General features: G+C 40.4%; 114 protein-coding genes, 1 other RNA gene and 2 other annotated features (1 of these 117 running past the window's edge). Of the genes, 7 read left to right on the top strand and 108 right to left on the bottom strand.

From position 1 onward, the window contains the following. The 47 genes from LIZ66_RS00570 to LIZ66_RS00340 all read right to left on the bottom strand — a co-directional run. Nucleotides 1-2,468, bottom strand: the 5' portion of a protein-coding gene (locus LIZ66_RS00570) for a DUF5906 domain-containing protein (protein WP_227200021.1). Its footprint begins 1,867 nt before the window's first position; only the first 2,468 of its 4,335 coding nucleotides appear in the window; the start codon lies at nucleotides 2,466-2,468; its stop codon lies off the left edge, out of view. A 4-nt stretch (nucleotides 2,469-2,472) separates the two neighbouring features. Then, the gene (locus tag LIZ66_RS00565) at nucleotides 2,473-2,712 is read right to left on the bottom strand and encodes a hypothetical protein (RefSeq protein ID WP_195982773.1); all 240 of its coding nucleotides are present in this window, start codon (nucleotides 2,710-2,712) and stop codon (nucleotides 2,473-2,475) included. A gap of 13 nt (nucleotides 2,713-2,725) precedes the next feature. Beyond that, the gene (locus tag LIZ66_RS00560; RefSeq protein WP_306797031.1) at nucleotides 2,726-3,265 is read right to left on the bottom strand and encodes a hypothetical protein; all 540 of its coding nucleotides are present in this window, start codon (nucleotides 3,263-3,265) and stop codon (nucleotides 2,726-2,728) included. Further along, nucleotides 3,262-3,855 carry a hypothetical protein gene (locus LIZ66_RS00555; protein WP_227199978.1) on the bottom strand — a complete coding sequence of 198 codons (594 nt, stop codon included), beginning with the start codon at nucleotides 3,853-3,855 and terminating at the stop codon, nucleotides 3,262-3,264. The genes LIZ66_RS00560 and LIZ66_RS00555 overlap by 4 nt, the downstream gene beginning before the upstream one ends. Then, the gene (locus tag LIZ66_RS00550) at nucleotides 3,848-4,012 is read right to left on the bottom strand and encodes a histidine kinase (protein ID WP_227199976.1); all 165 of its coding nucleotides are present in this window, start codon (nucleotides 4,010-4,012) and stop codon (nucleotides 3,848-3,850) included. The genes LIZ66_RS00555 and LIZ66_RS00550 overlap by 8 nt, the downstream gene beginning before the upstream one ends. A 113-nt stretch (nucleotides 4,013-4,125) precedes the next feature. Beyond that, nucleotides 4,126-5,049 carry a DUF6353 family protein gene (locus LIZ66_RS00545; protein ID WP_227199974.1) on the bottom strand — a complete coding sequence of 308 codons (924 nt, stop codon included), beginning with the start codon at nucleotides 5,047-5,049 and terminating at the stop codon, nucleotides 4,126-4,128. A gap of 14 nt (nucleotides 5,050-5,063) precedes the next feature. Next, on the bottom strand, nucleotides 5,064-5,663 hold the full coding sequence (locus LIZ66_RS00540; protein ID WP_227199972.1) for a hypothetical protein: 600 nt from the start codon (nucleotides 5,661-5,663) through the stop codon (nucleotides 5,064-5,066). Between the two features lie 19 nt (nucleotides 5,664-5,682). Further along, nucleotides 5,683-6,228, bottom strand: coding sequence for a hypothetical protein (locus LIZ66_RS00535; protein WP_195982769.1), 546 nt, complete (start codon nucleotides 6,226-6,228; stop codon nucleotides 5,683-5,685). Next, entirely contained in the window at nucleotides 6,218-6,421 is a 204-nt protein-coding gene (locus tag LIZ66_RS00530; protein WP_195982768.1) for a hypothetical protein, read from the bottom strand. The genes LIZ66_RS00535 and LIZ66_RS00530 overlap by 11 nt, the downstream gene beginning before the upstream one ends. 82 nt (nucleotides 6,422-6,503) lie before the next feature. Then, the gene (locus LIZ66_RS00525) at nucleotides 6,504-6,791 is read right to left on the bottom strand and encodes a hypothetical protein (RefSeq protein WP_227199971.1); all 288 of its coding nucleotides are present in this window, start codon (nucleotides 6,789-6,791) and stop codon (nucleotides 6,504-6,506) included. Nucleotides 6,792-6,859: 68 nt separating this feature from the next. Then, entirely contained in the window at nucleotides 6,860-7,687 is an 828-nt protein-coding gene (locus LIZ66_RS00520; RefSeq protein ID WP_195982766.1) for a DUF6353 family protein, read from the bottom strand. A gap of 53 nt (nucleotides 7,688-7,740) precedes the next feature. Next, the gene (locus tag LIZ66_RS00515; RefSeq protein WP_227199968.1) at nucleotides 7,741-8,550 is read right to left on the bottom strand and encodes a DUF6273 domain-containing protein; all 810 of its coding nucleotides are present in this window, start codon (nucleotides 8,548-8,550) and stop codon (nucleotides 7,741-7,743) included. A gap of 337 nt (nucleotides 8,551-8,887) precedes the next feature. Beyond that, a complete protein-coding gene (locus LIZ66_RS00510; RefSeq protein WP_195982764.1) occupies nucleotides 8,888-9,046 on the bottom strand; it encodes a hypothetical protein in 159 nt (52 codons plus the stop codon). Nucleotides 9,047-9,089: 43 nt separating this feature from the next. Further along, nucleotides 9,090-9,875: a DUF6353 family protein gene (locus tag LIZ66_RS00505; protein WP_226818639.1), complete on the bottom strand. Its 786-nt coding sequence runs from the start codon at nucleotides 9,873-9,875 to the stop codon at nucleotides 9,090-9,092. 11 nt (nucleotides 9,876-9,886) lie between these two features. Then, entirely contained in the window at nucleotides 9,887-10,204 is a 318-nt protein-coding gene (locus LIZ66_RS00500) for a hypothetical protein (RefSeq protein WP_195982762.1), read from the bottom strand. A gap of 158 nt (nucleotides 10,205-10,362) precedes the next feature. Then, the gene (locus LIZ66_RS00495; protein ID WP_195982761.1) at nucleotides 10,363-10,581 is read right to left on the bottom strand and encodes a DUF3194 domain-containing protein; all 219 of its coding nucleotides are present in this window, start codon (nucleotides 10,579-10,581) and stop codon (nucleotides 10,363-10,365) included. Between the two features lie 85 nt (nucleotides 10,582-10,666). Continuing rightward, nucleotides 10,667-10,987, bottom strand: coding sequence for a DUF6353 family protein (locus LIZ66_RS00490; protein ID WP_226818636.1), 321 nt, complete (start codon nucleotides 10,985-10,987; stop codon nucleotides 10,667-10,669). 41 nt (nucleotides 10,988-11,028) lie between these two features. Then, a complete protein-coding gene (locus LIZ66_RS00485; RefSeq protein WP_227199966.1) occupies nucleotides 11,029-11,388 on the bottom strand; it encodes a hypothetical protein in 360 nt (119 codons plus the stop codon). Nucleotides 11,389-11,459: 71 nt separating this feature from the next. Then, nucleotides 11,460-11,684: a DNA-directed RNA polymerase subunit B family protein gene (locus LIZ66_RS00480; RefSeq protein WP_195982758.1), complete on the bottom strand. Its 225-nt coding sequence runs from the start codon at nucleotides 11,682-11,684 to the stop codon at nucleotides 11,460-11,462. A 175-nt stretch (nucleotides 11,685-11,859) separates the two neighbouring features. Then, nucleotides 11,860-12,180, bottom strand: coding sequence for a hypothetical protein (locus tag LIZ66_RS00475; protein ID WP_195982757.1), 321 nt, complete (start codon nucleotides 12,178-12,180; stop codon nucleotides 11,860-11,862). A gap of 92 nt (nucleotides 12,181-12,272) precedes the next feature. Continuing rightward, entirely contained in the window at nucleotides 12,273-12,689 is a 417-nt protein-coding gene (locus tag LIZ66_RS00470; protein WP_195982756.1) for a hypothetical protein, read from the bottom strand. A gap of 49 nt (nucleotides 12,690-12,738) precedes the next feature. Continuing rightward, nucleotides 12,739-12,960 carry a beta-lactamase induction signal transducer protein gene (locus LIZ66_RS00465; protein WP_227199964.1) on the bottom strand — a complete coding sequence of 74 codons (222 nt, stop codon included), beginning with the start codon at nucleotides 12,958-12,960 and terminating at the stop codon, nucleotides 12,739-12,741. A gap of 136 nt (nucleotides 12,961-13,096) precedes the next feature. Beyond that, nucleotides 13,097-13,354, bottom strand: a complete 258-nt coding sequence (locus LIZ66_RS00460; RefSeq protein ID WP_227199961.1) for a hypothetical protein — start codon at nucleotides 13,352-13,354, stop codon at nucleotides 13,097-13,099. A 242-nt stretch (nucleotides 13,355-13,596) separates the two neighbouring features. Next, nucleotides 13,597-14,016 (bottom strand): hypothetical protein, encoded by a 420-nt coding sequence (locus LIZ66_RS00455; RefSeq protein WP_227199953.1) that lies wholly within the window; start codon nucleotides 14,014-14,016, stop codon nucleotides 13,597-13,599. 80 nt (nucleotides 14,017-14,096) lie between these two features. Further along, complete coding sequence (locus LIZ66_RS18860; protein ID WP_227198811.1) at nucleotides 14,097-14,399, bottom strand: DUF6431 domain-containing protein; 303 nt, start codon at nucleotides 14,397-14,399, stop codon at nucleotides 14,097-14,099. A gap of 593 nt (nucleotides 14,400-14,992) precedes the next feature. Then, the gene (spoIVA, locus tag LIZ66_RS00445) at nucleotides 14,993-16,462 is read right to left on the bottom strand and encodes a stage IV sporulation protein A (RefSeq protein ID WP_173718664.1); all 1,470 of its coding nucleotides are present in this window, start codon (nucleotides 16,460-16,462) and stop codon (nucleotides 14,993-14,995) included. A gap of 283 nt (nucleotides 16,463-16,745) precedes the next feature. Next, the gene (locus tag LIZ66_RS00440; protein ID WP_118578428.1) at nucleotides 16,746-18,434 is read right to left on the bottom strand and encodes a [FeFe] hydrogenase, group A; all 1,689 of its coding nucleotides are present in this window, start codon (nucleotides 18,432-18,434) and stop codon (nucleotides 16,746-16,748) included. 12 nt (nucleotides 18,435-18,446) lie between these two features. Next, complete coding sequence (locus LIZ66_RS00435; protein ID WP_187565684.1) at nucleotides 18,447-20,318, bottom strand: NADH-quinone oxidoreductase subunit NuoF; 1,872 nt, start codon at nucleotides 20,316-20,318, stop codon at nucleotides 18,447-18,449. Beyond that, complete coding sequence (locus tag LIZ66_RS00430) at nucleotides 20,315-20,794, bottom strand: complex I 24 kDa subunit family protein (RefSeq protein ID WP_148462597.1); 480 nt, start codon at nucleotides 20,792-20,794, stop codon at nucleotides 20,315-20,317. The genes LIZ66_RS00435 and LIZ66_RS00430 overlap by 4 nt, the downstream gene beginning before the upstream one ends. Before the next feature lie 293 nt (nucleotides 20,795-21,087). Beyond that, on the bottom strand, nucleotides 21,088-22,062 hold the full coding sequence (gene moaA / locus LIZ66_RS00425; RefSeq protein WP_187565685.1) for a GTP 3',8-cyclase MoaA: 975 nt from the start codon (nucleotides 22,060-22,062) through the stop codon (nucleotides 21,088-21,090). Further along, the gene (locus tag LIZ66_RS00420) at nucleotides 22,055-22,483 is read right to left on the bottom strand and encodes an MOSC domain-containing protein (RefSeq protein WP_173718662.1); all 429 of its coding nucleotides are present in this window, start codon (nucleotides 22,481-22,483) and stop codon (nucleotides 22,055-22,057) included. The genes moaA and LIZ66_RS00420 overlap by 8 nt, the downstream gene beginning before the upstream one ends. Before the next feature lie 223 nt (nucleotides 22,484-22,706). Further along, nucleotides 22,707-23,561, bottom strand: a complete 855-nt coding sequence (locus tag LIZ66_RS00415) for a bifunctional 5,10-methylenetetrahydrofolate dehydrogenase/5,10-methenyltetrahydrofolate cyclohydrolase (RefSeq protein WP_173715528.1) — start codon at nucleotides 23,559-23,561, stop codon at nucleotides 22,707-22,709. A 131-nt stretch (nucleotides 23,562-23,692) separates the two neighbouring features. Continuing rightward, nucleotides 23,693-24,322, bottom strand: coding sequence for a cyclodeaminase/cyclohydrolase family protein (locus LIZ66_RS00410; protein WP_118578433.1), 630 nt, complete (start codon nucleotides 24,320-24,322; stop codon nucleotides 23,693-23,695). 100 nt (nucleotides 24,323-24,422) lie between these two features. Further along, complete coding sequence (locus LIZ66_RS00405) at nucleotides 24,423-26,108, bottom strand: formate--tetrahydrofolate ligase (protein WP_118578434.1); 1,686 nt, start codon at nucleotides 26,106-26,108, stop codon at nucleotides 24,423-24,425. 196 nt (nucleotides 26,109-26,304) lie between these two features. Then, the gene (locus tag LIZ66_RS00400; RefSeq protein WP_118578435.1) at nucleotides 26,305-26,976 is read right to left on the bottom strand and encodes a DUF3786 domain-containing protein; all 672 of its coding nucleotides are present in this window, start codon (nucleotides 26,974-26,976) and stop codon (nucleotides 26,305-26,307) included. A gap of 8 nt (nucleotides 26,977-26,984) precedes the next feature. Beyond that, nucleotides 26,985-28,928, bottom strand: coding sequence for a corrinoid activation/regeneration protein AcsV (gene acsV / locus LIZ66_RS00395; RefSeq protein WP_173769102.1), 1,944 nt, complete (start codon nucleotides 28,926-28,928; stop codon nucleotides 26,985-26,987). Nucleotides 28,929-29,071: 143 nt separating this feature from the next. Beyond that, complete coding sequence (acsE, locus tag LIZ66_RS00390; RefSeq protein ID WP_118578436.1) at nucleotides 29,072-29,857, bottom strand: carbon monoxide dehydrogenase/acetyl-CoA synthase methytransferase subunit; 786 nt, start codon at nucleotides 29,855-29,857, stop codon at nucleotides 29,072-29,074. A 76-nt stretch (nucleotides 29,858-29,933) separates the two neighbouring features. Beyond that, nucleotides 29,934-31,280, bottom strand: coding sequence for an acetyl-CoA decarbonylase/synthase complex subunit gamma (gene acsC / locus LIZ66_RS00385; protein ID WP_118578437.1), 1,347 nt, complete (start codon nucleotides 31,278-31,280; stop codon nucleotides 29,934-29,936). A gap of 24 nt (nucleotides 31,281-31,304) precedes the next feature. After that, the gene (gene acsD, locus LIZ66_RS00380) at nucleotides 31,305-32,246 is read right to left on the bottom strand and encodes an acetyl-CoA decarbonylase/synthase complex subunit delta (RefSeq protein ID WP_118578438.1); all 942 of its coding nucleotides are present in this window, start codon (nucleotides 32,244-32,246) and stop codon (nucleotides 31,305-31,307) included. A 49-nt stretch (nucleotides 32,247-32,295) separates the two neighbouring features. Continuing rightward, nucleotides 32,296-34,422, bottom strand: coding sequence for an acetyl-CoA decarbonylase/synthase complex subunit alpha/beta (gene acsB / locus LIZ66_RS00375; RefSeq protein ID WP_118578439.1), 2,127 nt, complete (start codon nucleotides 34,420-34,422; stop codon nucleotides 32,296-32,298). A 256-nt stretch (nucleotides 34,423-34,678) separates the two neighbouring features. Then, entirely contained in the window at nucleotides 34,679-36,808 is a 2,130-nt protein-coding gene (gene acsB / locus LIZ66_RS00370; protein ID WP_118578440.1) for an acetyl-CoA decarbonylase/synthase complex subunit alpha/beta, read from the bottom strand. An 18-nt stretch (nucleotides 36,809-36,826) separates the two neighbouring features. Beyond that, nucleotides 36,827-37,600, bottom strand: coding sequence for an ATP-binding protein (locus tag LIZ66_RS00365; protein ID WP_118578441.1), 774 nt, complete (start codon nucleotides 37,598-37,600; stop codon nucleotides 36,827-36,829). Between the two features lie 24 nt (nucleotides 37,601-37,624). Next, nucleotides 37,625-39,517, bottom strand: a complete 1,893-nt coding sequence (gene cooS / locus LIZ66_RS00360) for an anaerobic carbon-monoxide dehydrogenase catalytic subunit (protein WP_148462601.1) — start codon at nucleotides 39,515-39,517, stop codon at nucleotides 37,625-37,627. A 186-nt stretch (nucleotides 39,518-39,703) separates the two neighbouring features. Then, a complete protein-coding gene (locus tag LIZ66_RS00355; RefSeq protein WP_118578442.1) occupies nucleotides 39,704-40,474 on the bottom strand; it encodes an ATP-binding protein in 771 nt (256 codons plus the stop codon). Between the two features lie 42 nt (nucleotides 40,475-40,516). Next, nucleotides 40,517-41,449, bottom strand: a complete 933-nt coding sequence (locus tag LIZ66_RS00350; protein ID WP_118578443.1) for a methylenetetrahydrofolate reductase — start codon at nucleotides 41,447-41,449, stop codon at nucleotides 40,517-40,519. 190 nt (nucleotides 41,450-41,639) lie between these two features. Further along, complete coding sequence (locus LIZ66_RS00345; protein WP_118578444.1) at nucleotides 41,640-41,822, bottom strand: CooT family nickel-binding protein; 183 nt, start codon at nucleotides 41,820-41,822, stop codon at nucleotides 41,640-41,642. Nucleotides 41,823-41,834: 12 nt separating this feature from the next. Next, nucleotides 41,835-42,230, bottom strand: coding sequence for a DUF8180 domain-containing protein (locus tag LIZ66_RS00340; RefSeq protein WP_148462603.1), 396 nt, complete (start codon nucleotides 42,228-42,230; stop codon nucleotides 41,835-41,837). Nucleotides 42,231-42,734: 504 nt separating this feature from the next. Here LIZ66_RS00340 and LIZ66_RS00335 point away from each other — a divergent pair. Then, on the top strand, nucleotides 42,735-43,559 hold the full coding sequence (locus LIZ66_RS00335; RefSeq protein ID WP_118578446.1) for an aldo/keto reductase: 825 nt from the start codon (nucleotides 42,735-42,737) through the stop codon (nucleotides 43,557-43,559). A gap of 155 nt (nucleotides 43,560-43,714) precedes the next feature. Here LIZ66_RS00335 and LIZ66_RS00330 read toward each other — a convergent pair whose 3' ends face one another. From LIZ66_RS00330 to LIZ66_RS00315, 4 genes are read right to left on the bottom strand one after another with little or no spacing between them, the layout of a single operon-like run. After that, nucleotides 43,715-44,719 carry an NAD(P)H-dependent glycerol-3-phosphate dehydrogenase gene (locus tag LIZ66_RS00330; protein ID WP_148462604.1) on the bottom strand — a complete coding sequence of 335 codons (1,005 nt, stop codon included), beginning with the start codon at nucleotides 44,717-44,719 and terminating at the stop codon, nucleotides 43,715-43,717. 14 nt (nucleotides 44,720-44,733) lie between these two features. Continuing rightward, entirely contained in the window at nucleotides 44,734-45,381 is a 648-nt protein-coding gene (gene plsY / locus LIZ66_RS00325) for a glycerol-3-phosphate 1-O-acyltransferase PlsY (protein ID WP_118578447.1), read from the bottom strand. A 2-nt stretch (nucleotides 45,382-45,383) separates the two neighbouring features. Further along, complete coding sequence (der, locus tag LIZ66_RS00320) at nucleotides 45,384-46,709, bottom strand: ribosome biogenesis GTPase Der (protein WP_118578448.1); 1,326 nt, start codon at nucleotides 46,707-46,709, stop codon at nucleotides 45,384-45,386. Beyond that, complete coding sequence (locus LIZ66_RS00315) at nucleotides 46,672-48,057, bottom strand: DUF512 domain-containing protein (protein WP_330382734.1); 1,386 nt, start codon at nucleotides 48,055-48,057, stop codon at nucleotides 46,672-46,674. The genes der and LIZ66_RS00315 overlap by 38 nt, the downstream gene beginning before the upstream one ends. Nucleotides 48,058-48,430: 373 nt before the next feature. On the opposite strand from LIZ66_RS00315, the gene LIZ66_RS00310 reads away from it, so the two are divergent. Further along, the gene (locus tag LIZ66_RS00310) at nucleotides 48,431-49,600 is read left to right on the top strand and encodes a ribose-phosphate pyrophosphokinase (protein WP_148462606.1); all 1,170 of its coding nucleotides are present in this window, start codon (nucleotides 48,431-48,433) and stop codon (nucleotides 49,598-49,600) included. A gap of 113 nt (nucleotides 49,601-49,713) precedes the next feature. Here LIZ66_RS00310 and pgeF read toward each other — a convergent pair whose 3' ends face one another. From pgeF to LIZ66_RS00170, 29 genes are all read right to left on the bottom strand, one after another. Further along, entirely contained in the window at nucleotides 49,714-50,571 is an 858-nt protein-coding gene (gene pgeF, locus LIZ66_RS00305) for a peptidoglycan editing factor PgeF (RefSeq protein ID WP_173715524.1), read from the bottom strand. 52 nt (nucleotides 50,572-50,623) lie between these two features. Then, a complete protein-coding gene (locus LIZ66_RS18855) occupies nucleotides 50,624-50,785 on the bottom strand; it encodes a DUF6783 domain-containing protein (protein ID WP_306467810.1) in 162 nt (53 codons plus the stop codon). 12 nt (nucleotides 50,786-50,797) lie between these two features. Continuing rightward, nucleotides 50,798-51,160, bottom strand: a complete 363-nt coding sequence (locus tag LIZ66_RS00300) for a YraN family protein (protein WP_118578485.1) — start codon at nucleotides 51,158-51,160, stop codon at nucleotides 50,798-50,800. A 96-nt stretch (nucleotides 51,161-51,256) separates the two neighbouring features. Next, nucleotides 51,257-52,015: a ribonuclease HII gene (locus LIZ66_RS00295; RefSeq protein ID WP_173715523.1), complete on the bottom strand. Its 759-nt coding sequence runs from the start codon at nucleotides 52,013-52,015 to the stop codon at nucleotides 51,257-51,259. Between the two features lies 1 nt (nucleotide 52,016). After that, complete coding sequence (ylqF, locus tag LIZ66_RS00290) at nucleotides 52,017-52,871, bottom strand: ribosome biogenesis GTPase YlqF (protein WP_173715522.1); 855 nt, start codon at nucleotides 52,869-52,871, stop codon at nucleotides 52,017-52,019. A gap of 101 nt (nucleotides 52,872-52,972) precedes the next feature. Then, the gene (gene lepB / locus LIZ66_RS00285; RefSeq protein WP_330382733.1) at nucleotides 52,973-53,611 is read right to left on the bottom strand and encodes a signal peptidase I; all 639 of its coding nucleotides are present in this window, start codon (nucleotides 53,609-53,611) and stop codon (nucleotides 52,973-52,975) included. 253 nt (nucleotides 53,612-53,864) lie between these two features. Beyond that, complete coding sequence (gene rplS / locus LIZ66_RS00280; RefSeq protein WP_118578454.1) at nucleotides 53,865-54,212, bottom strand: 50S ribosomal protein L19; 348 nt, start codon at nucleotides 54,210-54,212, stop codon at nucleotides 53,865-53,867. 178 nt (nucleotides 54,213-54,390) lie between these two features. Next, complete coding sequence (locus LIZ66_RS00275) at nucleotides 54,391-55,266, bottom strand: methionyl aminopeptidase (protein ID WP_148462611.1); 876 nt, start codon at nucleotides 55,264-55,266, stop codon at nucleotides 54,391-54,393. Nucleotides 55,267-55,700: 434 nt separating this feature from the next. Beyond that, the gene (locus LIZ66_RS00270) at nucleotides 55,701-56,675 is read right to left on the bottom strand and encodes an OmpA family protein (RefSeq protein WP_195409942.1); all 975 of its coding nucleotides are present in this window, start codon (nucleotides 56,673-56,675) and stop codon (nucleotides 55,701-55,703) included. Nucleotides 56,676-56,687: 12 nt separating this feature from the next. Continuing rightward, nucleotides 56,688-58,310, bottom strand: coding sequence for a MotA/TolQ/ExbB proton channel family protein (locus tag LIZ66_RS00265; RefSeq protein WP_118578457.1), 1,623 nt, complete (start codon nucleotides 58,308-58,310; stop codon nucleotides 56,688-56,690). Between the two features lie 353 nt (nucleotides 58,311-58,663). Further along, nucleotides 58,664-59,275, bottom strand: a complete 612-nt coding sequence (locus LIZ66_RS00260) for a histidine phosphatase family protein (RefSeq protein WP_195409948.1) — start codon at nucleotides 59,273-59,275, stop codon at nucleotides 58,664-58,666. Then, complete coding sequence (pheT, locus tag LIZ66_RS00255; RefSeq protein WP_195409949.1) at nucleotides 59,275-61,692, bottom strand: phenylalanine--tRNA ligase subunit beta; 2,418 nt, start codon at nucleotides 61,690-61,692, stop codon at nucleotides 59,275-59,277. The genes LIZ66_RS00260 and pheT overlap by 1 nt, the downstream gene beginning before the upstream one ends. Nucleotides 61,693-61,782: 90 nt before the next feature. Continuing rightward, nucleotides 61,783-62,802, bottom strand: coding sequence for a phenylalanine--tRNA ligase subunit alpha (gene pheS / locus LIZ66_RS00250; protein WP_195409952.1), 1,020 nt, complete (start codon nucleotides 62,800-62,802; stop codon nucleotides 61,783-61,785). A 250-nt stretch (nucleotides 62,803-63,052) separates the two neighbouring features. Next, nucleotides 63,053-63,272, bottom strand: a binding site (T-box leader). Between the two features lie 42 nt (nucleotides 63,273-63,314). Beyond that, nucleotides 63,315-64,310 carry a YihY/virulence factor BrkB family protein gene (locus LIZ66_RS00245; RefSeq protein ID WP_195409950.1) on the bottom strand — a complete coding sequence of 332 codons (996 nt, stop codon included), beginning with the start codon at nucleotides 64,308-64,310 and terminating at the stop codon, nucleotides 63,315-63,317. 255 nt (nucleotides 64,311-64,565) lie between these two features. Then, on the bottom strand, nucleotides 64,566-65,747 hold the full coding sequence (locus LIZ66_RS00240; RefSeq protein ID WP_195409951.1) for a SpoIID/LytB domain-containing protein: 1,182 nt from the start codon (nucleotides 65,745-65,747) through the stop codon (nucleotides 64,566-64,568). A 132-nt stretch (nucleotides 65,748-65,879) separates the two neighbouring features. After that, on the bottom strand, nucleotides 65,880-66,938 hold the full coding sequence (locus tag LIZ66_RS00235; protein WP_118578461.1) for an aldose epimerase family protein: 1,059 nt from the start codon (nucleotides 66,936-66,938) through the stop codon (nucleotides 65,880-65,882). Between the two features lie 21 nt (nucleotides 66,939-66,959). Next, nucleotides 66,960-67,137, bottom strand: a non-coding RNA gene (gene ssrS, locus LIZ66_RS00230) — 6S RNA. Nucleotides 67,138-67,211: 74 nt separating this feature from the next. After that, entirely contained in the window at nucleotides 67,212-68,702 is a 1,491-nt protein-coding gene (thrC, locus tag LIZ66_RS00225; RefSeq protein ID WP_118578462.1) for a threonine synthase, read from the bottom strand. A 218-nt stretch (nucleotides 68,703-68,920) separates the two neighbouring features. Next, nucleotides 68,921-69,850 (bottom strand): cell wall hydrolase, encoded by a 930-nt coding sequence (locus tag LIZ66_RS00220; RefSeq protein ID WP_226837895.1) that lies wholly within the window; start codon nucleotides 69,848-69,850, stop codon nucleotides 68,921-68,923. Nucleotides 69,851-70,316: 466 nt separating this feature from the next. Beyond that, nucleotides 70,317-71,972: a 2-isopropylmalate synthase gene (locus tag LIZ66_RS00215; protein WP_226837894.1), complete on the bottom strand. Its 1,656-nt coding sequence runs from the start codon at nucleotides 71,970-71,972 to the stop codon at nucleotides 70,317-70,319. Nucleotides 71,973-72,140: 168 nt separating this feature from the next. Further along, nucleotides 72,141-72,409: a binding site (T-box leader), on the bottom strand. A 194-nt stretch (nucleotides 72,410-72,603) separates the two neighbouring features. Then, complete coding sequence (locus LIZ66_RS00210) at nucleotides 72,604-73,878, bottom strand: tyrosine-type recombinase/integrase (RefSeq protein WP_195409867.1); 1,275 nt, start codon at nucleotides 73,876-73,878, stop codon at nucleotides 72,604-72,606. A gap of 134 nt (nucleotides 73,879-74,012) precedes the next feature. Then, nucleotides 74,013-83,258, bottom strand: a complete 9,246-nt coding sequence (locus LIZ66_RS00205; RefSeq protein WP_195409866.1) for a phage tail tape measure protein — start codon at nucleotides 83,256-83,258, stop codon at nucleotides 74,013-74,015. Between the two features lie 251 nt (nucleotides 83,259-83,509). Next, entirely contained in the window at nucleotides 83,510-84,382 is an 873-nt protein-coding gene (locus LIZ66_RS00200) for a DNA adenine methylase (protein ID WP_227199950.1), read from the bottom strand. Between the two features lies 1 nt (nucleotide 84,383). Then, a complete protein-coding gene (dcm, locus tag LIZ66_RS00195; RefSeq protein WP_227199948.1) occupies nucleotides 84,384-86,966 on the bottom strand; it encodes a DNA (cytosine-5-)-methyltransferase in 2,583 nt (860 codons plus the stop codon). Nucleotides 86,967-87,181: 215 nt separating this feature from the next. Then, nucleotides 87,182-87,568, bottom strand: coding sequence for a hypothetical protein (locus tag LIZ66_RS00190; protein WP_227199946.1), 387 nt, complete (start codon nucleotides 87,566-87,568; stop codon nucleotides 87,182-87,184). Then, the gene (locus LIZ66_RS00185; protein WP_227199944.1) at nucleotides 87,555-88,025 is read right to left on the bottom strand and encodes a hypothetical protein; all 471 of its coding nucleotides are present in this window, start codon (nucleotides 88,023-88,025) and stop codon (nucleotides 87,555-87,557) included. The genes LIZ66_RS00190 and LIZ66_RS00185 overlap by 14 nt, the downstream gene beginning before the upstream one ends. A gap of 2 nt (nucleotides 88,026-88,027) precedes the next feature. Beyond that, nucleotides 88,028-88,219, bottom strand: coding sequence for a hypothetical protein (locus LIZ66_RS00180; protein WP_227199942.1), 192 nt, complete (start codon nucleotides 88,217-88,219; stop codon nucleotides 88,028-88,030). 3 nt (nucleotides 88,220-88,222) lie between these two features. Next, nucleotides 88,223-88,432 (bottom strand): helix-turn-helix domain-containing protein, encoded by a 210-nt coding sequence (locus LIZ66_RS00175; RefSeq protein WP_227199940.1) that lies wholly within the window; start codon nucleotides 88,430-88,432, stop codon nucleotides 88,223-88,225. Between the two features lie 232 nt (nucleotides 88,433-88,664). Further along, entirely contained in the window at nucleotides 88,665-91,481 is a 2,817-nt protein-coding gene (locus LIZ66_RS00170) for an RNA dependent RNA polymerase (RefSeq protein ID WP_227199938.1), read from the bottom strand. A gap of 448 nt (nucleotides 91,482-91,929) precedes the next feature. Here LIZ66_RS00170 and LIZ66_RS00165 point away from each other — a divergent pair, with 448 nt between their 5' ends. Then, complete coding sequence (locus tag LIZ66_RS00165; RefSeq protein WP_227199936.1) at nucleotides 91,930-92,196, top strand: hypothetical protein; 267 nt, start codon at nucleotides 91,930-91,932, stop codon at nucleotides 92,194-92,196. A 250-nt stretch (nucleotides 92,197-92,446) separates the two neighbouring features. Here the strand turns inward: LIZ66_RS00165 and LIZ66_RS00160 are convergent, their stop codons facing one another. Both LIZ66_RS00160 and LIZ66_RS00155 read right to left on the bottom strand, forming a co-directional pair. Further along, nucleotides 92,447-93,076 carry a 26S proteasome regulatory subunit family protein gene (locus LIZ66_RS00160; RefSeq protein WP_227199934.1) on the bottom strand — a complete coding sequence of 210 codons (630 nt, stop codon included), beginning with the start codon at nucleotides 93,074-93,076 and terminating at the stop codon, nucleotides 92,447-92,449. A 76-nt stretch (nucleotides 93,077-93,152) separates the two neighbouring features. Continuing rightward, nucleotides 93,153-93,638 (bottom strand): hypothetical protein, encoded by a 486-nt coding sequence (locus LIZ66_RS00155; protein WP_227199932.1) that lies wholly within the window; start codon nucleotides 93,636-93,638, stop codon nucleotides 93,153-93,155. Nucleotides 93,639-93,920: 282 nt separating this feature from the next. Here LIZ66_RS00155 and LIZ66_RS00150 point away from each other — a divergent pair, with 282 nt between their 5' ends. Continuing rightward, the gene (locus LIZ66_RS00150; protein ID WP_227199931.1) at nucleotides 93,921-94,103 is read left to right on the top strand and encodes a hypothetical protein; all 183 of its coding nucleotides are present in this window, start codon (nucleotides 93,921-93,923) and stop codon (nucleotides 94,101-94,103) included. Nucleotides 94,104-94,115: 12 nt separating this feature from the next. Here the strand turns inward: LIZ66_RS00150 and LIZ66_RS00145 are convergent, their stop codons facing one another. From LIZ66_RS00145 to LIZ66_RS00100, 10 genes are all read right to left on the bottom strand, one after another. Beyond that, nucleotides 94,116-94,703: a hypothetical protein gene (locus LIZ66_RS00145; protein WP_227199929.1), complete on the bottom strand. Its 588-nt coding sequence runs from the start codon at nucleotides 94,701-94,703 to the stop codon at nucleotides 94,116-94,118. An 832-nt stretch (nucleotides 94,704-95,535) separates the two neighbouring features. Next, entirely contained in the window at nucleotides 95,536-97,509 is a 1,974-nt protein-coding gene (locus tag LIZ66_RS00140) for a hypothetical protein (protein WP_195409646.1), read from the bottom strand. Between the two features lie 17 nt (nucleotides 97,510-97,526). After that, nucleotides 97,527-98,786 (bottom strand): DEAD/DEAH box helicase family protein, encoded by a 1,260-nt coding sequence (locus LIZ66_RS00135; protein WP_195409647.1) that lies wholly within the window; start codon nucleotides 98,784-98,786, stop codon nucleotides 97,527-97,529. A 139-nt stretch (nucleotides 98,787-98,925) separates the two neighbouring features. Next, nucleotides 98,926-99,603, bottom strand: coding sequence for a hypothetical protein (locus LIZ66_RS00130; protein ID WP_227199927.1), 678 nt, complete (start codon nucleotides 99,601-99,603; stop codon nucleotides 98,926-98,928). A 73-nt stretch (nucleotides 99,604-99,676) separates the two neighbouring features. Further along, the gene (locus LIZ66_RS00125; protein ID WP_227199925.1) at nucleotides 99,677-100,285 is read right to left on the bottom strand and encodes a hypothetical protein; all 609 of its coding nucleotides are present in this window, start codon (nucleotides 100,283-100,285) and stop codon (nucleotides 99,677-99,679) included. Nucleotides 100,286-100,359: 74 nt separating this feature from the next. After that, a complete protein-coding gene (locus LIZ66_RS00120; RefSeq protein WP_227199923.1) occupies nucleotides 100,360-100,791 on the bottom strand; it encodes a hypothetical protein in 432 nt (143 codons plus the stop codon). A 76-nt stretch (nucleotides 100,792-100,867) separates the two neighbouring features. After that, nucleotides 100,868-101,473 (bottom strand): hypothetical protein, encoded by a 606-nt coding sequence (locus tag LIZ66_RS00115; protein WP_227199921.1) that lies wholly within the window; start codon nucleotides 101,471-101,473, stop codon nucleotides 100,868-100,870. A gap of 321 nt (nucleotides 101,474-101,794) precedes the next feature. Next, on the bottom strand, nucleotides 101,795-102,862 hold the full coding sequence (locus LIZ66_RS00110; RefSeq protein ID WP_195409650.1) for an FtsZ/tubulin family protein: 1,068 nt from the start codon (nucleotides 102,860-102,862) through the stop codon (nucleotides 101,795-101,797). After that, on the bottom strand, nucleotides 102,859-103,125 hold the full coding sequence (locus LIZ66_RS00105) for an IclR family transcriptional regulator (RefSeq protein ID WP_148462949.1): 267 nt from the start codon (nucleotides 103,123-103,125) through the stop codon (nucleotides 102,859-102,861). Before LIZ66_RS00105 ends, LIZ66_RS00110 begins: the two co-directional genes overlap by 4 nt. Before the next feature lie 77 nt (nucleotides 103,126-103,202). Then, nucleotides 103,203-103,466, bottom strand: coding sequence for a hypothetical protein (locus LIZ66_RS00100; RefSeq protein ID WP_227199919.1), 264 nt, complete (start codon nucleotides 103,464-103,466; stop codon nucleotides 103,203-103,205). A gap of 640 nt (nucleotides 103,467-104,106) precedes the next feature. Between LIZ66_RS00100 and LIZ66_RS00095 the strand changes: the two genes are divergently transcribed. Continuing rightward, nucleotides 104,107-105,117, top strand: coding sequence for a helix-turn-helix domain-containing protein (locus tag LIZ66_RS00095; protein WP_148462947.1), 1,011 nt, complete (start codon nucleotides 104,107-104,109; stop codon nucleotides 105,115-105,117). 56 nt (nucleotides 105,118-105,173) lie between these two features. Here the strand turns inward: LIZ66_RS00095 and LIZ66_RS00090 are convergent, their stop codons facing one another. From LIZ66_RS00090 to LIZ66_RS00025, 14 genes are all read right to left on the bottom strand, one after another. Further along, a complete protein-coding gene (locus tag LIZ66_RS00090) occupies nucleotides 105,174-105,980 on the bottom strand; it encodes a Uma2 family endonuclease (protein ID WP_306797028.1) in 807 nt (268 codons plus the stop codon). 14 nt (nucleotides 105,981-105,994) lie between these two features. Then, a complete protein-coding gene (locus LIZ66_RS00085) occupies nucleotides 105,995-106,540 on the bottom strand; it encodes a Uma2 family endonuclease (RefSeq protein WP_148462946.1) in 546 nt (181 codons plus the stop codon). Between the two features lie 104 nt (nucleotides 106,541-106,644). After that, nucleotides 106,645-106,881 carry a hypothetical protein gene (locus LIZ66_RS00080; RefSeq protein ID WP_148462945.1) on the bottom strand — a complete coding sequence of 79 codons (237 nt, stop codon included), beginning with the start codon at nucleotides 106,879-106,881 and terminating at the stop codon, nucleotides 106,645-106,647. A gap of 84 nt (nucleotides 106,882-106,965) precedes the next feature. Beyond that, a complete protein-coding gene (locus LIZ66_RS00075) occupies nucleotides 106,966-107,193 on the bottom strand; it encodes a hypothetical protein (RefSeq protein ID WP_148462944.1) in 228 nt (75 codons plus the stop codon). Between the two features lie 12 nt (nucleotides 107,194-107,205). After that, complete coding sequence (locus tag LIZ66_RS00070) at nucleotides 107,206-107,718, bottom strand: HNH endonuclease (RefSeq protein ID WP_227199917.1); 513 nt, start codon at nucleotides 107,716-107,718, stop codon at nucleotides 107,206-107,208. Next, nucleotides 107,715-107,993: a hypothetical protein gene (locus tag LIZ66_RS00065; RefSeq protein WP_148462943.1), complete on the bottom strand. Its 279-nt coding sequence runs from the start codon at nucleotides 107,991-107,993 to the stop codon at nucleotides 107,715-107,717. The genes LIZ66_RS00070 and LIZ66_RS00065 overlap by 4 nt, the downstream gene beginning before the upstream one ends. 9 nt (nucleotides 107,994-108,002) lie before the next feature. Beyond that, nucleotides 108,003-108,341, bottom strand: coding sequence for a hypothetical protein (locus tag LIZ66_RS00060; RefSeq protein ID WP_148462942.1), 339 nt, complete (start codon nucleotides 108,339-108,341; stop codon nucleotides 108,003-108,005). A gap of 104 nt (nucleotides 108,342-108,445) precedes the next feature. Continuing rightward, nucleotides 108,446-108,601 carry a hypothetical protein gene (locus LIZ66_RS00055; RefSeq protein WP_173770040.1) on the bottom strand — a complete coding sequence of 52 codons (156 nt, stop codon included), beginning with the start codon at nucleotides 108,599-108,601 and terminating at the stop codon, nucleotides 108,446-108,448. A 16-nt stretch (nucleotides 108,602-108,617) separates the two neighbouring features. Further along, on the bottom strand, nucleotides 108,618-108,884 hold the full coding sequence (locus LIZ66_RS00050) for a hypothetical protein (RefSeq protein ID WP_173770041.1): 267 nt from the start codon (nucleotides 108,882-108,884) through the stop codon (nucleotides 108,618-108,620). A 16-nt stretch (nucleotides 108,885-108,900) separates the two neighbouring features. Continuing rightward, nucleotides 108,901-109,062: a hypothetical protein gene (locus LIZ66_RS00045; protein ID WP_173770042.1), complete on the bottom strand. Its 162-nt coding sequence runs from the start codon at nucleotides 109,060-109,062 to the stop codon at nucleotides 108,901-108,903. Then, nucleotides 109,059-109,301 carry a hypothetical protein gene (locus LIZ66_RS00040; protein WP_173770043.1) on the bottom strand — a complete coding sequence of 81 codons (243 nt, stop codon included), beginning with the start codon at nucleotides 109,299-109,301 and terminating at the stop codon, nucleotides 109,059-109,061. Before LIZ66_RS00040 ends, LIZ66_RS00045 begins: the two co-directional genes overlap by 4 nt. 179 nt (nucleotides 109,302-109,480) lie before the next feature. Next, nucleotides 109,481-109,801: a hypothetical protein gene (locus LIZ66_RS00035; protein ID WP_173770044.1), complete on the bottom strand. Its 321-nt coding sequence runs from the start codon at nucleotides 109,799-109,801 to the stop codon at nucleotides 109,481-109,483. Nucleotides 109,802-109,866: 65 nt separating this feature from the next. Next, complete coding sequence (locus LIZ66_RS00030) at nucleotides 109,867-110,034, bottom strand: hypothetical protein (RefSeq protein ID WP_173770045.1); 168 nt, start codon at nucleotides 110,032-110,034, stop codon at nucleotides 109,867-109,869. A gap of 93 nt (nucleotides 110,035-110,127) precedes the next feature. After that, entirely contained in the window at nucleotides 110,128-110,406 is a 279-nt protein-coding gene (locus LIZ66_RS00025) for a hypothetical protein (protein ID WP_148462937.1), read from the bottom strand. Nucleotides 110,407-110,771: 365 nt separating this feature from the next. Between LIZ66_RS00025 and LIZ66_RS00020 the strand changes: the two genes are divergently transcribed. After that, the gene (locus tag LIZ66_RS00020) at nucleotides 110,772-110,969 is read left to right on the top strand and encodes a ribbon-helix-helix domain-containing protein (protein WP_227199915.1); all 198 of its coding nucleotides are present in this window, start codon (nucleotides 110,772-110,774) and stop codon (nucleotides 110,967-110,969) included. Nucleotides 110,970-111,147: 178 nt separating this feature from the next. Continuing rightward, nucleotides 111,148-111,993: an ArdC family protein gene (locus LIZ66_RS00015; protein WP_173770046.1), complete on the top strand. Its 846-nt coding sequence runs from the start codon at nucleotides 111,148-111,150 to the stop codon at nucleotides 111,991-111,993. Nucleotides 111,994-113,322: 1,329 nt separating this feature from the next. Here the strand turns inward: LIZ66_RS00015 and LIZ66_RS00010 are convergent. Both LIZ66_RS00010 and LIZ66_RS00005 read right to left on the bottom strand, forming a co-directional pair. Then, nucleotides 113,323-114,402, bottom strand: a complete 1,080-nt coding sequence (locus LIZ66_RS00010) for an Ig-like domain-containing protein (RefSeq protein ID WP_173770047.1) — start codon at nucleotides 114,400-114,402, stop codon at nucleotides 113,323-113,325. A gap of 18 nt (nucleotides 114,403-114,420) precedes the next feature. Next, the coding region (locus tag LIZ66_RS00005) for an Ig-like domain-containing protein (RefSeq protein WP_227199913.1) at nucleotides 114,421-115,343 on the bottom strand (923 nt) is incomplete at its 5' end.

Here is a 115,343-nt window from a genome sequence, read left to right as displayed (position 1 = left end):
TCTTCAGAAAGATTTCCCATCTCAATTTCAAGCTTCTTTAAGCTCTTCTTGTTTCCAGCGGATGCAAAATCGTAAACGTCCGTATACGATACGTTATACGCCTCACCAAAGAAGCAATTTGGACCACCTTTAATAATTCTTTGTGAAAGATTATAAAGCTGTTCGTTGGTATACCCCATAAGTCGCGCATATAAGAAATGATTATCGTATCTGCGACAGTTAAATCCAACCAGCCGAAATTGCATAAGTTCCTCAATTTCCTGTGGTGTAGGATTGATCATACGTATTACCGGTTTTCCGACGCCTTCCATCTTCCAATTGACAAGAAACAAGTTTGGAAAAACTTCAATATCATAAAAGACCAGCTTTGCCTTTTCATTTTTTACAGCGCAGGCTGGTTCTTCTGATTTAAAGTGCATCTTACTTACAAGCTTCACGCAATATTCTGCTTGGTGTGTACTATTTGCACCGAATGCTAATATTGCATTCCGCATATCTGTTACATCGTACTGAAGACCACTTTTGTATGCGTCTTCCAATATTTTGTATATAAAATCGATACTCGGCTTAGTTCCAGGATGAATCTCTTTATTGAGATTTCGTTTTATCAGTGTTCTAAGCCCTTTCTCGCTTTTTATTGCTTCAAAATTTACCATTTTGTTATCTCCTTTCAGTGGTAAACCAGAGCTAATCTTTGCGATAGGTTGATTGTTACATTTGGACAACTTACGTCTCAATGAGCTTTTTCCAGTAAAGACCTTAATTTCAATATGGTCGTCATATACTCTGCTCAATGCAGCTGGATCTCCAGTGTAAATATAATGAAGATGCACACCTTGTCCAGATTTAGAGAGTTCGGCATATGTCGGAGGCCATTTACTAGCTTCTGTCATATTCTTTTCTAAAGATTTATTCCCTTGCTCATCTGGAATATCAAAATCAATAACGATATGATTTTCTGGAACTTTTACGTAATGGAGTTTTGTTGGATCTATCTCTGATAATTTAGAAGTTACTTTTTCCCATTTTTTCTGAGGAGTTTCATTGTCCGAAGCATATTGTGCCAGGCAATCCCCACACATCTCATCAAATATGGAAACAGCACTATCGTGAAGTTCTATAGCGTTAGTTGCTATCCCTTCCGAAGAATTATCCGATACGATTTCCGCTTCGAATTTTTCAGTTCGAAATCCCACGTAATAGCTCCTCACTCTGGTTCCATCGTCCAAATTAAATCTTTCCTGAAAATCTCTGAAATAGTTTTTAAGTTCCTCTTTAAACACCCTCTGCGAAAACGGATAACTCACCTTCGCCTCATCGCAATAAGTTTTGTACATCTCCCATGCTGCTTTTAGTGTAGTTCCGTTTTCTTTCTTGAATACGTGATAAGAATCAATTATAAAGTTGTAGAAATCATTTGATGCACCAAGCATGGTGATTGGAATGTAATCATCATATCTGCCAGGATTTGCTAAATATACATTTTTACAATGATAAGCAATCGCGCCCAACTCAAAATCAATCTGACTTACAATTGCTTTGTATTCTTTCGGACTTAATTTATTCCCAGAGGGTGATACATCAATCAGTCGTCTTATAAGACCCGATTTTGCATCTGTTATTTTTACTACTTTGTTAGTTCCCATAAATAAGAAAGCATTAAATCTACTGGAATATGCAGATTTAAACTTCTCGTTCACAGTCATAAGCTCGTGAGAAACTAAACTGTTCAGTCTAGTATTATCCTCAATTTTAGACAAGTCACCATCATGCTGAATCGCGACAAGTGGGTTGGCTTTAAATGCTTCCAATGCAAAAGAGTTACTACTCGATCCCAATGCTTTTGCATCGAATACTGAGTAATAACCCTCAAATAATGAAAGTATGAGATTTAAAACCGTTCCCTTTCCAGATCCTGGTGCGCCATAAAGAACCATAAATTTCTGTATTTTCTTTGACTCTCCAGATACGATAGAACCTATAGCCCACTCTATTTTCGTTCGTTCTTCTTCAGAATATAAAGTAGACATTAATTTCTCATAAGCAGACAAATCGCCAGCTTCAAGCGGATAACTCAACTTTTTGCTGGCGTAGTCTTTTTTATTTGTTTCCATGTTTGAAAATATAAGTTTGTCGTCAAGCGCATGAAAATTGTCTCTCATTTGCTTCTGGCAATATTTGTGCCACGAATCTATCATTTTAGATTCAGCGTCCCACATATGCAGAACTTTTATGTCCGAATTGAATTTCGTTCTATTTTCTTCGGCATATCTATCCAATTCACGGTCGATAAGTTGCAATGCATCTTGTTCGTCCGTAGACCATAATCCTCGTTCCTCAATCCAGATAGCATAAAAATCACCGCCGCGGATCATCAAATCAGAACTTTTTTTGATTATAAATTTAGGATAGATTTCAATTATTCCGCGTTTGTTGGAACGTGTTGAAATTATCATAAAATCCATCATCACATCACATTTCGTCTCCTGGCTCGTTGTTTCTATTGTTGATATTTTCAATCTCTTTCTCAAGATTCTTGATTCTCATTGCCTGGTTCCTTTTTTCAATTTCATTTGTAAATGCATAAGCAGCTACAGAAAAAGCAAAGAATACAACAGACTTGTTAAAACTCTTCTGCCTCTTCAGATTTCTGCAAATGATTTCGAAGTTTTTCTCCGTGTTTTTCATACTATTGAAAATATACTCAAGCATATAATATTACCTCCTATTTCACGCCGTTTAAGTACCAGTTTGCCTGATACCAGATTTCAACGTTTCTTAAATCGCATTTGCAATGCTTTATTCTGAACAAACCGCCTTTACCGTCACGTCCGTATTCCCGATTCAATAATTTCTGAATCGCATTTTCTACATGATTCGCATCGAATCTGGAATCAATCATATCATCGAGCTCCAGATTAGAAAGCATAGTCCAGAACCAAATTCTAGTTCGGTCGCCACGCTCTGGATCTGACATAATATGCTCTTCTAATCGAATGGCTAGTGCTAAAAGCATCTCCAATACACTACATGGACGAGTGTCTAAATATTTCGCAACTAGCCGTCCACTATACCTGCATTCATCTGCAAAGCGATATCGCAGATTGACACCATCATCAAAACGATTTCCATCCATATCAATAGTGTATGTAAAATCAACACCATGAAGGAAATGAAATAGTTCTCGGTAAGATGCTTCATCGTCACAGACAAGACCGTACATCCACTCAAAATATGCCTTATTCAGTTCATCACTTGTCATCATACCTCCATCTGATGTGGCATCTCATCGATTACATCAGAATATAACTTCTGATCCAGGAGAATTTCATAATCGCATTTCTTAGCGTCATTTCTGACAAATACCGAATCATCTTCATATTCTCCGAAATGGTTCAACGACTCAAAACCGACCATCTCCTCCACATCTTCAATCATTTCATCGTTTTCATCCACCAATACCTGATCGGCATAATATGTCAAACTAATTCTCTCGTAATCTTCATTTTCACCAAACTGCTCTGGAGAAATCACATACGGTTCGTTAACCACGCTTTCTTTCTCTTCGCTGATACCACCATCAAAATACTCCGAATATTTTGTATACCCTTGTCTATGAAGTTTGGCTACATATTCTTTGAGTTCCGGCTTTTCTTTTTTGTCTTCGGTTACATTTTTCGCTACAACATCTTTGTTCTGCTCTTTTTCGCGCTTCTTAGCAAAAACTTCTTTCACCGAATCGATTTCTCTTTGCGCAATCTCTTCATATTTTTTCTTAACCGAATACCAAGTTACAGCAGATCCAGAAGCCGCTCCTAAAATAAATGCAAAAATAAAAGTTGTCTTTTTATTCATTGTCTTTCGTTTCCCCCTCATTGATTGTCATTACTGTAAGAGCGAGTCCTCCGAAAAGTAAGGAAGCACTCAAAAGAATGCCTCCTGTGATATGACGTTTTCTTTTCGTATCAAGAATAAAATCCATCATTGAAATAAAATTTCCAAATCCGTCCATTAGTGATTCCCCTTTCCGCCCATAAGAACTGCAATTCCGCTAAAGAAGCAAATACCAGCAGCTGCTGAAAATGTAAAAGCCATTAATCCTGTCATAATAAAATCTCCTTCCTGTCAGATAAGATCCAGAATAGGACCGTCAACATTAAAATTCATTAAGATAGCATCTTCATATCCGCCGTCTTCAGTTTCTCTTTTAACAACCATAACACCGAAATCAACGAAATTATCTCCGTTTGAATTTCCATCTGGTTTATAAATCCAACCAACAGACTGGCTCATCTTTGTACGAGTAATACCGAGCATATCATACACATCACTTAGAAACAGGAATCCATCTGCAACAAGTTTATCGTTTGCTAACTGTTGCTGAGATCTGAGCAGCATAAGATCGTAATTCATATTCTCTTCATAATGTCGACAAGTCTTATCAAAGAATCTTGCATAGTCATCGACTGTCGGAGCCGCAACATTTACAGTCGTTTTGGATTTCTTTTCTTTTCCACTTTCGGGATCCTTGATCATTTCTTCGATTTTCTTAGCTTTGATATTGTATCGAAGCTCTTTGTCGACATCATCACCGAATCGTTCAACCACTCTGCTACGATATTCTTTGAAAGATTTATCAACTGTTGCGTAAGCGGCAGCCAATGCCACATTTCTTTTTCTTAGAATGTTATTGGACGCAACAATTCCGGCAATGGAAATAGTTCCAAGAACTACAGCTGGAGCATACAGTTTTGCAATCTTAACACCAGTCTGTATATACACAATTGCTAAATCTTTCTTAGCATCTTCCTGAGAATACCGCTCTTCCATTTCTTTATCATTTTCGCATTTGTGAATAGTTTCAATATTGCCTTTTGATTCGTCCAGAATTGTGCTTAATTTTGTAGTTGCTTTACAAGCGAGAACCGTGCTAACAACCGTTCCAACTACACCAGCAGCAATTAAAAGCTCTGGACTATGCTTTCTGAGTTTGATGTTTACTTTTCCTAAGGCAGAAGATGCCTTTTTAACAATTTCATTTTTATTCATTTCGTTTCTCCTCTTTAATTTAATGGTACTGCTTTTGGCAGTTTTATCATATACCCATCTCGTACACGAACTACGGAAGCTGTTCGGATATTAAACCAACCATACTTGTTGTCGGTATAATTTCCATTAATACCAACAAGATCATACAGATCAGCAACGCTCACCAGACCATATTGATCAATAAGCTCATCCATTCTGGATAACACGTCTTCAGCTTCCCCTCGATTTTCGATAATAATATCATCGTACTCATAACCAGATCGAGTGCGATTACCAGACCCGCTATCCCTTCGTTCACGATCATCATAATATTTTCGATATGATACTCTTGAAGATGCGGATGATTTTCCCCGAGAGCTTCCATTAACGCCTAAAAATGCTTTTACAGCATCGAGGAACATGTCTTTTACATAAGGAACCACAATGTCCTCAAAAATATAACTTTTTACATCATCAACATCCTCCGGAACAAACATGCCTGTAAATTTCTGAATTCCACCCTTTTTCTTAGACTTCGCAGAACCAGAAATTACTTTCTCAACCTTTTTCTCAATCGGCGCTTGACTTTGCTCCTTTGATTTATGAGAATTTGATTTATACTCTTCTGTCGCCATTTTCTAACCACCTCCCAATTTATGCTCTTCCAGCCATTGATTTCGCGATCGTGCTATAAATATTCTGCACGTTGGCAAGATTTGAATTATAGGTTTCGAGGATATCATCCATAGAAGACTGAAGTTTCTCGGTAACGGCTTCTTTAGCTTCAGCCTTTACTTCCCGTTTCAAACCAGAAATATCAATATTACGAAGCTCTTTTCTGATTTTCTCTTTCGCCTCAACTTCCATAGAACGGTATGTCGAATCTACAGCTCTCTCCGCAGCATCACTGATTTTGTTGTACATGGAAGTTTTCACATCTACAACAATGTTATCGCACGCCGCTTTTACTTTTCTCTGTATCTCGCAATCAACTTTTTCGTTCACCCGTTCCTTAATGGTTTCATTAATAAGTTCTTTGGGAATATCAAGTTTACCGTCAGAAATCATGGAATCCACGGATTTTCCAACTACTTCACTAACTTCTTTCATTTTCTTATTTGCTCCAACAGCATATCCGAGACCAAATAAGCCAACTGTTACACCAACAAATCCAATAACTGTATCCAAATCAATAGTCATATTTGTTCACCATCTTCACCTTTCCCGGGAGAGTGATCCTCGATCCCGTTATGCGATTGTTATTTTTCTTAAACTGATAAGCCAAATTACTCCTGGCTTTTTTCTCAGATACAGCATATGTTGTTCCATGCCATTGATCTGAAATACAAGTCCCGAAATTCATAACAGGACCATCATACGTATACTGGTTCATAGGACACCTCCCATATAAAAACAAAAAAGAAAGAGTCCTAGATTTCTCTAAGACTCAATCTTCCTAAAATTCATTTCGATGCTTATTCTTCTGGAGCATCGTCATTTGGAACTTCTTCATAATCCGCGTCAACAATGTTATTAGGATTAGATGCACTTTTCTTCGCTGCACGTTCTTCTGCTTTTCTTTTCAATTTTGCTACGCCTGGCTCTACTACAAATTTGCAGATCAATCCTCCCGCAATCATAGCTAATCCAAACTTAGTAGCTGTACTGAAACTGCTGTTGCTTGAAGCCGCCTTAACGATTTCTTCAGTTGCTGTTTCCATAACTTCCTCGCTGTTTTCGATGATTTCATTGTTGTTTTCCATGATTTCTTTCTCCTTTCAGTTTTCGAAATTAATTTTCTTTCATAATATACTTTGTAAATTTTGCGTACTTACATAAGATTACGATAATCGTATCTCGGAGCAACTCCATAGTCGATTACCAGGCAGGGCGTTCCATCTGTAGCTAATTGAGAACTAAAACTCAAATCCAGAAATCCTCTGTCAATATTCCATCCAAGATCGTCCCCGATTGTTCTAAGCGGTTCCAAACCAATTTCATAATAGAAATCATTAAGGGAAATATACATTTCGGTTCTCAATCTGGCATCCAGTTCATTTTCAGCTTTTTTGATTGTCTCTATATCTGATCTGAAATATCGACCAGACACAGTATCAAAACATAAAGTATCGCCACGGCCAACGATGATAACTTCTTTATTTTCTATGGGATTCTTTTCTACGTGTTCCTTGGCGACTGCATCTCTAACTGTCTGCTCCTTCTTCTCTCCGATGGTCTCAACTACCTTTTTCTGATAATCTCTCAAAGTGGATTCGGATAATGTGTATGCCATCGCCAGAGCAGAATTACGTCTGAGATTAACAGAACTTGCCCCGATCAAGCAAGCCATTGACACGAAACAAGTAATACCAGCTGGAATATAGCATTTCCACGTGATTTTTACAATTTCAAGCGGCTCTAAGTGACTGATTTGATTGCATTCTTCACAGCCAGATCTCTTCGCTTCTTCCAAATTTTCATGGTTCACTCGATTTTTTTCGCGTTCAATCAATACGAGCGCTTTCGGAGTTGCTTTTACAGCCATCACAGTTGTCGTGATCATCCCAGCAATTCCAATGCCAGTTAATATTTCCGGACTACGTTTTACTGTTCTGATTTTCAAATCGTTGAGCACTTTCGGTAGATTTACTTTTTGCATTTCAAAATATCCTCCAAATTTTAGTAATACCGCCCACAAGGGGCGGAAGGTTATTACAGGCTGAGTTTCTTAACCACACGGAAAGCCGGACGAACCCCACGAGAGAACGAAGCGTCGCAGTAATGCGCATTGCCGCCGTAGTTCACACCGGCAAAGGGAGCCGAAGGGTATTTTTTTTTCATTGCATTACGAAGCCAGCCCCATTCGCATTCATTATTAAAATAAGCAACTCGATTGCGTCTCTTTTTCATAAGTGGAAGCTGTTCGTCTCCATCTGGTTCAAAATGGCTTTTATCCCACGCATCGTCCCAGCCAACAACCTGTCCAACTGTAGGAATGGTGAGCTCGATGATACGTGTTTTCAACTCTAATGGAAATAAACTATATAAATAGCTATCAATCCATTTCTTCAGATCTGATTTTTCATATCCGCCTTCGTTCGTAGGCTTTTCATTCATAGGACGCTCTGCAATATAATCATCAAAGATGAAAAGAACGTTGTTATCTGTCACTTCATAGGCAGTAGCTTCAAATTTTCCCAGTTCTTTCAAGTCTACTGTAATCTTGTCACCTACTTTAGTTTTGGAAAAATCATATTCGTGCTTTGGTACACCGAAGTTTAAATTAAGTAATTCTTTGGCAGATATATCGCTGGAACCCATCCATGAACCATAAAGCTGGTATTTCTTACTCAGTTCTTTAATATTTGTTTCATTTGCAACAGATTTCAACGCAAGCGATGCTGAATCGTAATCTACAGCCGCCAATAAATATTTCTTTGCGTTATAAAGTTCCTCCTGTGAAGCATTAGAGCTAAGCATTTTCTGAACAAGTTTTGATGCGGCAAAAGTTTCTAATGGCATAATATTTTCTCCTATTCTCGTTAATATTTAAAATTTAAGCAACTAGCAGGTTGATAATCCATTCTGTCAATTCTTTTGCGGTACAAAATATACTTGCAGTCAATGGACTTACTTTTGAATATTCTTCCATCTGATTTCTAAAATCTTTGATTATAATCAGAGGCGTTACTTCAGGATTTTCTCTAAGACGATCTAATAATTCATTAACCGTCCATTTTAAATAGCTCCCCTGCTCAAAGCTACAATCCTGCAAAGATTCATTAAGGCAATACTGGATGATGTAAATCACGCTTTCAATGGACAACATTAGCAAAAATAAAAACGAAAAGAGTCCACATCAGGACTCCTCCGCTTCTTTCTTGGCAAGTGCTTCATTCACCTTTTTGTCAATTTTTTCATCCATCTTTTGGTCATCAACCCAATCGGTTATAAGATTTACCCCTATTCCAATCAGTGTTGCTGCCATTCCAATAACCTTAATCATCTTACTGTTCATGACTTCACTCTCCTTTCATAATAGCATTTGTGCATTTTGCGAATTAGCACTGTTCAAAATCCAATTCTGGAACATAATCCATGTCAATAATGCAGACTTCCAACCCATCTTCCAATGTCGTTTTATAATGACGAAAATCGATCCAGCTATAACCACTGCTCATCGTCCAACCAATTTCGTCCCCATCATCAATCGGATCTAATCCAAGAAATCCATAAAAATCATTTACTGATAATTGGGTTCCAATGGCAAAATCTCGATTAGAGTAATATTCTGCTTGAATTACCCGATTAAGAGAGCTTTCAAAATATCTTTTTGAGTAGCTATCATAGAATAATACATTATCATCTGGATTATGCTCTTCAATATCGAGAGATCCGCCGCCGATAAATCCATCTGACGCGATATAGACATCATCTGCTTTCTCCACAGCAATGGCTTCCATAATTTTTCTGTGAGCATCCTCGCCATACAGTTCTTTCAGTTTATCTCGATAATCCTGGTATGCATCATTGAGCAACGCATAAGCACTGGTTAAAGCCGCCTGCTGACGTTTGTTCAGAATATTTGCTCCAAATATACAAATAATCGTTGCTGCTCCCATAACTACAGATGGAACATAATAAATCCATGCGGACTGAATAGCTTCGAGTTTTGTGTACGCATTCGGGTCATTATGATTCTCTCTACTATCTGCTCTTATTTTTCTAAGAGCTTTTGGCGTAGCTTTTACAGCCAGAGCAGACGTTCCAATTACTCCAACAGCTCCAAAACATGATAAAAGGGTTGGTGATGCCTTTTTCAGATTCTTCTTGTTTAATTTCTTCATACTATCTCCTTTCATTTCGTGGCACGCAACACATCCAATACATCAGACAAAATATCTTGTGCCACAACAAACATAAAATTGTTATCTTGTCTGATTTGAGCATACCGTCTCATCTTGTTTCTAAATTCATTCGTAAGTACAATTATTTCGTCAACTGCAACCTCCTTTCTTGGATAAACTTTTTGTGAGACATACTCTGTTAATTCCTTTAATGCCCAGACCGAATAACTTGACTTTTCGAACTCTCGGTTTCGAATAGAATACTCTGGAAACCACATATCCAACTCGAATACGTCACTAAGCATTAGCTTTAATTCTTCAATAGACATTCATTTACTAGCTCTCCTTTCGATAAAAAATAAAAGAGAAGCAGTACGGAACAATCCGTTGCTCTCCCAATCGAGCTACCCGTTTCTCTTTCTCTCATAATAGTCCTTGTAAATTTTGCGAAGTAAAAAGAAAGAGGCGTTGCCCACGCCCCTCCCGGTTAGTTCAAACCGATACTTTTTAGAATTTTAATAAGCTCGTCCTTTTCCAGCTCAGCATCTACATCCAAGTGAAGGTGTGTCTTTCCATCATTGATTGTGGTAGTAATCTCATTTAACTGAATATCCACGTTATATCCAGTTTTCTTATGTACCACCATCTTCAACGCTTTGGAAATAATTCCTCTTGTGAATTTCGATACTATTCTCATTTCGTCCATGCTCCTTTTTCTCCTTTCAAAAGCTATCGTTTTTTTTTTTTCATAATAGGAGCTGTAAAAATGGCGAAAAAAGAAAGAGCCCTTGTTAGGACTCTTCTTCCGATGGTAATGCATATCGTATGTCTAATTCCATATCCGGTAGTACGGCTTCCATCACGCCATTCGTTTTTGTATAAATTTCAAATCTAAACTGTTCATGGATTTTAGCTCTTACCCACCCGGCGATTAACGATTCTTTAGTTATCGGTATTCCTAATGCTTCGTATACATCTCTCAGCAATAAGTATCCGCGGGTCTGTAAATGATCGTTTAATCGACATTCGTAAGCACCTAACGTCCACGCATTGACCAATTCGTTTTTACTCCATTGGCATGACTTTTCGTCAAATATTATGGTTTTGTTCATAAAATGTCACTCTCCTTTCATAACATCCCATGTAATTTTCGCTATATTTCTCTCCTGTCAAAACAAGTTTCCCATCGTTGCCTCTGAATAGGCTTCATTTTTAATGCCCACATAATCTGTCTGACCGTTACTGTAGGGTATAACCCGTCCTTACATGTTCCACATCTGTTGTCAAAATATTTCCTAAATCCTGGATGTAGATATAAAATATCTGTTAGCCAAGCATCCACTTCTCCCCACCAGGTACTTTTGGTTTCTGCATTAAATCTCTGCTGAATAACGGCTAATCCATTGTCTCCTATTCTAAACAGTGTGCATTTGTTATACACTGGATGATTGCAAATATAAGTTTCTCCATACATTGATCTATAAATATCTGGTTTCTGATGATGGTATCTCATTTGTGTTCTCCTAGGCAAAAAGAAAAGAGCCTCAGATTTCTCCAAGACTCTTCCTTTTAGCTTATACGTATTTACTTATCGGACTCTATGACTTCTTCCAGTGTCGGATATAAACTTTCATATTCTTCTTCTCCTTCACAGCCATAGTGATCTAAATCTACGCTATGACCGCAATTCGGGCACACTAAAGTGTCCCGCCACTTTTCATCTTCAAATTCCATTAAATTTCCGCACTCATGACAAATGTATTTGCCAGTTTTCATAGAATTGATAAGTTCTTCATTAAAAATACTCATAGCTAAATATCTCCTTTCGCATATAGACCGTCGTACATATCTGTATATCACAGTATATCCGTCGGTATTATTTTGGTCAAGAGATAAAGCTTTATTCTCTCATAATAGTCCTTGTAAATTTCACGCAAAAAATAAAAGGAGATGCAAACATAATTGTAAGCATCTCCATCAAAGTTTACCAGTCAACCATTATGCATCTGTGACTGTATGAGAGCATTATTTTCGTTGAAACGTGAAGTTTTATTCCATCGTCATCTCTGAAATCGAAATCGAATTCTACAGTTCGCATATTTTTGCTCATCACCTGTTTACTCTGAATCGACCAGTCTTTGTCGTCTTCACTGTCTTTAGCTCGAACAGTTACGATGCGAACCTTGGATTCATCCAATTCTGTAAAGATTACATGAATTTTTCCCAATAGTTCATCGTTTCTGTAAGGTATGCTCATCATCACCTCATTTGTAGTTGTTGGTACTTCAATATAAATATTTCTCATATATTTCATCTCCTTTCATAGTAGCCAATGATTTTGACGCGTAAAACGAAGAGGGCTTGTACCATTGCCCTCGACGCTTTGAACCTTAATTTTTACTTCCTGGTTGGTCTGAAACGGTTGATTAAGTTTCTGAATACCTGTGATGAAATTGTTCCAGTTTCTTCAAATCGGAATCCTTTATTCATCCAGATGCCATAGAATATCAATGGTAACAGAAGCTCTGCTCCAGCAATACCAGCTTTGAAATATCGATCTTTAACCTGCTCGTCGATCTGCCGCTGTTTAAGTTTTTCATCTCGCTCCTTTGCCTCATTATCAGCAACACGAGAATTATACTTCTCATCAGCATCCCATTCGCTTTTGTTCTCTTCGATTCTTAGCTTGTAAAGTGTAGCTAATTCATCAATTGCCATTGATTTTTCTTTACTTCCGGATGCAAATTCAGATAACCCCTTAATCTGTCTTGCAATTTCCTCACTCAATAATTCTTCAATATTCTTTTCATCCATTTCTGATATCTCCTTTCAGATAAATTATTGATTTTCATAATAGGACGTGCTATTTGTGCGAAATATAATTCTTAATTTCCACTCGCAATGAAACACGCTGCTTCTTATAAATCTCATTTGCTCTGCCAGGATCTAATTCAAGAAATAAATATGGCCCGCTATCCTGATCGGATTGATCTACCCGAAGCGAACCAATTGGCTTTTCTTGAAATATGTATCGCTCAATAAATAATCCAATAAGAATACCTATCACTAAGATGATGAGTTCCATCTGCTATACCTCCTCTCCGTCAATATTTCAGTTATCAAAATAACACGATTTGTTGTAGTCTCCGTACTGTTTTTAATCTAGAATAAAAAGAAAGAGCCCTAGATTTCTCTAAGACTCAATCTAAAAACTTACATCATCAACTAAGCTTTTTCGCTGTGAAAATATAACGCCCTAACTCTGAATTATTCATAATAAGTCCATCTTCGCAACTTGTGAATACGATCTTATTTAGTATTTCTCCTTGCCCCTGTCTGATACCTTTCGTATGCCCGAAAGCATAACCAAATGCGCATCCTCCGGCTAAAGTAAGACTCGATACTACAATCGTACTAATGTTGTTGCAAATAAACTTTTTGAATGGATTTCTAGTTTTGGTTTCTGTTTTAGTTTCCATAAAAAGCTCCTTTCAAATAAATGTTTGTTCATAAAATAACTTGTAAACTTTGCGAAAAGAAAGAGCCATTGCTGGCTCAATCCATTAACAGTCATATTTACTAAGTTCTTTAACAACATACAACAATCCGCTTATTGAAAATATTGCAATTCCAATTAATATTTTGTCAATATTGTTAATGATAATATTCTTCATAAATATCACTCTCCTTTCATAATAGGAGTTGTTTTTATCGCGCATTTTCATCCACGTTCCTTGTTTAGCAGCCAGAAGAATCGTCTGTACAAGTTGTAATATGTGTCTTTACAACATGGGATCTCTAATCTAGCTTTAATAATATCGTAGGACCATCCTTCAGTTACGCCTTTTAATATGTACTCAGCCAATTCTGTATCTGTCCGCTCAGCCGTTTTCTCTATCATATCCATACGCTTTGAAAAATACGATTTCAGCATTCCGATTTTTGCAGTCGGATCGCATACTGTGCTGTTTGCTATAACTGCCACATAATTAGCAGAATGACTAGACAGACCATCTAGTGATACATAGTTTCTTTTCCATGTTGGATATTGAAGACAAAAATGTTTCAGCTCGTAATAACGATGTTTCTCAATCCAATATGGATTATTTTCAGATACTTCAGCTCTTATAATATTTCCCATATAGTATTACCTCCTTCTAAATTCTATTCTAGGTTAGAATTTAGAAAATGTTAAAACAAAGTCGGTGGAAAAATTTTCCATCATAATCTTGGTTTAATGCCCCGCTTCTTCCAACGTTTCATTGTTTCCTCGCAAGGGAAATCTTCAAAGCCTAAAGTCTCTGGACTGATGAATCCTTCTATCACTCCATCTATAATATCTGACTCGTAATGCTTAAAGGGATATAAATATTCTGGAAGATCTCTATGAATTGTTTTGCACTTCGGGCATTTATAACGTTCTATGGCAACGAGTTTTTGGGAATGATCCTTCCCTCTTACAATTCGTTTTACAGTATCATATCGCTTCAATTTTTCTTTACAGTCGGGGCAGTATTTATCTATGGTGTTCGCCAGCCTTTCATATAATCCGTACTATAACCATATCATTTACTGCCAAAGGAGCACATATACATAAAAAGAGCACCAGTAGATTTCTCCGCTAATGCTCTTATAAGTTCAATTCGATTTTCCTTTTTACTACACCATTTACTACACCATTTTTACACCAAAATACGATATTTTGCGGCATTTTACGATAGGTACAAAAGTCCGCGAACCCGCATAAACACTGGGGTTTTCATGTTTTCCAAAAATGGATGTATAAAATTAACTTTTCTGTAAAGACTTTTATATAAACTTTACAAGGAGGTTTTTATGTTGCCTATAATTTTACTTATTGTTTTATTTTTTGCGTTGCAGCTGCTTGTACTTTTCTGTTGTGTTGCGGCGGGAAATGATCCTTATTCACAGTTTCTTTCAGACGAGGAACAGGTGGAATACCTGGCGCGCTGGAAAAAAGAACATGGATATAAATAATCTTTGATAAGGAAAGGGAAGCACCACAGTTTTCCGTATATTGGTAAGTACCCATAAAGTATTTTATATATAAAAAAAGGCAGTGCTTATAACAATACTGCCTTTTTTCATAAAAATACCTATATGATAATACACACAAGACCACCTTTACTGTCATTTACGATTTTCTGCATGGTATCCTGAAGCTTCACCTGGCTTTCCTCGCTGATCATGGTCAGCTTGCTGCGGATGCCATCCTGTACCAGCTGTTCAATGGATTTTCCGAAAATATTCGTCTCCCAGATGCTCTCTCCTCTTGCATCGCTTTCTCCAATATAAGTGATCAAGTCTTTTGCCTGCTGCTCCGTACCTACGATCGGAGCAATTTCAGTTTCAATATTTGCTTTGATCATATGAATAGACGGACTCTTTGATTTAATTTTCACACCATATTTATTTCCCTGGCGGATCACAGCCGGCTCTTCCAGCTGAATCTGGGAAAGCTCAGGTACCACTACACCGTAACCGCTGCTATTTACTGCATCCAGGGCATCTTTAACCTTTACGTACTTTTCCTTCATTGCAGCTAGCTCCTTCATCGTATGGATCAGCTCATACTCACTTTCCATGGGGATTCCACTCATATCGCTAAGCATCTTATAGTAATATTTATCATCTATCTGAAGCCGTATCTGAATGGTTCCATCAGAAAGACCTACGTGATCCAGAAGAGTGTCCTGTACATAAGGACCTTCCAGTTTTACCGATTCCCTGGTAACATCACGAATGTGTAAAAGCTTCTTCATGCACACTTTAATCTGGGAAAGGATCTGGCTTTTCAATTCGCTGTCTGCAGGCAGCATTTCCACCCATTTGGGAATAAAAAACTGCAGCTGGGTAATGGGAAATTCATATAGGATTTTTTCCAGGAGCAATGCGACATCTTCTTTTTTCAACTGCTCACAGTTAACCGCAACAACTGGTACCTGGTACTTCTTCTGAAGCCCGTTAACCATCTGAGTGGTTTCTTCTTTATAGGGAAACTGAGAGTTTACTACAATGAGAAATGGCTTTCCCTGTGTTTTCAATTCAGCCACAGTCTGTTCCTCGGCCGGAACAAAATTTTCCCTTGCTATTTCTCCAAAACTTCCATCGGTGGTGATCACAAGACCGATCGTAGAATGTTCCTGGATAACCTTTTCTGTTCCTGCTTTTGCAGCTTCATGAAAGGGGATTGCCCTGGAAAACCAGGGTGTTTTTACCATCCTCTCTTTACCATCCTCAACGTTTCCTCCAGCATCCTTTACAAGAAAACCAACACAATCGATAAGCCGCACTTTCGCCTTCCTGTCTTCGCCAAGATCAACTGATACAGCTTCTTTTGGGATAAATTTGGGTTCCACAGTTGTGATCATTTTTCCGGAACCACTTAATGGAAGCTGGTCTCTGACCTCTTTCTGCATTTTTTCATCCATTCCGGGCAAAGCCACCAGTTCCATAAATCTGCGGATAAATGTTGATTTTCCTGTACGGACAGGGCCTACAACGCCTATGTATATATCGCCTCCGGTTCTGGCCTGTATATCACGGTAAACCTGAAAATTTTCCATACAAAAAAGCCCTCCTGCCTGATTATTTAAAGGTCTGCAAGATTTGTTTACAGCGTAATGCTTATATTCTTCCTCTAAATAATATGCAGTCGGGCTTTTTATTATACTTGTACATCGAAAATTAAGTTTCTGCTATATTGACGCAGGATGATTTCTTCATATGCAAGGCGGAGGAAGAAGGCGTAGCGGTGGTTACGGTGGCTGACGCAGCCGCTTTCAAGAACCTTTTCAAGCGCGCTCTTGCGCACCATATTATTGCCTGTCCAGCTACTATATTTCAGCATCAATAGAAATCATTGTGGAGCAGTTTGTGCTCTTTTCCTTTGAGCAGTCCCTGATACAGTTCCAGAACCATAGGGTTCTCATCGGATTTCTTGATCAGCATAGTATTGTCAGCATTATATAAACCTTTCGCTCTTGCAGCTTTGGTTCTGTCACCGGCCCGTACCGGCTGGCCACCGCCCATAATACAGCCACGGCGGCATGCCATTACTTCAATGAGATGATAGTTTGCTTCGCCGTTCTTTACACGTTCCATAACGGTTCTTGCATTTGCAAGACCACTGGCCACACATACATTGATATCCATTCCCTTGTATGGAACTGTGAATTCTTTGATTCCTTCATCTCCACGGACACCACACTCAGAAATCTCCCGCATGGTCTCCTTGGAATGATCCGGGCTTAAGCGGCGTAGAACCGCCTCTGTAACACCGCCGGTAACACCAAAAATAACGCCTCCGCCGGAGCCAAATCCAAATGGCATATCACATGCTTCAGGCTCTAACTGTGCAAAATCAAGGCCAAAGTTATCGATCATGCGCAGCAGCTCTGTGGTTGTAATTACAATATCCGTATCCTGTTTCTCATCAGTAAAACTGTTCGGACGGATTGCCTCAGCCTTCTTGGCTGTACATGGCATAATAGATACCATAACGGTCTTTTTACCCTTGGCATTCTCCGGATCACGGAAGTATTCTTTAATAACTGCAGACATCATTCCCTGTGGGGATCTACAGGTAGACAAATTCGGGATATAATCCTTATACTGGTCTGTAATAAATTTCACCCATGCAGGGCAACAGGAGGTAAGAAGTGGAAGTTTCTCCCCCTTCTCAACTCTTTTTAGAAATTCTGCTGACTCCTCCATAATAGTAAGATCGGCGCTGAAAGTAGTATCATAAATCTCGTCAAATCCCATTCTGTGGAGTGCATTGACAATTTTGCCCATTACGCTCCGTCCCTTCGGAAGACTGTAATGATCACCTACCGCAACACGAACTGCCGGCGCAATCTGTGCTACTACACGTACATCCGGATCTGCAAGAGCTTCCCAGACTTCATCCATATGCGTCTTAATGGAAATGGCACCTGTCGGACAATATACACGGCACTGTCCGCAGTTTACACACTGGGTTTCTGCTATTTTCTTATTAAACGCAGGAATTACAATAGCCTCTGTTCCACGGTATGCAAAGTTCAATGCTCCGATTCCCTGAAGCTCCTCGCAGGCACGGACACAGTCACCACAGAGGATACATTTGTTCGGGTCACGGATCAGAGATGGTGAACTGTCATCAATCTCATATTGCTCTCTTGTATTCTGAAAACGGATGTTATGTACTCCAAGACGGTGAGCCAGCTCCTGAAGCACGCATTCTCCACTCTTTACACAGGTTGTACAGTCACGGCAATGTGCTGCGAGAAGCAGTTCCACAATCAGTTTCCTGTATTTTTTGATCTTACCTGAGTTTGTATAAATTACCATTCCATCCCTTGGCTCCTCAGAACAGGAAGCGAAGGTTCTTCCTCTGTCATCCTCTACTGTGCACAGACGACAGGCTCCAAAAGTGGAAACCTCTGAGTGATAACAAAGTGTAGGAATATTAATGCCTGCCTTGCGGATTACGGTCAGGACATTTTTTTCATCTGTAAATTCGACTTTTCTGCCGTCAATCGTCATTGTACCCATAATCTGTCCTCCCTACATTTCCACATATATTGCATCAAAGTTACAGTTATCCTTACAGCTGCCGCACTTGATGCATACATCATTATTAATATGATAAGGTGATTTAATCTTGCCGGAAATTGCCCCGGCAGGACAGTTCTTGGCACATTTTCCGCAGCCGATACAGAATTCCGGATTAATGTGGAACTGACGGAGTGCTGTGCAGACCTTTGCCCGGCACTTCTTGTCCCGGATATGCTCTTCGTATTCCTCGCGAAAACGCTTCATGGTACTGAGGACAGGAAGAGGTGCACTCTTTCCAAGTCCGCAAAGAGCCATGCTCTGAACCATTTTGGCAAGCTCTTCCAGCTCGTCAAGATCAGACATCTCCCCATTGCCTGCTACAATCTTCTCCAGGATCTCCAGCATGCGCTTGGTACCCTCACGGCATGGAACGCATTTTCCACAGCTCTCCCGCTGGGTAAAGCTCATGAAGAAACGGGCAACCTCTACCATACAGGTATTCTCATCCATGACAACTAGACCGCCTGATCCCATAATAGCATCAAGCTTCTTTACAGAATCAAAATCAAGAGGAGCATCCAGCTGGTCTTCTACAAGACATCCGCCAGATGGTCCGCCAATCTGAACGCCTTTAAATGCAGCGCCACTCTTCAGACCGCCGCCAATATCATAAATAATCTCACGAAGTGTTGTTCCCATTGGAACTTCAATAAGACCTGTATTCTCAATTGCTCCGGTCAGGGAGAAGGTCTTGGTTCCCGGGCTTCCCTCTGTTCCGATGGTGTGGAACCAGTCAGCACCCTGTATGATAATCTTCGGAACATTTGCGTAAGTCTCAACGTTATTCAATACAGTTGGCTTGCCCCACAGACCTTTCTCAACAGTACGAGGTGGTTTTACACGAGGCATACCTCTGTTTCCCTCAATGGAAGAGGTAAGGGCAGAACCTTCACCACATACGAAAGCTCCTGCACCACGATTAATATGTAAATGGAAATTCACACCGCTGCCAAGAATATTATCTCCAAGAAGACCATATTTCTCAGCCTGGGAAATAGCAAGACGAAGTCTGGCTACGGAAAGAGGATACTCTGCACGAACATATATGTATCCGTTCTCAGCGCCAACTGCGTAAGCGGCAATGATCATGCCCTCGATCATCTTATACGGATCGCCTTCCATAACGGAACCATCCATAAATGCTCCCGGGTCACCCTCATCACCGTTACATACTACATATCGGATCTTCTCAGCCTGTCTGGCTACCTGTGACCACTTCTTACCTGCCGGGAAGCCGGCGCCTCCGCGTCCGCGAAGACCAGATCTGGTAACTTCATCAATTACATCCTGGGGAGTCATCTCTGTAACTGCTTTGGCGAGGGCAGAAAAACCGCCTGCTGCAATATATTCGTCAATGGATTCCGCGTCAATCTTACCACAGTTCTCAAGAACGATCCTGGTCTGACGGTTAAGGAACGGGATATCCTCAGGCTTTGGACAGACTTCATCTCCATGGCGGTAAAACAGACGATCTACAGGATGTCCAAGGCGTACAGTTCGCTCCACGATCTCCAGACAGTCCTCCTCCTGAACATGTACATACTGATATCCGTATGGTTCAATCCTTACAAGCGGTCCCAGCTCGCAAAGACCCTGACAGCCAGTCTTGATAACGCCTACGTGAGGGATATCTTTCTGCATTTCAATCTCTACACCATCAATACCTTCACAGAGTCTTACCATCTCATCATAGATCTTCTGAGCACCGGAAGCCATACATCCGGTACCGGAACAGACAAGAACACGGCATGTGAAGTTCTGGATATTCTGTTCGATCTCAGCTTTTTTGCTTTGCAGCTCTTCTTTACTGTTAATCCTCATCCGTTCTCACCTCTCAATCTGTTAATAAGCTCTACTACCTTCTCCGGTGTCATCTTGGCATGCACTTCTTCATTCACCATACAGGTGGGAGCAAGCCCGCAGGCACCAAGACAGGATACGGTCTCCACAGTGAACATCATGTCATCTGTGGTATGCTTCTTATTGCTTAATCCCAGTTCTTTCATGAATGCTTCTTTAACCGGGATTGACTTTCTTACATGACAGGCTGTGCCATCGCATACCTTGATAATGTATTTTCCTTTAGGTTCAAAAGAAAAGTTCTCATAAAAGGTTGCAACACTGAAGGCCTTCGCTTCAGTAACGCCGATCTGTCCGGCTACGTAGGTCAGAAGTTCTGCAGGCAGGTACCGATATTCCGCCTGGATATCCTGCATGATGGGGATTAATGAGGCAGCACACCGCTCATAATGCTCAATAATCTCATCTGCTTTCTTGTAATATGACTGATCTACCATTTTGTTAACCTCCTTACTTGCCAGATGCCTCCAGGTCTTTTGTCCCCGTCCTCCAAAGCTTCCGGCTTTGCGTATTTTTTAACAGACATGACTATTTTTGTAATGAAATTATATATTTTTTTGTTCATTTTGGCAAGTAAATATGAATAAGTTTATTTATTAACAATATTTTTGCACAATTCTGCATCTCAGATTATACTGAAATATACAAAAAGCCGGATTGTTTAAGTTGTACAAATGATACAACAATAAATCCGACTTTTCTAAATCGTGTTTTCTTTTGTTTTTCAAAATCATCCACCGATTTGAGCCATGATGTGGGATTCTTCGTTTCCCTTCTTATGTTCCTGAAAATTGTGGCCTACAGGCTTTTCATAAGTGACTTTTTCTATCGTTTCTTTAAGCATCCCATCAGAACAGCCACTTCGAAGCAAAACCTTCAGATCTGCTCCGTCCTCAAATTGCAGGCAGCCTTTCAGAAATCCGGTAGAAGTAAGCCTTACACGGTTGCAGCTGTCACAGAATTTGTGGGACAGGGCACTGATAAATCCGATTCTGCCTGTAAACTTCTCCAGGGTATAATAATGACAGGGACCATTTCCAAGCTTTTCTTCCGTTGGTGTCATTGACCCATATTCCTTTTCCAGAACAGACTTTATCTGTTCCTCTCCCCTGGCTGCAAACTCCTTGCCCAGACCGATTGGCATCATTTCAATGAAACGCACATGAAGAGGATTCTCCCTTGCAAGAGCTGCCACCTGTAAAAGTTCCTCGTCCGACTGAAAAGTGGGGACACAGTTCAATTTCACTTTCAGGGAAGGGTAGGAAAGTGCTGCCCTAAGTCCCTTTAAAACCTGGTGAAAATCGTCCCTGCGGGTGATTTTGCGAAATGTGGTTTCTTCTAAAGTATCCAGACTGATGTTTACGGCATCCAGACCGGCCTCCATCAGGCCCGGAAGCTGTTCTCCCAAAAGGATTCCGTTGGTGGTCAGTGTAACCTGGCAGATCCCGGGAATGGCTTTCAGCTCTTTTACTAATGGGGTGCAGATTCTGCGGACAAGAGGCTCTCCTCCTGTCAGTTTGATTCTGGAAATCCCAAGTTCACTGGCCGCCTTACAGATTCTCACGATTTCATCTGTATCAAGAAGTTCTGTCCTTGGAATCTGACGGATTCCCTCTTCCGGCATACAGTAGATACAGCGGAGATTGCACCTGTCTGTCAAAGATATCCGCAGATAATCAATATTTCTTCCGTATCTGTCAAGCATAAACCATTTCATCTCCTTCAGAGATCACACCGCCTTTGATTACTTTGGCAAAAACGCCTTCGCGGGGCATAATGCAATCTCCCATGATCTTGAAAATCTCGCAACCGTTGTGACACTGCTTTCCAATCTGCGTAATTTCCAGAATCACATCGTTGCATTTCAGACGGGTTCCTACTGGAAGGGTCTTAAAGTCAAATCCCTGTACGATCAGATTTTCCCCGAAAGCACCATCCTTTACCGGTGCGCCTTTTGCCTTAAATTCTTCTATTTTTTCATAAGACAGAAGGCTGACCTGACGATGCCAGTTTCCTGCGTGGGCGTCATTCTCCAGTCCATAATTTTCAATCAGTTTTACAGTGTGCACATTGACCTTCTGAGTTCCTCTTTTAACACTGATGTTCACTGCCATCACTTTTCCCATAGTGAGTTACCTCCATATATCTGTACCCTCTATAGTACAATATCTTACTGAGAAAAGCAAATTTTTTGTAATAGCAAAACAAACTTTTGCCGCAATAAGGATTTCAACAAAATTTTCTGCAACAAAAAAACTCTCCAGTTTTTACTCTGAAGAGTTTTTCTTCCGCTTGTACACATGATGTACTTCAAGTACATCGTTCTATTAGTTCAAAGTCAATTAACTATTAAGCGTTCACTTTGCGCATAGCAGCCTCTACAACATGTCCAACCAGGACAGATGTTGTAACGCTTCCAACTCCGCCTGGAACTGGTGTAATAGCATCTACGATCGGCTCTACTGCTGCGTAGTCAACGTCTCCGCAGAGCTTGCCTTCTGCATTTACGTTGATTCCTACATCAATAACTACCTGTCCTGCTTTTACATAATCAGCGCCAACAACGCCAGCACGGCCTGCTGCTACGATGATAATATCCGCTTCGCGTGCCACAGACGGCATATCCACTGTTCTTGTGTGGCAGATGGTTACAGTTGCGTTTTTCTTAACAAGCATCATAGCTGCCGGTTTACCTACAACAAGGCTTCTTCCGATTACTACTGCCTTCTTACCTGTGCAGTCGATTCCGTAATGATCAAGGATTTCCATACATGCCTGTGGTGTACATGGTGGGAAACCGATCTTCTTGCCTGTAAAAACACCAGACATGGAAAGGTCTGTCATACAGTCAACGTCTTTCTCAGGAGCAAGTGCATTCTCGATGACAGCCTGATCCAGATGTTTCGGAAGCGGACGGAACAGAAGTACACCATGGATATGATCGTCTTTGTTTACCTTATCAATAACTGTAAGAAGTTCTTCCTGAGCAACATCCTCCGGAAGAAGAATTTTCTCACATGCAACGCCTAATGTCTCACAACGCTTTGTTGCACCCTTCTCATAGGAAATATCACTTGGATTCTCTCCTACACGGATAATGCAAAGTGTGGGGTTAACGCCTTTTTCCTGAAGAGCTGCCACATTTCCTTTGATACGCTCGTTTAATGCAGCAGTTACTTCTTTACCTAATAACTGTTTTGCCATTTTTTAGTAATCTCCTTATATTATGATAAATCCAGTCATGCTCATACCAGTTTCATGGTAATACAGCATTTTGAGACTGCAAAAAAGACTTGCAGGATTTTGCTCCTGCCAGTTCTTTTCTTTTTTTATCTTTATTTCAGTCTGCCAAGTACGCTGTCAAATGTCTCGTCTGCAAGCTTGCAGTATTTTTCAAGCATTGCATCAGCCTTTGCATTTAATTCTTCTGCATACTCTCTGTCTGCCATGGACTTTGTGTTGATATAAACGTTCAGGCTTGCACCTTTTAATGCAGCTTTGCAGAAGGTTGCAGCTACACCAGCGTCACTGATGGCAAGCTTGGAGCCTTTTGCAGCAAATTCCTTGATCAGGTCAAGTGCCTCACAGCATTTCTCCATGATTTCCATAGGAACAGAGCAGGCATCTTTTAATACGATTGCCATAACTCTTGCTTTTTCAGCTTTCTCTTCTTCTGTTTCTTTCGGCATTCCATATGCTTTGGAAAGCGGCTCGAATACTTCGGCGTCACGCTCGATCAGACGAAGGAAATCTTTCTGAAGCTGGTCGCATTTACCTTTCAGCTCCCACATTTCTTCCTCAACATCAGCATATTTCTTCTTACCAACAGTAAGGCTTCCTACCATGTTTCCAAGTGCAGTTCCCACAGCACCTACCAGTGCAGATGCTCCGCCGCCGCCTGGAACCGGGGCTTTAGAAGCAAGAACTTCTACAAATTCTGTACATGTACTTGTTGAAAATCCCATTTCGTTGTCTCCTTATTGTTCTTAGTCATCATGTAAGCCATGACCTTTTTATAACGCCAGGCGGACAGGTATATCCGCCTGATGTTTCTTTTTTCTTTGATTAGAACAGACCTGTGATCTTACCAGTCTCGTCAACGTCGATTCTCTCAGCTGCCGGAACTTTCGGAAGACCTGGCATGGTCATGATCTCACCAGTCAGTGCAACAACAAATCCAGCACCTGCGGAAACCTTCAGGTTACGAACTGTGATCTCGAAATCTGTCGGTGCACCGAGTTTTGTCTGGTCATCTGTTAAGCTGTACTGAGTCTTTGCAACACAGATCGGGCAGTTGCCAAAGCCAAGAGCTTCTAACTGTTTTGCCTGTTTCTGAGCGTTTGCTGTGAGAACAACTTTCTTTCCGCCGTATACTTTCTGAACGATCTGGTTCAGCTTATCCTCTATAGAACCGTCAAGCTCATAGGAATAAGAGAAGTCATTTGGCTCTTCGCAGAGACGGATTACTTCCTCAGCAAGCTTCAGGCCGCCTTCACCGCCTTTTGCCCATACTTCGGAAAGTGCAACGTTAACACCAAGCTCTTTACATTTTGCTTCAACAAGGTCAAGCTCTGCCTTGGTATCGGTCGGGAATGCGTTGATTGCAACAACACATGGAAGTTTGTAAACATTTTTGATCGTGTTTACATGTCTTAAAAGGTTCGGGATACCTTTCTCAAGAGCCTCAAGGTTCTCATTGTTAAGGTCTGCTTTTGCAACACCGCCGTTGTATTTAAGGGCACGTACAGTAGCAACGATCACAACTGCATTTGGATGAAGACCTGCCATACGGCATTTGATGTCAAGGAATTTCTCTGCACCAAGGTCAGCACCGAATCCAGCCTCTGTGATGGCATAATCAGCCAGCTTCATAGCCATCTTAGTAGCTGTTACAGAGTTACATCCATGAGCGATGTTTGCAAATGGTCCACCGTGAACGATTGCAGGTACATGCTCCAGAGTCTGAACCAGGTTTGGTTTCAGAGCGTCTTTCAGAAGAGCTGTCATAGCACCTTCTGCGTGAAGATCACCAGCTGTTACCGGTTTCTGCTCAGATACTTTGCCATATGTATAACCAATGATCATCTTGGAAAGTCTATTCTTCAGGTCTGTGATGTCGCTTGCAAGACAGAGAACTGCCATGATCTCGGAAGCAACTGTGATGTCATAACCGTCTTCACGAGGCATACCGTTTGTTCTTCCTCCAAGACCATCGATCACGTTACGAAGCTGACGGTCGTTCATGTCCACGCATCTCTTCCATGTGATCTTACGTGGGTCAATGTTCAGTGCATTGCCCTGGAAAATGTGGTTGTCGATCATTGCTGCAAGAAGGTTGTTTGCAGCTCCGATTGCATGGAAGTCACCTGTGAAATGAAGGTTGATATCCTCCATTGGAACAACCTGTGCGTATCCGCCGCCTGCAGCGCCGCCCTTAACACCGAATACCGGTCCAAGAGATGGCTCACGAAGTGCAACCATTGCGCTCTTTCCAAGTCTCTGCATTCCATCAGCAAGTCCTACAGTTGTAGTTGTTTTTCCCTCACCAGCCGGGGTCGGGTTGATTGCTGTTACAAGGATCAGTTTTCCGTCTTTCTTGTCGCTCTCTTTTAAGAGATTGTAGTCGATTTTTGCCTTATACTTTCCATACTGCTCCAGGTATTTGTCATCAATACCAGCTTTCTCTGCAATCTGGGTAATCGGCAGCATTTCGCATTCCTGTGCGATTTCAATGTCACTCTTGTATCCCATTGTAACTTACCTCCTTTTTACGTCACCGCTGTTACAGCATGACGCCTCCGCTTAATTTGGATTTATCAAAACGGATCCTGGTGCAGGCTCAAACACCCGCACTCCAGTCCGCTTTAATCAAAAAATATACAGCTCATGCATTTAGAAAACTTTAAATCTCGGTTAACTTTCACGCAGAATCTGTTTTACAATAACTTTACTGCTCTTTCGCTGCTTTCAGAAAAGCCTTCAAAGAGCCAATGATCACATCTCCCATAACCGCCATATCTTCCGCAGCAAAGGATACCGGGAAATTGTCGGAAAACAGGATCTGGGAAGACGGCGGGAACTCATCGTCCCCCTCCCACAGGATCATCTGGATCTGATATCCCGGATAAATGGAAAGCTCATAAGCCACATCTCCGAATTTCACCGGAGTGCATTTCATATGATCCATTACAAGCCGGAAATCATCCAGTCTGTTTCCATAGGTAAATGCAAGCCTTTTGATACAACGTCCGTCAAACTGTCTCAGGTACACTTCTCCCCATGGCATTTCCCGGTAAGTTTTAAACCTGCCAGTCCCCACAGAGGCGGAACCATTTAACAGAAAACGAATGGTAAGAATCTTTGCGTAGATCATATCCTCCAGAGGATAACATTTCTTCTCATCTGCCACATGTTTTACCTGGAAATCCGGATATGTGATCTTATATTCAGAGCCCAGGAAAGTCAGAGTAAATTCCTTAGCCTCTTCATCATATGGAATGGAAAGTCTGGATGCGATCTCCTTCGGGTCAGCTTTTGCATACAGCTCAAGATAATGCTCCCATGGCATTCTCTCCTTGCTGTCTTTATCATAATTTAAGTCATCAATTGTAAATGGCATTTTATTAATTACTTCCTGTTCTGTAAATCATTCATTACATCAGGGAACATTCCCGTATCTGTATGAGGAATAAAGCACGCTCCTACAAATTCGTCCATATAAGTTGGCACTGTAGAAAGCTCCATATATGTCATGTTTGCAGCAAGCTCATAGGTCTTCTTCTCGGCCTCTGTAGAAAGAAGCATCAGATAGGAACCCGTCAGGGAAGAGTTGCCGATATAATGGAATTTCTCCAGAGGGATATCCGGGAACATTCCGATGTTTACAGCATTTCTCATATTGATTCCGCTTCCAATACCACCGGCAACGTATACATCATCGATCATGCTCACGTCAAAATCAAGACTATTTATCATAGTTCTGATAGCTGAGAAAATAGCACCTTTGGCACGGATAAAGTTGTCAATATCAACCTCTGTGATCTCAATATCCTTCACAGAGCCTGCATCCTTTTCAAATGCGATCACATAGCTTCCCATTCCGTATTTATCGTGACGGATTCTCTCCCCCTCACGGACAAATTTACCCTTAGGGTTGATGATTCCGCACATAAAAAGCTCGCTGATCACATCAATGATTCCGGAACCACAAAGTCCAACCGGCTTGGTTCCCGGTTCTCCAACTACTTTATAAGTTGGTTCCATAGTCTCCTTATCAATGGTACAAGCTTCAATAGCTCCATCAGTTGCACGCATACCACAGCTGATATCACCACCCTCAAAAGCCGGACCAGCGGAACATGCACAGCTCATCATAAAATCAGAGTTGCCAAATACCAGCTCACCGTTAGTTCCAAGATCGATAAATAAAGAAAACTCTGGTCTGTTCCAGATCATGCTTACTAAAGTTCCGGCAGTGATATCACCGCCTACATAGCTTCCGATATTTGGCGCAATGATAATATGCGCATCTTTATTGATAGCAATTCCCACATCAGAAGCAAAAAGGGAATTGGTTTTGAAGAATGCTGGAATATACGGCTCCATACGGACCGGATCCGCGTTGATCCCGGCAAACAGATGATTCATCGTTGTATTTGCTCCCACAGACATTCTGTAAATATGGCTGGCTGGAATGCCTGCACTTTTACACATCTGTGCGATCATTGGATTGATTGTCTCTTTAATGACTGCATCCTGCAGTTTCTTCTTACCGCCTGGCTTCTGCTGTTCGATGATACGGTTGATAACATCTGCTCCGAAACGGATCTGTCCGTTTCCAGAGGAAGCCTTGGCAAGAATCTCTCCGGTCTCCATGTTGATCAGGACTGCAGAAACAGTTGTGGTACCAATATCCACTGCAAGTCCGCCCACTACCACTTCTTCATCTTTTCCGAAAATATCGTATACAAAAAGATCATTAGGAGCAGTACGAACTACACATTTTACTTTGAAATGATTTTCCCGGAGGACATCCGGCAATTTTCTTAATACAGCGTAAGGGATCCTTACCTGTTTCAGATTCATGTATTTCTTTAAAGCTCTTGTAAGGCGCTCATTATCCGGCATGGTGTCATCAAGACTTGGCTCATTCATATCAAGTTCAATTACATCCAGACTGTTTCTGAGCTCAATACCGGTCATTTCTACGTCTCTTTTGGAATTCTCGAAAATGGCAATTTCCTCTTTGGAGCTGAGATCTGCAACCTTCATTCTGCTCTTGTAAGCAGACGCAATATCAGGTACCAGTACGGTCACATCTGCACAGATCTTGCTGGTGCAGGCAAGACGCCATCCCTCCTGATATTCTTCCTCACTGATATGTAAGGTTTTCTTGCTGTCCAGTTCTCCTTTTTTTAACTGTACCCGGCACTTTCCGCAGGAAGCATTTCCGGAGCACGGCGCGTCGATGGCCACATTGGCCTCTCTGGCTAATTCAAGTAAATTGTCCCCCGCATTGGCAAAATGTTCTACCACACTGCCATCTTCAAAAGAAAATGTAACCTTAAACATCCGGCACTCACCTTTCTCATATGGTCATATATCTGCCAAAACAGACATCATTATTATTCTTATCCGTTAGAAAAAGGGACTGAGGCCAAAGCCCCAGCCCCTTTTGTATCTTACGTCCCTATTTAGAAACGAATTACAAATAATTACAGTTCAAGATAGGAATCAGCATACAGGGTGTTGCCCTTGAATACATCGCAGGATTTGATTGTTTCCATAAGACGAAGGTCGTTAGGGTTAACAATTGCGGATGTAAGGCCCTGCATCATAGCCATAGCAACTAATGCGGAATCCATGATTGGACGGATGTTCTTCGGCATACCGTTACTGTTGTTGGACAGACCACCTGTAGAGTTCAGTCCCATATCGGAGAACATTTTAATAGCCTCAAGTACTTCCATCTGTTTGTCCTGCATTCCTTTAACAACCAGGAACAGCGGGTCAAACCACAGATCACTTGCGTCCATACCATGCTCCATACCTCTTTCAAGAAGCATCTGGCAGTACATCATACGCTCGTCGTTGTCTTTTGCAATACCTTCACCGTTGCAAAGAGCGATAACGATTGCATCGTTAGCTGCTGCAAGGTCGATGTTCTCAATTCTTCCAGCTGCATCAGCAGAGTTTACGATTGGTTTTCCTTTGGAACGGTTGTATACGGAAATACCAGCCTCAATTGCTTTTTTGTTGGATGTATCCAGAGACAGCGGAACGTTGTCGAAGTTCTCCTGAAGAAGCTTAACAGCCCATTTCATCAGGTCTTCTCCATCGTTCTCAGCTGGTCCGATGTTTACATCAAGATAAACAGCACCAGCATCAAGCTGCTGTTTTGCTCTCTTTAAGATCGGCTCAGGATCTCTCTCTGTAAATGCTTTGTTTACAGAAGGTGCTGTTGTTGAAAGTCTCTCTCCAATTGTAACAAATTTTGCCATGTCAAATGTTCTCCTTTACATTTATAGTGGTGCCGCCCATAAGCGGCATACCCTTTTAGGGTCTTAAAGGCTTAAATCAGCCTTCAAGATCCTTTAAGAACTTCACAAGCTGTACAGCTTCTCTTGGTCCAACGATGATTTCCCATCCTGGAAGTTTTGCTTCCAGATCACCCTTCAGGACTGCAACCTTACCTGGGATTACCAGACGTCTGCTCTTAACATTTGGCTCTACTTTCTCTTTGAAGAATGTAGAAATACTGTTTCCGGAGAATTTTCCTGCTGCCCAGGATGTCAGTACGGATAAACCGCCGGCATCGTTGATAACAAGATTAAGCGGAACACCGGAACGCTCCAGCTCTCCAGATACAAGGAAATATGTAAGAGCGAAGTCAACAGTTGTAACAACAAGAGAATTCTCATCTCCACCGTTCATCGGGTAGATACCTGGCTCTACACGCATTGGCTTCTGCGGGTCAGTAAATACGTTCTGACGCAGACCATATAACGGAAGTGCCTCTGCATATGTCATACGCTCCATAACAACGATGGAACCGTATTTCATTGTAAACATAGCTGCCAGACCTGCCTGAAGGTGATAGTCACCACCAGCGATCTTTGCAAGGTTTACGATGGATGGATAACCGAATGTTCTGTCCTGATCCTTCAGAGCTGCACGACGTACCTGTACGGCATTGCCGAAGGTCTCTTTGATGTCAGCGCCTGTTACATCAAGTACCAGATTCTTGTTTCCAAGTTTCTCGATTGCTGCTGTAGTATCATATAACTCGTTAAGATCTTTGCCAGATACACCAAGAACAACACCAGCTGCTGTTGCAACTGCGTTCATAGCCTCATAGTTAGAAGCATTTGCTCCGTTTAATACCGGCTTGCTGTCTTTGCAAACCTCAAGGGCTGCTTTTGCGATCTCCGGATCAGAACATCCAAGGATCAGGGTACGTCCAAGAGCTGCTGCTTTCTGTACAAGTGCTACATATTTGTCAGCTGTTGCTTCTGCATCGCAGTTTACGTAAACGATCTCTGCGTACATTCTCTCACCGATACGGTCATAATCAACCTTCGGGATCTCAGCCAGTTTTGCATCTACAGTAGCGTCATCCATGCATGTGCAAAGCTCTACTGCATATCTTGTCTTGTTTACAAAGGTCTTCTCATGTCTGAAAAGAACGGTCTCACCACCAAGGGTAAGCTCCTCATCGCCAGTACCAATCTTGATCGTCTTCATTGGCGGAGCAGTTGCCTCGGAAAGAGATGCTAATGCTTCCTCAGACATATGTGGACACTGCTCAATCTTTAAAGCGCCCTGTGCAACTTTCATGGAGAAAGCCATACATGTCGGGCATCCACATTCCTTACAGTTTTTCTTTGGTGTTAATTTAAAAATCTGAATACCATTCAGTGCCATATCAATTTTTCCCTCCTAAAAATATTACACAAGTGCTTTGATCATCTTAGCGATGGTCTTTACAGACTCTGGATGTCTTAAGATAACTGCGTCAGATCCTGCTGCCAGGTCTGCTGCTGCTGTCATAACTTCCATGTCGATACCACGCTCATCCTCTGAGCCCCATTCTGGCATATCTTCCTCAGTTGCAACTGATTCCTTTACGCCCCATGTCTCAGAAGAAACTGGTGTAATAATAGGCATCTGCAGCATGTTATCATTCTGGGATAATGCTGCACCTTTGATACGGTCCATAGTGGAAACAACATACTCGTAACCATAACCAACGGTAGCTGTTCCTACGTTCATAACGATCTTCTTCGCATCAACACCTAACTGTGTTGTTACTACGTTCAACTGTTTTGCAAGGTTGATATCATCAGCGGACTCAGCGCCTACGATCTGGTTGTAAGCAAGTCCTGCTGCAGCACCGATTGCCTTGTAGTTTTCTTCCTTCTCAGACATCACGATCACGTTTCTGCCCTGAAGTGCCTCTGCAACCTTCGGAAGAAGTTCCGCATCCTTCTCCACATTTTTGCAGCCTTCAACTACTAATGGACAGTCGATTGCATCTGCAACCTCTTTTACGATTGCAATAAGTTCTTCTGTAGATTTGTTTACTCCGTTTGGATCTCCGCCTTCCAGGTTGAGTACAACGAAATCTCCACCTTCCATAGCTGCTGCTTTCTGAGCGATCTCAGCCATGGTGGTGCATCCTTCATAATATGCTTTGATTCCAGGTGCAAAGTCATCAAGTCCCATATCCGTGATCTCTACACCGATTTTCGGGCTGTTCTCGGTTGGTGCGTCAAATGTATAGAAAGGAAATGTAGAATTTCCTCCAATAGTAACCGCTTTATCGCCAGTTCCAACCGTAACAGTGTTGATCTTTGCGTTGAACTTCTGTGGTTTCTGATTAAATGGCATTTCTTAAAGCCTCCTTAAAAATTTGTAAAAATTATACAGAACCATTATACTACATCATCGGATCCATTGACAATGCAGGATGGTTATGTTCTGTTAAAAATGCAACAAGAACTTCCGGATCTGTGGCAACGGTCTCATCACCGATCATATCAGTGAAGTTGTCAATGCCATAGAGTTCTTTTGCAGTCTTATTGAGTCGCTCCGCCACGGTCTCTTTTAATTCCTTTGGCATCCATACGATACGCTCAATTCCGCCCTCTGCCTTCATGAATTTCTTGGATGAAATAAAGTGTTTTCCATGTCCCATAAAGCCTGGTGTCTGAACACCGCCGCCGGTCATGGAAGCCATCTCGGAGAACGTCATTCCAAGAGGTGTCATGCCTGCATACTCACGGTTTGCGATAACCACACCATTAGAAAATGGCTCAATACCGCAAATACACTCGAAGCATCCGCAGGAGGTCATAGGATCCTGCATGATGGAGTACAGAGTAACATGCTCCAGAGCACCCTGGGAATATTTCTTTACTGCTTCATCAACATCCTCGTAAGAGCCCAGATTTACATCGATCGGGCGCTCCTTGGTGATGATCTGACATGGGCCGTTTGGATCCAGTTCATTGGTTGCTTTTGCATCCAGCCATGAAACGGCTCCACAAAGTCCAAGTCTCTCCGGTGTTACTACGCAGACATGTGACGGAGAAAATGCCTGACACAGGATACAGCTGTAATAAACATCTACAGATTCATCAGTCAATGTCTCCAGACGTGCATCACGTTTGTCAAAAGTAGGGATTGCTACTTCATGACGCATTCTGGTACACTCATCCGGATCTGTATAGACAGTTACCTGACACTTATCTACAACAGCCTCGAACTCATTCTTTACCTGAGTGTAAAGAACTTCACCAAAGTGTTTTGCTCTGAAACCTGCTGCAAAAGCATCATTGCTGATACGGATACGGAACATATCCCTCTGTCCTGTGTGATATACACCTTCAATGCAGTTTATATAATTGTGGAATTTACGCTCGATAACCGGTTCAAAATCCGGCTGCATCTTCTTACCAGCTACTTCTACCACGTAGGCAAGGCTGTGCTTGCTTCCAGGTTCGAAGCTATCGACTTCCGGACCTACGACAGTAATCTTGTGATCCTCGACCTCGTTCATTTCCTTAGTCTGCACAAGCTCTACGCAGTCCACACGGGAACCGTCAAATTCCACACGCATATCTTTACGACGAATGATCTCACCTTCAAAGGCAGACGCAAATGCTACCGGAATATCCACCTTTGTGATCTTGATCTTGATTCCTCTTGCTTCAAGGGAAACCTTATTAAAGTCAGCAACGTTCGGACACGCGATCAGGGCTCCTGGTACTTCCACAATGTTCTCATCCTCATTGGAGATTACCGGGAAACCAAGCTTGATCGCACCAGCACCGGCTGCAAGAACTACATCATCAACAGGTTTGAAAGCATTTACAAATGCCGGAACCCTGTCTTTGGTGTATGTAAGAAGGCTTGCTGCATCGCCAGGTGTTACATTGCCGAAGATCAGTGCTGCACGAAGTGCAACAGATACAACGTGGATAACAGATGTTACGTCTTTTCCCAAAGGAACAATTCGTAAATTATAGCCCATCTTAAGACCAAGCTCCTGTGCCTGGTCAATGATACCGCCAACTAATGTTACCAGGATACCCTGTGCCTGATAGCTCTTGATCAGGTCAACACCTTCCTGTGCAGTCGGTGCGCTGCCAAGGATAACGGCTACACCAGGGATATCTCCTGTTACAAGCGGTACACCAAGCTCACGGATAATGGAATCTGCAAGATGGCCATAACAAGGCTCCTGATAGGGTTCTGCCCCATCAAGATACTTCAGTGCTTCAATAAATTCCGCACAGAGGGCTGTTGCTACACCTGACATAAGAGCATCATCCAGAGCATGCTCTCTTGTCATAAGAGATTTTACGACGCCAAGGGCTGCCTGCAGTTCTCCAAGTGTTTTGATCTTCACACCGGTTACTGCATAATAGCATGGAAGACAATATGCTGTGTGTGGAAATCCCACTGCCTTATCTGCACCATGCTGCTGTACAGCATCGTTTACGGCTTTTTCTGTTAGACCGTATACTGCATCATTACCGCTGAAAATTCTGTTAATTAACAATTTTCTGCATCTCCTTTTCTGTTAATCTTCTATCACAAACCATGTAAGGCTCCGCCTCTATCCATTGGTTTGCTGCTAAATAAATTATCAGATACAGATCATTTCATTCCGCAATCAAAATGATCTGCTTGTTCGCCCTCCGCAGCGAAACTATAAATCAGTATTCCTGCCGGAAATAGTGAATCCCGGAGCCTGTCTAAAGGAGACAGACTCCAGGGAAATTATCTCCATTTTGCAGCAGGAGCTGCTGGATAAATTACATCATCGGGTCAAGTCCAAGTGCCGGATGTCCCTTCTCTGTAAGGAATCCTACCAGAGTCTCAGGATCTGTAGCAACAGTCTCATCACCGATCATATCTGTAAAGTTATCGATTCCGTAAAGTTCTTTTGCAGTAGCATTTAATTTCTCTGCGATGAACTCTTTTAATTCTTTCGGCATCCATACGATACGCTCGATACCGCCCTCAGCCTTCATGAATTTCTTGGAAGCGATGAAGTGTTTACCATGTCCCATGAATCCAGGAGTCTGAACACCACCACCTGTCATGGAAGCCATCTCAGAGAAGGTCATTCCGAGAGGTGTCATACCTGCATACTCACGGTTAGCAATAACTACACCGTTGGAGAATGGCTCGATACCGCAGATACACTCGAAGCATCCGCAGGAAGTCATAGGATCCTGCATGATGGAGTACAGGGTAACGTGCTCCAGAGCACCCTGGGAGAACTTCTGAACCGCTTCATCAACGTCTTCATAAGAACCAAGCTCTTCATTGATCGGACGCTCTTTGGTGATCACCTGGCAAGGTCCGTTCGGATCAAGCTCGTTGGTAGCTTTTGCATCCAGCCATGAAACGGCACCGCAAAGTCCAAGTCTCTCTGGTGTAACAACACAAACGTGAGACGGGGAGAATGCCTGGCAGAGGATACAGCTGTAATATACATCAACAGACTCGTCAGTGAGGTTTGCAAGACGATCATCACGTTTCTCGAATGTCGGAATTGCAACTTCATGACGGATTCTGGTACACTCAGCAGGATCTGTGTAGATCACAACCTCACACTTGTCAACAACTGCGTCAAATTCGTTCTTAACCTGAGTATAAAGAACTTCACCGATATGTTTGATACGGAATCCTGCATCAAATGCTGCATGGCTGATACGGATACGCTGCATATCTCTCTGACCGGTGTGATATACACCCTCAATACAGTTGATGTAGTTGTGGAATTTACGCTCGATAACAGGCTCAAAGTCAGGCTGCATGTTCTTACCGGCAACCTTAACAACGTATGCAATGCTGTTCTTGCTTCCGTCTTCCATCTCGTCAACTTCCGGTCCTACAACTGTGATCTTGTGATCCTCGATCTCAGAAGCGTCACAGGTATGTACAAGCTCAGCACAGTCAACACGGGAACCATCGAACTCAACACGCATGTCTTTACGACGGATGATCTCGCCCTCGAATGCAGATGCGAATGCAACCGGGATATCGATGTTTGTGATCTTGATCTTGATGTCACGAGCCTCAAGGGAAGTAGCGTTGAATTTGCTTACGTCCTCCTGAACGATAAGGCTCTTCGGTACACGGAAGATGTTCTCTGTCTCGTTTGTGATTACCGGGAAGCCAAGTGCGATAGCGCCAGCTCCGCAAGCAACTACAACGTCATCCAGAGGTCCGAATGCGTTAACGAATGCCGGAACACGGTCCATTGTATATTTCATAAGTGTACCTGCATCTCCAGGTGTTACGTTACCGAAGATCAGAGCTGCACGAAGTGCAACAGATACAACGTGGATAACTGCTGTAACGTCTTTTCCAAGAGGAATAACACGTACGTTTGCTCCAGTGTTCATGCCAGCTTCCTTCACCTGGTCAATGATTCCGCCAACCAGTGTTACAAGAATACCCTGTGCCTGATAGCTCTTTACAAGTGCAACACCCTCTTCTACAGATGGAGCTGTTCCAAGGATAACGGCTACACCAGGGATATCGCCTGTTACAAGCGGTACACCAAGCTCACGGATCACAGCATCTGCAAGGTGGCCATAGCATGGCTCCTCATATGGTGTTGCTCCGTCGATATATTTCAGAACTTCGATGAACTCTGCGCAAAGTGCGGTAGCAATACCGGACATGAATGCGTCGTTCAGTCTTTTCTCTCTTGTCATAAGAGTTTTTACAACGCCAAGAGCCTCTTTTAACTCTTTTAAGGTTGTAACCTTGGTTCCTGTTACTGAATAGTAGCAAGGAAGGCTGTAAGCGGTATCAGGGAAGCTTACTGCTTTGTCTTCGCCATGCTGTGCGATGGCTGCATCAATAGCGCCCTCTGTTAATCCATAAACAGCGTCGTTTCCGCTGAATACTCTATCAAATAAAGTCACTGTAGTACCTCCTATTATTTACAGACTTGATTCGTTGTCTATCTTTTCTTTAATCTTTCTGATCTCAGATGTTACTGTCTCACTGAAATCATAGGGTGATTTACCCTGGCGGTCTGCGTCCATAACTTCTACATTGTAATGGATCATTCCAAGAAGATCTTCTGCCGGAATCTTGTTGCGGATAAATTCTTCATCCTCTTCGTTCCGTACTTTGTTGGCCACTACCTTAACCTGAGTAATGCCAAGATCCTTTGCAAGACGTTTTACGTTTTTGTAGGTCTGTACACTTCTTGCACCTGGTTCGATCACCACAATAAATTCGTCCATGCTCTCCGTGGTTCCCCGGCCCAGATGCTCCAGACCGGCTTCCATATCCATAATTACCACATCATCCCTGTGCACTACAAGGTTGCTGATGATTCTTTTTAACATGACATGTTCAGGACAGACACATCCGCCTCCGCCTGTTTCCACGGTTCCAAGGACAAGCAGCTTTACACCATTACAAACCTTTCCGTAGGTGTCCGGAATGTCGTCTACCTTCGGATTCAGTGTATAAAACTGATTCTGGCTGTTGGCTCCGGTACGCTCCTCTACCAGCTTACGCATCTTGGAAATGGGAACGATGGAATCTAAAGTCTCCTCATCAAATCCAAGAGCCAGTCCCAGGTTTGCGTCCGGGTCAACATCAGCTGCAAGGACCTTTTTCCCTTCATCTGCATATAGTCTGGCAAGTGTTGCCGCAAAAGTTGTCTTTCCTACTCCGCCTTTACCGGTTACTGCTATTTTCATAAGTTAATCGCGCCTTTCCTTCGATCAGATTCCGAGAGCGTCACGTTTTTCTTCGATTCTCGCAATCATAAGATCGCCTAATTTATCAATATCTTTCTCAACTGTATATGCTGCCTCTACCCAGTCACGTACCCCTTCTGTAAGGAGGCTTGCAACCTCTGTAGAACCGGAAACATATGGGTCTACACCAAGATATGTATCAAGACCAGTTGCTACTACATAGTTTCCAATGGAAACTGCCTTCTCAGACATCCACTCAGGAGCACATCCTACTACTGGAAGCTGGGAAATGTTCAGTCCGGAATCCTTGGCAAGCTCAGAAGCAAGGATCAGCATACGGCTGATATCAACACAGGATCCCATATGTAATACTGGCGGGATATCTGCAAGCTCGCAAACACGTTTCAGACCAGCACCGCAAAGGTCTTTTGCAGCTTTGTCCATAAGTCCTGCACGAGCAGCTGCCTGAGCGGAACATCCGGAAGCGATGATCACGATATCGTTTGCGATCAGTTTCTTCATAAGTTCGATGTGAGCTGTGTCAGGTCTGACCTTCGGGTTGTTACATCCAACCATAGCAACAGCACCACGGATAACACCAGATGTAATACACTCAAGAAGAGGTTTGGTGGTACCAGTCTCGTCTACCTGAGAGTTTGTTACGCCGTCAAGTGTCTTAACGATTGCTTCTACAGAGTAACCAACAGTAGCTTTATGTTTCAGATCCGGGATATGTACAAGCTCTGGTTTTCTGTTCTTGAAGTTTTCACATGCAAGTTTTACGATCTGTTTTGCTTTCTCTCCTGCTGTACCTGCATCAAATTCAATGAAATCGGAATCTGGCATCTGGCAGATTGGAGAAGTTGTGATGAATTTTGTATGGAAGCATTTGGAAAGAGGTCCAAGTGCCGGGAAAATACACTGAACGTCAACTACGATTGCCTCACAGGCACCTGTCAGTACAACGTTCTCCTGCTGTAAGAAGTTACCTGCCATCGGAATACCGCGACGCATTGCAACCTCATTAGATGTACAACATACACCGGAAACAGTGATTCCCTTAGCACCCATGGATTTCGCATAGTCGATCATCTCTTTGCTGTCTGCATACTCACAGATCATCTCAGAAAGACTCGGGTCATGTCCATGAACAACGATGTTTACATTCTCTGCATTCATAACACCAAGGTTAGCCTCGGTATCGATTGGCTTTGGAGTTCCGAAAAGGACATCAGAGAACTCAGTTCCGCACATGGAACCGCCCCATCCATCGGAAAGACCGTTACGAAGCGCCTGACGGATCAGAGCCTCCGGTTTACTTGTGTTACCCATATGAGTCATATGAAGTGCACAGGAAACCTCACGGTCAATTGCTCTTGGCTCAATTCCAGCTGCATGCCACAGATCCTGTGTATGCTGAGGTGCTCTCTTAAGCCATCTGGAATATCCTCTGATCTTTCCGTATTCTTCCTGAGCAAGATCAGACATTTCATGAGCCAGATCATAGATGTCTTTACCCTCTGTCTCAACGCCCCACTCTTTTGCAATACGGATCAGCTTCTCAGGATCTTTCACCTGATAGTCGCCGCCCTCTTTTGCATGTCCAAGTGTGATACAGATCTCACGTCCGTGATCAGAGTGTGTAGCTGCGCCGCCTGCTGTGAAACGAAGGAAGTTTCTTCCTACGATACCATGTACATCGCATCCGCAGATACCTCTCGGTGCCTTAGGTGTAATACGGCACGGACCCATTGAACAGATTCGGCAACATACGCCCTGCTCACCGAATTTACAGTGTGGAGTCTGATTCTTAACACGCATCTGCCAGGAATCAGCGCCTACCTTTGCACCAGTCTCAAGAAGACGGGCTGTGGCAGCTTCGAATTCTTCCACTGTAGTTAATTTGAATTCACTCATTATTGACCTCCTCTAAGTATGTGTTACTTTTGATAAATTTATTTATATTCCGTTTTCCGGAACCCATCCCCTCCCATGGGATAAATACCTGACAAAAATTCCGCAGCAGCGTTCTTGCCTGCTGCGAATTATAATGCCATTTCTATCCTCTTATCACATAAACATGTGGGGTAAGGGGGACTTCCCTTATAAAACAAGCTTATCTACGATCTCACGAAGAGCCATCTTTACCGGATTATCTTCCGGAAGCCCTGCAGTCGGTTTACCCTCGCAGTCATACTCGTAAACAGTCTCATCCTGCGGCACTACGCCAAGAAGATGAAGACCCTGCTTCTCAATCTCTTCTTTGATTCCGTCATTCAGCTTTCCGCCAGGAGCACGGTTAATGATAAGGCCTACTGTATCCGGGTGCATATCACATTCTTTAATAAGCTCTGCAATACGACCTACAGCCTGTACACCTCTTCTGGAACAGTCACTGACCAGAATCGCTGTCTGCATGGACGGAAGTACTCCCCTGCTGATGTGCTCCATACCAGCTTCGTTATCAACTACGATATAAGGATAATTATTCTGGTATTTGGCAAGCTGGGTCTGAAGAAGTCCATTTACAAAACAGTAGCAGCCTTTTCCCTGGGTTCTGCCCATAACCAGAAGATCAAAATCATCATCTTCTACCAGAGCATCCTCAAAACGTCTTTCAGCGTAATCCGCCTTGGACATTCCCGCCGGGATCGGATTCTCGCTTGCAAGCTCTGCGCGAGCAATTTCTTCCCTTACATCACCAAGTGTAGTCTCCACTTCTACTCCAAGAACTTCGTTCAGATTTGAGTTTGCGTCAGCATCTACTGCAAGGATCGGTCCTTTGCCTTTCTCGCAGAGATACTGGATCAGCATTCCGCATAATGTGGTTTTACCAACGCCGCCTTTACCTGCGACAGCAATTACATGTGCCATAATACTATCAATTGCCTCCTGAAAAATTTAAGTCAAAATCGATTAGATTAAAGTACAAAGTCCGGATCTGTCAATGATCTCGGATACATCTTTCCATTTATTCAAAGCATACAGATGGATGCCATCTACGCCGAGAGCGCGGTACTCGTCGATCTGTCTGATCGTGTACTCGATTCCCTCTTCTTTGAATCTCTTGATCTTATCATCATAGAACATATCAAACGGCTTGCCATCAGCATCTTTTGCTGCAAATGGATTCGGGAACAGCCAGTTTCTGGAAATGAGTCTGCAAAGCTCACGGTCCATTACACAACCGTTACGGGAAAGTGCCATATTAATTGTAGCGGACATGTCAAGAATTGGCATAACTCCTACGTCTACAGGCATTGTAACACCAGCCTCACGGATTGAATCCAGCCAGTATTTAAACTGCTCCATATCCCAGCAAAGCTGAGTCATGATATAATCGGCACCATTGTCCTGTTTCTGTCTCAGAACTGCAATATCAGCATCAAGGCTGCGGCATGCAATGTGTCCCTCCGGAGATCCTGCAACTGCGATTTCGAATTTGTCACCAAATTCGTCACGGACAAATTTAACAAGATCTGTAGCGTAGTTGAAATCACCGCAGGTTGTTGTTTCACCAAGCGGAATATCTCCACGAAGTGCAAGCATATGATCTACACCCTCTGCAAGGTACTGATCCAGCTGCTCTTTGATTCCCTCTTTTGTGTTCTTGATTACTGTGAAATGGGTAACCGGTGTTGTTCCGGCTTTCTTGATCATCTGGCATACTTCTCTGTTAGCACCAACGTTTCCGCCGCCTGCACCGTATGTACAGGAAATGTACGCAGGTTTGTATTTCATCAGATGATCGATCGTCCCAGGAAGGTTATCCATCCCCTTTTCTGTCTTCGGCGGAAATAGCTCGAAAGACAGAAGCATTCTTTCTCTCATTGCTTCTGACAATTTCATAATTACATACCTCCACGTATTAAGTAATTTTTATTCTAAAGGCATAATGCCTCAAGATCTGATAAGCATCACGGATTACTGAAGCAATCCGCTTTTGTTCTTCTGTATCAGCAGAAAACGTTACTGTACACTTTGTTTGCAAATGCACCTTATGAAACATTTCCACTGAACAGTAATCAGAAAATTCATGTCAGTCACATTTTACTTTAACGATACTGTTCGCAAGGTCTACCATAAGGATGGTTCCCTCTACCACTCTTTCATCACCCATAATATCGCGGAGAACAAGTTTGTTTCCATCTACATTAATACGGCTGACGTTCTTGAAGATTACAGAATCGTCATTTTCTTTATATACAGTTGCTAAACACATAATAATGCCTCCTTATTTCATTTCCTCTTTCACAAGAGTCAGGGCAAGGCCAAGGCGCATGTTGCCTTTCTGGAAATCGGATACGCTTTCCTTAATGGTCTTCGCAGCGGCATCCATTCCCATCTTGGCAAGATTATCCGCCATCTGGTCAAGTTCTGCTGCATGGTGCTCATTGTGCTGAAGCATATAGGTAAGAAGAGCTACTGTCTCATTCCTGCAGTCCCCTCCCTGGCAGCCGCCGCAGTCTGTACTGCAGTTCTGTCCCTCATTATGTGTATGGTCATGACCTTCTGTTCCGTCATGGGTATGCGCATGTGTATGGCTCACTCCGTCTGCATGGGTATGCTGGTGGGTATGCTCATGACCATGCTGGATCAGATTGCCGTTTTCATCTTTGATCAAATGCATAGTAACTACTCCTTTCCGCCTTGAATGCGGCAGACAAATCATAACATTGTTTCTCTTCCAGGCACGAAAAAAACTCACGCCGGCAACGTGAGAAAACATGTAAGAATGGATATAAAGATATTCTATTCCCTTTTAATATAATGAGATTCCGCATACCTCATACCTTCATGCATAACACATTTTCTTTCTTCTACCTAAAAAATCGCAGAGTTATGACATAAATTTATCAAATTTTTCTTTTATTATACAACCTTTCTCATTATTACGCAAGGAGATAATTATAAAATTTTACCAAATTTCAACGCTTTACCACACAAATATATGTTTTAATTTCTGTACAATTTTACCAGTTATTTCTAAAGTTTGTCTAAAGATTAACGAATGCGTATTTAAGCAAAAAACAGGTGAATGTTTTGTAATTATATGCTATAATGAATGAAATTTATTGGTTGCTGATTACTTCATGAGCAGCAGCATTTATTGTTTAATGAGGAGGAATTAGCTTTGAGAGAAACCGTATTCCTGAATACCGACAGAGAAATGCCCCTTTTAGGGCTTGGTGTATATAAAACAGCAGATAACGAAGCAGAGACAGCCATTACAGCTGCAGTGAACGCGGGCTACCGTCTTATTGACACTGCTTCCGCTTACAAAAACGAAGAAAGTGTAGGCAAGGCAATTGCCAAATGTGGTGTCCCACGCAAGGAACTTTTTATCACCAGCAAGATCTGGAATAACGCGCAGCGCCTTGGAGATGTAGATGGGGCTTTTTATAGAAGCATGGAGCGGTTGAAGCTGGATTACCTGGATCTTTATCTGATTCACTGGCCGGTGCCTGGCTGCTATACCGGAACCTGGCTGGAGATGGCCAAACTTCTTGAAACCGGCCGTGTACTTTCCATCGGCGTCAGCAATTTCCAGATTCATCATCTGGAAGAGCTTAAGAAAATTTCCGGTATTGTACCTGCTGTCAACCAGATCGAATGTCATCCGCTTTGCTATCCGAAAGAACTGATTGAATATTGCCAGTCGGAAGGAATTCAGGTTCAGGCTTATGCACCGCTTGCCAGAGGTGCTTACCTTGACAATGATGTAATGTGTGTTCTCGGAACCAAGTATGCACATACTCCTGCTCAGGTCGGTCTTCGCTGGGCAATCCAAAAGGGTATTTCTGTAATTCCGAAATCCGTCAATCCAGACCGCATTGCTTCCAACGCCAATATTTTTGATTTCAACATTGAGGATGAAGATATGGCGATCATGGATACTTTAAATGAAGATCTCCATACATCCCATGTGCCGGATGATCTGAAGGATGTTATTTTTTAATCTTTTCACTCTTTGTAAATTATTAACTGCCAGAACATTGAGCATACTCTTTCGTTTTTTTGCTCACTGCTCTGGCAGTTTTTTGCGGTTCTATTCTTTCAGTTATATTTTCTGTATTTTATATTTTGCAACAGCTTATTTGCTGAATATAGCATTCACAGTTCCCAGGAAATTTCTCCCTGTTTCTCTCTCTGCATCAGGTCTTTCACAGCTTCAGATGCAGGCTTGTTTTCAAACAGAAGCTTATTTACTTCCATAATGATCGGCATTTCCACATTATATTTCTCAGCCAGCGCTTTGGCTGCCTTTGCGGAATAAACGCCCTCCACAACCATCTGCACTTCATCCATAGCCTGCTTCATGGTGTAACCCTGTCCCATCAGATAGCCGGCGCGTCTGTTTCGGCTGTGCACACTGGCACAGGTAACAATCAGATCACCAATTCCGGAAAGGCCGGCAAAAGTCTCCAATTTAGCGCCCATCTTGACACCAAGCCGCGCCATCTCTGCTATTCCTCTTGTGATCAAAGCAGCCTTTGTATTATCTCCATACCCTAAGCCATCAGCAGTCCCTGCTGCCAGGGCGATTACATTCTTAAGGGCACCGCCAAGCTCTACCCCCAGCATATCCGGTGTCGTATACACCCGGAAAACAGGGCTCATAAAAAGGCCCTGGAGATATTCAGCGGTCTCTTTTTTGCGGGCACTGACTACACACGTAGTAGGGAGTCCGCGGCTTACTTCTTCCGCATGGCTTGGTCCTGAAAGCACACAAACATCTGCCTGAGGAATCTCTTCTTTAATAATATCACACACAGGCATAAGCGTATTTTCTTCTACACCTTTCGCCACATTTACAATAATCTGTCCCCGTCGAATCAATGGGGAAAGTCGTTTGCTGATAGCACGCATATAAGCAGATGGTGAGGCAAATACAACTATATCTGGTGAATCCAAAGCTGTCTTTTCATCACCGGTTATCACAATTCCATCCGGAATTTTAATTCCGGGAAGCTTTTTCGGATCCTCCCGGGTCTGATTCAGACTGGCTGCCTTTTCCGGATGTGCAGACCACAACATAACCTGATGACCATTGTTGTGAAGCAGTATTGCAAGTGCTGTTCCCCAGCTTCCGGTTCCCATTACGCTGATTTTTGCCATTTTATCACCTCATCTTATTTGGCTGCAGTTTTCGCTGCACCAAGCTTATTCTCAGTTCCATTTAAAAGGCGGTAAATATTCGCCCTGTGTCTGTAAATTGCAAGTGCTGTCATAAGTCCCATGATCACATCCATCTCAAATGTATGAGGGAAATCCATGCCATAACTTCCCGCAGCGCCAAACCCAATGAAACAAATCAGCGCACCTACATATGCTGCCATTGACCCCAATGACACATAGCGGGTAATAGCTACCAGCCCAATAAAGATCACCGCGCAGATCAGAAATACTCTCCAGTCCATTGCCAGCAGCATTCCCGCAGAAGCTGCAATTCCCTTGCCGCCCCTGAATCCAAGATAAAACGGAAAATTATGTCCAAGCACGCAGCCTGCTGCCGTGTACATGCCAAGCAATGGAAGAATTTCCTGATACCGATTCTTAAATACTGCATCCACGATCAGAATGGCAATCACACATTTAAGCATATCGCCAATAAGAGTCATTGCCCCCGCTTTTTTTCCAAGAGTACGAAGGGCATTGGTAGTTCCTGCATTGCCGCTTCCATATTGACGGATATCCATGTGATGGATTTTTCCGATAATGTATGACGTCTGAAACATTCCAAACAAATATCCAATAGCCAGACAAATAATACGTTCCATCTTTATTCCTTCTCTCCGCGCTCTCTTACAATAAATTTCAGCGGTGTGCCCCCAAAGTCAAAGGCATCCCGGATTTTATTTTCCAGATATCTGGTGTAGGAAAAATGCATAAGTTCTTTGTCATTGACAAAGATTACGAATGTAGGCGGTTTTACCGCAACCTGTGTCATGTAGAAAATTTTCAGACGGCGGCCCCTGTCAGACGGCGGCTGCTGCATGGCAACTGCTTCTGCAAGGATCTCATTAAGCACACCAGTCTGGATACGCATAGTTTGATTCTCAATTACCGCATCCAGTGTCTCAAACATTCTGGAAATCCGAAGTCCTGTTCGGGCAGAAATAAACACGATTTCTGCATAAGGCATAAAGGAAAGGACCTCCCGAATACGGTTAGTATGTTTGTAAATGGTCTTGTCATTTTTCTCAATAGCATCCCATTTATTCACTGCAATGATCACGCCCTTGCCTTTCTCATGGGCAATTCCGGCAATTTTTGCATCCTGCTCTGTAACGCCTTCTGATGCATCGATCATTACAACTACAACATCTGCACGTTCTACAGCTGTTACAGTACGGATCACACTGAAGCGCTCAATTTCTTCTTTTACTTTTGCTTTACGGCGGAGTCCGGCTGTATCGATAAAAATATAATCTTTTTCGTTCCAGGTAACCTTCGTATCAACTGCATCACGAGTGGTTCCAGCAATATCTGAAACGATTACACGGTCTTCCCCCAGCAGCTTATTGATCAGAGAGGACTTACCAACATTAGGTTTACCTACAATAGCAATCTTCGGAATATCAGAATCCTCATCCTCTCCCGTATCCTCCGGGAAATGTTTTACGACCTCATCAAGCATATCTCCAAGTCCCTGACGGTTAGCTGCAGAAATGGCAAATGGCTCGCCGATTCCCAGATTATAAAATTCATAAACATCCATCATATATTTCTGAATGCTGTCCACCTTATTCACTGCAAGTACCACTGGTTTGCCGCTGCGGCGAAGCATATCTGCAACTTTCGCATCAGAATCCACAAGTCCCTGATGTACATCTGTAATAAAAATAATGACATCCGCAGTATCAATAGCGATCTGAGCCTGCTCCCTCATCTGAGAAAGAATCACATCGCCGCTATCCGGTTCAATACCACCTGTGTCAATAATAGTAAAATCATTATCCAGCCATGATACATCTGCATAAATTCTGTCTCTGGTTACACCTGGCGTATCTTTAACAATGGAAATCTTATCCCCTGCCAGTACATTAAACAATGTGGATTTTCCTACATTAGGCCTGCCCACAATTGCTACTACCGGTTTGCTCATACATTTGTCTCCTTTTCTGTTTCTTATGTTCAATCGGATCAAGGACTGCAGACACAAGGTCTGAACCACCTTCATCCACAATTACAATTTCTACATTCAGTTTCCTGGAAAGCTCTTCCACAGAAATATCATCCAGAAAAACATCTTCTTCATTTTTCAGCATGTTGCAGGGAAGCAAAAGCTTCTCTCCAAGGTCTCTGCCGCTTAATTGTCTGATCAGATCCTGTCCCGTGATCAAACCAGACACCGTAATCGTTTCTCCGAAAAATTCGTTTCTTATGGAGATCACATCCACTTCTACATTTGGAAATTTCTCATGGATCATCTCCATATATTTCTTAATAAATGGTGCCGCCAAAGCACCTGTAGCACTGACAGCCTTTATCCTTCGGTCATCTCCTGTCCTGCCTGCAACAGCTTCTTTCACTTCTTCGCCAAGGAGCCGAAGCATTCCCACACCGTTTTCCAGCTGAAGATAGCCATCATAGGACTCTTCCAGGGGCAGATCCTTCCCTGCCAGAATGTACCATTCATCTGAAGCATGGATAAAATGAATGCCATACTGGTCCATCATTTTCTTCTGCCAGGAATGAATAATATCCAGAACTTCTAATGCATCTTCCTTCTGAAACTGTTCCATCGGATACAGCCCCTCACGGAACTTAGTCAGACCAACCGGAACTACTGAAACGCTCTGAAGTACTGGTGCATAGGCAGACATCTTGCGAATACTGTCATCCAGTTCCTTACCGTCATTAACTCCTTTGCACAAAACAATCTGCCCATTCATAGTGATTCCTGCATCATACAGTTTCTGAAGCTTCTTCAATGCATCCCCGGCGAAGCGGTTATGGAGCATTTTACATCTCAGTTCCGGATTCATGGTCTGGATGGAAATATTAATGGGCTCCAGATGGTACCGGATGATCCGGTCTATATCATGATCACTCATATTGGTCAGGGTCACATAATTTCCCTGTATGAAGGACAATCTGGAATCATCATCTTTAAAATAAAGAGTATCTCTCATTCCAGGCGGCATCTGGTCAATAAAACAGAAAATGCAGTGATTGGAACAGGAACGATAATCATCCATCAGATCCTTCTCAAAGGTAATCCCAAGGTCTTCTTCATATTCCTTCTCCACCTCCAGCTCCCAGATCTCTCCGTTTGCCTTTTCCACTTCCAGAACAACGAATTCTTCATTCATCAGATATCGGTAGTCAAATATATCTTCCACAGGCTGACCGTTTACAGTGAGCAGTATATCTCCCGGCACAAGCTCCAGTTCCTGTGCGATACTTCCATCCTGCACAATTGCAATCACGTGTTTATTTTGTTTCTTCACATTTATCTCCATTATAAGTCAAATGCGATCTGTCGCGTCAGCTCTGTTCCAGAATCTGTTTGAAAAATCATTTTTCAAATACATTTTAAGATTCAGAGACCCGAATACAACATCACAGATCGTCCATCTCTGGCTCAGCATAATAAAGCCATTATTTTTAATATAACAAGTTTTCCCGAAAAACACAACAAAAACTTTCATTTCCTGCTCACGTCCGGGTAATTTTTCAAGTAAAAATCAATAAATTCCTTGACGACATTTAGGGCAAATGTTATAAATATAAAGAAGAGATCTGCAAAGGTAAAGGACATGTGTCCCCATTTTTTTGCAGATAATCGAATCGATAATTAGCATACTACTTAGGAGGAATATCATGCCGAACATAGAATTGCTTGAGAAATCTATGCCTGTCGCACCTATTCGTATCGCTGCGCTGGAGGGCTGCCGCGAACTTGCAGAGGAGGTAGACAGAAACCTGGTAAAATTCCGTAAGGAACTTGTAGAAAAGAAGGGCCTTGACAATGTTCCACAGGGATACAGCGAAGACTCTTTTATCGTGGAGTGCGAATGTCCGCGTTTCGGTACCGGTGAAGGTAAGGGAATCATTAAGGAATCTGTCCGAGGAACCGACCTTTACATTATGGTAGACGTTACCAACTACAGTTCCACATACACTGTCTGCGGTCACGAGAACCACATGTCTCCGGATAACCATTTTCAGGATCTGAAGAGAATTATTTCCGCAGCTACAGGTAAGGCACATCGTATCAATGTAATCATGCCATTCCTTTATGAAGGCCGTCAGCACAGACGTAAGAAGAGAGAATCTCTTGACTGCGCACTGGCACTTCGTGAATTAAGTGATATGGGCGTATCCAATATCATCACGTTTGATGCTCATGACCCGCGTGTGCAGAACTCCATTCCGTTAAATGGTTTTGACAACTTTTTCCCAACCTATCAGTTCCTGAAAGCTCTGATAAAGAACGTTGACAATTTCCAGGTTGACAATGATCATCTCATGATCATCAGTCCGGATGAGGGTGCTATGTCCAGAGCCGTATATTTTTCCAATATTCTGGGCGTTGATATGGGCATGTTCTATAAGAGACGTGATTATTCCACAGTGGTAAATGGCAAGAACCCCATCGTAGCTCATGAGTTCCTTGGCGACTCTGTAGAAGGTAAAGACGTTGTTATCATCGACGACATGATTTCTTCTGGAGAAAGTATGCTTGACGTTGCCAAACAGATCAAAGAACGTCACGCCAACCGTGTATTCATCTGCACTACTTACGGTCTGTTTACAGAAGGTATGGATAAATTTGACGCTTACTATGAGAAAGGCTGGATTGACAAGGTTATCACAACCAACCTGAACTACCGTATTCCGGAGCTTCTTACCAGACCTTACTATGTGGAAGCAAATATGAGCAAATATCTTGCAAGTATTATGGATATCATCAACCACGATGTTTCTGTTGAGAAGGTTCGTTCCAGCAATGAGAAGATCATGGATCTGATGAAGCGTGTAAATCAGTAATAGACAATAAACAAACAAAGCCCTGTTCCACATTATCTCGTTTGTGGTACAGGGCTTCTTTATATTTACTTATTTACATGGGCAGTAAAACGCATCTGCACTTGTCTGTAACATTATTTTTCCCGACGAATGCCCAGAAAAGCTGCCAGATTTCCTCTCCTTCCATGGGATGCCCTGTGGGAAAAGAGGAATTCCGGATTGCAGCAGGTGCAAATTCCAGGCACGGAAATATGATCTTCTTTTATTCCTGCCTCCAGAAAAATAATGTGGTTTGCTTCCCAAAGATTCAGCTGGTACTTACCATTCTTCTTTTTATAAAAAAGCTTTTCCCAGTACTTCTCTTCAAAAGCTTTCTGAAATTCCAGAATCACATCTTCGCTTACTTCATAGCAATCCTGACAGATAGAGGGACCAATTGCCGTAAAAATCTCCTCCGGATCTGAGCCAAACTGCTCTGCCATTTTCTCTATAGTCACCTTACCGATTTTCCCAACTGTCCCGCGCCATCCGGAATGAGCCAAGCCCACGGCTTTGTGAACCGGATCTACGAAATACAGCGGCACACAATCTGCATAAAAGGTGCATAAAACAACACCTGGAACATTGGTGATCATTCCATCCACATCTTTATATGTTCTTGGACGCGTTACACCTTTCCCCCTGTCTTCTGCCCCCACCAGCTGCACGTTTGTAGTGTGTGTCTGATCAGATGTGACAATATCTTCCAAAGAAAAGCCTACCGCTGCACTAAGTCTGCGATAATTGTCTTTTACCGCGTTTTCCTCATCACCTCTTGTAAAGCTAAGATTCATAGATGAGAAAATCCCCTGGCTTACACCGCCAAGTCTTGTACTGAAACAATGCACAATATCCGGGAACTGTTCAAAAGAGGGATAAGTAAGATAGGTGACTCCATTATTTTCTTTTACTTGCATATGAAGTTTATTTTCGTTATGCCATTTAATCTTCATCTGATTCTCCTCTTCTTCTGATCTCACAGTTCTTCTCGAACCTGTTAAGAATTCATTCTCTAGAGCGTGTTTGAAAAAGGCTTTCTGCAAGATGTGCGTCACAATTTGTGGGAGATTTTGTCCGGATAAGAGCGCCGCAGCGGGCTACGTCAACAGAATTCTGGCATAGTATACCGCAAAGTGGGGCATACAGATTGCAGGAATATTTTTTCAAACAGGCTCTGGCTCACTGACAGAAATCAAAGGCATTTTTTATCCAACAGATCTTATCGCCGTTGATTCCCACCACATCAAACCTGCATCTCACATCCATGCTTCTGTAATGATTCTTCAAATATTCCACTGCCACCTTGGAAATCACCAGCTGCTTTCTGCCGTTCACTGCTGCCAGCGGACTTCCTGAGCGTTCCGAACTTCTGTACTTAACCTCCACAAAAATCAACCATCCATCAGCAGTCATTCCGATCAGGTCGATTTCCCCCAGCCAGTTCCTGTAATTTCGCTCCAGAATCATCACGCCCTGGGAAACCAGATAATCTGCAGCGATTTCTTCATAAAAAGCACCTACTTTTCGCTTGTTTTTCTGCATAAAAACTCCCATATATACTTCTGTGTAGGTATCTTTTGTATTCATAACCGCAAAACATATTCATATCCGGACCATCAGCCTTTTCAAAATTTCACATTATCCTATAAAATTCTTTATAAAAGTTGCCCTGTGAATCGGACTTGGACCATATTTTTTCAAGGCTTCAATATGTGCTGCAGCTCCATACCCCTTATTTGAGGCAAAGCCATATTCCGGCATCACTTTATCGTACTCTACCATCATCCGGTCTCTTGTGACCTTAGCTACAATGCTGGCAGCTGCAATGGAAATACTCTTGGCATCCCCTTTTATGATCGGCACCTGAGGTATAGTCACGTCGGGAATGGTTACTGCGTCATTGAGAAGAATCTGCGGCACCGGCTCCAGCTTGCTGACAGCCTCACGCATTGCCTCATAGGTAGCCTGAAGAATATTGATCTCATCAATTCTCCGGGGACTTGCCATTCCGATTCCAACAGCTACCGCATTCTCCATGATCACATCATACAATTCATCCCTTTTTTTAGCGCTCAACTGTTTGGAATCATTCAGATACAGGATTTTGCAGTCTCTTGGCAAAATAACAGCCCCCGCTACAACAGGACCTGCCAGCGGGCCTCTTCCAACTTCATCAATTCCGCACACATAGCCCAAATCTTCGTATTTGCGCTCAAATTCCTTCATCTTTTCTGTGCGCAGAAGTTCCTTCTGGTAAGCCTCTTCTTTCTTATGAAGCTGCTCCAGAAGCTTCCTGACTCCACTTCTTGTATCCTCTTTGTATTTTTCAAAAAGAGTGGCATATTCTCCCGGTTCAGCAGCCTGGATTTCACACTTTATTTCTCCGATTTTCTGCATATTATTTACCTTCTTCCGGCACCCACTCCAAAGTAATTTTTCCAATCTTTCCAGAGCGGAAGTCATCGAACAGAATCAGAGAGGCCTTGGCATAGTCCAGCTCCTCCCCCTTCTTCAGACATCCTCTGGAACGCGCGATTGCTTCTAATATCTGCACAGCTGTGCCTTCCTCCTGGATCTGATAGCGTTTCTCCAATGCACCAGAATATTTTTCCCGAAGGAAATCAATAAGCGTAAGGGAAAGCTCCTCCATATTCAGTATATCGTCCTTGATAGAACCAATATAGGCAAGGCGCATTCCCACTGCCTCATCTTCAAACTTGGGCCAGAGAATCCCAGGAGTATCCAGAAGCTCCACATTCTTATTCAGGCGGATCCACTGTTTGCCCTTGGTTACACCTGGCTTGTTTCCCGTCTTGGCGCATGCTCTTCCAGCAAAAGTATTGATAAAAGTAGACTTACCAACGTTAGGAATTCCTACTACCATAGCACGGATCGGGCGGTTTTTGATTCCTCTTCTTCTGTCCCTCTCCGTTTTCTCCTTGCAGGCTTCCTGAATAGCCGCCTGAATTGCTTTCATACCAGAGCCGCTACGGGAATCTACTTTTACCACATAGAACCCATTCCCCTGAAAATAAGCTTTCCATGCTTCATTCTGGCGTTCATCTCCAAGGTCTGATTTATTCAAAAGAATCAGCCTTGCTTTATTTTTCCCAAGCTCGTCAATATCCGGATTCCGGCTTGCAAGGGGAACTCTGGAGTCCACAAGCTCAATGATCAGGTCGATCAGCTTAATGTCCTCCTGCATCTGTCTTTTCGCTTTGGTCATATGACCAGGATACCATTGTACGTTCATATTTACCTCATTCTTACAGCTGTTCAGCAGATACCGTTCCACAAAGCGTGTAACCGCGAACGTGCTGAACAATCACATATTTTTTATAAAAGTCTCACAGTTTAATTATTCAACGGCCCTATGTCTTTCTTCGGGGATATCTGGAACCAGAGCTTACCAGTTATATATTTCTTATTCACTCGTCCGATATCGCCATAACGGCTGTCTTCGCTGTTATTACGGTTATCGCCCAGGACAAAGTACTCTCCCGCTTCCAGTGTAATGGCATTGGCTGCCATTCCCGGATTGTTGATCGTGGGAAAATCTTTGCCTTCTTTATATGTCTCTCCATTGATCAGAATTCTTCCATTCACGATCTGAATCGTCTCACCTGGAAGTCCGATCACACGGCGGATATGAAGAGCCGCATCATCACTTGCATTTGTGCGGAATACAATAATATCGCCGCGTTTCGGCGAGGATGCTTTATAAGCAAGCTTGTTTACAAAATACCGGCTTCCAACTGCCAGAGTAGGCTCCATGGAGCTCTCCTGCATCGTCACAGACTGAAACAGCATCATAGAAGTCAGCACTGCAAAGATCAGTGTAACTGTGATCTCGAATACCCAGATCAAAACTTTTTTCAGTTTACTGTCTTCTAATTTCTCTATGGCACCAGAAAAAGATTTTTTCTCCAGTTTTGCAATTTCCGGCATGTTGAACAACTGCTCTTTTTCTCTTTTATTTCTTCTGTCGCTCATATCTACTCCATTCGTGTCATAATTGCATGTCCTGCGTCTGGTTCCAAAACACTTTTTTTCATCTCAGGCCAGATACTTTATTATCTTATCACATATCCCGAAAAAGAAAAAGAAAAAATAATCAAAAAAATGCTGCCCAGACAGTCATCACGGCCATCTGCGCAGCAAAAGTCACTGTTCGTATTCACTTCGTTCACGAAAGCACTTCGCGGAACACCACCAGTGAACAGCAACCAGCAATTTTCGATTGAAATTATTTAACAAGCTCTTTAACCTTAGCAGCTTTACCTACACGGTCTCTTAAGTAGTTCAGTTTCGCACGGCGAACTTTACCACGACGGATAACTTCTACTTCTTTTACGTGTGGGGAATGAAGCGGCCATGTTTTCTCAACGCCAACGCCGTTGGAAGCTTTTCTTACTGTGAAAGTAGCTCTGGTGCTTCCGCCCTGTTTCTTTAATACAGTTCCTTCAAAGATCTGGATACGCTCACGGTTACCCTCTTTGATCAGTGCGTGTACTCTTACGGTATCACCTACGTTAAACTGTGGAACGTCTTTTTTCAGCTGTTCTGCTTCGATGTTTTTAATAATTTCGTTCATTTTATTCTCTCCTTATTCTCTGGATGTTCTTAATACCCATCACGGTAACAGCGGACCATCTTTTTTCACAACATAAGTGATTATACTATAATTATTTTCTGTTTGCAACCATTATTTTTATAAAAAAGTGCATAAAACAAGTCGAAAAAGAATTTTTCAAAGACAACCTTTTTAACAATTACCAACAGATAACCTCGCAGCCATCCTCTGTTACCAGCACGGTTACTTCCCACTGGGCAGAAGGCATACCATCCTCAGTGCGTACTGTCCAGTCATCTTCCTCATCTGTATATACTTCATCGCTTCCCATATTTACCATAGGCTCAATGGTAAACATCATTCCCGGCTCCATAATCACGCCGCTGTTCTCTTCGGAAGTATAGCTTACCCAGGGATCCTCATGGAATTCCAGGCCAACACCATGTCCGCCGATTTCTTTTACAATTGTGTAGCCATTTTCAAGTGCATGCATATGAACAGCGTGACCCATATTTCCAATAGGTTCCCATGGTTTTACCTTGGAAATACCGATTTCCACGCATTCTTTGGTTACGCGGACCAGTTTTTCTTTCTCAGGACTTACATTTCCAATACAAAACATACGGGATGAGTCAGAAAAATAGCCATTGTAAATTGTAGAAACATCTACGTTCACTATATCACCGTCCTTCAGGATCTCATCCTCAGATGGAATTCCGTGGCATACCACCTCATTCACAGAAGTACACACGCTCTTTGGAAACCCTTCATAATTCAACGGTGCCGGGATTCCTCCATGACGCACAGTTTCCTCATGTACCCAATGATCGATTTCTTCTGTTGATACACCAGCTTTAATATGCTCTGCCACATAATCAAGTACTGCAACATTGATTCGACAGCTCTCTTTAATCTTCTCAATCTGCTCTGGAGTCTTGATCAGTTTATGATCCAGAACCGGATATCCTTTCTGACGCAGGATTTCTACTTTCGCATCAAAAGCCTCATGGCATTTTTTATATTTCTTTCCACTGCCGCACCAGCATGGATCATTACGTCCGATTTTTGTTGACATTTCACTCTCTCCTTTTATCTGTGACTGCTGCGAATGCTACAGCAGTACTTTTTTTTTGTAAAACATGATATAAACTCACTCTGTTTCTCATTTTATACTTGAAACAGATAAATTGCAACTAATTTTCTATAGAAGGCTCTACCTCCTGCAATTCATGTGTTACTGTTCACTCCGTGACCAGTAACGCGCTTCGCGATGCACAGAAATCATGCATTCGCATGATTTCGCGCCGCAATTCTCGGGTTTTCTGTGAACTTTGTTCACAAAAAACACCTCGCGGAACGTTACCAGCGAACAGTAATTGTTCATATTTTTTCAACTGTTTTCATTTTCCCACGCAAACAGTTAAAAAAGTTTCAAACGCAAAAAGAGTATTTCATTTTCTCTGATCTAAGAATTTGAAATACTCTTTTGCTTTTGAAAATTATATGTAACTAATTAGCTGCTGCATCTGCGCCTGCCTCTGTGGCAGTATCTGCTGCACTCTCTTCACTTCCCGCCATGATCTTACTCAGTTCTTCGATCATCTCGTCATCCTTCAGTCTGAATTTGACCTCAACACGACGGGAAGCCTCTTTATCTACATTTCCATCTGCATCCAGAATCGGATTCGCCATGGAATGTCCGTTTACAGTCAGGTAATCCTGCAGATTCAGGCTCTGGTCCTCAGTCAGAAACTCCCCCTGAATATCAAGAAGATACTGCGCCACTGCAAGTGAACGCTGCTGGGAAAGCTCCAGGTTATACGCATAATCACCATCTGTATCTGTATAACCGTCAATAATGATCTCAGCAAGATAATTCTTATAAGTATCCTCCATCAACACCTTACAGTAAATCGGAAGTACGTTTCGGAGTGCTTCCTTACCAGCATCTGTAAGCTCCGACTCATCAACATCAAACAATACACTGGCATCCAGTGTCAATGCACCAGTCTGGGAATCCAGATTTACATTGATATTATTTTTCTGGAATTCTTTTTGAAGTGCTTCCACAACTTCAGCCTTGACACCAATAATATTATCGATCTTTGTCTGCTGCTCACTAAGCTGCGTGGTCTTCTCATCCAGATCCATCTGCTGCTGATTCAGAAGAGCCTGCTGCTCTTTTAACTTGGCTTCCTGCTCTGCCAGAGTCTGTGCCAGTGCAGTCAGCTTCTCATCTTTGGTCTTAATAGTTCCTTCCTGTTCTTCAATGGTATTCTGCTTGGCAAGAAGATCAGCCGTATACTCTGCCTGCAGAGCCAGCTTCTCATCTCTCTCCTGAATACTCTCGTCGTAGCTCTTCTGAGCCTGGAAAAGCGTCAATGACATGATCAGTATGAAAAGAAGCAGAACGCCAGCCATAACATCGGAATAAGAGCGCCATACATTAAAGCCTCCATCCCCTGATTTTCTTTTTTTGCGCATGTCTATCTCCTCTTATCTGAATAAGCCAAATTTTCCTTTCTGTGCCGCCTTGGAAAGCTCTTTCATGTTCTTGTTGATTTCCTCAAGAAGAGCCTGCTGTCCCTCATTCTGCTGAGCAATCAGATTGCCCAGCTTCTCTACAGAATCATTTCTTCCGCTTGCGATCAGAGATACATCTCTGGTATTCGCTGCAGTCACCTCACTGAGGAGCTTGCGGACCTGTTCCATTGTTTTATAGGAAAGTCTCTGATACTGGGCAAAATCCTCCATCTGGGCCGTAAACTGCTCTGCCATCTTGCTGTTTGCCTGGATCAGATCTGCACTTGCCTGACCTGTAGCCCCTACTCTCTCAATAGAAGAAGCTGCTGTTTCAACATATTTCTGCATTGCCTGGTTGCAGGCAACCCAGAACTTAGCTGCAGATTTCTCGGCATCCTTCAGATAATCCACAATATGCTGATAATCCTGCTGCTGCATCTTCTGGATCTCCTGATTCTCAGAAAGGATACGATTGGCAGTAGACATGTAGCGGGTCTGCATACCTCCCATCTCCCTTACCATATCTGTAATGGCTTTGTCCTGCTTGTCATAGGTCTCAGAAAGCTTCTGGCTCATAGTCTGGTACATGGCAGAAGTATAAGCTGTATTCTCTTTCTGTGCCTTTTTCAGCTGATCCAGTGCCACGTTGAAATCACGGAACTGCATATGGAAAGAATTGTTCATCTGTTTTAAAAATTCGTCCGATATTTCACGAATAGCATCCTCCTGACATCTGGTTACAGAAGAAACCAGCATATCCAGAGAATCATTCATCTTCTGGAAGGTAGGTGTGATAACCTTCTCAAAGCTGTCTGCCATCTGAACGGAAAACTGCTCTGCCATCTGTTTCATGGCGCTTGTCTGCAGCTTCTGGCTTGCAAGCAGCAGATTTCTGGACTCATTCTCCGCTGTAGGCATTACATAAGAATGAAACTTTTCAAGGAATCCCTGAAGCTCCTCTGTCATGGATGAATACTCTCCCTTCATCCCAAAGGTATAAATAATGGAAAAAGAGATACCATAAATAGAGGTAAGGAATGCTACTTTAATACCTTCCACCAGCGCTTCTACAGAAGAAGTCATGGCGCTGTAATCTGTAGGCTGGAAATCGCGAAGACCCCAGACAAGACCAAGGAAAGTACCTAAAATACCAAGACTGGTAAAGATATCCGGAACCATTTCCAGAAGCTTCTTATGAACATGGATATCCAGCTCATCTTCATTAATAAATTCCTCAATATCCCCAAGACCTTCTTTACTATTGTTAATGCTGTCTGTAAAGCTGTCCATCTTCTGATCCAGATATTTATCATCGAAGAGCTCGCCTAAATATGTAAGATTCCTGGGATCTGTCTTCCCTGGAGTCTTGAACATACCGTTCAGCTCCTCTACTGCTCTGTGGAATGCCGTACTCAGATTATTCATACGGAACATTCCGCCAAACATTGCGATCAGATACAGGACTGCGATCACCGCCAGAAATACGAAATTGTAGATCGTAGATGATAAGTTCCCCCTGCCGGCAAATAAAGTCAAAGCAGTGGTTCCTGCAAGAACCGCAACAAACAATACAGAATGTGTGATTTTTTTCTTCATTGTCTGCCTCCCCATTTGTATTTTCACAAAATAGATATGCCGTCTGTCGACGGCATCACCATATATGAATGCCAACTACTCTGCACTTATAGCATCTGCAGAGCTGTTTAAAAAATCATTCCCGCAATCTGAACGCCCCAGGGCTTTCATCGTAATATATTGGTGCATTTTGTGAATTTTCCATTAATAATGGTACATTTTTTATCATAATATCACAATTTTCTAATAATAACAAGAAAAAACATACCCCTTGCCTAATGAAAAAACGTTTCCTGTTACTGCTCACGACCTTCACAGTAATCATTTCACACCTTTTTCATACAGCCAGGGGTATTATATCATATTTCATATTTTCAGGCGTAAACCTTATCTTCCTCCAGGAATCTGGCCTTACCATCCTTCACTTCTACCAGGTTAATGCTGCAGTTAGGAGGCACACATCCATGCCAGAAATGTTCAGGATCCTTGTACAGGTTCTGGAGAAGAGCCCGCACTGCACATCCATGGGAAGACACCAAAATCGTTTTGTCTGCCAGAGACGGATCTGAGGTTTTTTCAAGCCAGAATTCTCTGGTACGATCCAGGACATCCTGTATATTCTCTCCGTTTTCCGGACGCGGAAATTTCAGAGGATCCTTAAAAAACAGATCAAATTCTTTGCAGTTGGACTCCATAGTATTTCCAGTTCTCATAATGTGCCCTTCCAGAACCCCGAAATTAATTTCCTGAATCCTTTTATCCGGTATCACAGGAATATCACGGCCACCCAGAACCAACCGGGCAGTCTGTCTCGCACGGGTAAGAGGACTTGTAAAACAGATATCAAACTTTACATCCATCAGAGCCTCGCCTGTTCTTCTGGCAAGATCAATTCCCTCCTGAGCAAGAGGAATATCTGCTGAACCCTGAGCCTTATGAAGGTGGTTCCAGGGCGTCAGGCCGTGTCTTACAATATATAAAAGCATCAGCTTCTCAACTCGATTCCAAGGCCTTCCAGACCATTTAAAATTTTCTTCATTGCCGCAGAAATCTCGCTTTCTTCCAGGGTCTTATCGTGATCACGGAATACAAGCGCATAAGCCATAGACTTGTAGCCACCCTTGATCTGGCTTCCTTCGTAGATATCAAACAGCTGATAACTCTCCAGAATCTTTCCACCTCTCTGAGCAAGAATGTCCTCGATCTGACCTGCAAGCACCTGCTTCGGAACCAGCATACTGATGTCACGGGTTACCGCCGGATATTTTGCAATTCCGGTAAACTTGCGGTCAAAATTTGCAAATTCAAGAACGCTCTTGATATCGATCATTGCGATATATGCGCGCTCCCCAATTCCATAATTATCTGCAACCAGCGGATGTACCTCTCCAAGGTAACCTACAACGGTTCCCTCGTATACCATATCGGCCTGTCTTCCAGGATGAAGAAATGGTTTTCCGCTTGCCGGATCATACTCCATTTTCTTCTTCATACCGATTTTTTCGAAGAACTCCTCACAAACGCCCTTCATATCAAAGAAATCACCGTTTCCGTACATTCCAAGTGTAAACATGGTTCTTTCATCTGGAAGCTCGGTAAGCGGAAGTGCCTTCGGAAGATATACATTTCCAAGCTCATAAAGACGAACGTCTTTGTTTCTTCTGTTATAGTTAGTTGCCAGAGAAGAAAGCATTCCATTCAGTGTACTGGTACGCATAATGCTGTAGTCCTCACCAAGAGGATTGCTGATGGTGATCACCTGACGAAGTACATTATCTTCTGGAATTCTCAGTTTGTCAAATACCTTCGGGCTCTCAAATGAGTAAGTCATACCTTCTGAGAATCCGCAGTACTCTGCAATATCTCTTGCGATATTTTCAATGCGAAGCTTGAATGGCATTTTTCCTGTAGTAGCCTCACCGGATGGCAAAGTTGTAGGAATCTTGTCATATCCGTAGAAACGTGCAACTTCTTCTGCAACATCTGCCATGCAGTGGATATCCTGGCGGAAAGTCGGTGCTACGATTTCATTTGTCTCCTCATCATAGGTGAGTTCGATCTTTGCAAGATAGCCAAGCATCTCTTCTTTGGAAAGATTTGTTCCAAGAAGACCGTTGATACGATCTGGTTCAAATTTTACACGGGATGGCTCGCTGACCTTATTGCAGATATCAACCATACCGCCAACAACCTCACCGGCACCAAGTTCTTCCATCAGCTGGCAGGCTCTGTCGATTGCAGCCTTTGCATTATTCGGGTCAAGACCTTTCTCAAACTTACCGGAAGCATCTGTACGAAGTCCGATTCTCTTGGAAGAAAGTCTGATGTTTGTTCCATCAAAGCAGGCTGCCTCAAACAGAACTGTGTGTACGTCATCTGTGATCATGGAGTTCTCACCGCCCATAATACCAGCGATTCCAACTGGTTTCTCACCATCGCAGATCATCAGGACGTTCTCGTCCATAATACGTTCCTGTCCATCCAGTGTGACAAATTTCTCATCTTTACCCGCACAGCGTACAACAATTTCATGTTTTGCAATCGTATCGAGATCGTAAGCATGCATTGGCTGTCCAAACTCTTCCATTACATAGTTGGTGATATCTACCAGATTATTGATCGGGCGGATTCCATTGGAAGCCAGACAGCGCTGCATCCATTTCGGAGATGGTCCGATCTTAACATTTTTTACAACTCTTGCACAGTAACGTGGGCAAAGCTCCGGTTTCTCTACAGTTACCTTTACGTAATCAGAAGCTTTTTCAGCATTTCCTGTCTCTTTAACTTCCGGAGGGTAAAATTTCTTACCAAAAGTAGCTGCTGCTTCTCTTGCAATTCCAAGAACACCATAACAGTCAACACGGTTGGACGTAATCTCATATTCAAATACAACGTCATCAAGTCCAAGAGCCTTAATAGCGCTCTCACCTACAACTGCATTTTCCGGGAATATATAAATTCCATATTCCGGGGCTTCCGGATACATATCCCGGTTGCTTCCCAGCTCTTCGATGGAGCACATCATGCCGTTGGACGGTACTCCGCGAAGTTTTCCAGCTTTGATCCTGATTCCGCCAGGAGTCATTTTTCCATCATGCCCTCCAGCTACACGACCTCCGTCAAGAACAACCGGAACCTTGTCTCCCTCTTTTACGTTTGGAGCACCCGTAACGATCTGGATCACCTCAGATCCGATATTCACCTGGCAGATGATCAGCTTATCTGCATCCGGATGTTTCTCAATTTTCTCAATCTGTCCGATCACAATCTTTTCAAGGTCAGCGTCAAGCCTGGTGAAGCCTTCTACCTTTGTACCTGACAATGTCATTGCATCTGTATATTCCTGTGCGGTTACATCAAGATCCGGCACATACATTTTCATCCAAGATAATGAAGTATTCATTTATTTAATCCTCTTCTCACTCTAATATTTATATTATGAAAGGTAACTGTTCAGTATCTTCACAGTTACACGCTTCGCGACGCCCAGAAATCAGAACTGTTTCAGGAAACGGACATCGTTTTCATAAAGCAGACGCATATCATCAATCTCATATTTCAGAAGCGCAATACGCTCAAGACCTACGCCAAATGCAAAACCAGTGTACTCTTCCGGATCGATTCCACACATGCGAAGTACATTGGGATGAACTGTTCCACAGCCAAGGATTTCGATCCAGCCGGATCCTTTACAGAAACGACAGCCTTTTCCGCCACATTTGAAGCAGGAAACATCAACCTCTGCACTTGGCTCTGTAAACGGGAAGTGATGTGGTCTGAATTTTGTTTTGGTTTCCGGTCCGAAAAGCTCTTTCGCAAATACTTCAAGAGTTCCTTTCAGGTCTGCAAACGTAATATTTTTATCTATTACAAGGCCCTCAATCTGATGGAAAGATGGAGAATGAGTTGCATCTACTTCATCAGAACGGAATACTCTTCCAGGTGCAATCATACGGATCGGCAGTTTGCCTTTTTCCATGGCACGCGCCTGAACCGGAGATGTCTGGGAACGAAGAAGTATGGAATCATTGATAAAGAAAGTATCCTGCTCGTCTCTTGCCGGATGATTTTCCGGAATATTCAGCTTGGTAAAGTTGTAATCTGCATATTCAACTTCCGGACCTTCTACAACTTCATAGCCCATTCCAATAAAAATGCGCTCAACCTCTTCCAGCGCAATGCTGTTGGGATGACGATGACCGATTCTGGATTTCTTTGCAGGTAGGGTAACATCGATTACTTCTGCTTTCATCTTCTCTTCTCTGACTGCTTCTTCCAGTTTCTGTCTGGACTCTTCAAGAAGACCTTCGATCTTAGCTCTGGTCTCGTTTACAAGCTGGCCAACCTTCGGTCTCTCCTCCGGGGAAACGTCTTTCATTCCTTTTAAGATTGCGGTAAGCTCTCCCTTTTTTCCAAGATATGCCACACGCACATCATTTAATTTATCCAGGCCTTCGGATTCTTCAATCCGTACTCTGGCGTTCTCAGCCAGTTCCTGAAGTCTTTCTTTCATATCCATGGTTCATTTCTCCTTTATTTTTATAATCTGCCAGATGAGGGGGGGGGAAGGAAGGTAAGAAAATATCTACATAGCAGATTTTTTCTTTCGTAAAGCGGATTGTTCAGCGCTCGCGCTCCAAGGACTTTACAATGCGAAAAACCCGCTTTGCGTATTTCCTACATTTTCGCGGCAGTCACCAAGTTCTCACCCAAGCGTGGACTTTGACTCTTGCTCGTGAAAATAAAAAAGCTCCGTCCCCAACAAAAGGGACGAAGCATATTCCGCGGTACCACCCTGATTCCTGTATATACAGGCTCTCCCGCCGCTTAACGCGCAGCTTCACGTCGCTTCCTACTGGAAATTTCAGAAACGCGGCTCCGGTGCGAAACTCAGAAACTATCTGAACTTAAGGAAGCTTACAGCCGGTGGCTTCCTCTCTCTGAAAGAAAATAATTTCCTAAAAACACCTTCCTGGCTTTTTCTCTTTTATAACTATGCCACATCAGAGTGAATCTGTCAAGAGGTTAATTTGTCTGTTGCTCTTCCTTCTTTTTCTCAGCTGAAGCTTTCATCTCAGTCTTTTTCTTTCTCTCATTCTCTTTTTCCAGATATTTTTTCTTCTCTTTATTAAGCTCTTTTTCCGCCTCATCGCGCTCGCGGCTGAGCATTTCCCTCATGGATGCCTGGGCCATTCTGAACTGTTTTTCAAAATAAGCGTTGATCTCTGCTCCATACAGCAGCAGATTCATACAGATATACAGCCACAGCATCACCATGATCAACGCAGTCAGGCTTCCATACATATTGCTGAAGCCTGGAAACATGTCAAAATAAATAGAAAAGAAATAGGAAAACAGGGACCACCCTGCTGCAATCAGAAGAGCTCCCGGCACCTGACTTTTAAAAGTAGCTTTACGGTTTGGAAGCATTTTATACAAAATCAGAAAGATCAGAAACAGTCCGGCAAATACAAGCGCCGTCCTGGCTCCAATGATCTTTCCGATAATTCTCCCAAGGAATGGAACGTACTTTCCTGCCATAATCTGAATCTGATTTCCAAGAACCAGAAGCAGAAGACTTGCAATAATTGCAATGCTGAACAGAAATGTATAAACAACTGCATACATTCTGGTAATCAGCCAGTTACGGGTCTCATGGACGTGATAAATGCTATTCAGTCCGTTCGTAAGGGATTGCATGGCTTTTCCTGCAGACCACAATGCCATGATAGCAGAAATCGGAACTACCGCCGTGCTTCTGCCATATACTTCTGATACAATGGTAAGCACAAAATTCTGTATATTGTGGGGCACAAATGCCCGGATGGTTTCGCTGACCATATTGTATGTTAAAGGTGTATATCGAATTATAGTCGTGAGAAACAGAATAAACGGAATAAAAGACATAATCAGGAAATATGCTGCCTGTGCCGCATAAGCTCCCACATGGTCTCCATTTGCCCTGTCCATAAAACCGAACAGAAGCTGGAGAACGCTCTGTTTTTCTTTCTTCTTATCCATATGATTGCTCCTGTTACATTTTCGTAATCATTTTTTGTATCATATCACGAAACATGCTTTCTGTCTACTTTTTCCTGGTGTTACTGTTCTTTCCGTTCACAGCAACAATTACTGTTCACTCCATAATCAGTAAACGCTTCGCGATGCACAAAAAGACGAACCTTCCTGTGACAAGCACAAACAGCATCGTTTGCTGCGCAAACTTAATTCTCGGGTTTTCTGTGAACTTTGTTCACAAAAATACCTTGCAAAATGTCATGTTTCCCGCTTTGACAGGTTATTCCCCACCACTTCCAACGTAATATCCTTAAAAAAATAATTTAGGATTTCCTGCCAGCCATAGCCTTCCCTGGCCATTTCATTTGCCCCGTTCTGGCTCATTCCCACACCGTGTCCATACCCTTTCCCCTGAATCTGTACTGCCTTACCGGATTTCACATTCAGTTCAAAATAGGCGCTTGGCAGAAGATTACTGCCGTTCACAATACTTCCATCTTTTTCTGTAATCAAACACCCTGCCGGGGAAAGAAATTGCCGTATTTCATATTCGCCTTCCAGCTGTATACTTTTATTTTCCGTCACAATCTCCATTCCCGTAACTGCACCACTGATATTCTTTTTAATAACCTGAAGTCCTATAAATTTCCCACTGCCTTCCAGATTTCCCGATCGTTTCTCCAAAGTTTCCCAGGGAATTTCCACGCTCCAGCTGCTCCATGGCATATTCTGGTCAAAATCACATTCTACACTTTTCAGATAAGCTGCTGACCTGTCTGCTCCCCATATCTCATCTGTGCTTGTCCTGCCTGCTGATGTAGAAAAATAATAAGCCGTGATCGGTTCTCCATTCTGGCATAGGATCTGACCTTTTGTATCCTGTACTGCTTTATTTGTTCTTTTATCTGCCCCAAAATTGTTGTAAACCTGATAATTCACGCTGTCATCTACATCCACCCCATATTTTTCCAGACTGTTTTCCTGTATCTGGCAAACTGCATAGGTTCTGGCACATACTGCCTGGGCCATCAATGCCTGTTCTTCATAGGATGCAGGCATTTCACTTGGGACTACAGCTTCCAGATAAGCTTCCAGGGACAATTCATTAATAATCAGCAGCCCCTGCGCTGTCTTTTTAATTTCCAGAGTTCCATAATAAACAGGAGGATTCTGAGCTCTTTCAATAGAGGGAATCGCAATGCCATCAGTTCCCCCGTCCAGAAGCAGACTATCATTCTGGAGCTCCTGTGAATCCGGGGTGTAGGTATGTTCTTTTCCTTTTTGTTCTATGGTTACTGACTGGTGATAACAGGATTGCCAGGACGAGTCTGTAAGCAGAACGCGAATGGAAGGCTCTCGTTGTTGCACCTTGTTTTCGTCAGTTTCCTTTTTCTTTTCTTTCTGCTCCCTTTTGGCACTTTCTTCACTCCTCTTGTTCATTTCTGCGGCTTTTCCAAACAAAAGCAGCCAGCCCAGCAGTACAATCAGAAAATAATTCAATCCATAAAAAAATCTGGTCTTCTTCATACAAAAGTATATGAAGAAAACCAGACAAAAATATCTGTATTGTAATTATTTTCTTACGTCAAATTTATATGCGGTAAAAGACTGATACTTCTCACCAGCTTCAAGTACTGGTGAATGGAATGCTTCCACATTTACTGCATTTGGTTCAACCTGTGTCTCAAGGCAGAAGCCTTCACGCTTGTTGTAAACATGTCCATTCTTACCCTTCTCATCAATAACAAAATTACCGGCATAGAACTGCACACATGGACAATCCGAAATCACATCCATCGTAATACCAGAGGTCTCATTGTAAGCAACTGCAACCGTTCTCCGACTGCCTTTCGCGTAATTGTCAGTCACATAATTGTGGTCATATCCGCCAGTGTACTTCAGCTGCTGGAAGTCTGCCTCGATTTCCTGGCCAATCTTTTTCGCCTTATTAAAATCCATAGGAGTACCCTCTACTGCTGCATATTCGCCTGTAGGAATAGAGAACTCATCCACCGGATTATAATCTCTGGCATGGATCGTAAGATATGTATCAAGAACCTTGCCGCTTCCCTCCCCTGTAAGGTTGAAGTAGGAATGGTTGGTCATATTTGCCAGCGTCGCCTTGTCACTGATTCCGCTATAGTAAATCTGCAGGGTATTGTCCTCTGTAAATTCATATGTAACAGACACCTGGAATTCTCCCGGGAATCCATTCTCGCCATCCGGGCTGATTCTGGAAAAAGTAATGGCATTTTTGTCAGAATCTGTATTCTTAACAGTCCAAATCTTCTTCTCGAAGCCATTGGGGCCGCTGTGAAGATTATTGTCATTCTCATTCTTGTCAAGCTGGTATTCCTGTCCATAAAGGGAAAATCTGGCACCTGCGATACGGTTTCCGCTTCTTCCTATGATCGCACCAAAGAAGCAGCCATTTACTTCGTACTGCTGAACATCGTCATAACCAAGCACTACATCTGTAAGCTCCCCATCTTTGTCCGGAACGCAAAGCTTCACAAGAATGGCACCGTAATCCATCACTTCTGCATATGCACCGGATTTATTCTCCAGATGGTATAAAGTAATCTCTTCCCCAGAGGTTAAGTTTCCAAATTTCTTTGCTGTAACACCCATATTACCTGCCTCCCTGTTCTAAAAAATCCCAGAATGCCGTTCCCTTTCTTTTGACGCCTAGCTAACCGCTAGGTGGGTATCCTCAACAGGACTTCTGCCTACCACAACGAGAGGTCTGGCATCCGCACTGCGATATTGGATTCCCTTGATGTCAATGTAGGTTCAAAAATAAAAGGGGCCTCGCACATCCCAGGATTCATTTTTCTAAAAATAATTATACTCTAGTATATACTGTTTTTCAACAGAAAATGCACAAATTCTTTTTGCTGATTTTTAACTGATTTTTAGAATCTCTTTCACAGTTGCAGGCATATCTTCTGCATCTACTACCCGGTCATGAAGTACTGGTGCAGTACGGATATCGTTGACTGCCTTCGGAACTGCCACCCCGGAAAGCTTCTCAAGTGCGTCTGCAAGCCCGAAATCATCCAGATTCTCATGTCCCTCGGAGATTGCATCCATAACACTTCTGGTAAACTTGTATGGACTTGCTGTAGAAGCAATAACTGCCGGAATCTTATCTCCGGTATCTTTCACATATTTTTTGTATACGCCAGCAGCAACTGCAGTATGTGTATCAATCACATAATCACTTGTCTTATATACTTCGCGGATAGCTTCCTTCGTCTCTTCTTCGGAGCAGTAGTTTCCATAGAAATCCTTCAGCTGGGCTTTCATCTCAGGTGTAATAGTGTATTCACCACCCTTGGAAAGATTTTCCATAAGTTTTGCACACTCCTCAGGATTTCCGCCTGTAATGCGATAGATCAGGCGCTCCAGATTGCTGGAAATCAAAATATCCATAGATGGAGAACTGGTAAGGATAAAGTCTCTCTTTCTATTGTATGTACCTGTGGAGAAGAAATCAAACAGAACCTTGTTCTCATTAGAAGCACAAATCAGCTTGTTCACCGGAAGTCCCATCTGTTTTGCATAAAATGCTGCCAGAATGTTTCCAAAATTTCCTGTAGGAACTACTATATTGATCTCCTGTCCGGCTTCGATCTTGTTCTGGCGCACCAGCGCAGCATATGCATATACATAATAAACGATCTGGGGAACAAGACGTCCAATGTTAATGGAGTTTGCAGAAGAGAACTGGAATCCAGCCTGGGAAAGCTCTGCTGCCAGTTCTTTATCATTGAACATTTTCTTTACAGCTGTCTGGGCATCGTCAAAATTACCTGTGATACCCACAACGTAAGTATTGGCACCTTTCTGGGTTACCATCTGCTTCTCCTGGATCGGGCTTACGCCATGTTTCGGATAGAATACAATAATCCTGGTTCCCGGAACATCGGCAAAACCTGCAAGTGCTGCTTTTCCAGTATCTCCGGAGGTCGCAGTCAGGATAACGATTTCATTTTTTACATTATTCTTTCTTGCTGCAGTCGTCATAAGATATGGCAAAATGGAAAGTGCCATGTCTTTAAATGCAATTGTAGGACCATGGAAAAGTTCCAGATAATATGCCCCGTCAGCTTCCTTAAGAGGTGCGATCACATCTGTGTCAAACTTCTTGTCATATGCTCGGTTGATACAAGTGCGCAGCTCTTCTTCTGTAAAGTCAGTAAGAAGGCGGCTCATTACCTGATAAGCAGTTTCCTGATAAGTCATTCTGGAAAGTTCATCCATAGAAACATCAAGTGCCGGAATCTGTGTTGGTACAAACAGTCCTCCATCTTCAGAAAGTCCCTTTAAAATAGCCTGGGAAGCGGTTACCGGTTCTCCTTTTCCTCTGGTGCTCTGGTACATTACCTGCATTTGTTATTCCTGCCTTTCGCTTATTGTTATGAGGTACACATTCCGGAATCTGTAACCTTCCGACAGTCATCCTCTCTTTGTTATCATATTTTAACTTTACAGGTATTATACATACTTCACCGTGCTAAATCAACACCCAATTTGAAAAAGCCACCTGGAATTGTAATTTCCTGGCGGCTTATATCTCTTTATTACAGAATGTTACTGTTATTAAAATATTATTTTTTCACCATCTGAACAACATTTGTGTCATCTTCTGAGGTTTCATTCTCAGTGTTCTGTGACTTAGCTTCATCCGGGTAGGTGTAAAACTCGTGAACACCATATTTAAATAATTTTTTTAAATCCGTATCAAACCAGGACACGTTCTTTTTGTCCGCAGCAGAACGCTGAACAAAGAACAGAGCTCCTTCTGAATAGTCAGTTCCCTCTAATGCCTGTTTCACAGCTTCCCTGGTCTCATCTGTTACCGTTACTTCATAAAACTTACCATCGTAAACAGGTGAAAACTGAGGAATTCCATTTCTCTGATCCAGAATAACACCTGTAATGGTATCTGGAAATTCCTCATGGGAAAGGCGGTTCATAATTACATTTGCGATTAGTACACGACCTTTAATGTCCTCTGTGCCCGCCTCTGCCTCTACTATATGAAGCAGGTTATCATAATCTGCGTCCGACATGATCTTCGGATTTGCAGACATGGATACTGCAGCTGCATCAAGGCTCGCAACTGTATCAGCCATAGAGTCCCCTACATTCAGCTCATCCACGTTTCCTTTTATCTGCTTCACGCGCTGGCCTACCATGACTCTCTCGCATGAAGTTCCAATTCTTGTTACAGATGTTCCTGCTGAAGGAGTATCTGCAACACTGGTTACCATACCGGCAATTCCGGTAGGCAGATCATACTCTACACTTCCAAGGTCAGTCCAGGCATCCGCGGATCTGTTCTCTTTGTCCGAAGCTGCATATACCTGGCTCCGTGGACCAAACTCCGCCACCTTCGTTCCAACTGCCAAAATCATTGCCAACGTGGCGCAGGCGCTAAGAGCTACAAAATTATGTACAAGAGCATTTCCATTCTTTTTTTTCTGGGCATCGCTCTTGCAAGTTGTTACATGTTGTAAACTTCTTTTTAATTTCATATTCTTCTTTCCTTGCACTTCTGTTATGTTTTGATTTCTTTTATTATTTATTCTGTAACATTTCTGTAATTTATAGGAAAATTATATTTAATAAACTCCAAAATGTCAAGTTTTTTTTGCTTTCTATAGCTTTTTTCGCTAAAAACAGGTAAAAAAAGAAAGGCAACAAGAAAGAAATAGGATGATTCATTCAAAAATCATGTAATATTTTTGATAAATTTACCCTGTTTCTATTTGTCCCCTTTTATTCTTAGGTATGGTTATTTCTCCCCTTCTTATGGATTTTATTATAGCTTTTCTTTTTCTGTTCGTCAAACCTTTTTTATCGCCGAATTCTGACAAAAAGCGCCGTTACCTTTCAAAGCAGCAAACCACCGCACAGTCTTTTTTATGAACTGATTTGCGGTGGTTTGTCTTTTTGTTATCAAATATGCTTCTTATTATAAATAAGGTTTAAACAAATCTCTCAGCGGTTATTAATTGCTGTTACAAGTGCATCAATGGAAGCACGGATAATATCCGGGTCTACGCCTGCTCCCCACGCCATAGTTCCGTCAGGTTTCTTGATTCCAACATATGCTATAGCCTTGGAACTGGAGCTGCGCTCTAACGCATGTTCCTGGTATACTTCCAGAGAATACTTCAATTCGTATGCTTTCTTCAGGGCATTGCTCACTGCGTCAAGACGTCCATTTCCCACAGCCTCTGTGGTAATTGTTTTTCCATTAAATGTGGAGGTTACCTTAGTTGTAATTCCCTCGCTCGTCTGCTGGAAGTGCACTTCATTAATGCTGTACGGCTGTCCCACATTCTCAAAAGTCTTTTTGAACAGATCAAAGATTTCATCTGGATGAAGCTCTTTATGAAGGTGATCAGAAACACCCTTGGCTGCGTAACCCATTGCCTCACGCATTTTTGGCGGAAGGTTCAGACCGTATTTTGTTTCCAGAATGTAGCCTACGCCGCCTTTGCCAGACTGGCTGTTGATACGGATAACATCTGCATCATAATTACGTCCAACATCTGTGGGATCAATTGGCAGATACGGAACTGTCCAGCGGTTCGGATCTTTTTCCTCGATCCAGTGCATACCTTTGGCAATTGCATCCTGATGGGAACCAGAAAATGCTGCAAAAACAAGTGCTCCACTGTATGGACTTCTCTCTCCAACTGTCATTCCCGTGCAACGCTCATACACCTCGCAGATGTGAGGCATATCGGAGAAGTCAAGCTTCGGATCTACTCCCTGGGAATACATGTTCATTCCAAGTGTTACAATATCAACATTACCAGTACGCTCTCCGTTTCCAAAAAGAGTTCCCTCGATGCGGTCTGCTCCGGCAAGAATTCCCATTTCAGAATCTGCCACACCACAACCTCTGTCATTGTGAGGATGTAAGGAAACGATTACATTTTCACGGCGAAGCATATGTTTGCACATATATTCAACCTGACTCGCATATACATGCGGCATGGAATGCTCCACTGTTACCGGAAGGTTGATGATACATTTGTTGTCCGGAGTCGGCTGCCATACATCGATAACTGCATTGCAGACCTCAAGGGCATATTCCGGCTCAGTTCCTGTAAAGCTCTCCGGACTATACTCAAACTGGAAGTTTCCTTCTGTCTGTTCAGCCAGTTCTTTTAATAATTTCGCACCTTCTACGGCAATCTTTAAAATCTCTTCTTTGGATTTCTTGAATACCTGTTCACGCTGTGCAACAGATGTGGAATTGTATACGTGAACAATAGCTTTAGGCGCACCTTTTACGGCTTCAAAGGTTTTACGGATAATATGCTCTCTTGCCTGAGTCAGTACCTGGATCGTAACATCTTCAGGAATCAGTTTGCGATCGATCAGGGTACGAAGGAACGTATACTCTGTCTCGGAAGCAGCTGGAAATCCTACTTCAATCTCTTTAAACCCAATCTGTACAAGAAGTTTGAAAAACTCAACCTTCTGTTCCAGGCTCATTGGGATGACAAGTGCCTGGTTTCCGTCACGAAGGTCTACAGAACACCATGCAGGTGCCTTGTCAATATAGTCCTTTTTTGCCCAGTCCATACAGATTTCTGGTGGAAGATAATACTGTTTTTTGTATTTGCTTACATTCATCATTTTTTATTCCTCCATATTGTAAATTTAATTTTTCTCTTTTCTGTGACGGAAGGATTCTTTGTCTGCTGGGTCAGAGCTCAGTCTGATAAAGCAGCTTTATGTGGTATTAAATTCCAATGGAATTACTATCACATAAAAAAAGTCCTCCAGCTCTGCACACATACAGGTGCAAGAGACGGAAGACATACATCTTACGCGGTACCACTCTTATTTCATGAATAGAATCCATACACTTATCGGATACGGGATTACTCCTTATATCCTTTCCCTGTAACGGTGGAATCCGGCTGTGTCTACTCTCGCTTCTTCTAATCATTCGAAGTAATTTCAGACAGCTGCTCCAAGGCGAGTTCTACAGTTTCCTTCCGTCATCTCACACCACCCGATGACTCTCTGCGCTCCGGTACCTGTGTACTACTCCTTATCAAAGCATTTCTCTTATATGTTCTTTGTGGTTATTACCTTAACATTTTTCAAGTCACTTGTCAATGACTAATCGGGGCAACAGGATTTGAACCTGCGACCTCACGGCCCCCAAATGACTTTCTTACTATACCCTATAATCCCTTAAAAATCAAGCATTTTATTTGTTTGATAGTAAAATATTTTTGATTACCTTGATTACTTTTTGTTATTTTACTTCAATTTCTTCAATAATTTTTGTCTTATACTTTAAATCTGTTGTATCAAAAGTGTAATATTTTTCATTTACTTCTTCAGTATGACCAAGTAGAGAAGCTGCTACAGTTGTAGAGACTCCATTACATTTCAATTTAGAATTTACCGTCTTTCTAAAAGAATGAATTCCTCTATTTCTTATACCTTGCTGCTTGCATTTGTTCTTTATACAAGAAGATACCATTGGCGCATGAATCCTACCGTCTTTATTCGCGAATACCCATTCGCACAAAAATCCATTTGTCTGTTCGACATATTTTACTGTGTTAAACAGCTTCTCAATCTCTTTAGTCTTTGGGAAAACTCTGTCTTTCTTATTCTTAGTCTTATCAATGAAATACTCTTTTGTAATCCTATCGTATTTTTCAGACTTGTTAATGACGATATAATCCACCTTAATGTCTTCCCATTTGAGCGCAACTATTTCTCCTACTCTCATCCCGGTTAAAGAAGCTAACTGTACTGCATATGTGGGAATATAATCTGGTTTTTTCTCATGGTCAAGATCAAATCTCTCATGTAGACTGTTCAAGTCCAAATCAGAAAAAATCTTTTGCTCTAAAGGCTTTTCTTTTTCTACACAATATTGATAGAACTGTTTTGCCTGTAAGAATTCCATAGGATCACCAACAATGGCTTTATTTACTCTTGCACTGTAGATTGTATTTTTAATATAACTGAATAAAGTCTTACAAGCCTTTTTGCATAGTTCTTTTTCTTTAACTGTTTTTACGATAAAAACCTTTATATCTTCTTCCGTCATGTCCTGAATATTCTTTTTTACAAATGGGGTGCCATCGAAATACCTTTTGCGATCTGTATTATATTTACATACGGTATTATGACAAACCAGAGAATCTTGGACACTACGCCAATGCTCATAGGCATCTTTAAAAGTTTTTATCTTGCGTTCTTCTTTGGGATTTTTGCGGTAATATTGAATCACTGCTTTTTCAATGGCTGCCTTTGTAGACCTTTTCACCTGTTTACGTCCATCTTTGCCATCTGGTAAATATGTATACCACTTTTGATTATTTCCTTGCCAAATCTTATATTGATGATTTTGTAAAATTTCAGCATTCTTCATCATCTCAACTTGATCCTGCAAATGTGGTAAGTCGATGATACCATTTTTGATTGCAAAATTCAACATTTCCTGTTCATTTGACCCAAATCCCATTACTGCTGCATTTGTTGTTTCCTGTGTTACACAATTTGTTGTTTCCATAAAAATTACCTCAATATATTTAAAAAGAGCTTCCAAGAAGCCATTTACCTGTTACAGTAATTTCTTCTTAAAAGCTCTTTGTTTTAATTCTAAAAAATTACATCCTTCAAAAATCACTCATGCAGCACTTCACTTTATCGCAAACTTTTGAAATCTCTGACTTGCTTCTTGTCATGTGCCTGGATTTTCTTATCCAAGTGTTTGTCAATTTCTTTCAAAATAGAATCTGTATCTTGCGCACCATCAATATAGAAGTTATTTACATAAGTGTTTCCACTTAGATTCTGAATATTTTGGATATTCTTTTCTATAGCTTTTGCCATTCCAGCATAGTCTGGCATGTTTTTCTGGGTGGCTATAGTTGCATTGTCCAATAAGCTTTTCGTAAAGTTAGCATCAAACACTTTGTCACCCTGGTTTAAGAATGTAAGAGTACCATATTGTTTAGAAAAGACAGATTCCATACCATTTTCGTTTACTCTGTATATTCCAGATTTAGGTACATAGTCTGTACCGGAAGCATAACCGGTAATATTTGTAAGTCCAGACTGTGAAATCTCACTATCAGATAATCCGTAATGTCTTAATATTGAAGAAATAGCATTGATTGTTCCGGCTGTGGATAGTCCTGCATTCTTCACAGCATCATTAATAGCTGTAGTCATTTCTTCCATATTAGAGCTTATAGTATTAATCCATTTATCCAGATCTTCACTCATATCAGTAGACAACTTGTCAAGTGCGTCTGTCTGCATACTATAAGCATGATCTGTGATTGTATCATTCAGATCTTCTTTTGCACTATCCAATTGCTCTTGGAGCTTGGCTTTTCTTGCCTTATCTTCTGCACTGGTGCTTCCTTCCAACGCCGCAATCTGTCTCTCCAGCACTTCAATATCCTTGGTTTTGTTTTTCAGTGTCTTGTCATAGTCATAATAGTTTTTCTTGGCTGACAAAGCTTCTTTCCTCTTATCAATGACCTTGTTCAGCACATCCAACTCAGCCTGAGATTGGGATTTCACCAGCTCCAAAATGGAATTCCTGGAAGAATAAATATTTGCAGTGGTACTCTTGATATTTTCGTCAACATCCTTGAGCTTCTGGTTATATTCATCCTCGCCGAATTTTCCTGCATTATAATCATTAATAATCTGCTGTCTTTCCTTTATATAGGTTTTCAGATTTTCTGTGGAAGCATTGATATCATCCACATCTAATGTAATTGACAATGCACCTGATTCTGTAAGAAGTCCTGTGTTTTTATCAATTTTCATATCATCTGAAATCAGGGATTTAAGACCATCCAGCTTATCACGGAACCTGTCAACCTTTTCTGCAGCTCTTTCAAACTGTTCTTCGTAATAAACACCAATCTGAGATTGCTTCAATTCCTCAATTTGTGTGTCATAGTCTGCCACAGCATTTTGCGCTTCTTTGATTTTTGTCTGCATGTCCAGCCATTCTTGTGAATTTTCCACGATTGTTCCAGCTTCAACGCCATCATTTAACTGCTTAGTCAATTCATCAAGCTCATTCTGTTTAATTGCTCTTTCAGCCTGAGTATTACTGATTTTTGTATCATAGTCAGAAGATTTTTCGTAATCTCCGTGAGATTTTGCTAGGTCTATATTCTTTTCCTGATATTTACTTAATTGCTCTTGGTAACTTAGAAGTGCTTCGTAATACGTCTTCGCATTATCAAATTTCGTAGATACCGCTTCCACTGTAGCCTGAGCAGATTCCACCTCGGCTGTCATAAGATTCTCATTAGCTTCCGCAAGAGCATTTGTGGCAATAGTTACGTTCTCTTTCTTCTTTTTACTGTCTGCCAAAGCATTATTGTATGCGGTCAGAATTTTCAACTGCTTTGCATTAGTAATTCCGGTTGTATCAATTTCTTTGCCAGCTACAATCTTCTTTTTCTGAGCTGCTGTAAGATTCTTACTGTTTTTATATTTCTTCTGAAGCTTTGCAAGCTTTTTGTTAGCTGTTGTTTTCTGCTTCTTAGTCGTAGTCAAATTAGCATTCGCTTGTTCCACAGCTGTTTTTCTTGCTTCTTGTTCAGCCTTCTTCCCAGATACTTGTTCGTCAACCAGACCATTCATATAAGAAAGAGAATCACCGGAATCATAAGCATTAAGCGCTGTATTCACATTAGACTTCATGGATTTATATGTAGAATTGGATGAATTGTAGTTAGATTTTGCCGTAGATAATTTAGATTTTGCAGATGTGGCTTTCTTATTCGCTTTGCTCTTGTTTGTCACAGCTTTATTATAAGCGTCAGCTTTTTTCTTCTGGGAACCTGACATACCAGTAGAATCAATTTTCTTACCAGATTTCACCTGTTTCTTCTGTTCATCAGTAAGATTTGTTTTCAGTAAGGATTTTGCAGTAGATTTAACCTTATTGTCTGCTTTTTTCTTTGCACTGTAAGCTTTTTTATTAGCAGTCTTCGCAGATTTCAACGCTTTATTATCTGATTTCTTCTGATCCTGAGCTTCAGCCAGATCCTCTTTCATTGTCTGAGCAAGAACAGCCTGAGTAGAGCCACCTTTTGTTGCTGCTGTAAGCCTGGAAGACACAGCATTAATACCGTTATAACCGGTAGTCAAACGATCAATCTTTTTCTCGGCTTTCTCTGTAGGCATGTTAGCCCATTGCTCAAATAGTTTTTGTTGTTCATTTCTCAGATCAATAACTGCCTGTTTACAATCTTGTGCTTTCTCATACCAATTCTGATATTCTGAGATAGCTTCTGCTAAAGCCTTACCCTGATCTGTTGAAGTATCCATGTCTTCAACTCTATACGCACCGGACTGTACGAGCTTCTGATATTTCTTTGGAATAGATACATTAATCTCACCGCCATCACTATCATAATATGTGTATTTCTTAGCTACAGAATTAGCCTTTTTCATGTAAGCAATCTCACCTTTGTTATTGGAAGAGATTTCTTTATTCATGGTCTTCATCTGTTTCTTCATCAAAGAGGTTTTTAATGCAGATGTAATATAATCCGTAATCTGGTCGGATATTTTCTTGACTTTCTTCTCCCATTCCTTTAGCTTATTAGCAACCCAATCAAATGTCTTTTTAGACTTCTTAGTAGCTTTTGTGGAATCATTTGTTGCTTTTGTGTGATTCTTAGTGGCTTTTGTATCAGCATTTGTAGCATTGGCAGTCTTTGCAGTATTACCACCTGACACAACAGATTTCTGAGCCTGTTTTACACTGATTCCACCTGTTACCATAGCATTTCCAGATACAAGAGCTTTCCCAGATATGTCAGGACTTGTACCGGACGCTAATGCGACTGCTCTTGAAGCTGTGAATCCATTGCTTAACAATTCCTCTGTCTGTACATGATTAAATACGATTGCACCTTGCGGAATGTCCCGGAATTCTGCCCCATTGTTACCGATCGTTTCCCATTTTCCGGTGCGGATATCGACCCAGAGTTCTCTTCCTAACTCCCCTACCAATGTTTTACCAGGGTGTTTATTGCCCCAATCACCTGAAGCTTTGGCATTTCCAGATACTTTCGCTGTACTAGATACATGAGCAGTTCCGTTTACACTGCCCTTACCACTTGTAGGCGCAGAGGTATTTCCCCAATTAATGTGTCCAACTGCTGTGAACTCTTTCTTAACCAGAGTCTCGTCATTACTCCAAAGCACCGTACCTTTACTGTTCTTCTCGGCAGCAGCATACGCATCAACTTTTGTCGTATCATTATCCCAATCCACTTCACCTTTTGCATCATGTTTGGTTTCTTGAAATCCAATGATAGCAGAATCATCAATTCCAGCTTTCACCATGACTTCATTTGTAAGTTTACTGCTAATACTGTCCTGGATCGTATCTATAGAGGAATCATCAATGGAAAGTGTTGCTTTTACATTTGTATCAAGCCCTTTAATCTTATCTGCTACAGCTTTCACATTTGCCTGGGCTTCTGAGGTGTCCATTCCTAATGTTTCTTGCATCTGCAATGTGTTCTGTGCTGTCTGGAACTCTTGCAACAATCCAACAGCTTCTCCAATCTTACCGGAAACCTGGCTTACATCAACATTCATTACTGCTGGTGCTTCTAATTGTTGTTTCTGAGCAACGCAATACTGAATAATTGTATTCGCCTGGTCCACTTCTGATGAATCCACGCCTACCTTTGCTTTAACCGCATTCATCTCTGATATAGTATCATCCAATGCAGAACATTTTTCTTCCGTAGTTTCCAGATTAGACACATCAAGATTGATCTTCAGGTCTTCATTTCCAGCTACACCACGTAATGCTTCTGAAGCTTCCGTGGCAGCTACAGCAATATCGCCCATTGTTTGGATTCCTTCATCTGACCAATCGAAGTTGGCTCCAAATTCCTGCATCTCACCGAACATTGCTTGAACCATAGGCATTGAAAGATTCATACCCTCAGCAAAATCTTCCATGGTCTTCCCACCTGCTACCTGGTAGTTTTCACCAGCTTCATCCAGTACCATAAGACCTTTATCCATTGCATTTTTGCAGAACTCTTCTATGTTAAGTCCGGCTCTTTCCCCATCTTCATTGTGGGTAAACAGATTGTCAATGCTGCTTAAATAGGAATTGATTGCATTTTCATCTGTACTATCAACCGTATCAGGAATAAGAAAATCCAAAGAAGCTTGATAATCTTTACGTCCAACTCTACCATAAATATCTGAGTCTGTGTTATTTAAAACATCATCTATCTGCTTAGATGCCGTAATTGCATCATCAAACATATTTCCAGATTCAGAAGCATTCTGAGCATCCTTCCACTGCTGATAAATTCCTATGGACTCCATCAATGAAGAATTTAACAAATCAAGCTGACTACACTGCTCCACAATTGCGTCATTACTTGCCAATAGCCCATCAATCTGTTCCTGAATGCTCTCTGCGCTCTTTCCTGTTGCGTCCGTATTGTCCAATAGTTTCTGGCGCAAAGCTTCAATCTGCTTGGCATTTTCCAGATATTCTTGCTGTTTCTGTGCTTTTGCAGTATTATTTGTAGCTACTTGTTCCTCTACTTTTGCTTTTGTTAAATTTTTAACGTTCTCTTCATTTAGAACTAAACTACCATTCACATATTCAAGGCAATCCCTATACTCAGCCAGTGCATCTGAATTGAAATCATCATAGCTTACCGACATACCAATAGACTGAGAATCTAATACTTCTTGTACAGCACTGATTTCCTGTAACAGGCTCGAACTGTCCTCTTTCGCAAGATCAGAGAAGGACATATCCACATTGCTTGCACTATCAGCTACATTGTCCAATCCATCTGCGGACATATTGCTGATATAACCCAGATTTCCCAATGCCGTAATCAAAGGTTGAATCTCACTAGCAGATTTTCCAGTAATGATTCCTGCATTTTTAGCAGCTTCTACAAGATAATTAATGGAATCCACATCACCTGAAGCTACAGCTGCCTTAAAATCTGCATCATCCATATTTAACTTCTTGATCTCTTCAGCTACGCTCTGCAAATGTTTCTGGAATCCATTCTCACCCTCACCGGATAAAGCCTGGTTGAACTCATTGGCTTTTATGGCAGCCGTGTTTAGCTGATCTCCGATCTCCTTAAATTGTGAGGAATACTTAGAGGCATCTGTGTTCATTAGGACTTGAACACTCTTGTTGATATCATCATAATATTGCTTTGCATCTGCAATCTCGTCTGCATTTCCACCCGATATTGCATCATTATATTTATTTACCGCGTCTTCATATTTATTAAGCCATTCCAAAGCAGTCTTACCAGAATATTGTTGTTTACCGGAAAATAACTCAGCTTGTTTCGCCTGATTGTATAAGTCCTGATATTCTGTCAAAATGTCATTGGCTTCTTCCAAACCACCAGAAGCATAATTAGATAAACTTGTCAGCACATCACTTTCACCATATTGCTCTTGAATTGATCTTATTTCATTCATAAAATCATTCAGTGCATCTTTAGCAGTAGAAGCGTCTGCCGTGAACTCAATTTCGAAATTACCAGTTCCTTCCATGCCCTCTTGCAGATTGAAAACATCATCACCATATTTATTTTTGAGCTTGGTGATTGCTTGATTAATAGCGTTTGACTCGTCAGAGCCATTATCAGAATATTGTCCTAAATAAGCATGGCGTTCTTTCTCCATCTGCTTCTCAGCTTCTTCAACGCCTTTTTTGTTCTCGTTAAGGAAACGTTTGGATTCTTCTGTAGATAACTCCTTCAGTTTGGAAATCTGCTGATCCAATGATCCATTAACAAGATCTATGCCCTGTGCCTGGTTTCCGTAACTCTCCGTCAAAGAGTCCTGGATTTCCAATAGATCAGATTTAGCCTGGTAAGCTTCCTCTTCAGTCAGTGTCCCATTATCCAATGCTGTACGAAGTTCTGTAATTTTGTCGATATTATCTTGTAAAGATGTATTATTGTCTTCCCAAGCATTACCAGCTTCTTGTGCTTTGTCCACTGCTTCCTCAATTGATCTTTTATATGCGGAAAAAGCTGATACGACAGCTGTTACACCAGCAGCAATTAAAATCATAGGATTTGCAAGAAGTGTAGACATTAATCCAGAAAGTGCAGAGCTAAGAGAAACTGTTGCTCCTGTTGCAACTTCTTCAGCACTTGCCAGTCCCATTGAAGCTACCGCAGCACTCGCCTGTGCTTCCGTCATGCCTTGCCCCATTAGCACCGCTACTCTCTGTGCATCAGATAAAGCCGTACTGGATAATACAAGTTTAGTTTGTGATTCTGAAAGACCTTTCGTGAGATTTATAAGACTTGCCATGTTAGATGTATCAAATGTTCCTGCGGACTCCGCTGCTTTTACCATCTTCAGAGCATTTGACAGATTAGAAAATTCTTTTGTTGCACTTGTAGCCATACTTACTAACTGACTAAGAGCATATGTAGCACCAGCCGTTCCAAGTCCTGCTAAAGCTCCTTTAAGAAGTCCAGTTTTTTCCGTGAAGTCTACAACTGCTTTTGATCCATCCAAGAATCCTGCATATAAATCTCGGGAGATCACGCTAGATGATAAAGATTCCAGGGAAGCCTTTAAGGAATTGGTTTTTGCTTCAAGTCCTTGCAAATATAAGTCAAACTTTTGCTCACCACTGCCTTCTGAATTAGCCGCTACGTCTGTATACTTTTGCACTCTGTCATAATTCTCCATGAGGACTCTAAATTGATTCTGCATGCGTTGGCCACTAAAAGAAATCGCAATGGCGTTTTGCTGTGCCTGATTCAATGTATCCCACTTGGAAGCAAGTGCATCTAATACGTCTGAAGCACTGTTATACTCCGTCATTGTTTTTCTAAGATTAATTCCCACGTTTGCAAGTGTAGCTTCAACATCAGACAGCTTCTCAGTAGTTCCGTCCTCGTCTACCAGTTCCAACTTCCCGGCTTTTATATTAGTCATACGAGTTAGAATAGACTTCATAGCAGTTCCCACAGTAGACATACTTTGCTGTGTGACTTCACCGATAGTTGCCACATAACCCAATAGACGGTCCATAGAGATTCCGGCTTGATCCGCAGTAACAGCAACACGAGACATTGCTTCAGCTAGTCCACTAGAACTTACCGCTGCATTGAGGTCAACATTTGAGATCTTATCAACTACAGACATTGCATTCTCTGCTTCCAGCTGATATCCATTCAGACTTGCAGTTAAATACTTCGTAGCATCTTCCGCAGACATATCACCAACTTTTGAAAAGATTACAGAAGATTTAACCAGATTGTTGACTTCTTCAATACTCTTACCCTGTCTTAGCCATGCGTCCGCACCTTCAGCAACAGCTGTACCTACAGTACCCAGTTCAGCACCAAGATCTATGTAATCATTCATCATATTACTTACGGTATTATAAGATTTTCCTGTAGCCAACTGCAACGCCACAATGGAATCATCAAGCTCTTTTACTGTACTTACCGCATCTCTCGCTGCGTCACCAACTTTATATATGGCATCTGTAAGAAAATTAAATACAGTAAACGTAGCGCCTACCTCTTTCAATGTATTGCCAAAGCTCTGGAACACACTCTGTCCCTGGACACCTGCGTTATTAAGACCATTAAGAATATTCTGTAATTCGCTCATTCCAGATGTATCAACCGTCGGGACATTACTTCCACCATTGTTCACAGCACCCTCAACAGAGCTTCGCAGACTATCCGTATTAACCCTCAAGTTGATTTCAATGTCTGTAATCTGATTAACAGCCGCCTGGATATCAGCTGCCATCTGTTCTGAATCAATCTTGAATTTAATAGGAAGCTCCACGTCTTTCAATGCAACTTCCAAATCAGCTTCCAAACTCTGCTTATTAACTTGAATGTCAACCTGTACTGGCTCGTCCCAAGTGGCTAACTGACTAATAGCAGACCTCATCTGAGACAGCAACTCTTCATCATTGATTTTCACATTAATCTGAACCGCATCTTCAGCACCAGAGGTAGCAGACTGAATAGCATTCCGGATATCAGATACAATTTTCTCTGTATTAATATCAACATCAAGGTCATACGTATTCTTCACACCTTCTGAAGCAGTCTCGATATTCTGCTGAAGTCTTTCCCTCATTTGATTAGCCATAGATATAACTTCATCAAATGCATCAGCTTTAATCCCAGCTGCCTGCTCCGGTGTCATATTTTCCGCAGAAATAACCTGAGTCATGTCTTGTCGTGCCTGGGCTAATACTTCAAAAGCTCTCTTAATCTGATCTGCCTGGTTTGTAATATTGTCAGCGAAATGCTCTGGAAACATACTGGTCATCTCGCCCCAGATACTATCAATAGATACACCTTTACTTGCTTCTCTGACAATATGACCGATATTATTGTTTAGAAGTTCTTTATATTCATCACCGGACAAAGCTTTCTTCAGATCATCTGATACATAAATCTTCTTATCTTTGAAATAGCTGTAGAACTGGTCGTAAATCCCCATTTTGCCCTGAATAATGTTGGCATTCTGAGAAACACTGTTCGCAAGATCACTCAAACCGGAAACAAAAGCATTACCTTTTCCACCTTGTAAATTAAACTCCTTGCCATTCCAAGTCTTTCCAAGCTCTGACATTACACTGTTGATCTGACTCTTAATCTTGCCAATTGCAGACTTGTCCGTAATATTAAAAGCGTCCGCTAACTGCTTACTCAGTCCGGACGTATCAATTTTTGTGGATTTCAGTCCTTTTTCAATGCTTTTTGCAAGATTATGTGCATCATCATTACCCTTAATCTCAACATCAAGAGTTACTTTTTGTTTTTTTATAGAATCAAGCTGCTCCTGGACTTTGGATAAATCCAGGTCAGCTCCAATTTGCATAACGAAGTCACTCATTTTATGCATCCTCCTTTATTCTGTTTTTTGTAAATATATTTATATTTTTCATAAAAATAAAAGATATATAGATATATATTTTTGCTATTTTGTTATAAAATCATTGGGTTTTATAAGATAATAAATATAAATAAATGAGTATTATTATATTTTTATATATATTTATTTTTTAAATAAATGTGTGAATTTTGCCGATAATATATGGCTTTTTGATGTGTTTGTAGATATATTTATTTGAGTATTTTTATTTATTAATAATTTGTAATAAGAACCTCGCAGTCCTTACTTCTATCTTTCTTCTGGTAACAACAGTTACTATAATTCCCACTCAGATAATGCGCAGTATATTTGTTTTTCCACTTATTCAATATCGGATTATCATATTTGAGATTATTACTTAATGCAAATTTACCGCCGTTACCATTGACTTTATCAAGTAAATTTAATAAATGAATTTCTTCCGCTTCTGTCCATGATTTATTATATGATGCACAAGCATTTAGATAGGGCGGATCTGCGTATACGAAACTGTTATCTAAAATAAAACTTTGCTCACGAAAATCGCTGTTCTCAAATACAACATCTTTTTTATGTAATTCATTAACAAACAGCTTCATTTTTTCCTGCATAGAAACATTATAATCGCGATTTCCAACAGGCATGTTGAATCCACCTTTTGAATTGAAACGGATTTGATTATTAAAAGCAAATATGACAATCGTATAGAATTTAATCCAATCAGCATTTTTATTATATGCTTCTCGTAATTTTAAAAACTGCTGTTTATTAAACTCTGCAACACCTTTATCAGAGTTAGTTCCATAATATTCATATCCATTAATATCTAAACGGCTTAATCCGTATTCAGTAATGATATCCAGAACTTTTCCATGAATGTATTCTGAATCATGCGTATAAAAATTACGCAGCAACTCAACAACTGGTGCACATTTATCATTATAAACAAAATGATCTGCAGCCACATTAATCCCAACATTAAATCCACCACCGAATAAATCTACAAATGTATCAACCTTTTCCGGAAGAAGCGGGATAATCTGCGGAAGTAATTTATATTTACCGCCTGTATAATTAAGCGGATTTTTTATATATGTATTTTTCATCTTATCCAAGCCTCTTCTCGATTTTATTAATACTTTCATACAATCTATCTAATGCACATTCAAAAGCTCCAATGCCGGAAAAGAAACTGCTTAATCTCAAATCATCAAACAAATATGGCATAGCTTTATATAATTCGATAAAAATATAATATAAAACATCTACCACAATAGAGTTTCCTGCCTGTTTATATAACTGAGTGTTACTAACCACCGCTTCTGCTGCATTAAACGCATTATCAGAAAATCCCATAAGCCTAAAACATTCTCTTGGTGTTAATTTTCTAATTCTAATATTATTAATTTCAAAAACATAATTGTCTTTTTGTACAGAAGTCAATGTATTTGTACAGCCATTGTGATTAAATTCTAATCTCTGTTCAGTAAGTGATCCAGGAGTGCGATCTGATGGATTTTCCGGATTTCTTCCTCTGCTTGCACAAATAACTTTATCATCGTATTTAATCTTACATACGCTAGTTTCTGCTGCAGTAATTGTTGGTGATATATTTCCACGGTCTTGCACTCTGCCTCTTCTTGTCTTCGAATCTGGATAAGATAAATCTGCAACGCCACCTACTTCGCATTCTATATACCCTTTTTTAGTTGCTTGTGGAATTTCAACAACTGCATTCATCCCCTGGTTTCCAAAACCTTTATAATCTCTTGCAAGTAATGTATTTGCAACATCAATCTCTTTTTCAAATTTTTCACCACAGTTAGATACAATTCCTGTCATTATATGTGATTGTCTGCCTCCACCCTGCATTGTCGTTAACGTATGACTTATATTATTTTTATCCCATACACCACCAGCATATCCTGTTCCGAAATCTGGACGATTTATATTTCCAATAAAATGCTGCTCATTAGAAGTATTAGATTCGTATGTATGAATATTCTTTATAAATTTCTTAACCTTTTCCTCTGAAATATAATACTTTTCATCTACTTTATTTTCGAGAATATCTTTTAAACGTGTACCATTGTCAAATGGCACTGGAAATTTAAACTCCCCATTATCCAGTTCTTTCTTAATAAAAATAAGATATACTCTTTCTCTATTCTGAGGGATTCCATAATGCTTTGCGTTGAGCACTTTCCAGTATACGTTATAACCATATTCTTCTAATTCATCAGTAAATAACTTAAATGTTGTTTCTTTAAATTGTTTACCAACAATGTTTTTTACATTTTCATAAATACCAAAATTGGGTTTGTTTGATTGAATAACTCTTAGATATTCCACAAGAAGTGATGAGCGAGTTTTTTCAAGATTTGTACTTCCACAATGAGGACATTTATCACGCTCGGACCAATGGACTGTTAATGGATTATATTCATGTCCACAATCCTTGCAAGTCCATATAGATCCTTTTTGTTTACCAGCTACACTAAAATCCTGGCAATTATATGTAATAATATTATTTGCAGTGTATGTATGATCTTCTTCAACCTCAATGTTATATACGTTTTCGACTTTATCTGTTTTAGAAATTTCTCTAACTGGATACCATACAATATTATTTTCAATAAACCACAAATGTTTCTGTGAATTTTTTCTAAATCGAATCATATATGTATCTTTTTGATTTACTACCCTATTTTCAATAATATAAGTATCTGGACGATTATCATAATAAATACAACATCCTACATGGTAGACTTTTTGAATTACTAGGCACAAAGACATTGCAAGTTCTTTACTTACTGTTGTTGCCTGATATATATTGCCAATATTGCAACCATCACCTGCCATATATCCTTTTAAAAAGTATTTCAATTTATATGCCGGTAAATCCAAGATAAAATTAGGAATTATCTTATTTTCTGCACCAATACCAAAATTATGTTCAAGAATAAATTCTACAAGTTCCATAGATGAAAATACAACTCTATGTGTGGATTTTGTATGAGGATAACAACTGTAATGCCGTTCCTTTACAGTACTTTTTAATTCATCAATCTTGTTACTTCCTATTGATAAAATACACTGATATTGATAACTGTTTTTTCTATTTTTTCTTTTATCTTTTCTAATATGACCATCAGCAACATATCTACCAAGAATCCAACAATCTTCGTCAGATAAATTATATTGATTTTCAAATTTAGTGTTAATATGACTTCCAACATAATAACCTTTTTTTATATTCTTTAATTTTATTTTTTCTGGTTCTGAGTCTTTTGTTTTTTTACAATAAAAAGGGTGATAATCTGTACATTCTGTTTCTAAGAATCCTTGTACTTTTAATTTATATATATCTTTATTTGTATCACCGCCGGTTTTCAATACAGGCATAAATCTATTTTTATGAGTTAATACCATATCTCCAGTTTTAATGTTCTCAATATTTTTATATCCTTCTTTTGTAATAACTTTTGTACCTGCTACAAAACATGGTGACCCACCACAAATCATATTGAATGGAGATAAATTCTCTTCATCAACTTTAGTTATATCTCCAAGATTTTTTGATGAATCTACATTATGAATAGCACAATATGATTTTTCTGCATACTTATCAAATTCACAAAAATTTACAAGCTCCCATTTTTTATTTTCACATAATTTATTATTATTCAATTCCCATTACCTTATGGGGATTACGTAATCACTTTATTCTAGAATTTACCAATTACCTTTCATTTTAGTTAAATCCCGGCGTCCCAGGATCTAAATTTATTTTTTGATTTTTTGTTGGAAGAGAACCTTCCCACATGATATAAAATAGCTACGAATTTTTTAGATTAACCTAAAATAGAAATAATGTCTTCTAATATAATAGAATTTTAAACTCCTTAGCCCAGCCTCTTCTCAATTTCTTCTTCAAGTATCTTCGGAATTTCTTCCTTGCTTCTTTCCCAGAATCCACCTTTACCAATCAATCCATCAGCCTCAGCATAACCATAAATTGTCTCCGTGTCTCTTCCAGCTGGATCATATTGTGTGCTTGTATTAATAGAAACCTGCGCCATAGCTCCATTCTTGGTTTCAAACACAGTATCAAGTTGCGGAGCCGCCTGAAGCATACCTATTCTGTGATACCGTCCCTCGGGGATAGAATAAAATTCATCCACATTCTTCTGAAGTACATTTTCGGATTCTTGGGCAGCTACGTCTACTGCGGAACGGACTTCTTTAAGAATGGCAGATTTCAGAGAGTCTAATGATTTATAGGTTGCCATTTTTACACGCTTTCTCTAAACGCTCAATCTTCTCTTTTGCAGACTGGCAAAGTGATTTAAATAATACATTCTGGTCCATAATTGTCTTAATCATCTTTGTTTGATAGAAAAACTCAGCTGCAATATCTTTTTCGACTTCCTCTAAAATAGCCCAATTATCTATTACTGCTATAGCCTGATTACCAATATTTCCAGGCTCTTCCACTTCAAAATTATGTCGTTTAACAATCTCATTAATCTCTGTCATCAAATATAACAACCATGAATTCTTTTCTATCGTCTTTATCTGGTAATCAAATACGGCAACTCCATCTTCATAAATTGTATTGAGTTGGTAAAATTCATATATCCCACCATTTGCATAAGTTGTTCCTTTTGCAGTAATAAGTCCTGTATACACCTTATCATCTTTTGTTGAGATTCTTACATATTCACCAACATTAATTTTAACATCCATAATTATTTGTTCTCCTTCTGATTCTTCTTCGGCTCCATCATAGATAGCCATGTTTCCGACTTACAGCCCAGAGCCTTGTATATTTCATTAATTTTTCGTAGTTCCTCTACATCCACAGTGGAATAATATCTTTCTTGTAACATCTGGATCAGATAGCCGTAACTGGCTTCATCCAATTTAATTGTTCTTTCCATCTTTTAATCCTCCATCACACTCTCAATAGATTTGTAATATTCACCATTTAAGAAGCTATGAATTTTCTTTAACTTATCCGCTGGTAAAGTCTTAATCTCACCATTCAACCATTTGTAAGTCACAGCTAAATCACAGCCGATACATTCAGAGAAATATTTCTTTGAAATTCCATTAGCTTCTAAATACCTTGTTACAATCTCATTTAGCCTCATTGTTTCTGCTCCTTTCATTAATCTTTTACGCAAAGAAACCAGTACCCTGTTAAGCACTGGTTCCAGTTTTTTCCTTATATTACATAGTTTTTTTCGATTATCACATCAGATATTGTGTGTTTTCCTCTTTTTCCATTATAGGGATTCGACTTCTTAAATTTCGACCTTTGATGATAACATAAAAAATATGTTACAAATCAACTTCCATTTTCACGATAACTGAAAAATATTTTCACGCAGCCTTATCCATCCTAAAATAATCCCTTATTTTCACACCGGCTTGATTATAGTTTTCCGTGCAAAACCACACTTCACCAAACGGTTTGCCATAATACAATACATCAATTTTCAGATCACCGCTCTGCATTGTCTCAATATTAATAACACCACATTCCTTCAGACTCTTCAGCGCAGGTTTGATAAAATCATTATTTACACCAGCCAACATTGCAATGTTCTGATAAGATAACTCTCCCGGACAATTATTTCTCAAAGTCAATGTCTGCATATTCATCTTTCGGCTCAAATACAATAACACCGCAATCAATCTTTCATACTTCACCTGATTGTCACTACGCTTCACAATCTTATGTTTCAATATCAGTTTGCGGATTTCCTCACGATCTTCTTTATAAAAGGTCACCTCATTATCAGTGCAATCCGACCTATCAATTGAAGCAATCGTGATTTTTCCTGTGCGTTTTTTCTTGCTCTCAGCCAGATTGTTCTTATGGTGCTTCACTGATAACTTCTTAAAATCAACCTGTTTATTGATATTCTCACTCTTTGCTCTAGCAATCATCTCTTCCGGGAATGCATTCCATAATAAGTCTTTAGATTTCTGGTTATCCCTAAAGTCTCTCTTTGTATAATAAATTAGGATCAGCATATCCAACAGCTTGTCTATATCCGGTACAATATACAGAAGCTCTGCACGGCACTTCTCATAAAACATTCTGTATCTCAAAGAAATGTTGGCTTTTTCGTTCTTGTCCTTGCTCTTATATGAAGCTCTGATACCATCAGCCAGCTTTTTATATTCATCCTGTGAAATCTGCACTTTCCTATATACATCTCTGTTCACATGGACATTTCCCGATAACAACGTCCTGTAATCAAATTCTTCTCCTGCCATAACTTCAGTCTGCTTGTCAATCTCAGCAATCTTCTGTTCAGCGAGGTGGCACAGCCTATTCATGTTACAATCGTAATCCACAAACCGCTTCTTCTTATCTGGATCGCCACCAAAAAATTCTGCATTACTCATAGACAAAGCTTCATCCTGGGCTGCTGACAGATTTTTTTCAAGATAGCGCATCCAGTAACCCTTTTTCTTGTCCTTCAGAAATTTCAACACTTCATCAGGAAAAAACGCATTCTCCCCTGTCTTAGCAAAATCTATAGTCTCGGCACCCACGATTGTACCAATCTTAATATATTTACGACATTCGGGATATAGCTCCGATAATGTCCATAGATCAGTCACCCGATCAATTACGCTGCCTATATTGTTCTTGTACCCTCGGGCATTCACTTCCATAAGACCAGGCACATCTGATATAATCACTGACTTCAATTCTTTGCCGGACTCTCCGTCTTTTACAATCAGATTACCATTTCCAAATTCCATCTCACGTTTCACAGCATTAATAATCTGCACATCATCAGTCGTACAAACTGTATCTCCGTCATAGTCCGCACCAGATAATGCCAGTGCTAAAGTATCATACATACTGGACACAATTGTACATTCCTGATATTTGTACCATTTTTTCATCTCAGCACTGGTTGCTACCTGGCACACCCTATGCTCCATTGCAATATGCGGATTACGGATTACATCTACTTCAGATACACCGCGTTCAGTCCAATACCTTGAATAGATAATCCATGAATTAGGCAGCAATCCTTTTACATCCAGACCAAAAGCATATTCAGCAAGACCGTAAATATCGGGACAAAAGACTTCGTAGTGACCGTGAATTCTTTGCTTACCACTTAGTAATTCATTCTTCATGCGTTTAATATCATCTTGCATCTTACATCTAACATAATCATCATTCGCCAGTGCATGATTGTATTGCAAAGCCTGATAATATGGCTTGATATACTCCGCTTCTTCAGATACACCACAGTATTTCAGAAATTCATCTACACTGGACTTAATTCTCTCATATGTACCAACGCTATCAGATACTAACTGCTCTGCTTCTTCAAACGTAAATCTCACTGTCTGCAATGGTTGATAACTCAACAAACTGGTATTCCTCAAATCTTCTGGTGCATCTGCATATTTTGCTACATTGAAAGTTCGCCTATATCCGTGTACTTCTTCCTCAAAAGCACTCTTCCATTTCTGGCAGTCAAATAGTCCTACATCATCCAGATACAGATTCCAAAATTTAAATTGAGATTTTGTGACAATCATATCAATCTGATCCGTGAATATATCCCACTCCTTACCGCCCAAATCAACAATCTTGCTTACTCCTTTTTCTATGGCGAACTGCTTCAGATCAAATGTAAAAGCTTCACCTTTCAACGATGGCAAACATCTGAATTGAAAACAAGATGGAATGTATCTTCTGCCGGTCCATTTACTTCTGCAATCTAATTCTTCAGCCCACCTTGAAGCACATTCAGGTGTAACAAGTCCTGCACCATCAAAAGGCAATATTGGAATCTCCTTCTCTGTAGGTGGCAATACCTGATATTCTTTCTGCTCACCGCTTCCAGTCACCTTTACCATATCTACAGTTTCTGCAACCAACTTTTCAAAATCATCTATCACAACAATATTCGGTTTCGATACTGGCTGACTGTTCGTAGTCACAAGTGCATAGTAAGCATTCCATTTAGATGGCTTTGGATAATCTGTGTTCTTTGGAATTCCGCATTGCAGAATATCATCCAGCTTGTCTTTAATGCTACGGTCCACAAATAGATTCTTCTGAGTTCTGGAATGGGAAGCCCCACAAAATTCAGATACATATTCAGTAGTCACCTCACCCCGGGTTACTTTTAAGATTCCACCATGTTCTCTTAACACATCGTACCGCTTTACATTTTTACCGATCTCCAATGTGATAAGATAAGGAATAATCTCACGACCAGCTTCATTTACCTCAATGTGTCCGTGTTCCTTCTTATATATATGTTTCAGAATCCTGTGTAGCTCACTTTCACTAGAAAGATTCCTAGTGGATTGCTCTCGTGATGTCGATAGGACAATTTCATTTGTATAACTTCCGTCCTCATTTTGCTTCAGCCAATTTATATTTAGGCTCTGTGTTTCTACTAATTTTGTATTAATGGTCCATCACCATCCTTTCAAATGTTATATTCTCCAAATCCCATATGAAATAATATGAAATCATATGTCCCCATTTTGTTATAATTTCCGTAACCTTTCAAAAAGTTGATACCAAATGATACTGAAATATACCACTGGATTGTTGTAAAATTGCTTCATCAAATAAAGAAAGGAGCTTTTCAAAATGGACAGAAAATTAGCAGCTTTATTACTCCGTGAGGTCTTCTTACCTGGAAAATATCCATATCACATCAATATTTCTTCCGACGACTATTCAGATAATGATATTGAAAAATGTATGCTTGATATGGAAAAAGAGGGTTTACTTCACTTCTGGGAGCAAAAAGTTTATCTAGGCGATTCCACGTCTACCGATCATTGCACAGACTTCCATCTACGTGTAACCATCAATTATGAAGCCTGTGAAAAATTCTTAGCTTCCATCAAGTAAGATCATCAGCCCAGGGGACATTTTCCTCTGGGCTTCTTACCATCTAAAAATCCCGATACGCACCTATAACATTCTTAAAAATATCACCATAAAACTATTCTTTTATCGGAAAATCGCCCCCAGAAAAACCCTTATTTTTACTGCATTCTCTAATTTGCCATTTTTGCATTTTTGCCAATTTTGAGGAAAATCCGGTCAAAACACCCCTAAGAGGACAAATTTCATCCTCCCGGAGTGTCACCAGCACAAATCATCCAACTTTGTCCATCAATCCATCAACTTTCTGGTCCATGCTAACCGCCCAACCCTTCACAGCCTTAATTGCTTTAACATATTCTTCAAAATCCTCTTCCGGAATACTCTGCAAGTCATCAAGCAACCAAGCAGATTTATCCATCTCCTTCAGATAAATTTCTGTCTTTCCACTGAACAGCTGCACAGTCTCATGGATCTTCTTCAGTCGTTCCTGTTCTGGATCTTGTTTTTTCTGAAGATCTGCAAGCTGACGTTTCAACTGTCCGTTTTCCTTATCCAATTTTCTGATCCTTGCTTCGAGAAATTCATTCTGACGTTCCATGTCTCTGTTAGCTTTCTGCAAGGGTATATAATCAGCCGGAGTTTCCACAACAGTCTTTGCAGCAATATCATTCTCCATCTCTTTAATCCTGGAATCTCGTTGTTGCAACATCCGCTTCACATAGTCCAAAGATTCCACGAAATCAATTTGATTTACCTCTGACAACTTCTTGAATACCGCTTTTGCTGCATCCAACGTTACCATCCCAGTATCAACTACATCTTCCAATTCAGGAATCATTTCAATAAGCATTTCGTAATTTACCAATGTTTCTGCAAGTGAATTATTATCATTTTCTTTCATATAAATTTTCTCCTTCTGTTCAAATTTTACTGTTGAAAATGACAGGAGATAATTTCTCCTGCCACATCATCAAGAATTAATGTACACCGTTGCTTACTGCATTCAGCAATACATTTTCTTGCATATGCTTTTCTTCTCTGTCCATATGATCTTTGTATTTTTCAACAACACTATCTACGTATTTCCGACTGTGATAATTGCTCAGTACAGCAGCATTCAATGCTTCTACTACATTTGCTTCATGGTTCTCTTCCTTATACATACCGCATCCGCTCACAGTATCATCTGATACACAATACTTGAATGTGCCTGACATTGGCATTTCTACAATCTCAAAATTGTATTTCTCAAAGTGATCCAGGAACTCATCAAGCGAGACACCGGCTTTCTTATAGTCCTCATAGATATGTAAGAAATACTCCGGTGAAACGAACACCCCTGTTCGATTGATAAACTCCCTACGTGATACAAAATCTGCAAACTCCGGTTCTCTGTAGGTTGCATCCATTTTGTAAGATCCAATAATTTCCTGACTGCTTTTCTTCATTTCAGCTTTCATCATAATGTATTTTCTCCCAGACTTTTAATATTTAGGAACCAGCCTTTCGCTAATCCCTACAAATATGTATTGATGGAATAGGGGCTTCACCTATCATTCGTCCCATCCTTATAAACCACTTCTCATTAAAAAAATGATTTATTTTCAAAAAAATTCAAACTTTTTTCAATTTTCGTATGATTTCAACAAGTCTCATTCGTATATAATATGTAAGCGTATCAACCATCAATCTCTCAGTATCTTATTGGCCTTTCATAAATTACCCAATGGATGAGGAAACTAAATATGGAATTTATTGAAATCACAGATGAGGAAGCTCTTAACCTTCCTGCGGATCAGCTTATGGCAATTGCTATCTATAATTATCTTCTCAGTGTGCAACCAGACTATGTACCAGAAGATATAAACCTCTCACCAGAAGAGATAGATAATCAGTACCAAAAACTGATGCAGCAAATAAAAGGTTAGTCAATCATCAAATCAAGCAAAGTAACGGTGGACATGGATAATTTCTGTGTCCACTTTTACGTCTGCTTCACTAGCAGCTTCTTCCAATGACTTCTTAACTGGTATATCATCCGGTACAACGTGTCCACCAATCTTACAGTCATCATTTTTCACATTGCTCTTCTCTTTATTTACATTGCTCTTCTCTTTCTTCTCAAACATCTTATCAATATCCTTCGCAGTAAGTTTTTTTGCACTTTTCACCCATTCGGCAACTTCAGGTAAAGTCATATGTCCGTATTCTTCCAGAACCATCTTCCGATCACCATTCTTTACAATGATGCTCCACTTACCGCCTTTTTCGCTTTGAAAGCTATATCCTTTATTTGCCAATGCTTTCCTGATCTTTGATCTCACAGCTACGTAAGATGTAACCTTTGAAACAAGAATATGGTGCTTTTGATCTACTGTGAATCTCACAACATCACCATTGAAAAGTTTCGCTCTTGCAGTTACCGCCTTTCTACCGAAGCAATACTCTTTACCGTCTTCACCTTTAATAAGTCCGTACTGCCCTTTGATGTAATACTCGATTGTTCCTTGTAAATTTTTACTTGCCATAATGTAACTCTCCTTTGATTTTAAATTTTGTTGTTTATCATTCACTGGGAATTTCCTAGTAAGGATCATTCATCCAGTTACATACATTTCTTCTTATTCAGTTTTTCATTTATTCTGCAAAATCTCACAGCAACAAATTCCGGAAGCCCAACATAGTTCTGTCATCAGCTCAAAATTTTTACTCTCTCAGTAAGCACATATATCCATCCATATAGAGATAATTTCACCCAAATATCAAGCAGTGCTAAATTAGTCTGGAAAATCTTCGTCCGTTTTTACCTTCGTTTTCATATAAAATAGTCATTGCTATAGAAACAGCTGCTACCGCTGATCCTGTCATAGAAGATTGATATATGGGTGTCCATTTTTGCTTCCCATCATATCTAATAAATCAGATAAATCATTCTAAATCATATTGTGTTTTATATTTTTCTTCTCAAAAAGGATAAATATTGTTACATTATCTGATTAGAACGAATGAATTTTGAAGCTTTAGCGAAAAATTCAGTAGTGATGACAAATGAACGTAGCTTTAGCGTAGTGAATGCGGCAGTACCTGTCGGAACGACAGATAAGTTAAGTGATTTTTATCTTACTTGCCTGGTGTTCCACCAGTTTGCTGCCGCGCATCTAAAGATGCTTGTCATCACTTCACAATCTGTTCCGCTTTGCTTCACAGCTTGTTCGTTCGAATTAGGATAATTTTTAATATATTATCTTCTTTGCAAGAACAACATTTAATATCATATATAATAGATAACAATATTGATTTTTTATTATGTACCCCATCTCCTAATAGATATATATATTAGGGAAAGGGGTATAAAATATTTTAGCTTACTTTATAAAATCCTTTTTTACTTGTTTTATCATTATTGATAAGATTTAGAATTACAGAATTTTTACTTTTTACTTTTTGGAATTGATTATTGCTCAATCCGGTTCCTTCTAAAAGATCTTTAACCTTGTATTCTGTTCCAGGCATAAGTTTCTCTCTCCAAGCTATAATCTTCTGAGCATTGGTTTGATTCTTTCCCTCAGGCGGCTTTCTATCTTTAACTTTCTCAATCTGTAATTCTTCCGGTGCATCCTCATATGTAAACTTTACACCGTAAGGACCATAGCGTTTCTCAATCCTATTTGCTAATTCATGGTATAGAACATCATCAGTATTGCAAAATACCCAGACACGTACTTTATCCGTATTCTTAAAATTACGAATGGCCAAACGAAATATATTCTGCTCAAAATCAGCCAACATGCAACGGAGCATTACTTCTGTGATAATGTCCTCATATTCCTTGTTATGATTCTTACTCAACTGGTCAAAAAAGTGCAACGATTCCTCTTCTGACATTTCCGCAAGCTTATCATATTCTTCTGGATGGCAACCACAATACATATAGTAGTATGCTAAGTTCGGAAATCTGTTCATTCCAATATGCGCCATTCGGTACATATCTTTATAATCGTTATATCCTTTGATGTTTCCAAAATAAACTACGTGTTCAAAATCCTTCTCGAACCTTTTCACCAGATCACTGTATGTTGCCACAAGTATATCTTTATGTGATCCAACAGCCTGTTTGATTTTTTGTTTCATATAAGAAGCCGCTGCATTGATAGATTGTGTTGCTCTTTTGGATTTCCTGCATAATACATTCTTGCTGGTAGACATGTTCACAAAGGATATTTCCATATTAATATCTTTGTTGTATTTATCTCCGGTTACCACATCTACATAATCCAGATCATAGCGTGGATCCAGATCAGCTGTTGCGTCAAATACAAAAAACTTTCTGTCCTGTCCAAGATAGAAACAGTCTTTGTTATCTTTCAAGCGTAGAAATGATCTTTCGTAGTTACCATATTTCTTCTTAACAGAATCAAACACTGCTCCATTTTCAGCAATTTCCTTTAGGCAATAGATATCTCGCATAATCTGTGGATATTGTTTTGTTAGGGAATCTGAATTTTCGTCCAGGATTTTAAAGAATAATTCATCATTCGGAGTGATACCGGAATACCTCTTATCCTGGCAATAAACAATTACATTACTCTCCGAATTCAGTTTTTCTTTCTCGTCCATAAGATCAAGCAGCCTGTCTTTGAACACTTTATATTCCCGGACAGCAAATGCCTTATCCTTTACCTCATTGGATAAGCCTTCATATAAAGCAGCTTCAATCTTCGTCAAATTGTTACTGTCTATAGTTGCCATCTCTGAGAAATATGGTGCTTCATCAAAGATCACAATATCTCGTTTCAGGTTTTCGCCATTGTGAGTAAATGTAAACAGCTGCTCTCGTACCGCTTCCGACATCATAAAATATCTTTGTGTAGATAGCAGGACAATTGGCTTATATTTCTGTCGGATCAACTGATCCTTAAAGTCCTCAGTGGAATTGAGTACAATTATGCTACGCTCAAATTCCTCATATAACCCTTTTATCCCAAAGTCCTTAAAGAAATCTCCCCAATACTTTTCTCCGTCAATTTTATCCTGTTCCATATCCGTCAGGCTTTCCAGACGCTTAATAATATCAGTTACAACAATCATTCCCTGCGGATGCCTTCTCAGTTCATAGTTACAATCTGCCAGGCAACAGTGCATGAATATACGGATCAGTGTTGATTTACCAATTCCACAGCGCATTGCTAAAGCAGTTATTTTATTGGTATCTCTGTTATGTACCAACATATCCACAGTATCTTTAAAGAATTCCATCTGCTGTTCATCAAAATCATACTGTGGCAGGTATGTTTCAAAATCTTTCCATGTAATGTCTACTCTCTGTTCTTCCAAATTTACACTTTTCTCCTTTATCTCAATTCTCCCTTGATTTTACATTCTTTGATCCAACCAATTAGCAAATTTCTCATGCGCTCACTTGGGATATAAATATCAATTGGTTTACCGTTGTAAATTTGACTCTTTTCAATCCACTTTAGTAAATATCTTAAAGTACACATATCTACATCAAAATCCACAAAAATCTGATTGACAATTTCCCGGATTTCCACCGGAAGGAAATAATTCACCAAGTATGCTAATGACTTCTTATTTTCATATTTCTCCGTTGCACATTTTGCAACACATGGTAAAAATCCTTTCGCATATCCCTTACCCTTTATATATTCGCAGTATGGCTCAAATGTTGTGTACATATTATCTTCGGAATTTGTCTTTGTATAAGACCTAAAGAAATTTTCTGTATTTAATCTCAACTGTTCCAAAGCATCCTTATCATTCTTTCTTTTATCTTCGTACCAGGATTTTGATAACGGATTAGTCTTTCCAATCTTAGTGCCAATCTTATTGAATTTGCCCTCATAAATGTTTATCAGGTCAACCACTTTTCTACGCTTCTCATATTCCAGTTCTTGATTATGCTTAATCAATTTTCTGTCATAGTCCAGCATATACTTCTCGTAATGAATGCCGTGAATATCAAAGTATGACTTCTGAATGCTACCTTCCCACAGATATGTAAAGATGTAGCTCTCTTCAAAACACTTAAAGAAGTCTACTGGAAAATTCCACATGATGATTCTTGCCAGTTCTTCGCTGTCTTCTTTCTTAAATCCCATAAGTGACTTGAAACTGCACAAGCGCTTGATGTCTCCGAATACACCTTTATACTTCTTGTCATCATTCCAGATTAGAAAGCCCTTATCATCCAGAGAGACAAGCTTCTGCTCAAAAATAATCTTCATATCATCCTTGGTTATCTTATAGGTATCAAGTACATCCAGGCATTCATCAATTATCAGAACATAGTCCTTACTCTTCAGCAGTTCCAGCATATCCAGGTCCATCTTCTGAATGAGCGAATGCGTTGTGACAATATTCTTTTCATTCTCTACAAGCCATCTGAAATGTTTCCATTTGGAACCCCATTTCTCCGGATCAACAATATCAATGTCTGTGCCATCCTTGAATCTCTCGCATTCTGACAGAAGTGGTACAATGCAAAGGAATTTCCTATCTGGATTGTCATTAATGTAATTGATCGCCCAGGTGCTTTTGCCAGATCCCATAATATCGTCTACGATTGTAATTGTTCTTTCTTCTGTACTCATAAATTGTCTCCTCCAATAATTTAAAATATTTTGATTTCATTCTTATCTTCCTCCACCTGTTACTTCTAATTTAATTGTTGATTTATTCTTAGAATTCCTTCCGGTGATTCGATTATCTTTAACCACCGGAAGGGACATTTTAAAGTGCTTTCTTTACAATATTGTTCTTCTTTATCAGGCTAACAACTGTCCTTTTCTGCCCTTGCATCACAGATGGAATATGGAATAGTGTTTCTTCACCGTTGCTAAATTCGATTTTGTAATATCTCTGATTGCTGTTCCATGGACGAATTTTTGAAACATTCCAAATTTGAATATTGTATCTTTTACAAAAATCTTTATACGCTTTGATTGCAACATTAATTTCATCAGCATAAAGTCCAGATAAGTGTTCCATAAGCAGATCGCCACCATAATATACTCGAAAACAAATGCAGTTACTATATGTCGATTCACACTGAATATCAATTAAATCCGGCTCTATAAGTTGCTTCTTACAGTTTTCAATCTGTATTTTTCCAGAAGGAATTCCTGTATGTATAAGTGTTTTAAATAGCTCATATGCAGGTTCCAATTCGTCAAAAACCTCTGGATAATCTGGATATTCGTTTTCAATATAGTCTATATATACATAATACTTTTCTTTGTACTTTCTTACCAAAACGTATGCTGGAAAATGCTCATCCTCATTATCAAAAGCCCATCTATCACTTTCATAGCCATATTCTTCTTCATAAATGTAGTCACCTTCATTTGTTATTTCCATAAATAGATCACTTGCCGTATCTGCGTCATACAACTCATCCAATTTTGCCATGATATCTTCCTCTCATTCTTTATATTCCGTCACTGCTGTCTTTTCACTATTTACTTCTGTTTTCTGTTTCGTTTTATTCTTCTAATTGCAACGTATAATTTCCGCTTTTCACAAGTTTCAATACTTTTTCCACAAACTGTACGGATAACATATCTACTGTGATATCTCCGTAAACAGGTGGGATTCTTCCTGCATCCTTAACATCCAGATCAGGTCTACGGATTACATCTGATTGTTGAATCGGCAGGCGAAAACTGCAGTTACCAACTTGATAGACCAGATAGTAGACTGTCTGCGGAATCATCTGCACCACGAATTCAACATGTTCCTTTCTGTCTGGATCGTAGAAGCCACTGTTGTTGACGTAGTTACCAGATTTCAGGATTTCTTCGTAACCTTCCTCATAGTCATATGTACGCTTACGTTGCAGGACTTCACACTTTTGGATACGGGATGGTTCCAGGATTGACAGCAGGACTTTCTTCATGCTGTAGTATTCCAGCTTTTTCTTGCGGTACTTATTAGCATTACCGTAAGTATCAGGGACATAATGTGTATACTTATATTCGTTATCACGACTGTTGAGTGCTCTGTTATTTATGCTGTAAATGCAATCGGATAACATCTTTTCTGTGATCGTATGGTGCTTCAGATTCTTCAGGTATTCTTTTGGTGGTTTCATGCACACTCTCCTTCCTGGCGGTAGATTGTGGTAGGTCTACCGCCGTGTGGGTTACATCTTATTTATATGGGTAATTACTCTTCGATCACCTTGTAGGTATCTTTGGCAATTTCGACCAGAATACCGCAATGCTTCAGATCCAGATATCCTGCTTCCATGCCTAACTCTTTCTCCATAGTCTGTAAAGATTCCTGCAAATACTGGTTGCACTTTTCCACTGGATCACTACCAATATCTAGTGTACATAACAGGATATCATTATTTGTCAGTCCTTTCTTCAGTGTAAACAGTACATCACCATTCTTTCTGAGTACCAGAATACCGCCTACCTGAAAATCTTGTTCCATAAGCATATCTCCGCTTGCCTGTTTAATATCTTCAGTTCGCATAAAGTATTTCTTTCCTTCAGATTTCGGCGCTACTAAGAAATTCTTAGTGCTATCCAGTCCCAGTGCCTCAAAAGTTACGTTCTCCATATTGTTTCTCTTCACTAATTTGTTACTCATAGTCGTATTCTCCTTTGATTTTGAAATTTTATATAATGCCTTTCGACTGTTACTTACTTCTGTCTTTGATTCCGTTTTATTCCGAAAAAACTAATCTGAAATCACCACTTCGAATCAGACTCATTAACTTTGCAACAAACTGATTAGATACCAGCTCTGTAATCTCTTCGCCGTATGTATTCAGTTCTCCAATATCGACAACTTGCAATTCCGAATATTTCTTCAAATCAGACTGCTCAATTGGTGTATGGAAACTGTGGGTTCCTAAATCATAGAACAGATAATATGAGGTATGCGGAACATTGACCACAACAAACTCTACATATTCGTGTAATTCCTTATCATAGTAACCACTACTTCTCAAATAATTACCGCTATCGTAAATCTCATAATATTCTGGCTCATAGTCGTATACACGCTCTTTGTGGTACTCTGTTGTTTCATGGATGCAATTTGGCTTCAGTAATGTAAGCATTTTATCTTTCTGGCTGTAGTATTCCTCTTTCTGCTGACGATAATTGTCTGCGTTACCGTAGTAATCGGTTCTATATTTGGAATACTTATGCTCATTGTCTCTACAGTTCTTTGCCCTTTTATTCACGCTATAAAGGCAATCGGCTAACATCTGTTTAGTGATAATTTTCTGCTTCAAATTCTGCGTGTATTCTTTAGGTGTCCTCATATCCGTATTCTCCTTCTCTTCTTTGATCTTCCAGGCAGCAGCTTTTATATCTACTGCCTGAATCCGATTATTTGTTTACTTCATACCCTCTGGCTGACTTTCCGGTTCGGTTGATCTTCAAAAGTTTGCTGTCGTCAAACCATGGAACTGTACCGCCTACGAATCTTGATTCTGGCATTCTATTTTCAGATTTTCCGACCAGATGAATTAAACCGTTAGCTTGTAACACAACTAAGTCATTATGCTGCTTCTCCATATCTCATTTATCCTCACCATTGATACATGACTTTTCTCTGACATAACATAAGATGTACTTAATCTTTACTGTCCTCTTCTCTTTTTCAGAAGTTCCAGCTTTGTCATTTTCTTCTTTGTAGGTTCTTCTTTCTGCTCTGTTATATCTATTTCCGGTAATTCCAGTGAACCAAGCTTTGCTCTGGTGCTTTTCTTATTTCTCATACGTTCCGCATTAGCTTTTACAGCCAATTCGCCAAGCTTCTTTACATGAGATACCGGATAATCCAAGCCACTTGCAGCAATGATTGTCTTCCTGCCATTGAACCCCTCAAATACATTATCTGGTTTCCCAACTTCTGCAATTACATCCTCAGAATCAATATCTGACTTGTCATTTTTGGAATGAATGATACCGATATTCTCACAGATGTAGTTATCCTCGATTGGTGCAAAGATTCCACTCTTAGTCAGCTTTTCAAGCTTGATCTTGCTATCTGTTCCATCTCCTGTTACGCTCAGGACCATTGCTCCGCTGTCTTTCAACATTTCCAGACGCTCTGATTCATCAAAATTGTTCTGTCTGCCGTAACTCTCATTTGAAAGAAATTCATCCAGCATACTTGCAAAATTCTTGTTGATATAATCGTAATTCTCGTTGCTGTCATTATTTAAGAAGAATGTTGCTCCCAAACCTTCTATTTCCTGAAGCTCCTGCACTGTCTCATAAGCGTTCTTATGTTTTGCCAAGGATTCTCCAGATGCAGGTAACGCAATCACCGGGCACACTGTCTTCACCGGATTACCATCTTCGTCTTTTTCTTCCAGGAGCATTTCTGCAACAATTGGCGCACAGCCTGATCCAGTAGAACCTCCTCCGGCAAAGAGAATAAACACAATGTCTTCTTTGATTCCTTCAACAAATTTGATGAAATCTTCGTTTCCAGCCAGACAATCCATAGCTCTTTCACGGTGTCCACCAAATCCATCAAAGCCTTGTAAGGTATATTTGTTTGGTACGTCTCCAAGCGCTTTGTGATCCTGTTCGCTACCATTTGCAGCAGCCCCTTTATAATGACGCAGTACAAATTCTTTGTAGATTTTTCCTCCGGTGCTTCCAATCCCTAACATGTAACAATTCTCTCTGATCTTCATTCTGCTTTATCCTCCTTGAATAATTTGCGACCATCATTTGTTAAATAATAGGTGTTTGCATGGTTGTCCATAACACCTTTTTCAAGATAGCCAAGCTTCACCAGCTTAGTTACCATGCGGTATACTGTCATTCGAACTCCAAGAACATTTCCTGTCTCTTCCATGATCTCTTCAATTGTCATACTATGAAATTGATCTGTCATATTGGAACCATGTAGTGTGTCCAGAATGAGGTAATCTGATCTGTTTAATTTATTTGTCATATATACAATCTATCCTTCCTATATCTTCATATTGACTTTTATGTATCTTGGCATTGCGTAAACATTACACCAACATATCACGACTCCAACTCTGTTATGTCTTTTATGTCCGCTACACGAATACCCTTGTCCAGGATGTAATAAGTATCGGCTTGCTCCGCCTGACAGCCCTTTGCGGTATATCCCATGTCACATAGTTTCTTCAAACGCTTGTAAGCAGTAACTCTGGAAAATAGTAACTCTGGTATAATCTCCTGTAGTGTCATGCTTTCCTGATAGTTCGTACACTTGTGTTCTTTCAGCACGTTCAGGATTTGAAAATCTGATCTCGATAGTTCCATAAAGTTCCTCCCTATTAAGTTTTTGTCTACCTTTATCTCAGCTGTAACCCACTGTGTAAAAAAATATGGTGATCTGGTTCATTCTCTACTTCCGATTTCTCAGGAATCTCATTCTGCAAAATGCACATTGATATTGTTTCCTAAAAAAGGGTGCAAAAAATAAAGCAGTCTCACTGAAAGAAATAAAAATAGTCCTGTGGGCTGTGGTAAAGATGCAGGTATAAAGTTGTCATGGTGCGATATTGATTGCGTTGCTTGATTGTGTTTCTTGATTATGTTTCTTCCTATCTAATATAGGTTTTTATGTATTGGGTAATATGACAGAATATCCGAACAAACGTTTCGGATTGTCACGAAATGAAAAATAGACTATACTTAACTTGTCGAAGGTTATGTATGGATTCTTCATTTATGATGATCTGTGCATATTATATGAAACGGTATTGGCGTATCGTTTCATGTGAAGATCAGTGCATTGGCGTGCATTGATCTTTTTTTGTTTCTATGGTTAGCATCATATCACGTACAAACTGATATGTCAATAGTATTTTGTACATTTTAGTAATTTTTATACTAATACACATTTAATTGACTTTCTTGTACTTCTATTGTAATATTAAATATTGAATGGAGGGATAACATGGCTACAGAAAAAATTACTATTACTGACCAGTTACGCAATAATATTATAGAAGAACGAAAAGAAATCGAATATACAGCTTCTGATCTCTCTGAAGAAAGTGGACATTCTAAGTATTGGCTTGCCAATATTGAAAGTGGTAAAACTAAAAAGATTAGCAAAGAGGATTTAATTTCTATTTACAAAATTCTGTTAGATGATGATGACGAGGAAAATATACTTGACTATGTGGAAAGAATTATCAATCAACCTATTGCTGGAAAAATAAAAAATTGGTATGAACTAATTGATATTGAAGATCAATATGAAGATATGTTGGACTTTTTATATCTGGAATCAGAATTAGATGACTTACTGAAGGATATACGAAATCGAATTACCCAACAATTTAATTGGGCAAATACACATCATCAACAGGCAATACTAACTTCTCTTTTGCATTTTCAGCGCTCTATCGTTGTCAATCCTGAACTTGCTTTTTCTACCTTATATTTGCCAACATATTGTACAAGTATTATGCACCCAGAAGAATTTAATTCTGTTCTCAGTGATTTACTCCAACTTGCTGCAAAATTCAACGATTTAGTAGTAAAAAATAACAGTCTTGAAACTGTTGCTGTTTATTTGGACGAAGAGAAAAAACAAATAGAAAGAAATAAAAAAACAGGAAAAATTGCTTTGGATAATTTAAAATCAATTTTAGGAGTTATCTCAAACTTAAAAGATATGCAAGATCCTAACTTAGAAAGTCTCCGCAATTTGTTTTATTCTTCTGTTGTCTATCTAATCAATGAAATTCAACCTCATACACTTGGTGATGGCATACCATACCTCCCAGAAATCAACACCGGAAGAGCTTTTAGCCATCTAATTACTATATGCTATTATTGGCTATCCGACAGACAAGAGGAATTAGCACTCCCTAATGTTGAGAAATATATTCCTAAAGATTTATACAATTCTGCTAAAGAAGTCTTAGAAAATGTCTCCAAAATAAACGATCCTGTTTAATATTTACATTTACCCACTATGGGCTACCGATCATCCCGGCAGCCCTCTTTTTATGCTCAATCCCTATTCTCAAAAATCTCTGCCAGCGTCAGACTGATATTCGGAAATTCCCTCAATGTAATCACCTGATCTGCATTGTAATAATCTTCTTCCGAATCATCCTGAAGAATATAACAATCTTGTAACACATACCGTCCTGCTACCAGATAATAAATCTCAACAGACCGTTCCATTGATGATATAATCCAATATTCTTGAACATCTGCTTCCTGATAAATCTTCAGCTTGTCCTTCCGATCGTGTAGAACTGTAGCCGGACTTACAATCTCCACAACAAACTTTGGGATTCCACAATAATATGTGTCTCTAAGGTTTTTACGGTCATGTACCACAAGCACATCAGGGACAACATAATCATCATTTACGGCTGGATGATATCGGTAATCCAAATTGCCAGTAAAGACCAAGCTTCCTTTTGAAAGTCCATAGTGTATTATTGTGCTAATGTTCCCGGCTACAATACCATGTTGGTATGCTTCAGATTTTGGAATTGTGTAAGTCACACCATTTATCTTCTCTTCTTTGATGTTGCTGTCGCAGTAAGATTTCTGTTTAGCTTTTGCTTTCTCCATAATATTCTCCACATTGTCTTGTAGAAATTCCTCAAATCTTCTGATCTCCTCAGAAGAATATCCTACAACAGAAATCCACGTATTCCCTGGAATCTCACACCTAGCAGAGTCAAATCCTGTTTCTGTCGGACGTTCAAAATTAACAATTACTTTCTGTTTTCCAGATTCAGTTACAATCTGCGAATGTACAATCTCTGTTTCATCTGGCAATGTAATATATGGGTACATCATACAAACCAACTCCCTTATATATCCATTTCCGCAAAATCAATTACCAGATTATCATAAATACCTACTGGTACTTTATCTGCCATGGTATAGGTTTCCATTTCGTTCTGCTCGAAGTTATATACCATTACCATGTCTTTTGCATAGTCCACAATCCAATACTCACGGACTCCTGCTGTACGATATTTAAACAATTTAATCATGTAGTCCATACGGCGGCTTCCTGGTGAAACTATCTCAATGATCCAATCGGGCGCACCCTCACAGCCACGATCTGATAATTTGTTACGGTCACAGATTACCGAAATATCAGGCTCAATATAAACAGAATCATCATCATTAAGTAATACTGCAAATGGAGCATGATATACCTTACATTGTCCACCATTTCTCTTGATATAATCATGGATAGTTGCATACAGTTCACCTGATATATCCTGATGTTTACGGCTTGGAGCTGCCTGATAATAAATCTGACCGTCAATCAGTTCTGCATGTTCATTCTCTGGCAATGCCATGATATCCTCTATAGTATACTTTTTATTTTCCTTTAAAGCTGGCATTTACAGTCACCTTCCTTTTTGTCCTCCAACATTTATTTTAATCTACTCCCATTATAGCTGTTTTCCATTGTATTATCAATGAATTTCGCCCAGGCAGCAGTGGATCAGTATGGAATACAGCTGTAGCCGTTCCGCTCTAAATCTTGTCTTACTTCCCTTATCAGCCTTTTGGTTATCATAATATTCTGCTTATGCTTGATCTCTACATGATATCCAGTCAGGGTTGATATGTACTTGTAATGGCTACCGCCACTGCCTTTTTTATTATCTGGAATATAATGGTTTGCTTCCAGACAGGCAATAAACCGGACTTCATCTCGTCTATCAAGTTTTCCGCTCATTGTGCTTCTGCTCCTTTATTATGTCCTGCTACCTGTCTGTTAGTTCAATAGGGGAGTCGATAATTTCTACTCCCCTGTGCAATCCTACTTCACAAACTGAAGCATGTATTCCTTGAACTCTTCGTAGTCCATAAATCCTGCTACCTCTGCATTCTCATAGATTCTCTTCAGTAAGCTTTCGCATTCGTCCTGATCTTTCCCGATTCTATACTCATACGCCCAGGTTGTGAAGAAGCACTTCAGTCTCTCAGGTACAAGCTCATCTTTCCATTTATTGTATTCTATATAATCTAAAATCTCTCTCGTCCACATTGTCTTGTCCTCCTACCGTGCCATACTCTTAATTAATTTATTCGCCAGTTTCCATTTAAGTTTCTTGCCATACTTTCTCTGCATCTGATACAGATAGATTTCGTTGATCCGATCAAAGAATGTGTCCGGGAGCATCTTGTCTTTGAAGGTGTTGCATGTTCGACATGTGCACTGAAGATTTTCCACTGAATCTGATCCACCCAATGACGTAGGTCTGATATGGTCTATAGTCATATCTTCATATTTGATTTTTCTTCCGCATAATACACAACGTCCGTCTGCCTGATTGTAAATCATCATTCTTGTGGTCTTTGGGAAACACTTTTTCTTCTTTCGTCTGTAACAGATACGCTGTGTTTCCGTGTCATAGGCATAAAAGCCCTTGGTTGCCTTGACGTTTTCCCTTATGAAAATACTGCATCCCTTGAATGTAAATGTCTTTGCTTTACTTATATCTGTTGTCTTCTGGATCTGGTGCTCTTCGTCTAAATATATGTACTCTGTTCCATTTGTAATAACTATCATTTGTCTGCTCCCCCTTCAACAATTGCTTCTGCTCGTTCCTTTAATATCTGTAAATCTTCAGGCTTAACCAATTCTGCCATCATATCCCAGAAATAGTTGACTGTACCAGTTCCCTTGTGGAATGCCACTGCATAATCAAGCATTTCCCATATCTCTTCTTTTGTGAGTGGTTCTGTTGCGTCTGCCTCTGCAATATGGTAATAGAATCTTTCATCAGGACACATCCAGATTCCAAGAATCAATCCGTCCTGAAATACACAATGTAATCTTCTCATTTTGCCTTATTACCTCCAACTTCCCTTGATTAACTGATAAATCATTCCTAGCGCAATCGGCGCAGCCATCAAATACATATTGTAATATTCTGAATCGCCGGTTACTTTGCAGATAACCCACGGAAACAGTGCAATAAAAACAATAGCTATGATCTGCTTCAGAAATGAGATCAACAATTCCCTTAATAGCTGACGTTTACGTTGTCTGCTTACAATCTGCTTTACTTTCTGTTTACGCTGTCTCTCTTGCTCATGCTTCTTATTTGACAGAAGATAATTTGCAACAAGCTCAACAACTTCATCTTCTCTGTATAACCGGATTACTTCGGGTTCTCTTACCGCTTCCATCTTTAATTCCCTCCTACTTATGTATTAGCCGACTACCTCCCACCTTATGTAGATGGGAACGCTTTGAGCCTAAAGTCCTATTTATAGTCGCTCAAACGACTGTTCTATTTTCTGTATTCTGGCTTAATAAGCTTAGAATCATCAAACCATTTAACAGATCCACCCTTAAACTGTGTCTCAGGCTGGAAGATCACACCATGGCTTATCTTCTTTACCTGTCCTGACTCTGTTTTTACTGCAATATTTACATTCTGCGTCATATCTACCACCTCGCTATTAAAATAATTTTCCTGTTGCTACCGCCATAGCTATGTAAAAGCCATCTGCAAAAGTGTTCTTCTCTGTCCGATTTACAAGATCTTCAAGCTCATGTTCAATGCGGTATTTCTGCTCTCTGGAAGCTCCGGTTAGCTCACATATGTATTGCACAACATCATCCAAATTATGACTGTAATCATTGTGATCTGGCGTGATTTCTTTGCATCTATCATCACACCATGCGTCAAACATGGATTCCATTACTTTATTTCCTAAGTCTGTCATTGCTCTGCCCCCCTTTCTAAAACCAGAAGTCCATCAAGAAATCAAAATCTCCATCCCACATTTCCTGCGGTTCTTGCTTAGGCTCTGACTTTCCACCCAACAATAGATTTTTTCCGCTCGCTACTGTTTTTTCTCCAAGTGCTTTTAATTCTTCATCAGATAAACCGTATTCCTTCATATATTATTGTCCCCCTGTTCTGGTAATGGGTGCAATAAGCTCAAGGCTGTAAGCACACCCTCTTTAAAAGCCTCATACTGGATTACTTCTGAATAATCCACAATGGCTGCGTACAACGGATCATGTTCTGCTTGACCTTTAGCAGCTTCATTGATTACTTCAAAAGCTGACTTCTCTGCTGGTGTGGTTGTATGTACGTTTATCCAGTGTTCATACAAGGTCTTTATTGCGTCCTTCATGTGCTACACCTCCCAAGTCGTAACATGATATCCAGCTTTTCTCATACTCTCAGTGAACTTATCACGCTCTGTGGCTGTGTCAAAAGATCTGGTATATTCACAACCAGGCTTACTAAATGATACTCTGTACATGGGCTACACCTTTCTCCCCGATAAGCCGATAGGACAGCTATTTAATACTAGATTGTCAACATCAGCTTCAAATACTGATACACAAGTTTTCGCGCTTCAAAGTCAATCTTTGCAATACGATCCAGAAGCTCAACCGGCTCTTCGTCACTAAAGGCGATTGCTAACTTATCCGGTAAAGGTATATTATGGATTGCTCGCTGTACTACTGGCTCAACCATCTGGTGTATAGTCTCCTTCAGTAATGCCACAAAGTCCTGTTTGGATAAGTCTGCATCCATGTAAATAGGCTCAATATAATCGTGATACTCTGTGAATGTGATATAGTTTTCTCCGTATTCGGAAATGTCAATAAACTCGCAATACATCATTGTTGTTTTCCTCCTGTGATTTTATATTGTCGGGACTGCCCGATTGACAGCCTCTTGTTCTACTATTAAATTGTTTCAAACACTCCCGATTTCAACATATCTGTAAACCAACAGTCAAAATCTGGATATTCTTTTTTGTCTGCAAGATCTCTGTACACTTCGTGAAGTTGATTAATTGTAAAACTTCTGCCTTTTAATGGCTCCTCGTAGCTGATATATCTTGTTTCTTTCATGTTGTTGTTCCTCCTTCTGTCTGACTACCTGACCGCCATTTCTGACGGTCAACGCTCACAGCCTGAAGCCCTGTTTATAGTGGCTGTGACCACTTATCTGACGTATAGTCTTCTGTACTGGCTTACTCTCTGGTAATCTGCAAGACTTCCGAGGTCTGCTTCAAGCTGTTTACTGTCCAGTGTTCGGCGCTCGCAAGTTGAAACTTTTATAGTGAAATCTTTACCGGATTCTGAAAGTTTGTTGTTATTGTCTAAGTAAGAAATCATCTCACGCTCTGCGTCTTTTAACTGTGCGTCAAGCTCTTCTTTCATTGCTTTAAGTGATCTGTAATCAGCTACGACTTTTTCTAATTCGTTCATTGTTGTACACATATGTTTTTCCTCCATGTCCTTTTATTCTTATTGGAAGAACTCAGCTCCGGTGAGCTTTAAACCAATCTCGACTGCTAGGCATCTTTGCTTATCTCTTTTCGGTATTATGTAGGTGTCTCCGGTGTGCTTGTGCTACTTCGTTTTCACCCTTCGCCGTTGTTCTTCGTTTGTGTGTTGCTGTTTTGTTTATGGCTCTAGTATATATTGGTACCACTATATTTTCAAGACGTAATGTTTCACAAAATATATTAGTACCAATAGTTGTGTTTTTGTATATATGTACCAATATATCTTTTTTTAGTTCCTGTTGACTGCTTTTTATATTAGTGCTAATATATATGTAGATTAAGAAAGAAGGTGTATATATGACAGTTTCTGAAGCCCAGAAAAAAGCAAGTAAAAAATATTTTGATACTAATTACAAACAGGTAAAGTTATCCATGCCAAATACTGAAGCTGAAGCTTTAGAAAATCACCTGAAAGAATTTCATTATGATAGTAAAGCCGGATTTATTCGTACAGCTATAAAGGAAAAAATGGATCGCGACCTGAACAATCAGTAATTTAAAAATTGGGCTATGCCCTTTTTTTATGCAGTTTAATATATTGGTACTATTATACATTTTGTCTAATTTTGTTATTTACATTTTGGATAAAATGCGGATTGAAATTATATTGGTACTAATATATAATTGATCTCAACAAAGGAACTACAGCACCACACAATAGGAGGTCAAGCATATGGCAAGCTTAAACGTATACGAAATGGTAACAGAAAGAATCATTAAACAGTTAGAACAGGGAACAATTCCATGGCAAAAGCCTTGGACTGGTGTTCGGTCTGGTGCATTCAACAGAGTTAGCAAAAAGCCTTACAGCCTTATAAATCAAGCTATATTGGAAAAATCCGGAGAGTACGCCACTTTTCATCAATGGAAAAATTTAGGCGGTCACATCAAAAAAGGTGCTAAATCTGAAATAGTAGTCTTCTGGAAGATCATTGATGTAGAAGAGAAAAACGATAAAGGCGAGATTGAAAAGAAGAAGCTCCCACTTCTCAGATATTACAATGTATTCCACATCTCACAAGTTGAAGGCGTTGAGCCACTGAAAGAAAAGCTCAATACAGAGATTGAACCTATAGAGGAAGCAGACAGAATTATAAAAAATTATGTGGATCGGGAGCATATCACATTCAAAGAGTGTATAAGTGATAAAGCCTTTTATAGACCTATGACCGATACAGTAGTTGTACCACTTAAGGAACAATACAAGAACATTAATTCATTCTATCAGGTAGCATTCCATGAAATTACACATTCAACAGGCGCTCAGAAAAGACTTGATAGAGATATAAAAGAACTCGCTCCATTTGGTTCTGAAATCTACAGCAAAGAAGAATTAGTTGCAGAGCTTGGAAGTGCATTCCTTATAAATCATCTGGGAATTGAAACAAAAGGAACATTTCAAAATAGTGCTTCATACATTGAAAGTTGGCTTCAGGTTCTCAGGAACGATAACAAGTTTATCGTATCTGCAAGTAGTAAAGCAGAAAAAGCAGTCAATTACATATTAGGCATAGAGTAATAAAGAGGCGGTTGCAATATACCGCTTCTTTTTTTGCGTTATGGCTTCCGGTGTTGCTTCCGGTTGTGTTGGCTATGGTTCATTTCTGGTCTGTTATGCTTGCGCTGTGTCGGATCAGAAGAAAATGATTGTGGTATCTGCTGTGAATGTGGTGTAGTGCTATGGTATATACTGTTGATATAATGCAGACCATAACAAGAGATATACAATACAATGACACGGTGTTATCTATAATGATCCATGAGTTATACAGTCCATAGGCTTATATTGTCCTATGGGCTTTTTATTGTGTCGGGCTGTGATCTGGTGTGTGGTGTTCTGTGTACCTGGCGTGGGCTGTGTCTGATAATGTGATCTGACAGAACGAATTGTTATATCAGGTTGTCTGGTACTCACTGAGAAAATCCTAGTGAATGAAAAAGGGGCTGTGGTGCGATATGATGATTTGATATGTGGTATTCTGCTAAGAGTGGGATCTTGTTTGATTGTAGAGCTTATTACTGAGTAGTGCAGAATGTTATACCAGATTGACACAGATTCCTAAAATGGGAATGTGGTTGTGTAATAATCGGGCTGTGTGGGTGTGTTGGGCTGTGATTGTTTGGGTGGATTGATTTACTATGTGAAAATCTGGGACTTGTACTGTGATCCGCTCTGACATGATAACGTTATATGGTTCTTGTCTGCTGTGGGATGTATGGTTATCTGGTTTGTGGTGATCTGGGCTGATATTGTACAGTCTGGGTTATATCTGGGTAAGCTGTGGGAATGTCTTTTTCTATGTCTGCCAGTCCTGAAGCTATGCAGAACACTTTTTCCTGATATATGTTGTTGGTCGTGTATGGTTCTTTGATTGTGTGGTTATTGGGCTTGTGTGCGTTGCTGCCGATATATCATAGTATTTTAGTATGGTATAGGTAGGGTGGGGGTACTTTTAATCTTTGCGCCGTTTCGGTTTTGTCTGAAGGGGTGAATGTGGTTTAATTGCACACTGACTGGAAAAATAGCCCGATACGATATAACGGACTAGGAACGTCATTTCTTATATTGATTCTTAGAACTGTATGTGCTATTCTTATAAAGGAATGAAAGAATAAATCCAAACGGAACACCTCCTTTCCGTACCGGTATAGGAGTAACAACACGGATTTCCCCAGATATAGGCAGTCTGGGGATTTCTTTATGCACAAAAATAGCAGCAGAATCCGAAGCAGATAAAAGTCGAATTTTATGGTGATTCTGGAAGCGAAAAAATAGGGATGCAGCCTCGGTGTGAGGTTACATCCCTTTTAGATATAAACAATCTCTTATAGAATATAATTAATATTTTTAGTCATACTTATTATCTATATCATAATCCAAATCATCATCATCTAAATCGTCATCATCCTGAATTGCATCATAATACCAGAAATACTCATCCAATTTTGTTGTTTTATTTGGATTAATTACTATTTCAGGATAAATGTTATATACATAACCGCTTACATATTCGCGTAAATAATTAATGTTTTGTTTAGATAAACATTCTTCAAAAAAACTGTCGAATAGATCTGGATCTTCAGTATCATTATTTCCATCATAATAATCTGACTTAATTAAGCATACATATTTACCAGGATTAATATTTTTTATTGTATAAGTTCCTGCTACATATACATCTCCTGCATATATGTTATATTTATTATATTCTCCTAAATCTGCAACAGCCCAATCCCATGTATCAGTCAAATACAATTCTTTAGCAGAACCATTAAGTGGTATTAAAATTACCTCAGCCTGATAGTCAGGTTTTCTTTTGACATTTTCTATTCTTCCAGTTAATTCTCCCAAATTTATATTTACAGTTGGATTGCTTTTTACTGTAATTGTACAACAATATACCTTTCCCCCAATTTTAGCAGAAATTGTTGCCTTTCCTGCCTTTTTACCTAATACTACGCCACTATTAGAAACTGTTACAATATTTTGATTATTACTTGACCAACTTATCTTTTGTCTAGTTCCTGTCAATTGCAGCTGGTATGTCTTACCCACATTTATTGTAACAGACTTTTTATTGAGCTTTGGCGTTTCAACAGTGACTTTGCAAGTGTACTTTTTACTTCCAACCTTTGCAGTAATCACTGTTATACCTTTTTTCTTGCCAACAACCACACCCTTAGAAGATACAGTTGCCACAGATTTTTTACTACTGCTCCATTTTGCTTTTTTCTTTGTCCCTTTTAATTTCAAAGTCTTTTTCTGACCTTTTACCATTATCAAAGACTTGGAACTAATTTTTACTGCAGCCTGTACTGTTTGCATTGTTCCTAACTGTGTTGCTACTTCTGGTGATAATAAAGTCAATGAGAATACTGCGATCATTACCACCAAAAACTTCTTCAGAAATCCTTGCTTCTTTTCCATGCGTTTTTCCTCCATACATTACTTAACTTTTACTTTGCACTTCTTGGTTATTTTACCAGACTTGATTGTAATTGTTGCAGTACCTTTTTTCTTGCCTTTTATAACACCTTTTTTCGAAACAGTAGCAATCTTCTTGTTTGAAGATTTATAGGTAACTTTATCTGCTTTTTCTGTGTAACTCAGCTTCGGCTTCAAAGTATAACGCTTGCCCTTCTTAATAGAAACAGAAGACTTAATGCCCTTTATAGCTGTTGTTCCTGGAACAGTAATTGTATAGACAATACTCTCAGAACCAGACTTAACAGTAATCTTAGCTATACCTGCCGCTGCTGCTTTTACTTTACCTTTTTTGTCAACTGTAGCAACTTTTTTATTGGATGAAGAATATTTAACATTTTTCCAAGAAGAATCTGGTTTCAATATGGTAGTTTTGCCCTTGGTTATTGTCACGGTAGATGGATTTATTGGATCTACTGTTGGCGTTGGCGCTGGGCTTAATTTAGGAATCATTTCATCATCATGCATTCCACATACTTTACATACACGTTGACGTACTACTTCTTTAGATGATGTAGATTCATCAATAACTTTCCATTCGCCCCAACTATGTCCTGTTGCTGAGATAACCTCTTGTGCTTTTATTACTTCCCCACAAACTGAACAATGGCTTCCTTCTGTTTTACCTGCCTCTTCACAAGTTACTTCTACTGCTGGATCTATTACAATAGTATGTCCAAGAGCTTTTATTTCTTCCGTTCTTGTTGTCCCACACTTTGCACATGTATATGTTGTTATTCCATTTTCAACACAAGTAGCAGTTTTGGTTACTTTACCGCCATCCCAACTATGCTTACCTGTAGCTGGAATTATACTTTGTGGAACAATAACTTCCCCACAAACTGAACAATGGCTTCCTTCTGTTTTACCTGCCTCTTCACAAG

The organism is Blautia faecis, assembly GCF_020554845.1.
GTDB classification, from domain to species: domain Bacteria; phylum Bacillota; class Clostridia; order Lachnospirales; family Lachnospiraceae; genus Blautia_A; species Blautia_A faecis.
This window is presented reverse-complemented; position numbering and strand designations above follow the sequence as displayed.

What these genes read in the sequence shown, in the direction of transcription:
- LIZ66_RS00565 (WP_195982773.1), bottom strand. Translation starts at nt 2,712, where the DNA reads ATGCTTGAGTATATTTTCAATAGTATGAAAAACACGGAGAAAAACTTC.
- LIZ66_RS00560 (WP_306797031.1), bottom strand. Translation starts at nt 3,265, where the DNA reads ATGATGACAAGTGATGAACTGAATAAGGCATATTTTGAGTGGATGTAC.
- LIZ66_RS00555 (WP_227199978.1), bottom strand. Translation starts at nt 3,855, where the DNA reads ATGAATAAAAAGACAACTTTTATTTTTGCATTTATTTTAGGAGCGGCT.
- LIZ66_RS00550 (WP_227199976.1), bottom strand. Translation starts at nt 4,012, where the DNA reads ATGGACGGATTTGGAAATTTTATTTCAATGATGGATTTTATTCTTGAT.
- LIZ66_RS00545 (WP_227199974.1), bottom strand. Translation starts at nt 5,049, where the DNA reads ATGAATAAAAATGAAATTGTTAAAAAGGCATCTTCTGCCTTAGGAAAA.
- LIZ66_RS00540 (WP_227199972.1), bottom strand. Translation starts at nt 5,663, where the DNA reads ATGGCGACAGAAGAGTATAAATCAAATTCTCATAAATCAAAGGAGCAA.
- LIZ66_RS00535 (WP_195982769.1), bottom strand. Translation starts at nt 6,228, where the DNA reads ATGACTATTGATTTGGATACAGTTATTGGATTTGTTGGTGTAACAGTT.
- LIZ66_RS00530 (WP_195982768.1), bottom strand. Translation starts at nt 6,421, where the DNA reads ATGAACCAGTATACGTATGATGGTCCTGTTATGAATTTCGGGACTTGT.
- LIZ66_RS00525 (WP_227199971.1), bottom strand. Translation starts at nt 6,791, where the DNA reads ATGGAAAACAACAATGAAATCATCGAAAACAGCGAGGAAGTTATGGAA.
- LIZ66_RS00520 (WP_195982766.1), bottom strand. Translation starts at nt 7,687, where the DNA reads ATGCAAAAAGTAAATCTACCGAAAGTGCTCAACGATTTGAAAATCAGA.
- LIZ66_RS00515 (WP_227199968.1), bottom strand. Translation starts at nt 8,550, where the DNA reads ATGCCATTAGAAACTTTTGCCGCATCAAAACTTGTTCAGAAAATGCTT.
- LIZ66_RS00510 (WP_195982764.1), bottom strand. Translation starts at nt 9,046, where the DNA reads ATGAACAGTAAGATGATTAAGGTTATTGGAATGGCAGCAACACTGATT.
- LIZ66_RS00505 (WP_226818639.1), bottom strand. Translation starts at nt 9,875, where the DNA reads ATGAAGAAATTAAACAAGAAGAATCTGAAAAAGGCATCACCAACCCTT.
- LIZ66_RS00500 (WP_195982762.1), bottom strand. Translation starts at nt 10,204, where the DNA reads ATGTCTATTGAAGAATTAAAGCTAATGCTTAGTGACGTATTCGAGTTG.
- LIZ66_RS00495 (WP_195982761.1), bottom strand. Translation starts at nt 10,581, where the DNA reads ATGGACGAAATGAGAATAGTATCGAAATTCACAAGAGGAATTATTTCC.
- LIZ66_RS00490 (WP_226818636.1), bottom strand. Translation starts at nt 10,987, where the DNA reads ATGAACAAAACCATAATATTTGACGAAAAGTCATGCCAATGGAGTAAA.
- LIZ66_RS00485 (WP_227199966.1), bottom strand. Translation starts at nt 11,388, where the DNA reads ATGAGATACCATCATCAGAAACCAGATATTTATAGATCAATGTATGGA.
- LIZ66_RS00480 (WP_195982758.1), bottom strand. Translation starts at nt 11,684, where the DNA reads ATGAGTATTTTTAATGAAGAACTTATCAATTCTATGAAAACTGGCAAA.
- LIZ66_RS00475 (WP_195982757.1), bottom strand. Translation starts at nt 12,180, where the DNA reads ATGAGAAATATTTATATTGAAGTACCAACAACTACAAATGAGGTGATG.
- LIZ66_RS00470 (WP_195982756.1), bottom strand. Translation starts at nt 12,689, where the DNA reads ATGGATGAAAAGAATATTGAAGAATTATTGAGTGAGGAAATTGCAAGA.
- LIZ66_RS00465 (WP_227199964.1), bottom strand. Translation starts at nt 12,960, where the DNA reads ATGGAACTCATCATCTTAGTGATAGGTATTCTTATTGGATTATTTATT.
- LIZ66_RS00460 (WP_227199961.1), bottom strand. Translation starts at nt 13,354, where the DNA reads ATGGAAACTAAAACAGAAACCAAAACTAGAAATCCATTCAAAAAGTTT.
- LIZ66_RS00455 (WP_227199953.1), bottom strand. Translation starts at nt 14,016, where the DNA reads ATGGGAAATATTATAAGAGCTGAAGTATCTGAAAATAATCCATATTGG.
- spoIVA (WP_173718664.1), bottom strand. Translation starts at nt 16,462, where the DNA reads ATGGAAAATTTTCAGGTTTACCGTGATATACAGGCCAGAACCGGAGGC.
- LIZ66_RS00440 (WP_118578428.1), bottom strand. Translation starts at nt 18,434, where the DNA reads ATGGGTACAATGACGATTGACGGCAGAAAAGTCGAATTTACAGATGAA.
- LIZ66_RS00435 (WP_187565684.1), bottom strand. Translation starts at nt 20,318, where the DNA reads ATGAGGATTAACAGTAAAGAAGAGCTGCAAAGCAAAAAAGCTGAGATC.
- LIZ66_RS00430 (WP_148462597.1), bottom strand. Translation starts at nt 20,794, where the DNA reads ATGGTAGATCAGTCATATTACAAGAAAGCAGATGAGATTATTGAGCAT.
- moaA (WP_187565685.1), bottom strand. Translation starts at nt 22,062, where the DNA reads ATGCTTGACAGATACGGAAGAAATATTGATTATCTGCGGATATCTTTG.
- LIZ66_RS00420 (WP_173718662.1), bottom strand. Translation starts at nt 22,483, where the DNA reads ATGGGAAAAGTGATGGCAGTGAACATCAGTGTTAAAAGAGGAACTCAG.
- LIZ66_RS00415 (WP_173715528.1), bottom strand. Translation starts at nt 23,561, where the DNA reads ATGGCAAAACAGTTATTAGGTAAAGAAGTAACTGCTGCATTAAACGAG.
- LIZ66_RS00410 (WP_118578433.1), bottom strand. Translation starts at nt 24,322, where the DNA reads ATGGGATTTTCAACAAGTACATGTACAGAATTTGTAGAAGTTCTTGCT.
- LIZ66_RS00405 (WP_118578434.1), bottom strand. Translation starts at nt 26,108, where the DNA reads ATGGGATACAAGAGTGACATTGAAATCGCACAGGAATGCGAAATGCTG.
- LIZ66_RS00400 (WP_118578435.1), bottom strand. Translation starts at nt 26,976, where the DNA reads ATGCCATTTACAATTGATGACTTAAATTATGATAAAGACAGCAAGGAG.
- acsV (WP_173769102.1), bottom strand. Translation starts at nt 28,928, where the DNA reads ATGTTTAAGGTTACATTTTCTTTTGAAGATGGCAGTGTGGTAGAACAT.
- acsE (WP_118578436.1), bottom strand. Translation starts at nt 29,857, where the DNA reads ATGGCAAAATTTGTTACAATTGGAGAGAGACTTTCAACAACAGCACCT.
- acsC (WP_118578437.1), bottom strand. Translation starts at nt 31,280, where the DNA reads ATGGCACTGAATGGTATTCAGATTTTTAAATTAACACCAAAGAAAAAC.
- acsD (WP_118578438.1), bottom strand. Translation starts at nt 32,246, where the DNA reads ATGCCATTTAATCAGAAACCACAGAAGTTCAACGCAAAGATCAACACT.
- LIZ66_RS00365 (WP_118578441.1), bottom strand. Translation starts at nt 37,600, where the DNA reads ATGAAAATAGCAGTAACCGGTAAAGGCGGAGTAGGAAAGACAACTTTT.
- cooS (WP_148462601.1), bottom strand. Translation starts at nt 39,517, where the DNA reads ATGAGTGAATTCAAATTAACTACAGTGGAAGAATTCGAAGCTGCCACA.
- LIZ66_RS00355 (WP_118578442.1), bottom strand. Translation starts at nt 40,474, where the DNA reads ATGGCACATGTAATTGCTGTCGCAGGTAAAGGCGGCGTTGGTAAAACC.
- LIZ66_RS00350 (WP_118578443.1), bottom strand. Translation starts at nt 41,449, where the DNA reads ATGAAATTGTCAGAAGCAATGAGAGAAAGAATGCTTCTGTCTTTCGAG.
- LIZ66_RS00345 (WP_118578444.1), bottom strand. Translation starts at nt 41,822, where the DNA reads ATGTGTTTAGCAACTGTATATAAAGAAAATGACGATTCTGTAATCTTC.
- LIZ66_RS00340 (WP_148462603.1), bottom strand. Translation starts at nt 42,230, where the DNA reads ATGCATTTGATCAAAGATGAAAACGGCAATCTGATCCAGCATGGTCAT.
- LIZ66_RS00330 (WP_148462604.1), bottom strand. Translation starts at nt 44,719, where the DNA reads ATGGCAAAAATCAGCGTAATGGGAACCGGAAGCTGGGGAACAGCACTT.
- plsY (WP_118578447.1), bottom strand. Translation starts at nt 45,381, where the DNA reads ATGGAACGTATTATTTGTCTGGCTATTGGATATTTGTTTGGAATGTTT.
- der (WP_118578448.1), bottom strand. Translation starts at nt 46,709, where the DNA reads ATGAGCAAACCGGTAGTAGCAATTGTGGGCAGGCCTAATGTAGGAAAA.
- LIZ66_RS00310 (WP_148462606.1), top strand. Translation starts at nt 48,431, where the DNA reads ATGCCGAACATAGAATTGCTTGAGAAATCTATGCCTGTCGCACCTATT.
- pgeF (WP_173715524.1), bottom strand. Translation starts at nt 50,571, where the DNA reads ATGAAGATTAAATGGCATAACGAAAATAAACTTCATATGCAAGTAAAA.
- LIZ66_RS00300 (WP_118578485.1), bottom strand. Translation starts at nt 51,160, where the DNA reads ATGCAGAAAAACAAGCGAAAAGTAGGTGCTTTTTATGAAGAAATCGCT.
- LIZ66_RS00295 (WP_173715523.1), bottom strand. Translation starts at nt 52,015, where the DNA reads ATGCAGAAAATCGGAGAAATAAAGTGTGAAATCCAGGCTGCTGAACCG.
- ylqF (WP_173715522.1), bottom strand. Translation starts at nt 52,871, where the DNA reads ATGAACGTACAATGGTATCCTGGTCATATGACCAAAGCGAAAAGACAG.
- lepB (WP_330382733.1), bottom strand. Translation starts at nt 53,611, where the DNA reads ATGAGCGACAGAAGAAATAAAAGAGAAAAAGAGCAGTTGTTCAACATG.
- rplS (WP_118578454.1), bottom strand. Translation starts at nt 54,212, where the DNA reads ATGAACGAAATTATTAAAAACATCGAAGCAGAACAGCTGAAAAAAGAC.
- LIZ66_RS00275 (WP_148462611.1), bottom strand. Translation starts at nt 55,266, where the DNA reads ATGTCAACAAAAATCGGACGTAATGATCCATGCTGGTGCGGCAGTGGA.
- LIZ66_RS00270 (WP_195409942.1), bottom strand. Translation starts at nt 56,675, where the DNA reads ATGCGCAAAAAAAGAAAATCAGGGGATGGAGGCTTTAATGTATGGCGC.
- LIZ66_RS00265 (WP_118578457.1), bottom strand. Translation starts at nt 58,310, where the DNA reads ATGAAGAAAAAAATCACACATTCTGTATTGTTTGTTGCGGTTCTTGCA.
- LIZ66_RS00260 (WP_195409948.1), bottom strand. Translation starts at nt 59,275, where the DNA reads ATGCTTTTATATATTGTAAGACACGGCCTGACGCCCTGGAACCACCTT.
- pheT (WP_195409949.1), bottom strand. Translation starts at nt 61,692, where the DNA reads ATGAATACTTCATTATCTTGGATGAAAATGTATGTGCCGGATCTTGAT.
- pheS (WP_195409952.1), bottom strand. Translation starts at nt 62,802, where the DNA reads ATGAAAGAAAGACTTCAGGAACTGGCTGAGAACGCCAGAGTACGGATT.
- LIZ66_RS00245 (WP_195409950.1), bottom strand. Translation starts at nt 64,310, where the DNA reads ATGGATAAGAAGAAAGAAAAACAGAGCGTTCTCCAGCTTCTGTTCGGT.
- LIZ66_RS00240 (WP_195409951.1), bottom strand. Translation starts at nt 65,747, where the DNA reads ATGAACAAGAGGAGTGAAGAAAGTGCCAAAAGGGAGCAGAAAGAAAAG.
- LIZ66_RS00235 (WP_118578461.1), bottom strand. Translation starts at nt 66,938, where the DNA reads ATGGGTGTTACAGCAAAGAAATTTGGAAACTTAACCTCTGGGGAAGAG.
- thrC (WP_118578462.1), bottom strand. Translation starts at nt 68,702, where the DNA reads ATGCAGGTAATGTACCAGAGCACCAGAGGAAAAGGAGAACCGGTAACC.
- LIZ66_RS00220 (WP_226837895.1), bottom strand. Translation starts at nt 69,850, where the DNA reads ATGAAATTAAAAAGAAGTTTACAACATGTAACAACTTGCAAGAGCGAT.
- LIZ66_RS00215 (WP_226837894.1), bottom strand. Translation starts at nt 71,972, where the DNA reads ATGATGAATGTAAGCAAATACAAAAAACAGTATTATCTTCCACCAGAA.
- LIZ66_RS00210 (WP_195409867.1), bottom strand. Translation starts at nt 73,878, where the DNA reads ATGGAAACAACAAATTGTGTAACACAGGAAACAACAAATGCAGCAGTA.
- LIZ66_RS00205 (WP_195409866.1), bottom strand. Translation starts at nt 83,258, where the DNA reads ATGAGTGACTTCGTTATGCAAATTGGAGCTGACCTGGATTTATCCAAA.
- LIZ66_RS00200 (WP_227199950.1), bottom strand. Translation starts at nt 84,382, where the DNA reads ATGAAAAATACATATATAAAAAATCCGCTTAATTATACAGGCGGTAAA.
- LIZ66_RS00190 (WP_227199946.1), bottom strand. Translation starts at nt 87,568, where the DNA reads ATGGCAACCTATAAATCATTAGACTCTCTGAAATCTGCCATTCTTAAA.
- LIZ66_RS00185 (WP_227199944.1), bottom strand. Translation starts at nt 88,025, where the DNA reads ATGGATGTTAAAATTAATGTTGGTGAATATGTAAGAATCTCAACAAAA.
- LIZ66_RS00180 (WP_227199942.1), bottom strand. Translation starts at nt 88,219, where the DNA reads ATGGAAAGAACAATTAAATTGGATGAAGCCAGTTACGGCTATCTGATC.
- LIZ66_RS00175 (WP_227199940.1), bottom strand. Translation starts at nt 88,432, where the DNA reads ATGAGGCTAAATGAGATTGTAACAAGGTATTTAGAAGCTAATGGAATT.
- LIZ66_RS00165 (WP_227199936.1), top strand. Translation starts at nt 91,930, where the DNA reads ATGGACAGAAAATTAGCAGCTTTATTACTCCGTGAGGTCTTCTTACCT.
- LIZ66_RS00160 (WP_227199934.1), bottom strand. Translation starts at nt 93,076, where the DNA reads ATGAAAGAAAATGATAATAATTCACTTGCAGAAACATTGGTAAATTAC.
- LIZ66_RS00155 (WP_227199932.1), bottom strand. Translation starts at nt 93,638, where the DNA reads ATGATGAAAGCTGAAATGAAGAAAAGCAGTCAGGAAATTATTGGATCT.
- LIZ66_RS00150 (WP_227199931.1), top strand. Translation starts at nt 93,921, where the DNA reads ATGGAATTTATTGAAATCACAGATGAGGAAGCTCTTAACCTTCCTGCG.
- LIZ66_RS00145 (WP_227199929.1), bottom strand. Translation starts at nt 94,703, where the DNA reads ATGGCAAGTAAAAATTTACAAGGAACAATCGAGTATTACATCAAAGGG.
- LIZ66_RS00135 (WP_195409647.1), bottom strand. Translation starts at nt 98,786, where the DNA reads ATGAGTACAGAAGAAAGAACAATTACAATCGTAGACGATATTATGGGA.
- LIZ66_RS00130 (WP_227199927.1), bottom strand. Translation starts at nt 99,603, where the DNA reads ATGGCAAAATTGGATGAGTTGTATGACGCAGATACGGCAAGTGATCTA.
- LIZ66_RS00125 (WP_227199925.1), bottom strand. Translation starts at nt 100,285, where the DNA reads ATGAAACCACCAAAAGAATACCTGAAGAATCTGAAGCACCATACGATC.
- LIZ66_RS00120 (WP_227199923.1), bottom strand. Translation starts at nt 100,791, where the DNA reads ATGAGTAACAAATTAGTGAAGAGAAACAATATGGAGAACGTAACTTTT.
- LIZ66_RS00115 (WP_227199921.1), bottom strand. Translation starts at nt 101,473, where the DNA reads ATGAGGACACCTAAAGAATACACGCAGAATTTGAAGCAGAAAATTATC.
- LIZ66_RS00110 (WP_195409650.1), bottom strand. Translation starts at nt 102,862, where the DNA reads ATGAAGATCAGAGAGAATTGTTACATGTTAGGGATTGGAAGCACCGGA.
- LIZ66_RS00105 (WP_148462949.1), bottom strand. Translation starts at nt 103,125, where the DNA reads ATGACAAATAAATTAAACAGATCAGATTACCTCATTCTGGACACACTA.
- LIZ66_RS00100 (WP_227199919.1), bottom strand. Translation starts at nt 103,466, where the DNA reads ATGGAACTATCGAGATCAGATTTTCAAATCCTGAACGTGCTGAAAGAA.
- LIZ66_RS00095 (WP_148462947.1), top strand. Translation starts at nt 104,107, where the DNA reads ATGGCTACAGAAAAAATTACTATTACTGACCAGTTACGCAATAATATT.
- LIZ66_RS00090 (WP_306797028.1), bottom strand. Translation starts at nt 105,980, where the DNA reads ATGATGTACCCATATATTACATTGCCAGATGAAACAGAGATTGTACAT.
- LIZ66_RS00085 (WP_148462946.1), bottom strand. Translation starts at nt 106,540, where the DNA reads ATGCCAGCTTTAAAGGAAAATAAAAAGTATACTATAGAGGATATCATG.
- LIZ66_RS00080 (WP_148462945.1), bottom strand. Translation starts at nt 106,881, where the DNA reads ATGAGCGGAAAACTTGATAGACGAGATGAAGTCCGGTTTATTGCCTGT.
- LIZ66_RS00075 (WP_148462944.1), bottom strand. Translation starts at nt 107,193, where the DNA reads ATGTGGACGAGAGAGATTTTAGATTATATAGAATACAATAAATGGAAA.
- LIZ66_RS00070 (WP_227199917.1), bottom strand. Translation starts at nt 107,718, where the DNA reads ATGATAGTTATTACAAATGGAACAGAGTACATATATTTAGACGAAGAG.
- LIZ66_RS00065 (WP_148462943.1), bottom strand. Translation starts at nt 107,993, where the DNA reads ATGAGAAGATTACATTGTGTATTTCAGGACGGATTGATTCTTGGAATC.
- LIZ66_RS00060 (WP_148462942.1), bottom strand. Translation starts at nt 108,341, where the DNA reads ATGGAAGCGGTAAGAGAACCCGAAGTAATCCGGTTATACAGAGAAGAT.
- LIZ66_RS00055 (WP_173770040.1), bottom strand. Translation starts at nt 108,601, where the DNA reads ATGACGCAGAATGTAAATATTGCAGTAAAAACAGAGTCAGGACAGGTA.
- LIZ66_RS00050 (WP_173770041.1), bottom strand. Translation starts at nt 108,884, where the DNA reads ATGACAGACTTAGGAAATAAAGTAATGGAATCCATGTTTGACGCATGG.
- LIZ66_RS00045 (WP_173770042.1), bottom strand. Translation starts at nt 109,062, where the DNA reads ATGAAGGAATACGGTTTATCTGATGAAGAATTAAAAGCACTTGGAGAA.
- LIZ66_RS00040 (WP_173770043.1), bottom strand. Translation starts at nt 109,301, where the DNA reads ATGAAGGACGCAATAAAGACCTTGTATGAACACTGGATAAACGTACAT.
- LIZ66_RS00035 (WP_173770044.1), bottom strand. Translation starts at nt 109,801, where the DNA reads ATGATGTATTGCGAGTTTATTGACATTTCCGAATACGGAGAAAACTAT.
- LIZ66_RS00030 (WP_173770045.1), bottom strand. Translation starts at nt 110,034, where the DNA reads ATGAAAGAAACAAGATATATCAGCTACGAGGAGCCATTAAAAGGCAGA.
- LIZ66_RS00025 (WP_148462937.1), bottom strand. Translation starts at nt 110,406, where the DNA reads ATGTGTACAACAATGAACGAATTAGAAAAAGTCGTAGCTGATTACAGA.
- LIZ66_RS00020 (WP_227199915.1), top strand. Translation starts at nt 110,772, where the DNA reads ATGACAGTTTCTGAAGCCCAGAAAAAAGCAAGTAAAAAATATTTTGAT.
- LIZ66_RS00015 (WP_173770046.1), top strand. Translation starts at nt 111,148, where the DNA reads ATGGCAAGCTTAAACGTATACGAAATGGTAACAGAAAGAATCATTAAA.
- LIZ66_RS00010 (WP_173770047.1), bottom strand. Translation starts at nt 114,402, where the DNA reads ATGGAAAAGAAGCAAGGATTTCTGAAGAAGTTTTTGGTGGTAATGATC.